Genomic DNA, 113,063 nt, shown 5'->3' on the forward strand with positions numbered 1-113,063 from the left:
GGACCGGATCGGCGGGGACCTGGACGTGATCGGCGGGTTGCTGGGCAACGAGACCCGCACCCCGGGGGTGCTCGGGCATGCGGCAGCGATGTTGCGCCGCGGCCTCGGCCGTACGGAGGGCTGGGTCCGCGACGCCGCCGCGAGCGGGCGCCGCTGGGGCCGAAGGACCTTCGAGGGCCCCGAGGTCGATCAGCTGTGGGTGCCGTGGCTGCTGCACGCGGGCCTGTCCCCGGACAGCGCGTCGGGCGGGCTGATGATCCCGGTGTTCGCAGCGACGATGCACGGTGCGGGCCTGCCCGTGGCCGTCGGCGGGCAGCGGGCCTTCCTCGCGGCCTTCGAGTCGTTGCTCGCCGAGCGCGGGGTGCGGGTCATGACCGGCGCCCGGGTGGAACGGATCCTGGTCGAGTCCGGCCGGGCCACCGGCGTGCAGGTCGACGGTCGGCGCGTCGACGCCCGGCAGTCCGTCCTCGCTTCCGTCACGCCGACGGCCCTCTACTGCGATCTGCTGCCGGAGTCCGCCGTGTCCGGGGCGGTGCGCGCCGAGGCGCGCGGATACCAGTACGGGCGGGCCGCGATGCAGATCCACGTCGCGCTCGACGAGCCACTGCAGTGGTCCGACGACGCCCTCGACGGTGCGCCGCTGGTCCACCTCACCGCGGGCTCGGATTCGGTGGGAGTGGCCTGCGCGCAGGCCGAGGCCGGACTGTTGCCGGCCCGCCCGACGGTGGTGGTGGGCCAGCAGGCGCTCATCGACCCGAGCCGGGTGCCCGACGGCAAGGGCATGCTGTGGCTGCAGCTGCAGGAGGTCCCGTTCGCCCCGGTCGGCGACGCGGCGAACCTGCTCGACGTGACAGGCGGTTGGACCGACGAGCTGATCGCCGGCTACGTGGACCGCGTTCTGGACCTCGTCGAGGAAGCCGCGCCCGGCACGCGCAATGCGATCCTCGCGGTGAAGGCGATCAGCCCCGTCGAACTGGCCGCCGCGAATCCGAACGCGGTGCAGGGCGATCCGTACTGCGGCTCCGCGGAGCTCGACCAGAACATCTTCTGGCGCCCCGGGCCGCTCACGGCTCGCCACCGCACCGCGGTCGACGGTGTGTGGCACATCGGCGCGGCCACCCATCCGGGGCCCGGCCTCGGCGGAGGCTCCGGGCACCTCGTGGCGCAGGAGCTGATCCGCCGCGACGACGGCCCGCTCACCCGCGTCCGCCGGTTGCTCGGCCGCTGAACGCTCGACGAGGATCTCCACCACGAAAGGGAGCGAACCGGATTCCGGTTCGCCCCCTTTCTCGTGTTCCGACGGTGCCGTCAGGCGGCGGCACCGCGCAGGGCCGCGAGGGCGGTGCCGAGCGCGCCGCCGTCCTCGTCCGCGACAGCGGCGTCCACCAGGCGACGCATCCGGTCGGCGGCGTCGGGCCGCCCCCGGACCAGCTCGAGCCCCTCCATCAGGAGGCCGAAGCTGTCGACGCCGTGGGCGTGGGTCCGCCCGTAGCCCTTGAGGACCCGCGCGGCGACGACCACCTCGGTCGCGAGCGCCGGATCGGTACGGCCGACCGAGGTCACCGTGTCGAGCCAGGTGTCGATGAACACCTGCTCGCGGCCGAAGCGCAGCGACCGCGTGCGCAGCGGACGCATCCGGGCGAGGGTGGACAGCGTGGCGTAACCCCACACCGAGGTGGTGTTGATGACGAAGCCGCGGTGGCACACCGTGTCGACCGCCTTGGCGAAGGCACGGTTGTGTTCCAGCGCCCGGCCGAGCGCGGTGGGTAGGGTGTCCGTGATCTCGTCGACCTGCGGGTGCAGGTACTCGTGCACCCGCATCACCTGCTCGTCGTCGGGCCGCACCTCCGACCGCACCCGGTCCATGCGCCGCCCCCGGACCTTCTGCAGCGCGACGTGCACCGTGTCCTGGTAGCTCATCCAGAGCGCGATGTGCCGGGCCGCCTCGACGGTCAGACGGGCCGCGCCCTCGTGGTCGGCGTCCAGCGCGCTGATCCGAGCCACCCGATCGAGGTAGCGGTCGGCGTACGCGAGGTCCTGGTAGACGGCGGTGCGCTCGAGACCGTGCAGCAGCATCGAGGCGGCCGCGCGGGGGAAGGAGCGGGCGACGCGTCGGGCGCGGTCGGCGAGCGCAGGACCCACCAGTGATTCCGGTGTCCGGACGGCGATCTCGTTCCGTTCCTCCTCGCGCTCGGCCTTGAGCTCCTCCGGTGTCTTGGGTCGCCGAACCTGCAGGGTGAGTGGCACCGGGGTGCTCGCCGGGCGCGGCGCGACGGACGGCGCACCGTCCGACTCGGCCAGGCTCTCCCGCGCACGCTCGTACCCCGCGGCGAACGCGGCCAGCGAGGTCTCCACGCCCTTCCCGCCGCGGCGGATCGCCTCCTCGAAGTCCGCACGGGGGAAGGGCAGGGCGCCGCTGCCGGCGAGGGCGCCGAACAGGGAGGCGCTGATGACGCTGCCGTTGTCCCGAGCGAGGGTGGCGAAATCACCGGCGATGAGGGTCTTCGCCGCGGCGACGGCACCGTCGAGCAGCGCACCCGAGTCGACCCGGCCGTCGTCGAGCGTGGACTTCTCGAGAATGGAGTAGACCCGGTTGAGGGAGGTGATGAGGGTGGTCCGGTCGGGGGTGACGAAGCCGCGCTGTACGGCCCGGCCGGCCTCCATCAGTTCGGAGGCGATGAGCACGTCCACCTCGCCGGGCGTGGGCATCAGCGACAGGATCGGGGTGTCGCGGGCGCGCCCGGTCCCGCTGCGGTGCGCGACGTCCGGCGGGAACAGCTCCGCGTAGTAGACGGTGGCGCCGGTGCGCTGCGCGACGCCGGCGACGGAGGTGTTCTGCGCGGTCCAGCCCTCGTCCTCGCCGAGCGAGACGATCCAGTCGGCGAGGACGCCGCCGCCCTCGCCGCCCATCGCGAGCACCGCGACGGTGATGGGCCGCTGCCCGGTGGTCCAGCTCATCAGAAGGCCTCCGTGGACTCGTAGCGGCCGGCGCGGGATTCGAGCCCGCGGCCGAGGCGCTCCGACACGGCGCCGCGCACGCGGTCGCGGAGCCGGTCGATGCGGGTGGGATTGGTGACGACGTCAGTGCGGTAGAACGACGGGCAGAGCGCGGCTGCGTGCGCGTTGTTGCCGCACACCCCGCACCCGACGCAGGTGTCGGTGACGTGTGCGACGGGATCGGTGCGCATGGGATCGGGGTTCGGCGCGATGGTCAGTGACGGGCAGCCGGAGATCCGCATGCAGGCGTGATCGCCCGTACAGGTCTCGGCGTCCACGCCGAACCGCTGCGTGACGACCCGCTTGCCCGCCTTGACCGCCGCGGCGCGTTCCGGCTTCTCGCGACGCTGCTTGTTGAGCTGGCACTCGCTCTGCGCGACGATGACCTTGGGGCCCTTCTTCGTACTGGTGAGGGCGTCGATGAAGACATCGCGCAGCTTCGCCACATCGAAGGTGTCGGGCATCGTCTTCGCCCACGTCACGCCGACCCCGCGCACCGCCCGCTCGATCGGGTTGTTGGTGCTGCGGTCGGGCAGGATCGCGCGGGAGGAGAGCAGGTCCTGACCGCCGGTGGCGGCGGCGTAGGCGTTGTCCACCACCACGAGCAGCTGGTCGGACTCGTTGAACACGGCGTTGCCGACGCCCGAGGTGAGGCCGTTGTGCCAGAAGCCGCCGTCGCCCATCACCGCGATGCCGCGGCGCCCGGCGTCCTTGCTGCTCAGCGCGGCACCGCCGGCCGAGCCGAGGCCGTAGCCCATCGTGGTCGCCCCCAGGTTGAAGGGCTCGTTGATCGCGAACAGGTGGCAGCCGATGTCGGCGCTCACGTGATGCTCGACGCCGGTCTCCCGTTCGGCGAGCTTGAGCGCCGAGAAGATGGGCCGCTCCGGGCATCCCGTGCACAGGCCGGGCGGCCGCGGCTGCACGGCGCGGCCGTCGACCCGTTCCGTGAACGGACTGCGCGGGTCCCCGACCGGTGCGAGCACCGCCGGGTCACCGGTGACCAGGTCGGGCGCGTACCGCCCCAGGAACGCGGCGACGCCCGCGGTCACCGCGATCGGGGTGTACTCCCCCGCTTTCGGCAGCAGGTCCTTGCCGTGCAGCGCCGTGTCGAGCCCGGCACGGCGCAGGATCGCGTTGAGGTTCTGCTCGATGTAGTCGGGCTGTCCCTCCTCGAGCAGCAGCACCGCGTCCTTGTCGGCGCAGAACTCGACGATCTCCTCGTCGATCACGGGGTAGGTCACGTTCATCACGTACAGCGGGACGGCGGTGTCGCCGAAGGCGTCCGAGCAGCCGAGCAGCTCGAGCGCGCGGTTGAGTGTGTTGTACAGGCCGCCCTGCACGATGAGGCCGATCCGGCCGTCGGCGGGCCCGAAGGTCTCGTTGAGCCGATTCTCGCGGATGTACTCCACGGCCGCGGGCCAGCGGTGGGCGATCTTCTCCTGCTCGTGCAGGAAGCTCGCGGGCGGCAGCACGACACGGCTCACGTCGCGCTGGGGGTTCTCCATCGCCTCCTGCACCGTCATCTGCGGTCGGCGGTTCTCGCGGGTGGTGAAGGTGCCGTGCAGGTGGCACGAGCGCAGCCGCAGCTCGAGCATCACCGGGGTGTTCGACGCCTCCGACAGGGCGAACCCGTGCTCGACGGCGTCGACGATCGCGGTGTGGTCGGGCCGTGGATCCAGCAGCCACATCTGCGATTTCATCGCGAAGGCGTGGGAGCGCTCCTGCATGATCGAGCTGCCCTCGCCGTAGTCCTCGCCCACGATGATGAGGGCGCCACCCGTCACGCCGCCGCTGGAGAGGTTCGCGAGCGCGTCGGAGGCGACGTTGGTGCCCACCGTCGACTTGAAGGTGATCGCGCCGCGGAGCGGGTAGTGCACCGAGGCCGCCAGCATCGCAGCGGCCGTCGCCTCCGAGGCGCTGTTCTCGAAGTACACGCCGTACTCGTCGAGGATCTCGCGAGCGTCGCCGAGGACGTCCATCAGGTGACTGATCGGTGCGCCCTGATAGCCGCCGACGTACGCGACGCCCGACTGGAGGAGGGCCTTCGTCACCGCCAGGATGCCCTCCCCCTCGAACCGGGTACCCGGCTCCTGCCGCAGTTTGAGGACCTCTTTCGCAAAGGAGCGCTCAGCCATGAGCCCACCCGCCTTCCGCTCGCATCACGGGCCGTGTGATGCCATCACGCTAGCGCCGGGCGCGTCCCCGCTGAAGGGTGCGGAGCACAGCCCGCGCCGATCGGGACAGACCGTCGTCGCGATCTGGATAGCCGGGTGCCACCGCACGTCCTACGGTCGGCGTCATGCTCACCGAACTCGCCACCGCCCTGGCCTCTGGAGACGTCCGCGTCATCGACCTGACCACGCCGTTGTCCGCGGACACCCCGACTCTCCGACTGCCGGAGCCCTTCGTCAACCTCATCGACTTCAGCCTGGAGCGCGTCGCCGCCTTCGAGCCGACCGCTCCCGCATGGCAGCACAACAACATCCACACGGGCGAGCACATCGGCACGCACGTGGACGCTCCCTGCCACTGGATCACGGGCCGCGACGGCGCGGACGTGAGCCGGTTGCCGGCGGCCCGGCTCGTCGGTCCGGCGTGCGTGATGGACTTCGCCGAGCGCGCCGCCGCCGATCCCGATTGGCTGCTCGACGTGGCCGATGTCGAGGGGTGGATCGCGGAGCACGGCTCCGTCCCGGAGGGCGCGTGGCTGCTGCTGCGAACTGGCTGGGACCAGTACGGCGGCGACCGGGAGCGCTTCCTGGGGCTCGACGAGAAGGGCTCACACACGCCGGGCATCACCGCGGCCTGCGCGCGCTGGCTCGCGGAACAGGTCCCGATCTCCGGCTTCGGCGTCGAGACGGTCGGCATCGACGCGGGGAACGCGGCTGCGCTCGAACCGCCCTTCCCCGCGCACAACTTCCTGCTCGGCGCCGACAAGTACGGCCTGACGAGTCTGCGGAACCTGGCGCAGCTGCCGCCGCGGGGCGCCGTGATCGTGGTCTCTCCGCTGCCCATCGTCGGCGGCACCGGCTCCCCCGCCCGCGTGTTCGCACTCGTCGAGGGCTGACACAGTCACGCACCGCACCACGAAGAGGGGCGCCACCGATCCGGTGGCGCCCCTTCACCGTGTCGGTGGTGGTCAGTGCACGGCTGATCCAGGCGTCCACCGGACGTGCGCGGGCAGGCCCTGCTCGTCTTCACGCAACAGCGCGAGGCGCGGGCGCACGGCGTCGGTACGGGCGCTCGGCGGCTTGCGGTTGCCCGCCCGGAACTGATCCGGCCACTCCGCTCCCGGGCCGGCGTACTCCTGGTCCGCTGCGGCGTGCAGCGTCCACTGCGGGTCGTAGAGATGAGCACGGCCCAATGCGCACAGGTCGGCACGCCCGGCGAGCAGGATCGAGTTGACGTCGTCGTAGGAGGAGATCGCACCGACGGCGATCACCGTCACCCCGGCGGGTCCGGCGACCTCGTTGCGGATCCGGTCCGCGTACGGCGTCTGATAGCTGCGGCCGAACGCGGGCCGCTCGTGCTTGGCGATCTGGCCGGTGGAGACGTCGATCAGGTCGACGCCGTGCTCGCAGAAGGCGCGGGCGATCTGCAGCGCGTCGTCGATGTCGTTGCCGTCCGGGATCCAGTCGGTCGCGGAGAGCCGCACGGACACCGGACGATCGGCGGGCCACGCGGCGTGGACGGCGTCGAAGACCTCGAGCGGGAACCGCAGCCGGTTCTCGACACTCCCGCCGTACTCGTCGGTGCGGGTGTTGGAGATCGGCGAGAGGAAGGAGGAGATCAGGTAGCCGTGACCGGCGTGGAACTCGAGCAGGTCGAAGCCGGCGTCCGCGCCCCGCCGGGTGGCGGCGGCGAACTCTCCGACCACGCGGTCCATGTCGGCGCGGCTCATCTCCCGGGGCACGGGGCTGTTCGGGCCGTAGGGCAACGCCGACGGTGCCATGACCTCCCAGTTGCCCTCGTCGAGCGGGTCGTCGATGCCCTCCCACATCAGCTTGGTGGAGCCCTTGCGGCCCGAATGTCCGATCTGCAGGCCGATCCTCGCGCCGGAGACCGCGTGCACGGCGTCCACGACGCGGCGCCATCCCTCGTACTGCTCGTCGGTGTACATCCCGGTGCAGCCGGGGGTGATCCTGCCCTCGTCGGAGACGCACACCATCTCGGTCATCACCAGCCCGGCGCCGCCGAGCGCCTTCGAACCCAGGTGCATGAGGTGGAAGTCGTTCGGCACGCCGTCGACGGCGGAGTACATGTCCATGGGCGAGACCACGATCCGGTTCCTCAGGCGCAGGCCGCCGATCGTGACGGGGTGGAACATGGCCGGGGTCTCCGGGCCGGCCTCGGTGTCGGCGCTGAAGGAGCGCAGGACGCGGTCGGCGAAGTCCGCGTCGCGCAGGCGCAGGTTGTCGAACGTGATGCGGCGGCTGCGGGTGAGCAGATTGAAGGTGAACTGCACCTGGTCCTGCTCGCGGTACGTACCGATGGTCTCGAACCATTCGAGCGAGGCCTGCGCCGCGCGCTGCGTGGACTCGACGACGGGGCGCCGCTCCTCCTCGTAGACCTTGAGCGCGGTCCCGAGGTCTCCGTTCTCGTGCAGGCACGCGGCGAGCGAGAGTGCGTCCTCCATCGCGAGTTTCGTGCCCGAACCGATGGAGAAGTGCGCGGTGTGCGCGGCGTCGCCGAGCAGCACCAGGTTCCGGTGCACCCAGCTTGTGTTGCGGACGGTGGTGAAGGTGATCCACTGCGAGTTGTTCGCCAGAACGGTGCTCCCGCCCAGGTACGGCGCGAAGATCTCCGCGATCCGGGCGATGGCGGCGTCGTCGTTCTCGCCGGGCCGGAAGGCCCGGCCCTCCGTGGCGTCGAACCCGGCGCGCCGCCACACGTCCTCGGCCATCTCGACGATGAAGGTACTGCCCTGGTCCGAGTAGGGGTATCCGTGGATCTGCATGACCCCCCACTCGGTGTCCTCCACGATGAAGGTGAACGCCTCGAAGACCTTGTCGGTGCCCAGCCACATGTACTTGCAGCGGCGCCGGTCCAGGTCGGGTTCGAAGCCCTCGGCGAAGCGGTTGCGGGCCGCAGAGTTCAGCCCGTCGGCGGCGAGGACCAGGTCGTGGGTCGCCATCAGTTCCTCGACGTCCGGGGCGGACGTGGCGAACCGCACGTCCACGCCGAGGTCGAGGCACCGGCGCTGCAGCAGCGCGAGCAGGTCGTGCCGGTTCATCGCGGCGAACCCCTGGCCGCCGACGGTGTTGCGGCGGCCGCGGTAGTGCACGTCGATGTCGGTCCAGCGGGCGAAGTGGGACTCCATCTGCCCGTAGATCACCGGGTCGGCGTTCTCGATACCGCCGAGGGTCTCGTCCGAGAAGACGACGCCGAACCCGAACGTGTCCTCCGCCCGGTTGCGCTCGAAGACGGTGACCTCGTGTCGGGGGTCGAGCTGCTTCATCAGGGCGGAGAAGTAGAGGCCGCCGGGGCCGCCGCCGATCACTGCGATCTTCATGATGGTCATCCTTCGTGCTGAGTGGGGCGTCGGTCAGCCGCGGACGGCGGCCGCGGCCTCGCGGGCCAGTTGTTCGCGGAGTCGGAAGTGCTGGAGTTTGCCCGACGGGTTGCGCGGCAGCGCATCCACGAACCGGACATCGCGCGGATACTTGTAGGGAGCGAGGCGGGCCTTGACTCCGTCCTGAATGCGGCGCACCATCTCGGGGCCCGCATCAGTGCCAACGCGGAGCACTACGAAGGCACAGACCACGGCGCCGCGCTCGGGGTCGGGCCGGCCGACGACGGCGGCCTCCACCACGGCACCGTCGGCACAGATCGCGGCCTCGACCTCGGGGCCGCCGATGTTGTACCCGGACGAGACGATCATCGAATCGGACCGAGCCTGGAAGCGGAAGGCCCCGTCGGGGTCGCGGACGACGGTGTCGCCGGTGACGTTCCACCCGGTCACGACGTAGCCGAGCTGTCGGTCGTCGTCGAGGTATCGGCAGCCGGTGGGGCCGATGACGGCGAGCCGTCCGGCGGTCCCGGCGCCGACCTCCGCACCGTCCGGGCCGAGGACCGTGGCGCGGTAGCCCGGGACGGGCGTACCGAGCACGCCGGCGACGGTGCGCCCGGGCGCGGTCGAGAGGAAGACGTGCAGCAGCTCGGTGCACCCGATGCCGTTGACGAGCTCGATACCGCATTCCTCGCGGACCAGGTCGAAGGTCTCCTCGGGCAGGTCCTCGCCGGCGGACACGCCGACCCGCACGCCGCGCAGCAGCTCCGCCCCGCCGCCCCGGATGATCGCGCGGTACGCGGTCGGGGCCGTGAACAGCACCGTCACGCCGTGCGTGGCGACGACCTCGGCCAGCTGCAGCGGTGTCGCCCGCTCCGTGAGCACCGTCGAGGCCCCGAACCGCAGGGGGAAGACCACGAGCCCGCCGAGGCCGAAGGTGAAGGCGAGCGGCGGCGAGCCGGCGAACACGTCGTCAGGGCTCGGCGCCAGGACGTGCCGCGCGAAGGTATCGGCGTTGGCGAGCACGTCGCGGTGGAAGTGCATGGTGATCTTGGGCCGCCCCGTACTACCCGAGGTCGGACAGAGCAGGGCCACGTCGTCGGCCGCCGTCTCGACGGGGGTGAAGACGCCGTCGTGCCGCGCAGCGCGCGCCTCGAGGCGGTCGACACCGTCGCCCCCGATGAGCACGAGCCCGGCGCCGGAGCCGTTGCGCTCCAGGGCCTCCGCGAGATCGGCTGCCACCGCGGCGCCGCTCAGGCAGACGGTGGGCCCGGTGCGCTCGATCAGGTCCTCCAGCTCGGCGGGGCGGAGCATCGGCATCGTCGTCACGAGCACGGCGCCGGCCTTGAGCGCACCGAGCCACGCGGCGACGAGCCACGGCGTGTTGCCCTCGCGCAGCAGCACCCGGTTGCCCGGGCGGACGCCGAGGTCGTCGACGAGCACCTGTGCGATGCGGTCGGACTGCAGGCGCAGGTCCGCGTAGGTCCACAGCAGCCCGTCCGGCGTGCGGATCGCGGGCCGGTCGCCGTACCGCTGCGCACCCTCGTCGATCAGGGCGACGGCGGCGTTGAGCCGGACGGGGTACTGCAGCTCCGGCAGGCTGAATTCGAGTGTCGGCCACTGCTCTCGCGGCGGAAGGTGGTCACGCGCGAAGGTGTCCTCGTGCGCGCTCGCCGACGGTGTCGTCGTCATCGCGTTCCCTCCGTCACTGCGCGAGCAGGCCCTCCTGGCACACGGTGGCCAGGTGGGTGCCCTTCCGGTCGTGGAAGCGGCCGGTGTTGAGGCCGCGGGAGGATCCGACGTTGATCGATTCCTGGGAGTAGAGCACCCAGTCGTCGAGGCGGGCCGGGCGATGGAACCACATGGCGTGATCGAGGCTGGCGGTGCGCAGCCCGTCGTCGGACCAGGAGGCGCCCAGCGCCCGCAGCGAGGGCTCGAGGATCGTGTAGTCGCAGCAGTACGCGAGCGCGACGTCGTGCACGGTCCGGTCGTCGGGCAGGTCGGAGAAGGCCTTGATCCACACCGCCTGTCGCGGCAGGCGCTCGCGATCACCGGGCAGGTAGATCGGGTCCGGCACGTGCCGCATCTCGAAACTGCGCCCGTGCGACCAGTAGTCGGCGTCGGCACCGTCGCGGCCGGCCAACGCCTCTGCGGAAGCGGGGAGGCTCTCGGGATCCGGTACCCCGACGAGGCCCTCGGCCGCGGCCGCGCCGAGCAGCGGCGCACCCGGGATCTCCGCACCGTCCGCGGCCGTGGCGAAGGACGCGTAGCAGGTGTAGATCACCTTGCCGCCCTGCAGTCCGCGGACGTGCCGGGTGGCGTATCCCCGTCCGTCGCGCAGGATCTCGACCTCGTACCGGACGTCACCGCCGATCTCGGCGGGACGCAGGAAGTAGCTGTGCGCGGAGTGCACCGCCTTGTCCGGGACGGTGGCGCACGCCGCAGCGACCGCCTGGGCGACCATGTCACCGCCGTAGGCCTTGGGCCACGGGACGTACTGGGTCGTCGCGGTGAAGACGCGGTGTCCGTCGGGCGCGTCGTCCTGCTCGGTCAGGCGAACGGCGTCGAGGAAGCGGGTGGAGTCGGCGACGTTGGTGTCGAATCCGTTCACGGTGCTCATGCGCGGCGGTACCCCTCGAGGGCGGCGTCGTCGACCTCGTCGAGGTTGACGACGATGTTCTCCGGGGTGCGGCAGGTGAGCCACACCAGGTCCTCGGTGACGGACATGTTGGCTTCGACGTGCGGCATGTACGGCGGCACGAAGACCCAATCACCCTCGGTCATGTCGGTGTACTGGGAGTAGTTCTCGCCGTAGTAGATACGACCGTGACCGGAGAGCACGAAGCCGCCGGTCTCCGCCTCGCCGTGGTGGTGCGGGAGGGAGCGGTAGCCGGGCTTGTTGCGCACCTGTCCGTACCAGAGCTTCGTGGCGGGGGTGTGCTGGATGCTGACGCCGGAGACGCGGACGCAGTCGCCGGACTGCGCGGTGTCGGTGCTCTCCTCGCCGTGGCGGGTGATCACAGGGACATCGCCGGTGGGGAGCTCGGCGGGGTTCGGGGTCGCTGAGGACGTCGAAGGGGACATGGGTTCGCCTTCCTGGTGATGGTTGATGTGGTCAGGATCGGATACGGATGGTGTTGCGCAGGAGCCCGATCCCCGAGACCTCGGTCTCGAGAACCTGGCCGTCGGCGAGGAAGCGCTGCGGGTCTCGGCCCGCGCCGACACCGGCGGGAGTGCCGGTGAGCACGAGATCACCGGGGCGCAGCCGGGTGAACATCGAGGCGTGGTGCAGCAGTTCGGCGGGCGGGAAGAGCAGGTCGTCGAGCGGGGCGTGCTGCACCGTCTCGCCGTCGACCCGGCAGGTGACCGTGTGCTCGGCGGGGTCGAAGGCATCCGCGGTCACCACGACGGGGCCCACGGGAGTGGTCGCGTCCCACGCCTTCCCGGACAACCACTGGGTGGTGGCCCACTGCCGGTCGCGGAGCGAGAGGTCGTTGCTCACGGTGTAGCCGGCGATCGCGTCGGCGCACTCCGCCACCGACGCGCGACGCAGGTCCGCGCCGACCACCACGGCGAGTTCGGCCTCCCAGTCCAACTGCGCGGTGTCTCCGGGTTCGAGGTCGAGATCCGCGGCAGGGCCGGTCAGCGTGTCGGCCCACTTGGCGAAGAAGGTGGGAACAGCGGGCACTCCGCGGCCCATCTCCTCGATGTGCGCACGGAAGTTCAGGCCGCAACACAGGACCTTGGCGGGCGTGCGGATCGGCGCGACGATGCCGGCCGACTCCGGCACGGGCTCCCCCTGCTCCGCCGCCCGGCGGGCCGTGTCGCGCCAATCCGCCTGGCGCAGCAGATCGTCGACGCTCGCCGCGCCGGTGCACCGCGGACCGGATCCGCTGTCGGCGGTCGCGACGGTTCGGCCGTCGAGCTGATGGGTTGCGAGCCTCACGAGAGGGCCTCCGAAAGTTCTATGTAGCCTTTCTGACGTCCGTCAGATAGGCTGAATGTAGCACGGATCACACGGTCGGACCAGACCCTGCACAGCACCGATCCGCCACCGTCCGAGAGGAATCCCCATGCCCGCCAAGGTCACCGTCAACCCGCCACAGCTCGCCGTTCCCCGCGGCTTCGCCCACGGCACCCGCGTGGGCGACACCCTGCACCTCGGGGGGCAGACCGCCATGGACGCCGAGGGCAGGATCGTTCCGGGCGGCATCGTCGAGCAGTTCCGGCGCGCCTTCTCCAACGTGCTCGCCACGGTGGCCGAAGCGGGTGGCACGCCCGACGACCTGGTGTCGGTGACGATCTACCTCACCGATGTCCAGGACTACCAGCGCAACGGCAGGGAGATCGGCCGGATCTGGCGCGAGCTCGCCGGCGATCACTACCCCGCCATGGCCGGGATCGGGATCAGCGAGCTGTGGCAGCCCGAGGCGATGATCGAGATCTCGGGCATCGCGGAGATCGGGTCCGGCGCGCGGGAGTAGCCTCCTGCAGAGCCGGTACGGTTCGCCGCACCGCCCGCCGACGAAGGGAGCCGCAGGCCGATGACGGACGCAGTTCGCTCGCAGCCGCTGGTCCGCGACCTCATCGTCTCGTTGTTCGGGCTGTACGGCCGCGGCACCGAACCCCTGCCGATCTCGCAGATCATCGCCCTGATCGGCACCGCGGGACCCGACGAGCAGTCGGTGCGCTCGAGCGTCTCCCGGATGAAGTCCCGCGGCCTGCTCGACGCCGGGACACCCGGGTACTACCGACTTGCGGGCCTGCGCACCGCCGCCTTCGAAGCGGGCGACACCCGCATCTTCGGCGACCACCCGTACGACCCCACCGCCCCGTGGTCGCTCGCCGTCTTCTCGGTGCCCGAATCACAACGCGCCCGCCGTGTGTTGCTCAAGAAGACCCTGAGCGAGATGGGGTTCGGGGTCGTCGGGGCCAGCGTGTACATCGCCCCGTCCGGCATCGGCGACGAGGCGCGGGCGAGGCTGGCCCTGCTCGCCCTGGACGGATACGTCGAGTGGTTCGACCTGCACCCGCCGTCCGTCGAACGGCTCCGCACCGAGGCGGAGCAGTGGTGGGACCTCGACGCGATCGCCGACGAGTACCGCGGCTTCCTCACCGAGTTCCGGACGGTCCGCGACCGGTGGGCCGGGGAGGCACCGTCGGGCCCCGAGCAGGATGCGGACGCCTTCGCGGACCACCTCCGCCTGGTGACCGCGTGGCGCGACCTCCCCTACCGGGACCCCGGCCTGCCGGTCGAGGCACTGCCCGCGGACTGGCCCGGCACCGATGCGCGGGCCCTGTTCCTGCACCTGCGCGGCGCCCTGGCCGGACCCGCGGCCAGGTTCGCGGGACACCCCGATCTGGAGCGCCGCCACTGACCGTGCGAGGAGTCCGCGGCCATACCACGCATTGGTAGGATCACTACCCAGCCACCGCCGATCACGAAGGCACTCCCCTGTCCCAACCCGCCTCCCGCGCCGCCATCGCCGTGCTCTGTGCCGCCGGGATCGTCGTCGCGCTCATGCAGACGATCATCGTGCCGCTCATCCCGCAGCTGCCGGGTCTCCTGAGCACGACGCCCACCAATGCATCGTGGACGCTGACGATCACCCTGCTCGTCGGCGCCGTCGGCACGCCGATCGCAGGACGGCTCGGGGACATGTTCGGCAAGCGCCGCGTGCTGCTGGGCAACATGGCGGCCGTGGCCGCCGGGTCCGCGGTGTGCGCCCTCTCCAGCGCGCTGCTCCCGTTCCTGGTGGGGCGCGGGATGCAGGGACTCGGCATCGGCGCGATCGCCGTCGGGATCAGCATCCTGCGCGACATCGTCCCCGCCCGGCAGCTCGGGTCGGCGGTGGGCGCGATGAGTGCGTCGCTGGGCGTGGGCGGCGCGCTGGGCCTGCCCTTCGCCGCCACGATCGCGCGACACATCAGCTGGCACGCTCTGTTCTGGATCTGCGCGGCCGCCGCCGTCGCGTGCGCTGCCGCGATCCTCCGACTCGTCCCCGAGGGTCCGTACGAGTCCGGCGGGCGATTCGACCTCGTCGGCACCGTGGGCCTCACGGCCGTGCTCTCCTTCGTCCTCCTGCCGCTGTCGAAGGCCTCCGACTGGGGCTGGACCGACCCGTGGACGCTCGGCCTGTTCGCCGCGTTCGTGGTGTCGGCGATCGCCTGGTGGCGTTACGAGCTCCGCGTCCCGAACGCCCTCATCAACGTGCACACCCTGGTCAGCCGGCCGATCCTGCTGACCAACATCGCCTCCGTCGCGACCGGATTCGCGTTCTACGCGATGCAGATGATGCCGATCCAGCTGCTCATGGCGCCCGAACAGTCGCCCGCGGGACTCGGCCTGGACATGGTGCCGGCGAGTCTCGTGCTCATGCCGAGCGGCCTGGTGATGTTCGCGTTCTCCTATGTCAGCTCGTGGATCACCGACCGGCGCGGTGCCCGGGTCTCGCTGGCCGTCGGCGCGGTCGTGATCGGCGGCGGCTACCTCGTCCTCTTGATCGGCCTCGCCGGGCCGTGGAGCATCACCTGGGTCTGGATCCTCGCAGCGAGCGCCCTGGTCGGGGCCGGCCTCGGCATCGCCTATTCCGCGATGCCGGCGCTCATCATGTCCGTGGTCCCCGTGTCCCAGACCGGGGAGGCGAACGGCGTCAACGCCCTCATGCGTTCGGTGGGCACGTCGATGGCGACCGCCGTGGTCGGGATGGTGCTGACGGGCGCGACCGTGGTCACCGCGACCTCCGCAGGTCCGGTCCGGACGCCGTCCGCGGGGGCCTACGAGGCGACGATCCTCATCAGTCTCGCGGTGTGCGTGGTGGCGGTGGTGTGTTCACTCGCGATCCCGAAGCGTCGCCCCGCGCTGTGATCCGGCCGGACTGTTAGGTTGGCGTGGTGCCGATCACCTCGCTGACCGCGCTCCCGCGCGCGCTGTCGAATCGCGCTGCCGGGCTGCTGCGGGGTCTCGCGTCGCCCGACCCGATCACGCCCATCGGCCCGCCGGACTGGTCCGGCCTCGACGCCCGCGAGTACACCGGGCCCGCGCCGGCGGCCGGTTCCCCGATCGACCGGGTGCCGCTCGCGCCCGCCCTCGGCCTCGACGACGCCGCACAGGCGTACCGCTTCCTGTACGCGACGGCCAACCAGTACGGGCCGGACGCCGTCAGCACGGCCGCGCTGTTCCTGCCCGAGGGCGACGCCCCGGCCGGCGGCTGGCCCGTCGTCGCGTGGGCGCACGGCACCGTCGGGCTGTGCGACGAGGCGACCCCGTCGGCCCAGCCCCAGTCCGAGCGACAGCAGTTCTACCTGGGCCACTGGCTGCGGCACGGGTACGCCGTCGTGGCCACGGACTACGCGGGCATGGGCACGCCGGGCCTGATGAGCTACCTGAACGGGAAAGTGGAGGCGCACAACCTGATCGACTCGGTCCGGGCCGCAGGGCAGCTGGGGCTCCCCCTGTCCCGACGGTGGGCCCTCGTCGGCCAGTCGCAGGGCGCCGGGGCCGCGATGAACGGCGCCCGGTACGCCCGCGAGTTCGGCGCGGGGTACGACCTGGACCTGCGGGGCGTGATCGCGACCGGCACGCCGGCGAACATCGAGCGGGTCGTGCAGTTCCTCCGGCCGTCGTTCCCTCCGGTGGCGCTGCCGCCGCTCACCACCGTCTACGCCGCGTACATCCTTGCGGGCATCCGCGACGCCCGGCCGGACCTGGGCATCGACGGGCTACTCAGCGACGAGGGCCGACGAGTCGTGGACCTCGCCGAGCGCCTGAGCCTCTACGACACGCGGGATGCCGTGCGCGGCGCCCGGATCTCCAGCTGGGTGACCGCGCCGCTGCGCTCGATCCCCGGGATCTACGACGCCCTGCACGAGCACATGGGCACCCCCGTCGAGGGCTACGACCGGCCCGTCTTCCTGGGTCACGGCCTCACCGACATCGACGTGCCCGTGGCGTCGGGGCTCTCGCTCGCGGCCGCGCTGGCGCGTCACCGGCAGCCGCTCACCCTCAAGCTCTACCCCACCGACCACTTCGGCACCGTGTACGCGGCCGCCGACGACGCCGCCGAGTTCCTCGCGCGGGTCATGGAACACGAGGAGAACTGACACATGAAGGACTTCCACGGCAAGGTCGCCGTCGTCACCGGCGTCGCGTCCGGCATGGGCCGCGAGCTGGCGCTCGAGCTGGCCCGCCAGGGCGCGAAGCTCTCGCTGTGCGACTACGACGCCGCCGGCCTCGAGAACACCGCCGAGGCCGCCCGCGCGCTCGGCGCCGAGGTGCACACCAAGGTGGTCAACGTGGGCGAGCGCGAGCAGATCCTCGCGTACGCCGACGATGTCGTCGAACACTACGGCGTGGTCAACCTGGTGTTCAACAACGCCGGCATCGCGCACCACGCGTCCGTCGAGAAGACCTCGTTCAAGGACTACGACCGCATGATGGACGTGGACTTCTGGGGCGTGGTGAACAGCAGCAAGGCGTTCCTGCCGCATCTCATCGCCTCGGGCGACGGCCACATCGCGAACACCAGCTCGATCTTCGGGCTGTTCGGTGTCGGCGGCCAGAGTGCCTACAACGCAGCGAAGTTCGCCGTGCGCGGATTCACCGAGGCGCTGCGCATCGAGATGCTCTCGAGCGGGCACGCCGTGGGGGTGTCCTGCGTGCACCCCGGCGGCATCAAGACCGACATCTGCAACAACGCCACCGTCGCCGACGGCCAGGACCAGGCCGCGTTCGCGGACTTCTTCAACAAGCACCTCGCCCGGACCAGCGCCGATTCCGCGGCGCGGACCATCCTGAACGGGGTGAAGAAGAACCGGGCACGCATCCTGATCGGACCCGACGCCGTGGCCCTGGACCTGATCGTCCGCGTCACGGGCTCCGGCTACCAGCGGCTCATGGCCTTCGTCGACGGTCAGCAGGCCCGGTTCATCTGATGTCTCAGGCCGGGGCGCCGAGGATCTCGTCCGCGGCGCGGCGGCCGGAGCTGATGGCCCCGTCCATGTAGCCGTTCCAGCGGCTCGCCGTCTCCGCCCCCGCCCAGTGGATCCGGCCGACCGGTGCGGAGAGGGCGTGGCCGTACTGTGTCCACACACCGGAACCGAGCCGTCCGCCGTAGCAGCCGCGGGTGAACTCCTCCGCGCACCAGTCCATCTCGACGTAGTCGAAGGGCGTCGCAGCCTCGGGGCCGAAGTACTTCACGAGGGCCCCGAGGACCAGCTCGCGCCGCTCCGCCGCGGACAGCCGCTCGGCGGTGCGAGCGTGCGCGCCCTCGAGGAAGCCGACGAGGACGCCGCAGCTCGCGTCGTTCGGGGAGTTGTCGAGCACGACGTTGAAGGCGTCGTCGAGGCTGATGACGAAGCCGCTGAGGCCGTCCTCGCGCCAGAAGGGGCGGTCGTAGCCGACCTGGATCTTGATCACCGCGCCGGCCGGGATCTGCTGGGTCAGCCCGTCGCGGGCCGAGGGCAGGGCCGGCAGGTAGCGGATGCGCCCGGCGAGGGTGGGCGGGATCGCCACGACCACCTCGTCGGCCGTCAGCACGCCGCCCGGGCTCCCGTCGGCGTTCTCGTAGGCGACGGTGACGCCGGTCGCGTCCTGGGTGATCGTGCGCACCACGGCGCCGAGCCGGACCGCGTCGCCCAGCTGCGCGGCCATCCGCTCCGAGATCTGATGCGTGCCGCCGACGACCCGGGAGTCCTGCGCGCCCTTGCGGGTGGTCAGCAGCATCTCCAGGCTCGTGCCCGAGCGGATGTAGGTGAGGAAGTGCAGGAAGGACAGCTCCGCCGTCTCCGCGGAGAACACCGCCGGCACGATGATCCGGTAGAAGGCGCGCGCCATCTCGTTGTCGGTGTTCGCGGTGACCCAGGTGTCGACGTTGTGCCGGTCCAGCTCCTGTGCCCCCTCGGCCGCCCAGGGCTGCGCCGGATCGACACCGGCGGCGAGTGTCTCGATGGTTTCCCAGAGCCGGCCCACCTCGGTGAGCGACACCTCGTCGAGACCGTAGGTCTCGTCGGCGTAGCGCATCGCCCGCCCGCCGACGAAGGTGATCGCGTCACCGTCGTCGTAGGACGGAAAGGTCTCGAGGCCCAGTTCGGCGACCAGCTCGAGTGCCGCCTTCTGGTCGGGCCCGATCCACTGCCCGCCCAGCTCGACCGGCACGCCGTTGCTCAGGAAGCCACCCAGATTGCGGCCCGCGACGCGGTCCCGCGCCTCGAGCACCCGCACCGACTTGCCCGCGGCCACCAGACGGCGCGCCGCCGACAACCCCGCGAGCCCCGCACCCACCACGATCACGTTCACATCCGCCATGTCCCGCTCCTTCGATCAGTCTCAGTCAGTTGTATGACTTACTTGATGCACTGTAAGCCCCATCACACCCTCGTGTCGAGGGCTTCGGGAAAATCGGGTGTGATTTGCTGGAGGGCGAATCGAGAGAGCCGGAGGCCTGATGCCCTACGTCGAATCCGCGGTCCGCGGCCCGCAGATCGTCGCGGCCGCACGCGCGGTCCTCATCCGAGACGGGGTGGCCAAGACCAGCCTGCGTGCCGTCGCGAGCGAGGCCGGCATCCCGCTCGGAACCCTGCAGCACGTCTTCCCCAGCAAGCAGCGGCTGCTGCAGGCCGTGATCGAGCAGGTCGTGGACGACATCTCGGAGGTCCTCCGGAGCGCCGCCGACACGGAATCCGGTCTGGCGCACGCGATCGCGCAGGGGCTACGGAACTTCTGGTCCACGCTGGTCGAGGGGCACCGCGGGCTGCAGGTGCTGCAGTACGAGCTCGTGACCCACGCCCTGCGCACACCGGGCCTCGAGGACCTCGCGCGGATGCAGTACCGGCGCTACGCTGAAGTGGTGCAGCAGTGGTGCACGGAGGCCGCCGACCGATCCCACGAGCGCAGCGCGGTTCCCTACGATCGGCTCGCCCGGGTGCTCGTGGCCGCCGTCGACGGGCTCATCCTCCAGCAGGTGTCGGACCCCGACGGCGCGCGGTCCGAGCAGGACCTCGAGGCCGTCGTCCAGATGCTCGTCGCGCTCGCGGCGCCCTCCCCGCGATAGCAGAACGGGCACCGTCGACCGTGGTCGACGATGCCCGTCAGCGGGAGGTGCGTCAGGCGTCCAGCGAGGCCAGATCCGCGTTGAAGGTGGCGCTCGGCCGCATCACCGTCGACATCTTCTCGGGGTCCGGCAGGTAGTAGCCGCCGATGTCGGCCGACTCCCCCTGGACCGCGCGCAGTTCCTCGACGATCGCCGACTCGTCGGCGGCGAGCTTCTCGGCCAGAGGCGCGAAGGTGGCCGCCAGCGCCGGATCCTCGGTCTGCGCGGCCAGCTCCTGCGCCCAGTACAGCGCCAGGTAGAACTGGCTGCCGCGGTTGTCCAGCTCGCCCGTGCTGCGGGACGGGGCCTTGTTGTTCTCGAGCAGCTTGCCGGTGGCGGCGTCCAGCGTGGTGGCGAGGATCTTGGCCGCGCCGTTGTCGTTCTTGATGCCCATGTCCTCGAAGCTCACTGCGAGCGCGAGGAACTCGCCCAGCGAGTCCCACCGCAGGTGGTTCTCCTCGACGAGCTGCTTGACGTGCTTCGGCGCGCTGCCGCCGGCACCCGTCTCGTACATGCCGCCGCCCGCCATGAGCGGGACGATCGAGAGCATCTTCGCCGACGTGCCGAGCTCGAGGATCGGGAACAGGTCGGTGAGGTAGTCGCGGAGGATGTTGCCGGTCGCGGCGATCGTGTCGAGGCCGCGCGACGCCCGCTCGAGGGTGTAGCGCATGGCGCGCACCTGCGACATGATCTGGATGTCCAGACCCTTGGTGTCGTAGTTCTTCAGCTCCGCCTTGACGGCCTTGATCAGCTCGTTCTCGTGCGGGCGGTACGGGTCCAGCCAGAACAGGACGGGCGTCCCGGAGTTGCGGGCACGGTTGACCGCCAACTTGATCCAGTCGCGGATGGGCGCGTCCTTGACGGTGCACATGCGCCAGATGTCGCCCGCCTCGACCTGCTGCGTGAGCAGCACCTCGCCGGTCGCGTTGTCCACGATGTTCGCGGTACCGGCGGCCGGCACCTCGAAGGTCTTGTCGTGCGAGCCGTACTCCTCGGCCTTCTGCGCCATCAGGCCGACATTGGGAACGGTGCCCATGGTGCGAGGATCGAACGCGCCGTTGGTCTTACAGAAGTTGATGATCTCCTGGTAGATCCGCGCGAAGGTGGACTCCGGCATCACGGCCTTGGTGTCCTTGGTGCGGCCGTCGGCGCCGTACATCTTGCCGCCGGCGCGGATCATGGCCGGCATCGACGCGTCGACGATGACATCGGACGGCGAGTGGAAGTTGGAGATGCCGCGCGCGGAGTCGACCATCGCCAGCTCCGGACGGTGCTCGTGGCACGCGTGCAGATCCTTGACGATCTCCTCGTGCTTGCTGGCGGGCAGCGTGGCGATCTTGTCGTACAGGTCGCCGAGGCCGTTGTTGACGTTGACGCCCAGCTCGTCGAACAGCGCCTGGTGCTTGGCGAACGCGTCCTTGTAGAAGACCTTGACGGCGTGACCGAACACGATGGGGTGCGAGACCTTCATCATGGTGGCCTTGACGTGCAGCGAGAACATCACGCCGGTCTCGTAGGCGTCCTGCATCTGCTCCTCGTAGAACTCCAGCAGCGCCTGCTTGCTCATGAACATCGAGTCCATGACGTCGCCCGCGCCGAGCTGCACGCTCTTCTTGAGGACGTGGGTCTGGCCGTCGGTGGTGACGAGCTCCATCCGCAGATCGCGCTCGCGGTCGAGCGTGGTGGACTTCTCGCCGTGGTAGAAGTCGCCGTGCTTCATGTGCGCGACGTGGCTGCGCGAGGCCATCGACCACTCGCCCATGCTGTGCGGGTTCTTGCGGGCGTACTCCTTGACCGCGCGCGGAGCACGGCGATCCGAGTTGCCCTGGCGCAGGACCGGGTTCACGGCGCTGCCGAGGATCGTGGAGTAGCGCGTGGCGATGTCGCGCTCCTCGTCGGTCTTCGGCTCGGAGGGGAGGTCCGGGATGTCGTAGCCCTTGTCCTGCAACTCCGAGATGGCGGCCAGCAGCTGCGGGACGGAGGCGCTGATGTTGGGCAGCTTGATGATGTTCGCCGCCGGGTCGAGCGTCAGCTCACCCAGCGCCGCCAGATTGTCCGGCACCTTCTGCGCATCGGTGAGGCGCTCCGGGAAGGTCGCCAGAATGCGAGCCGCGACCGAGATGTCGCTGGTCTGCACGTCGATGCCGGCGGGGCCCGCGAAGGCCCGGATGATCGGCAGGAACGACGCGGTGGCCAGCAGGGGGGCCTCGTCGGTCAGCGTGTAGATGATGGTCTGCTGCTGCGCACTCATGTGTGTTTGCTTCTCCCGAATGTCTTGGTCTTCCGCCCCGTGTGTGAAGGGCTCGGACGTCTCCATGTAACGGCTCACCCAGTATCCTCCCCCACACCGGCGGCTGTGCGGCGGCACTCCGGCAAACGCGGGACGTCCGCGCGGCTACGCTGTCGCCATGGCCGGAGGACTCGCAGCACTTCTCGACGACATCGCCGCCCTCGCGCGGATGGCCGCGGCGTCCGTCGACGACGTCGCCGCTGCCGCCGGCAAGGCGAGCGCGAAGGCCGTCGGCGTCGTCGTCGACGACACCGCCGTCACCCCGCGGTACGTGCAGGGCGTGCGCCCCGAACGCGAACTCGGCATCATCGCCCGGATCGCCAAGGGCTCGATCCGCAACAAGCTGATCTTCATCCTGCCCGCGATCCTGCTGCTCAGCGCGTTCGCCCCGTGGCTGCTCACGCCGATCCTCATGCTCGGCGGGGCCTACCTCTGCTTCGAGGGCGCCGAGAAGGTCTGGGAGTGGGTCTCCGGGCACGAGGAGGCACCGTCGGGCTCCGACGGGCCGGTGGACGAGAGCACCGTGGTGAGCGGCGCGATCCGCACCGACTTCATCCTCTCCGCAGAGATCATGGTGATCGCCTACAACGAGATCGCCGGCGTCGTGCTCTGGGAGCAGGCGGTGGTGCTGGTCGTGGTCGCGCTCGCGATCACCGCGCTGGTGTACGGCGTGGTCGCGGCCATCGTGAAGATGGACGATGTGGGCCTGGCCCTCGCGCAGCGGTCCTCGCCCGCCGTGAGCGCCCTCGGCCGGCAGTTGGTCAAGGCCATGCCGGTGGTGCTGAGCACCCTCTCGACGGTCGGCGTGATCGCGATGTGCTGGGTGGGCGGGCACATCCTGCTCGTGGGCCTCGACGACCTCGGGTGGCACTGGCCGTATTCGGTGGTGCACCACTTCGAGGTGTGGGCGCGAGACCTGATCGCCGCCGTCGGCGGGGTGATCGGCTGGCTCGCGAACACCCTCGCATCGGCGGTGTTCGGGCTCGCGGTGGGCGCCGTGGTCGTGGCCGTCGTGCACCTGGTCCAGCGGCTCCGCGGCGCCCCCGCGGCGCACTGATCTACCGCACCGGCACGACCACCTGCGTCCGCAGTTCCGCCTCGGGCACCGTCGAGGGATCGTTGAGGTAGACGTTGAAGTGGTGCGTCGCGGGATCCTCGGGCGTGCGGGAGAGCACCAGAGCGTGCTCGGCGATGTACGCGCCGATCAGCTCGTGCGCCCGGCCGATGGCCACCGGGTAGGGCCCGTCGACGGTGGCGGCGACGGCCCGGCGGGGGCCCGTCACGAGCACGCCGAGCGGCGGCGCGACGACGGTGCCGTCGGGCACCTCGAGGAAGACCGACTCGTCCACGTCGGACTCGCGGAACTCGTCGTCGTGCTCGATGCACCCGCCGGTCTCGCCCGCGGTGATGCCCTGCTGCTGCAGCGCGGGCAGGAAGCGCTGCCAGAGCAGGCCCTCTCCGGCGTAATCGGGGACGGTGCCGCGGAGGAAGACGAGCGTCCGTGCGGGCAGGGTGATCTCGGAAACGATCTCGGTCATGGTGGGCTCCTGGAGCAGTGTGTCGATGAGGGTCAGGCGGGCCGCCGCCTGCTCCGCGGCCGCGGCGAGTTCGAGGCGCTGCGCACGCAGGGCCTCGTCGTACGCCGGGGTTCCGCGGACGGCGAGCACGGCACCGATGGCGGACACGCCGAAGCCCACGTCCCGCAGCCTGCGGATGGCGGCGGCATCGGCCAGCTGCCCTCCGTCGTAACTGCGGTAGCCGGTCGCGGCGTCCACCGCCGCGGGCACCAGGACACCGTGGGTGTCGTAGTGGCGCAGCATGCGCACGCTGATCCGGCTCAGCGAGGAGAACCTGCCGATCGGCATGAGGTCCGGGGTGTCGGTCACGGGAACCACTCTGTCGCCTGACACGGTGTGAGGGTCAAGCCCGGCCCGTCACGGAGCCGCCGGCGCCCCGGCGCGGGCCGCGCCCTCCGCGAGGAGGAACTGCGCGCCGCAGTACGTGGCCATGACCGCGCCCTCGAGCCACGCCGGCGGATCGGCGAGCACGAACTTCCGGAGCCCCAGGATCGAATCGCTGACGAGGAACAGGCCCGCGCCGGCGAGGGTCGCGCGACGCGCGCCCGCCGGAATCTGCGGGCCGAGCACCGCCGCCGAGGCGGCCGTGCCGCTGAGGATCGCCGAGTACACCGCCAGCACCGGCGCGAGCGCGGGTGCGGTGCGGTACGCGGCGAGCAGCGTGCGCGGCGCGCCCATCGCCCAGGCCGCGCCGACCGCGGCCGGCTTCGCGAGCGAGGCGTCCGGATCCCGCTGGGCGAGCAGCCCGCTGATGTACGCGGCGTGGCCGGTGGCGAAGGCGGTCGCGCCGAGCGCGAAGTCCTTCGGCTCGTCGCGCAGCAGCGCCACGTCGCCCACCCATCCCGCGGCCTGCCCGGCGAGCGTGGTGGCGCGCAACGGCGAGCGCCGCGAGCGGGGGTCGGCGGCGAAGGACGCGGCCAGCGTGGGCAGGAGCAGCGGCTTGGTGAACCGCCGCGCGCGGTGGCGGGACGGCTCCGACGACGCCGAGAGGGTCGTGTCGACGGTGGCGAGCGCGGCGTAGACGAGCTTGAGGACGGTGCTGGCACGGGTCACCGCGCAAATCTATCCGTAAGCTCGTGCCGTGAGCAGCCGCACCGTCGACGCATCCGCGAAGGGGCGCATCCGCGTGCCGCGCGACCTGGATCCGATCACCGACATCGGACCCGAGGACCACGGCGACGTCGATCCGCGGGCCGTCGAGCGGGTGTGGCTCGCGGCGCGCTCGTGGTACGCCGCCGGGTTGCAGCCCGCGATCCAGGTGTGCGTCCGGCAGCACGGCCGCATCGTCCTGAACCGGGCCATCGGACACGCTCGCGGCAACGGCCCCGATCTCCCGTCGAACCGGGACGAGGCGACCGAGCCGGTTCCGGTCACCGTCGACACGCCCTTCTGCACGTACTCGACCGCGAAGGGCGTGGCGGTCACGGTGCTGCACCGACTGATCGAGCGGGGCGACCTCGCGCTCGACGCGCACGTCTGCGACTACATGCCCGAGTTCGTCTCCGACGGCAAGGACCGGATCACGGTGCGGCACGTGCTGACCCACAGCGCGGGCATCCCGATCAACACCGGGCCGCGGCCGGATCTCCGGCGGTCCGAGGACAGCGCCTACACGCGCGAGATGCTGGCGAACATCAAGCCCGTCTACTCCCCCGGCAGGCTGCACTTCTACCACGCACTGACCTGGGGTCCGCTCGTCCGCGAGCTGGTCCTCGCCGCCACCGGCCGCACGATCCGGGAGATCGCGGCGACCGAGATCCTCGACCCGCTGGGCTTCCGCTGGACCAACTTCGGCGTCGCGCCGGAGGACGTCGGCACCGTCGGGCTGAGCTACGCGACGGGCGCACCGGCCCCCGCCGCGATCGAGGCCGCCTTCCGCAAGGTGGTGGGCGGGACCATGCAGCAGATCGTGCCGATGTCGAACTCGGCACCCTTCCTCACCGGGATCGTGCCCTCGTCCAATCTCGTCTCGAACGCCGCCGAGCTGTCCCGGTTCGCCGAGATCCTCCGGCGCGGCGGGGAGCTCGACGGTGTCCGCGTGCTCCGCCCGGAGACCCTCGCCGCTGCGACGGTCCAGGCTCGGCGGCTGCGCCCCGATTTCGCCACCGGCGGCGCGCCGCTGCGCTGGGGCACCGGCTACATGCTCGGTTCCGAGCGGTTCGGCCCCTTCGGGCGCGACGCGCCCCGCGCCTTCGGACACACGGGGCTCACGGAGATCGCGATGTGGGCGGATCCGGAACGGGACCTGGCGGCGGCCGTGGTCTCCAGCGGCAAGCCCGGATCGCACCCCGAGGCGGGGCGCTACACGGTCCTGTTGGACGCGATCGCGCGCGCGTTCGCGCGGCGTGGGACCGACGCTCCATAGGGGCCGCCTAACAGTGCAATAGGACCGTCCACCTGGCCTTTCAGGAATATCTTGAATAATTCCAGAAAAGCTGGATTCCGTGGGCGAGCGCACGTATGGTGGGTGATGCGCGGCCCCGTCAGCACGGGCCGCAACGCTGTTACAGCCGAACACATCTTCCGTACTGAGAGGAACGCCGTGTCCGAGGATCAGACCACTTCCCCCCAAGAGCAGACCAGCGGCGGCTGCCCCGTCGCCCACGGTTCGCTGCGCCCGCCGGTGGCCGGCGGCGGCAACCGCGACTGGTGGCCCGACGAGATCGATCTCAAGGTGCTCGCCAACAACCCCGCCGAGGGCGACCCCCTGGGCGCCGACTTCGACTACGCCGCCGAGGTGGCGACGCTCGACGTGGACGCCGTCCGCGCCGACCTCGTCGCCCTCATGCGCGACTCGCAGGATTGGTGGCCCGCCGACTTCGGTCACTACGGCCCGCTGTTCATCCGCATGTCGTGGCATTCCGCCGGCACCTACCGCACCACGGACGGCCGCGGCGGCGGCGGCGCCGGCCTGCAGCGCTTCGCGCCGCTCAACAGCTGGCCCGACAACGTCAGCCTGGACAAGGCACGCCGCCTGCTGTGGCCCGTCAAGCAGAAGTACGGCCGCAAGCTGTCCTGGGCCGACCTGATCCTGTTCGCTGGCAACGTCGCCCTCGAGGACATGGGCTTCACCACCGCCGGTTTCGCCTTCGGCCGCGCGGACGTCTACGAGCCCGAGGACGTCTACTGGGGTCCCGAGCACACCTGGCTCGGCTCCGACGGCCGCTTCTCCGGCAAGCGCGACCTGGAGCAGCCCCTCGGCGCCACCCACATGGGCCTGATCTACGTCAATCCTGAGGGCCCCGAGGGCGTTCCGGACTACATCGCCGCCGCGGACGACATCCGCGAGACCTTCGGCCGCATGGCGATGAACGACGAGGAGACCGCGGCGCTGATCGTCGGCGGCCACACCTTCGGCAAGACCCACGGCGCGGGCCCCGTCGAGAACGGCCCCGAGCCGGAGGCCTCCCCGATGGAGCAGCAGGGTCTGGGCTGGAAGGGCGGCAACGGCACCGGCGTCGGCATCGACGCCGTGACCAGCGGTATCGAGGTCATCTGGACGCACACCCCCACCAAGTGGGACAACAGCTTCCTCGAGATCCTCTACAGCAACGAGTGGGAGCTCTTCCAGAGCCCCGCCGGCGCCAACCAGTGGCGGCCGAAGGACGGCGGCTGGGCGAACTCGGTCCCGGAGGCCTTCGGCACCGGCAAGACCCACCCGTCGATGCTCACCACCGACCTGTCGCTGCGGTTCGACCCGATCTACGGGGAGATCACCAAGCGCTGGCTCGACAACCCGCAGCAGCTGGCCGACGCCTTCGCCAAGGCGTGGTTCAAGCTCCTCCACCGCGACATGGGCCCGTCGTCGCGCTACGTCGGCCCGCTGGTCCCGAAGACCGAGCAGCTGTGGCAGGACCCGATCCCGGCCGGCACCGTCCTCGACGACGCCGAGGCCGCCGCGATCACCGAGCAGATCCTGGCCACCGGCCTGACCACCGCACAGCTGGTCAAGACCGCCTGGGCGGCGTTCTCCTCGTTCCGCCGCTCGGACAAGCGCGGCGGCGCCAACGGCGGTCGCCTGCGCCTGCAGCCGCAGGCCGGCTGGGAGGTCAACGAGCCCGACGAGCTCGCGCAGGTCGTCCGCACCCTCGAGGGCGTGGCGCAGGCGTGGAGCGCCGAGTCCGGCAAGACGGTCTCGTTCGCCGATGTCGTCGTGCTCGCCGGCAACGCCGGTGTCGCGCAGGCGGCGAAGGCCGCCGGCGTCGAGGTCGCGATCCCGTTCACCTCGGGCCGCGGCGACGCGACCCAGGAGGAGACCGACGTCGAGTCCTTCTCGGTGCTCGAGCCGAAGTTCGACGCCTTCCGCAACTACGTCGCCAAGGGCGCCCCGATGCCCTCGGAGTACCTGCTCGTGGAGAAGGCCAACCTGCTCGGCCTCACCGCGCCGGAGATGACGGTGCTCATCGGCGGTCTCCGCGTGCTGGGCAACAACTTCGGCGGTTCCGAGGCCGGTGTGTTCACCGACCGTCCCGGCACCCTGAGCAACGACTGGTTCGCCAACCTCCTCGACATGTCGACGAAGTGGGCGCCCGCGGGCGACGACGATTCGACCTACGTGGGCACCGACCGCGCGACCGGTGCGAAGAAGTGGACCGCGACCCGCGCCGACCTGGTGTTCGGCTCGAACTCGATCCTGCGCGCGCTCGCCGAGGTCTACGCGGCCGACGACGCCAAGGAGAAGTTCGTGCAGGACTTCGTCGCGGCGTGGACGAAGGTCGCCAACGCCGACCGGTTCGACGTGAAGGCCTGATCCTCTTCACTCGCCCCGGCCGCCGCGCCCCGCACACCCCCGGGTGTGCGGGGCGCGTGCGCTGGAGTCGTCCATTTCAGTTAGTCAGAATTAACCCTTGTGGAGATATCCGCCGGTCGGCCGCGTACGCTCACCCCATGCCGTACTTCGACCGGGTCTCCGCCACCGCGTTCCGCCCCACCGAGCACGTCTCCGGCGGCTGGAACACCGCCGAGCAACACATCGCACCGCCGATGGCGCTCCTCGCCCACGTCGTCGAGCAGGATCGCGACGGCCGCCGCGACGACGGTCTGCGTCTCGCGCGCCTGAGCTACGACATCCTCGGGACGTTGCCGATGGACACCGTCGAGGTCGAGGTACGGACCGTCCGCCCGGGCCGGACCATCGAACTCGTCGAGGCGACACTGCACCACGGCGGGCGCGCGGCCCTCGTACTGCGCGCCTGGCTGCTCGACCGCCGCGACACCGCCGCGGTGTCCGGCACCGAGTTCGACGCGATCCCGCCCGCCGCGGAGATGCCCGCATGGGACCCGAGCACCGTCTGGCCCGGGGGCTACATCGCCTCCGCCCGAGCCCGACGCGTCCAGACCCGCCCGGGTCGCGCCGCGTACTGGGTCGACTCGCCCGTCGCGCTCCTCGACGAGCCCTCCGGTCCGGTGGCCCGCGCGGCCAGATTCTTCGACATCGCGAACGGCATGACGGCTCGTTTCGCACCGGGCGAGGTGGCCTATCCCAACCTGGATCTCACTGCGCACCTCTTCCGCGACCCCGTGGGCGACGCGCTCGGCTTCGACACGCGCGTGTCGACCGGACCCGACGGTGCAGGTCTGACGCATTCGGTCATTCACGACATCCAGGGACCGGTCGGAACGGTCGATCAGATCCAAACGGTGCGTCCACGCTGAAAAGACGTCGATAGTGTGGTTACATACCGAGCGTTCGAATTCACCCTGTCGAAGGGACACTGACATGAACGCTCGGATCACTCGGACGATCGGTGCAATAGCCGCCGCCACCGTCCTCACCGCCGGTCTCGCCGCCTGCGACAAGGCGAAGGACGCGGCGGACTCCGCCACCTCCGCCGCGGGCAGCGCCGCAGCCGCCGCCACCTCGGCCGCAGGGAACGCCGCCGGACAGGCGACGTCCGCCGCCGGTGCCGCGGCGAGCAATGCCGCGGGCGCGGGCCACGGGGGCCCCGAGGCGAAGCCGGCAGTACCGTCGACGACGCTGCGGTCCGCGGGCGGCGCCGAGGTCACCATCACCGACGCCCCGATCCTCGCGGAGTACGCCAAGTACGGCTACGACAAGGGACATCTCGGCGCCCCGCTCGGCCCCGTCGCCGCGCTGCCCGACCACAAGGGCAAGTTCCTCACCCTCAAGGGCGGGACCATCTACTGGTCGGAGGCGACCGGCGCGCACGTCGTCCACGGCGTGATCGGCACGAAGTGGGGCGAGGCGGGCCACGAGGCCGGCAAGCTCGGCTACCCGACGAGCGATGAGACCGCCGAGGGGTCGACGATCAAGCAGACCTTCCAGCACGGGACGATCACCTTCGCCGACGGCAAGGCCACCGTCTCCTAGGTCGTTCCATCCCCGGAAGACCCGCTCACGGCGCCGTCCCGATGTACACCGTTCGTGCCGCCAGCACGAACGCATCGGGGCGGCGCTGCACGCTCATCGGGTCCTCCGGATCGGTGAGCCGACGCAGGACCGCCGCGTCGTCGGGGTCGAGCCGGTCCGCCATCCGTAGATAACGACCGAGCATGTGCGCGACGCCGCGGCGGGCGTCGTCGTCCAGCGGGGCCGGGAGGTCCACCAGGAAGGTGTGCGCCCGGACATCGCGCAGGCCCGCTGCGCGCAGGATCGCGGGCCAGTCCTCCGGCACGTCGACGGTGCCGTCCAGCGCGGCCCGCATCTCGCCGAACCCCACCGCCTGCAGCGCATCCAGTCGGTCGGCGAGACCGGGCCGGCCGAACCCGATGTCGCGGGGCAGGAACCGCGAGGGCAGGCCGCCCTCGGCGACCGCGAGCACGCCGCCGGGTTCGAGCCGCCCGGCGAGCGCGGCCACGGCCGCGTGCTGATCCCCGAGGTGGTGCATCGTCTGCGCCGTCCAGATCAGGTCCGCGGCGGGCAGCTCGACGAACCCGCCCGGCAGGTCCGTGCGGAGCACGTCGACCGGCGTGCCCTGCTCCACCCCGCGGGCCCGGGCGCGCTCGAGCAGGGGGTCGGCACCGTCGACGGCGATCACGCGGGCCGACGGGAACCGCGCGGCCAGGACCGCGGTGAAGACGCCCGGTCCCGCGCCGACGTCGAGGATCGTGCGCGGCGCGGCGACACGCTCGCCGATCACGTCGAGAGCCTGGAGCACGTACGGCGCCAGGGTCAGGCCCTCGGCCTCGATCTCGGCCGCGAGGGCCGACCAGTCGGGGTGGGCGTGCTCGTGTCCGTGTCCGTGTCCGTGGTGTGCCATGGGTCCAGCGTGGCGCACCGCGGCAACATCCGGCAAGTCGTCGTGCCGTTCCGGCAAACTCAGCGGACGCGCAGGCGCACGCCCGGCGGCAGCACCGCCCGCGCCGCGAGGAGCCGGTGCGGCGCCACCCCCCGGAGCACGACGGTGACCGGCTCCGTCGTCAGGAGTTCCGTCTCGTCGGGTGTGAAGCCGGCATCTGCAAGAGCGCCCTGCAGCTCGGCGGGCGAGATCCACCCGCCCGGGACGGCGATCCGGTCGGCGGCGATCGGCTTCTTCGGGATCACCGCGAACGGATGGAAGGGCGACGCCAGGGACACGGTCAGCAGCGCGGTCAACGCCTCGACGTGGCCCCGGGCCCGCTCCGCCGTGTACAGATCCGGGTGGAAGGCCCCCTCGACCACGACCTCGTCGTCCGGGCCCGGCCAGATGTTGAACAGGCAGTCCTCCACCGGGCCCCACGCCCCCACGTCGACGGTCCATCCCTCATGACGCACGTAGGGCAGGACGTTGACCGCCGGGCCGTACAGGCGGCCGGTGCGCCACGCCGCCGGCAACGCCGTGAGCAGTTCCTCAGGGCGCTCCCCGGCCGCGACCCGCTCCCCCGCGGCCGCCAGCCACCGGGTCACCCGCCCGCCCAGGCCGGCGGGTGTCGAGTCGGGCAACACCTCGAGTCGGAGCGGCACCACCGCCATCCACTGCACGGGCGTCGATCGCTGCGCGGGCGTGCGGCGCAGCGCCGACACCACGCCGATCCGCGCGTCGGTCGTGCCGAGGTACCGCGCTGTGTACGCGCCGACGGTGCCCACGGCCTCGCTCGGCCACGCCGCGCGCTCGTGCAGGCCCGGAATCCGGATGCTCTCGCGGTGCAGCAGCGGTCGCGCCGCCGGCGGCGCGGAGCGCGGGGTGAACGCGATCTCGCGGCCCGGCTGCCCGACCCCCTCCGTGGCGCCCGACCAGAACGCGAGGTCCGGGACGAGGGGCGAGGCGACCTGCGCGGCGAGGGCGGCGAGGCTCCCGAGCCCGGCGTGCGGCAACGGGAGGCCCGCGGCCTCGCGCGGATACCGTTCCACGACGCGCCGGGCGAGCAGCTCGAGCCCGTAGCCGTCGAGCAGCGCGTGGTGCGCGCGGATCACGAACACGTACTCCGCGCCGACGCGCGCGACGGCGATCCGTACGAGCGCGGCACCGTCGGGCATCGGGGCCGGGAGCTCGCGCCAGGCCCGGTACTCGTGCTCGGTGTCGAAGGCGCGGACGTCGATCGCGGCGCGCTCGGCGGGGACGAGGCCGACAGCGCCGTCGCCGTCGTGGATCATCCCGAGGCCGGCGACCTCCGTCTCGTCCAGGGTGCCCGCGGCGGCGCGCACCAACGCGTGCTCGTCGACCCGCTGCGACGTGCGCCAGGCCGCCTCGATGCGGAGTGCCTCCGACCCCGGGTTCTGCGCCTCCAGACGCAGCATCGCGAGCTGGGACGGGAGCGGAAGCACCCGGATACCTTACCCGCGCCGGGCGTCGTACTGCTGACGTTGTATTCCGGAAACCGGTGTGACCTAGTATGCGATCGACGGACCGACACCGGGAGGGATCCGAGCAGCGCATGACCACGATCGGAGTCCCCGCGGGCAGCGGCCGCCGCACGCGTCGGCACACGTGGGTGCTCGCGATCCTCGACTTCGTCATCGTCGTGGCCTTCGTGGTGGCCAACGACCTGATCCGGGGCGTACCGGCCCCGCCTCCCGTCCGGATCCTGCTGGCGGCCGCGATCACGGTCGCCGTGCTGTACCTGTTCGGGCTCTACCGGTCCCGGATCACCCTGAGCGCGCTCGACGGTGCGCCGCAACTCATCATCGCGGGGCTGTTGCTGTGGCCGTTCGCCGTGATCTCACTGTGGAACGACGACCACGCCCGGTTCCTCCACGCGGCGCTGTGCTGGCTGGCGCTGTTCGGCGTGCGGGTCGTCTACTACTGGACCGTGCGCCGCTACCGCGAGCGCCGCCCCGAATGCGGTTCGCGCACGCTCGTGATCGGCGGCGGCAAGGTCGCCGGCGAGCTGGTGAACTCGATGTTCGAATACCCGGTCTACGGGCTGCGGCCCGTGCTCGTGATGGACGACGACCCGCTGGACGCCACCGTGTTCCCCGTCGAGGTGATCCCGCGCCGCTCCGATCTCGCGGCGCTGATCCGCGAACGCGAGATCGACACCGTCATCGTGGCCTTCTCCCGCGACCGCGACTCGACGCTGGTCGAACCGCTGCGCGAGTGCGACCACCTGGACTGCGAGATCTACGTCGTGCCGCGGCTCTACGAGTTCGTGCACCAGGACCGGGACATGGACCGGATCCACACCACGCCGCTCGTCCTGGTGCGCCGGCTCGCCCTGCGCACCAGCCACTGGCGGATCAAGCGCGTCACCTCCCTGGCCACCTCGCTCCTGGGGCTCGTGCTTTTCTCGCCGCTGCTCGCGGCCGTCGCGCTGGCGATCAAGATCCAGGAGCCGAACGCGCCCATCCTGTTCCGGCAGACACGCGTCGGGCAGGACGGACGGCTGTTCTCGCTGTACAAGTTCCGCACGATGCGCCCCGTGCCGGACGAGGAGTCGGACCGCGACTGGACCGACGAGTCGCTCCGCATCACCCGACTCGGCCGGTTCCTGCGCCGGCACTCGATCGACGAGCTGCCGCAGCTGTGGAACGTGGTGCGCGGCGACATGTCGGTGGTGGGCCCGCGCCCGGAGCGGCCGCACTTCGCCAACCGGTTCGGCCAGGAGATCCCCGCGTACCAGTCCCGGCACCGGGTCAAGGTGGGCCTGACCGGATGGGCCGCGATCCACGGGCTGCGCGGCGACACGGACATCAAGGACCGCGCGTCCTACGACAACTACTACATCGAGAACTGGAGCCTGTGGCTCGACGCCAAGATCGTGCTCATGTCCGTGGGCACCGTGCTGTTCGGCCGGGGCGGCGGCTAGACCTCCCCGGACGGCGGCGCCTCCACTTCGGCGAGCACCACCGCGGCGGCGTGGCAGTCGGTGTGCGTCAGCGACACCTCGATCCGGCGCCAGCCCGCTCGCCGCGCGTGCTCCGCGAGGCCGCCGTGCAGGCGCACCTCGGGGCCGTGCGAGCCGGCGATCACCTCGACCTCGCGGGGCGGCGCCGCGTCGTCAGGGCCGAGTCGCAGGGCCTTGACCACCGCCTCCTTGGCCGCCCAGCGCGCCGCGAGCCGCCGCGGATCACCGGCGCAGTCGGCGACCTCGGCCGGGGTGAAGACGCGGTCCGTGAAGCGGGTGCCGAAGGTCGCGAGCGAGTCCTCGACGTCGGCGACGGCCGCGAGATCCAGCCCGACGCGGTTCATCCGGCCACGCCGTCCACGACCTCGCGCATCCGCAGCCGGAACATCGGCGCCGAGTAGAGCTCCGCGTGGGCACGCAGCAGCGCCGGGTCGAAGTCGCCGCGGCGGAAGTCCCGGATCGCCTCCGCGAGGGCGGCCACGAAGTCCTCGTCGACACCGTCGGGTACGAGGACCCCGGAGGTGCCCGGTACGACGGTGTCGAGCGCCCCGCCCGCCGCGCGGGCGATGACGGGCGTCCCCGACGCCATGGCCTCCACCGGCACGATGCCGAAGTCCTCCTCGGCGGGCATGATCGTCGCGATCGCGTCGCGCTGCAGGTGCACCATCTCGGTGTCGGAGACCCGCCCGAGGAAGGTGGTCTCCGGCCCGGCGAGCTCGCGCAGGGCCGCGTCGTGCCGCCCCTCGCCGGCCACGACCAGCCGCACGCCCGCACGCTGTGCGGCCCGGATCGCGAGGTCGACGCGGCGCGCGGGCACGAGCCTGCCCGCGACCAGGAAGTAGCCACCGGGTGCGGCACCGTCGGGCGTGAACCGATCGACGTCGACGGGGGGCGCGACCACCCGCGCGGGCACGCCCCACCACCGCTCGATCCGGTGCGCGACCGCGGTCGAGTTCGCGACCACCACGGACAGGTGGGGTACCGCAGCGGTCTCGACGGCGCGGGTCCGGGCCGCGAGCGCGGCCAACGCCAGGCGCCCGACGGGTCCGTGGGACTCCACCGAACGCTGCTCGGGCATCCAGGCCCACCGGGCCGGCGAGTGGACGTAGGCGATCACGGGGACGCCGGCCCACGCGCGCGCCGCGGAGACGCCGACGGCGTGGTGGCTGATGACGACCGCGTCGACGTCGGGATCGGCGGGGTGCCGGCCCCACGCCGCCGGGGCGAGCGGGATGAGCGGGGCGTGCGCGCGACGTCCCACGGCGCGGTGCACGCGGTCGAGCCCGGTGACCGCGATCCGGTCGCGCAGCTCCGGGGGGACGGAGCGCGGGTCGGCGAAGGCCACGTGGACGCGGGCATCGGGCCATTCCTCGGCGAGCGCGCGCACGACGTTCTCGGAGCCACCCTGTTCCGTCCAGCGTTCGTGGACGACGGCGATGCGGGTCATCGCCGGTCAGCCGGCGAGCCGGTGGACCGTCGCGACGATCGAATCCATCGTGCCGAAAGTGTTCTTGCTCATATCCGAATCTGGGAACTCGATCGCGAATCGGTCTTCGATCGCCAGCATGACATTCACCGCAGCGTGGGAGGTGAGCCCCAGCGAATACAGATCGTCACCACCCGCAACTTCCGAGATCGCCCTGGTCAACCGGCCGTGGCGGGCCACGATCTCCCGGATCGACTCTTCCACGCGGTCTCCTCACCTGCGGCGCACCCGCAGACCCACGGAGTGCGCACACGCTTTGCGTTCACGACATGTGCGCCGCCGCCGTACACCCTAGCCTGGTAACGTGTTGCAGTGACAACAGTTCCACCGCCGGAGATGAGGCCGAATGACCCGGGCCGCGACAGCACGTGTAGTCGACTTTACTGAGCTGTACAGCCGTCAGCAGGGATTCCGCGCGTCCCTCTTCGACGCGGGCCTCCTCATCCCCACGGGTGTCGATGGTGTGTACGGCCACGGTGCCGAGTTCACGGAGCTGACCTCCGCGATCGACGCGCTCGTCGCCGCCGCGGTCCGCGAGGTGCACGGCGGCGCCGCCACCGTCCTGTCCTTCCCGCCCGTCATGCCGCGCGAGGTCCTCGACCGCACCGACTACATCGCGTCGTTCCCGCAGCTCGCCGGCGCGGTGTCCACGTACACGGGAGGCGACGCGGAGCACCGCCTGCTCCTCGCCGGGCGCGCCGCCGGCCACGACTGGGGTGGGCACTTCCGCGCCAGCGACGTAGCACTGGTGCCGTCGGCCTGCCACTCCGTGTACCCCACCCTCACCGGCGAGCTGCCGCGGGACGGCGCCTGGATCGACGTCTCGGGCCACTGCTACCGCAGTGAGCCCTCGATCGACCCGGCGCGCATGCAGTCCTTCCGGATGCGGGAGATCGTGCGGGTCGGCTCCGACCGCGCCGCCGTCGCACACCGCGACACCTGGGCCGCCCGCGCTGCCGATCTGCTCGCCGAGTTGGACCTGCGGGTCCGGCGCGCGCCCGCGACCGATCCGTTCTTCGGGCGCGGTGGCCGCATGCTCGCGGCCGGCCAGTCCGCCGACAACCTCAAGACCGAACTGCTCGTCCCCCTCTACGGCGACGACCTGCCGGGGGTCGCCGTCGCCTCGAGCAACTACCACCGCGATCATTTCGGGATGCACTTCGACATCACCACCGTGGACGGCGCGCCCGCCCACAGCGCCTGCCTGGGCTTCGGGATCGAACGGATCGCTCTCGCGCTGCTCGCCGCGCACGGCCTGGACCGCCGGTCCTGGCCGAACGCCGTGAACGCGCAACTGTGACCGGACTGTCCGTCCACCTCACCGGGGCGCAGTGGCCGTCCGCCGGGCCCGGCGGACTGCCGCGTTACTTCGCGGGTCTGTTCAACGCGCTGCGACGCCGGGCGGACCTCGACGTCTCGGCTGCCGCCTTCGGCGCGCCCGAGACGGGCGGCGGCTCGTGGGGACCCGACGCCGGGTCGACGCTCGCGCGGATACGGGCGTCGCGACGTCCGGCACCGTCGGGCACCCGCGTTCTGGACAGGCACTTCGCGCTGTTCGGACCCGCGCCACGCGGCGCGGGGCTGGTCACGCACTTCCACGGCCCGTGGGCGCAGGAGAGCGCCGCCGCGGGCGAGGGTCGCGCCGCGGTCGCGCTCAAGGCCCTGGTCGAGCGTGCCCGGTACCGCGGTAGCGACCGCTTCGTGGTGCTCTCGCAAGCGTTCGCCGATGTCCTGGTCGAGCGCTACGGCGTCGATCGCGGGATCGTCGCGGTCGTCCCGCCCGGGGTCGACCTCGAGCGGTTCGCGGCGGCGCCCGTGCCCGACGGTCCGCCCCGCGTGCTCTGCGTGCGCCGGCTCGAGCGCCGCATGGGCATCGACGTGCTGCTCGACGCGTGGCGCGGCGTCCTCGCCCGCCATCCCGGGGCTCGGCTCGACGTGGTCGGCGACGGTCCGCTGCGCCGGGACCTCACCGAACGCGCAGCGGAACTCGGCCTTGCGGATACGGTGACCCTCGTGGGTCCGATCGACGACGCCGAGCTCGCGCGCAGGTACGCCGCGGCGACGGTCACCGTCGTGCCCTCGCGGTCGTGGGAGGGCTTCGGCCTGGTCGCGCTCGAGTCGCTCGCCGCAGGCCGCGCACCCGTGGTCACCGATGTCGGCGGGCTGCCGGACGCCGTCCGGGGCCTCGCGCCCCGCCTCGTGGTCCCCGCCGCCGATGCCGAGGCGCTCGCGCACCGTCTGGTCGCGGCACTCGACGGGGACCGCCCGACCGTGGCGGCGTGTCGCGCGTACGCGGAACGGTTCGACTGGGACACCGCCGCGGAGAGCCACGCCGACCTGTATCGGGCGGTGGCCGCATGAGCGCGCAGCGACCGGTCTTCCTGGGCCACACCGCGGCGCCGTCGGGTGCCGAACTGGCATTCGCCCGGCTCGCCGGCGAGCTACGGCGCCGCGGCGTTCCCGCCTCCGTGGTGCTGCTCACCGCGGGCCCCCTCACGGACGTCCTCGAGGCCGACGGTGTGCCGGTGACGGTGGTCCGGGGCCGGTCGGCGAAGGTCCGCCGGGGCTCGGGGCCGCTCACGGTGGCCCGCAGCGCCGTCGGGATGCTGCGCGACGGCCGGCGGATCGCGCCGCTGCTGCGCGCCTACGACGCCGACGTGCTGGTCGCGCAGTCGACCAGGTCGCTGCTGGTCGGGGCCGTCGCCGCGCGACGCGCCGGTATCCCTCTCGTCTGGCAGGTCCACGATCGGTTGAGCGCGGAGTACTTCGGCGGCAAGCGGTTCCCCCTCCGGGTGCTGGGCCGGGTCGCGGCCGCGGGGTACCTCGCGAACTCCCGCGGCACGCTCGCCACGATCTCGACCGGCAGCAGCCCGACCGCGGTGTGCCCTCCGGGCGTCGACATGACGGCGGTCCCCGCGCCGACTCCGCAGCGGCCGCCGAAGGACGTCCGGATCGCGATGATCGCGCGGATCACGCCCTGGAAGGGGCAGGACCTGATGCTGCGCGCCCTGGCCCAGATGGAGTCCGCCCCGCGGGTCCGGTTCGTCGGCGGCGCGCACTTCGACGGCGACGACGCCTACCTCGCCGAGCTCGAGGAGCTCGTCGGGCGCCTCGGTCTGACCGACCGGGTCGAGTTCACCGGCCACGTGCCGGACCCGCTCGCCGAGGCCGCCGCGGCCGATGTCGTGGTGCACTACTCTCGGCTCACCGAGCCCTTCGGGCAGGTCGTCGCCGAGGCGATGGCCGCGGGTCGCGTCGTCGTCGCGGCGGGCGCGGGCGGACCGACCGAGCTGATCGACGACGGACGCAACGGCGTACTGGTGCCGCCCCGGCGGCCCGACCTGCTGGCCGTCGCGCTGGACGCGCTGATCGAGGACTGGGAGCTGCGCGAGCAGCTCGCCTCCGCCGCCGCGGACCGCGGCCGGGACCTGGACCTGAAGACCTCCGCGGCGATCGCGGACTCCCTGCTGGCGCGGGTGGCGCGGGACGGGCGATGACCCCGGTCCGGCTCCGTGGATCCGCGGGCGTGGTGCGCGATGTCGCGCTGGTCTCGGCGGGCCGGTACGGCCAGTACGTCGTCACGCTGGTGACGATCCCCCTGTGCGCGCGGGTGCTCGGCCCGGCGGGCATGGGCCTGCTCGCCGTCGCGATGTCGACCTACTTCCTGGGCGCGCTGTGCACGGACCTGGGAATCACCGCTTTCACCGCCGCGCGCGTCGGGCGACCCGGCCTCGATCGGCTGCGCGGCGACTACGCGGGGCTTCGGTGCGCCGCGCTCGGCGCGTTCACGGCGCTGTTCGCGCTGACCGTCGTGCTGCCGGTGCCGCGGGGCGTGGAGATGGCCGCGCTGGGGCTCGTCGTCGGTTCGGTGAGCGCGTTCGGCGAGGACTGGGTGCTCATCGGCGCGCAGCGCTTCGGTGCCGTCGTGCTGCAGCAGACCGCGGGGCGCGTGGTCTACCTGGTGCTGCTGGTGACGCTCCTGCCCCGGGTGCGGACGCCGGAGGCCGCGATGGCCTGCCTCCTGGCCGGTGGCGCGGTCGCGGTGACGTGGTCCTGGGCGCGCACCGTCCGCGACTACGGTCGGCCCGCCCGGCCCCGGCCGCCGGTGGCACTGCTGCGCACCGGTGCGCCCGTCCTCGCAGCCCGGATGCTCTCCTCGACCTACGGGCCGAGTGCCGCGACCGTCTTCTCCCCCGCGCTGAGCCCCCATTCGCTCGGCCTGTTCAGCGCGAGCGACCGGCCCGTGCAGGCCGCGGGGTCGCTGCTGGACGCGGTGGGCATGAGCCTGCTCCCCCGCCTCGCGCGGCGCGCCGACGGCGAGTTCTGGGCGGTCGCCCGGCGCACGGTCGTCGTGGTCGCGGCCGGGGGCGTCGGCCTCGCCGTCGCCGCCACGGTGCTCGCGCCGTGGGCGGTGCCCCTCGTCTTCGGTGCGGAGTTCGACGGTGCCGTCCCACTCCTGCAGGTCCAGGCGTGGGCGCTGCCGGGCCTCGCCGTCGCGTCCTTCGTCGCCACAGCCGTGCTGCCGGTGCGCAACGACGCACGGGGCGTGCTGCTGGTCGGCGCCGTCGGTGCCGTCGTGATCGCGGTCGCCCTGCTCGTGACGATGCGCACGCACGACCCGCTCACCGTGGTGCTCGGAATCGTCGCGGCGCAGACCGCCGCAGCGGGGTTCTCGGTGCTGCGGGTCCAGCGGCTCGAGGCGGCGGGCGCATGAGGATCCTCTTCGCCGGCGACGACTGGTACGGCAGCAACGCCCGCTCCCTCGCAGACGGCTTCCGGCGGGCGGGGCACGACGTCGACGTCGTCGACACGACACCCGTGACCCTGCCGCGGCGCCTGTCCCCCGCCTGGTGGTACGCCAAGCGGACCGGGCGGCGTGCGCCCGGCACCGTCGACGCCGTGCACCGCGCGCTGGAGTCCCGGCCTACTCCCGACCTGCTGTTCTGCTACACCGCCGTGCATCTGGACCAGGAGCGGCTGCTCTCGCTGCCCGCGGCGCGGCACGTGCACTACAGCGCCGACGACGTGTCCCGTCCCGTCAACACCACGCCCGCCTACCTCGCGGCCGAGCCCGAGTGGGACGCGATCGTGACCACCAAGGCGCACAACGCGCCCGAGCTCGTCGCTCGCGGCGCGCGGCGGGTCGTCCACGTGCTCAGCGCCTACGACCCGGCCTGGCACCGCCCGGTCCCGCCGCGGACGGCCCGACGGTACGCCGCCGGCTTCGTCGGCAACGCCCGCCCGGACCGGATCGACCTGGTCACGGGGCTCGCGCGACGCTGGGGCGGCGACTTCTACCTGGCTGGCCCGGGCTGGCGCCGGTCACCCGACGTGTGGCGCTCGGGTGCCGTCCTGCGCGGTCCGCAGTACGGCACGAACCTGTCGGCGGCGATCGCGGCGATCGGCGCCAACCTGGTGCTGCTCAATTCCGACAACCGCGACACCCACACCTGCCGCACCTTCGAGGTGCCGGCGGCGGGCGGGCTGTTCGTGGGGCCGCGCACCGTCGAGCATGCGGAGCTGCTGGCCGACGGCCGGGAGGCGCTGCTCTACGACGACCCCGCGGAGATCGACGACATCGTCGCGCGGGTCGCGGCCGATCCCGCGGCGGCCGCGCGGATCGCGGCGGCCGGACACGCCGCGATCACCCGCGGCGGGCACACCTACGAGGACCGGGCGAGGGAGATCATCGATGCCCTCGACTGAGATCCGCACCTACTTCGGCCCCGAGACGGCGCCGCTCTACGGTGCGCTGCACCTGCCCGCGTCCCGGTCGGTCCGCGGGGCGGTGCTGATCGTGCCGCCGCTGGCGAAGGAGCAGCACGACGCGCTGCGCGGCCTGCGACGGCTGGCCGACCTGCTCGCCGAGAACGGGTTCGCGGTGTTGCGCTTCGACTACGCCGGGACCGGCGATTCCGCCGGAGACGCGGGCCGAGCCGACGCCGTGGCGATGTGGATCGACTCCGTCCGTGCCGCTGACGCGTACCTGCGCGCGCTCGGCGCGGGCGCACCCGCCGTCGTGGCGGTCCGCGCCGGGGCCGCGCTGGCGGGTGCTGCCGGACTCGACCCGCCCGCCGCGGTGCTGTGGGATCCGGTCGGGGGCCGGGCCTTCGCCCGGTCCCGGGTGGCGCTGGCGCGCATGGCGGTCGGCGCCGGACCGGGGACCTGGATCGGTCTGGACGTGCACGCCGACGCGACCGCCGACCTCTCACGACTACCGGCGGACGCGCTCGCCGCGCCGCGTACGCTCATCGCCGCCCGGCCGGGCGCGGAGCCGGTGGGCGCCGCGGACGCCGACCGCCTCACCGTGGAGGGCATGCCGGAATTCCTGGAGGCCTCGACGCACCTGGTCCGGATCCCCGACCGCGCGGTCGACGACATCACCGCCTGGCTGTCGGACGCCATGCCGGAGCGCGCGCCGGTCACCGTCGACCCCGTGATCCGCACCCGGGCGCGCTTCGGCGGCGTGGAGGAACACCTTGAGGAGCTCGGGGGCGCGATCGCCGTGCGGACCCTTCCCACGGAGGGCGCTCCGGCTCGCTCCGTGGTGCTGTGCGCGACGGCGAACGACACCCGGCACGGCCCGAACCGCGCGTGGGTCGCGCTGGCCCGGGAGATCGGGGCGCTCGGCGGCGAGGCCGTGCGGTTCGACCGGCGCGGCGCGGGCGAGTCCGGCCCCGTCACCGTCGGCGAGGTCGTGCCCCTGTTCCCGGAGTCCGGGATCGACGATGTGGTGGCCGCGGCCCACAGCTGCGCGGGGCCGCTGCTCACGGCCGGACTGTGCTCGGGGTCGTGGTTCGCGGCGCACGCCGCGCGGGCCGTCCGCGCCGACGCGACGGTGCTGGTCAACTCCGTGCTGTACTCCTGGCGGCTCAAGGCCGCCGTCGCCGAGGACCCCGGGCAGGACCTCGGGACGCCCCGGTCGGACCCCGCGTTCACGCAGAGTGCGCGCGGGCGGCTCAAGCATCTGCTGCGCCGTCGCCTCCCGTACCCGGGCTGGCGCTGCCTCGGCCGACGGGGCGTCACCCAGGTCCCGGAGGTTCTGTTGCGGCCCGTGGTCGACGGGGGCACGGACACGGTTCTGGTGCTCTCGCCCCCCGACGCCGGCTGGTTCGACGATCAGCGCGGCCCGGAGGGCATGGCCGCGCTCGCGCGCCGACGGTCCGCCGGTACCGCCCGTACCGTCCGGATCCCCACCGGCGACCACCCCGGCCACCACCCCGAGGTGCGACGGGTCGTTGCAACCGCGATACTGGACTGGTGCAGGCAGCGGTGAGCGGACAGCGGCGCACGCGTCGCGTCCTCGCGGCGGTGGTCGCGCTCGTGCTGCTGGTCACCGTCGGGCTCACCGTGGAACGCGCCTACGTGCAGCCCCAGGTGGACCGCTCGCTCCAGCACGCGGACGCGATCGTCGTGCTCGGCGGCAACCCCTACGACCGGTTCGAGTACGGCCTCCGGCTCGCCGAGCAGGGCCTCGCATCGCAGGTCGTGCTGTCCAACTCGGTCGGCGAGACCGACACCCGCATGCAGGACCTGTGCGCCAGGCGGATCACCGGCGTCGACGTCATGTGCTTCCTACCCAAGCCGTGGACCACCCGCGGGGAGGCGCAGGAGATCAAACGGCTCGCCGAGCTCCGGGGCTGGACCGACATCATCGTGGTCACCACCACGGCGCACGTCGAGCGCGCGCGGTTCATCCTGGAGCGCTGCTACGGCGCCGCCCTGCAGATGACCGACTTCCCCGAACACCGCGGCACCGCCGAGACGGTTTTCGGCTGGGGGTACCAGAGCGCGGGCTGGCTCAAGGCGCTGTACCAGACGGGGTGTTAGCCCGGGTCGCGCAATAGGCCAGGGCGCCGGCCGCGAGCACGACGATGCCGCCCGCGACCGAGCCCGCCGGCAACGACAGCGCTACGAGCAGGCATCCGGCGAGCCCCAGACCGGGCACGATCCGGGCCCGGACCGAGCGATCGAGCGTCCAGGCGGAGGCGTTCGCGACGGCGTAGTACACGAGCACGGCGAACGAGGAGAAGCCGATCGCCGCACGCAGATCGACGGTGGCTGCGGCGATCGCGACGACGGCTCCGACGGCGAGCTCGGCGCGCACCGGCACCCTGCGCTTCTCGTCGACCGCCGCGAGCACCCGGGGCAGGTGCCCGTCGCGCGCCATGGCGAGCGTGGTGCGGGAGACGCCGAGGATGAGCGCGAGCAACGATCCGAGGGCCGCGACGGCGGCGGTGACCGTGACGACGGCGACGGGGAGCCCGGCCGCGCGGGCGGCGTCGGCGACCGGCGCGGTGGACCGCGCGAGCCCGTCCACCCCCAGGACCGCGACCGACGCGAGGCCGACCAGTGCGTAGACCGCCAGTGCGATACCGAGCGCGACGAAGATCGCCCGGGGCAGCGTGCGCGCGGGGTCCCGGACCTCCTCGCCGAGCGTGGCTATCCGGGCGTACCCCGCGAACGCGAAGAACAGCAGGCCGGCCGCCTGGAGCACCCCGAACGGGCCGCCGTCGGCACCGTCGACGACGCGGGACGGGTCCGCACCGTGGGAGGTGAGTGCGAGGACGGCGAAGGTGACGAGCACCACGAGCACGCCGGCGACGACGAGGCGGGCGACGCGCACCGACCGCTCCACCCCGGCGACGTTGACCGCGGTCAGGGCGACCACCGCGCCGACCGCGACGGCGTGCGCGTGCTCGGGCCAGGCGTAGTGGCCCACCGTCAGGGCCATCGCGGCGCAGGACGCGGACTTGCCGACCACGAAGCTCCAGCCGGCGAGATGGCCCCAGAACGGACCGAGGCGCATCCGCCCGTAGACGTACGTGCCGCCCGACTGCGGATACAGCGCGGCCAGCCGCGCGGAGCTGCTCGCATTGCAGTAGGCGAGAGCGGCCGCGACCGCGAGCCCGGCCGGCAGCGCGGCCCCTGCCGCGGCGGCGGCGGGCCCGAAGGCCACGAAGACACCGGCCCCGACCATCGCCGACAGGCCGACGACGACGGCGTCGCCGATGCCCAGCGTGCGACGAAGAACCGGATCGGTCACCCGTTCTCGGTGCGCGTCGCGAGCCGGTCGAGCGACGCAGCCAGACGGTCCGCGGTGGTAGCCCGGGCGCGGGGCAGGCGCTGCTCGTCGTGCAGTTGCGTCCAGTCGTAGGTGTGCGTGACGCGGGTGCCGCCGTCCGCCAACGGCGCGAGCTCCCAGCGCCAGAGGTGCCCCGGTGCGGGCTCGCCGACGGGTGCCGGCCGCCACGCGACTAGGCGGCCCTCGTCGAATTCGACGATGTGGTTCTCCCGCACCTGACCGTTCGTGAGGAGCGTCCGGAAGACGTCCCCCGTCGCGCGGACCCGCTGGCCCGGAGCGGATTCCGCGAGGTTGTCGTTGCCGTCCCACTCGGGCTGGCGAGCCGGATCGGCGATCAGTTCGAACAGGAGGTCCGCCGGGGCCGCGATGTCGCGGGAGGCGGAGACGATGCGGGATTCTTCCGATGCGCTCACGACTGCCATCGAACCAGGTCCACCCGCATCGTGCCCAGCGTTGGAATCTACTTGCGGTTCATGTCGACGCTGTTCTCGTAGGTGACCGAGCCCTCGGGCGAGTTCACCCAGGTCCCGGGGCAGTTCCCCTTGAGAGAGCTGATGACCAGCGGCACGACGCGCGGGTCCCAGCCCAGCCACGCGTGGTCGACCGAGGCGGCGGCCGGGAGGTAGCCCTGCACCGTCGTGCGGCACTGACGCCCGTCGAGATCGCCCGACAGCGGGTCGCGGGTGCTGCGGATCGAGTAGTACTCGGTGGGGCCGGGCGTGTCGAGGCCGGCGTTGAGCTGGTTGATCAGCGCCGAGCCGTTGCACGACTGGTTCGCCGGGGCGGGCAGCATGCAGCCGGTCGGCGAGCCGTACTCGACGCCGCCGAGCACGACCGAGCGCTTGATGTCTTTCGCGCCACCGAGGACCTTGAGGTAGTAGCGGTCGACGAGGGCGTTGTTGCTGTGCGTGAGGATCGAGATCTCGCGGCCCGGGTTCGCGCGCTTCTGCGCGTCGACGATGCCCTTGAGCCTGCCCGCGTCCGCCTTGTGGTCGAGTCCGGTGAGCCACAGCGGCTCGACGTCGAAGCCCGCCCCGCGGATGTCGGAGTTGAGCGGCTCGTACATGTTGCCGGGCGCGATGAAGCCACCGATGACGTAGACCAGCGGCTTCGCCTCCGCGTGGGCCGCGGCGGGGAGTGCACCGGCGGCTCCGAGAGCAGCTGCGAAGACGATGAGGGACTTCTTCAGGATTTGCATACGCAACATCTACCTCAGTGTGAGTTGCGATTGCAATACCCCGGTGTGTCGAACGCCGCATCGGGCCGGGGCGGGTGCGGGTCCGACGTCTGCCGCACACCGTTTATTCTCGGATGTATGAAAGCTGTCGTGGTCAACGAAGGCAACCTCACCGTCGAGGACGTCCCCTCGCCCAGCCCCGCCCGCGGCCAGGTGCTGCTCGACGTCACCCGGACCGGGATCTGCGGATCCGACCTGCACGCCCGTCACCATGCCGACCTCGTCGCCGACCTCGCCGCCAAGGCCGGGTACGACGATTGCATGCGCACGGACCAGCGCATCGTCATGGGGCACGAGTTCGTCGGCACCGTCGCCGAGTACGGCCCCGGCTGCCGCAAACGCTGGCCCGTGGGCACGCGCGTGGTGTCCCTCCCGACCGTCATGGTGGGCAGCGAACCGCAGCTCGTCGGGCTCTCGGAGCGCGCCCCCGGCTCGTACGCGGAGCAGGTGCTGGTCCAGGAGTCGATGACGATGCCCGTGCCGGACAAGCTGTCCGACGAGGAGGCCGCACTCACCGAGCCGATGGCCGTGGCCTGGCACGCGGTGCGCCGCGCCGAGGTCGGCCGTGGCCGGACCGCGATCGTGATCGGCTGCGGGCCCATCGGACTGGCCGTGATCTCCATGCTCCGCGCGTCGGGCGTGAAGAAGATCATCGCGAGCGACTTCTCCCCCGGCCGGCGCGCCCTCGCGAAGCAGATGGGCGCCCACGTGGTGGTCGATCCCCGCGAACAGCAGCCGTGGGAGGCCTACAAGCAGCCCCGCAACGAGATCCGCAGGGCGAGCGACCTGTTCAAGCTGGGCGTGAGCACCATGGACAAGCTGACGCTCGTCCCCGGCCCGGTGCCGTGGTGGCACGTCTTCCGCCTGGCGGACCGGATCGGCGAGACCCCGTCGGGTCCCGTGGTCTTCGAGTGCGTCGGTGTGCCCGGCATGATCAACTCGATCATCGAGGCCGCGCCGCTGCGCACCCGCGTGGTCGTCGTGGGCGTGTGCATGGAGCCCGACCAGATCATGCCCGCCCTGGCCGGGAACAAGGAGATCGAACTGCGGTTCGCCTTCGGCTACGACCCGGGCGAGTTCCACGACACGCTCCACATGATGGCCGAGGGCAAGGTGAACGTGAAGCCGCTGGTCACCGGCACCGTCGGCCTCGAGGGCGTGGAGGCCGCCTTCAGTGCGCTGGGTGATCCCGAGGTCCACGCGAAGATCCTCATCGACCCGTCGAGCACGGTCGCGGCGCCCTGACCCGCGCTCCGCTGCGGGTCGCGGCGTTCAACGTCAACGGGATCCGGGCGTCCCGGCGGCGCGGCTTCGACGCGTGGCTCGCGGGCCGCGGGCTCGACGTCGTCGCGCTGCAGGAGCTGCGCTGCCCGCCCGACGAGGTGGGCGACTTCCCCGGCTACCACGCGGCCGTGGACTGCGGCTCGGTCCCCGGGCGCAACGGCGTCGCGATCCTGACGCGGGAGGCACCGTCGGCCGTGCGGACCTGGGCGTCGCATCCGCCGCGCGCCCGCGGGCTGCGTGAGTTCGCCCACGAGGGCAGGTACGTGGAGGTCGATCTGCCGGGTCTGACGGTGGCCTGCCTGTACCTGCCCAAGGGCGGCGTGCCCGCCCATCTGCAGCGGCCGGGCAACATGCGCGACAAGCCCGACGGGGGCGCGAAGTTCGACCGCAAGATGCGGTTCCTCGACGCCTTCGCGCGGGAGCTGGGCCGAGGCCGTCGCGCCGCGCTCGCCGCGGGTCGCGAGTTCCTCCTGCTCGGCGACCTCAACCTCGCGCACCTGCCCCACGACGTGACGAACTGGCGCCCCGCCCAGAAGATGGAGGGCTTCCTCCCTGAGGAGCGCGCGTGGCTCGACGCGCAGCTCGGCCCACGGACGCTGGTCGACGTGGTCCGTGCCCTGCACGGCGACCGGCCGGGCCCGCTGTCGTGGTGGAGCTGGGCCGGTGAGTCCTTCACCAAGGACGTCGGCTGGCGGATCGATCACCACCTCGCGACGCCGAAGCTCGCACGGGCGGCGCTGTCGGTCGTCGTCGACAAGGAACCCTCGCCGGATCAGCGCCTGTCCGATCACGCACCCGTCGTCGTGGAGTACGCCTTCCCCTGACTCCCGCCGGCCGTACCGGCCCTCCCCGCCGCCAGCGCGGCACCGGTGATCGTCAGCAACGCGCCCAGGATCAGTGCCGACCCCTCGCCCGGGGCGAGCACGTGCAGTTGTTCGCCGACGGTGACCGCCGCGACCGGGACGCCGATCTGGGCCGCGGCGAGCACGCCGAGCGGCACGGGCTGCCCGATCGCCCGCATCACGACGTGCGCGACGATCGCTCCGAGCCCCAGGGCCAGTCCGACCGCGATGAACTTCGGGTGCGCGACGAGGTCCCGCAGGTCGATGCGGGCGCCCAGCCAGACGAAGAAGAGCGGCGCGAAGAAGCCCTCTTCGATCGCGAACAGCTGCTTGGCAACGCGGCGGGGCTCGCCCACCGCGGCCACGGCGAGCCCCATCGCGAATCCGGCGAGCATCACGGAGACGTGCATCCTCGTCGCGACGGCCGCGAGCAGGAACAGCCCCACGAGGCTCACCCGGAGCTCGACGGCGAACCGTCGTTCCTCCGAGACCTCGTGCACCCGCTTGCGCCACCCGCGCTCCTCGGCGAGGCGCATCAGCAGGTAGAGCACCACGGCCGCAGCACCGACCGCGAGCGCGCCGACCGCCGCGCGACCGGCCGTCGACGGGTCGATCACCAGGGGCAGTGCCACGACGCAGACGGTGTCGGCGATCGCCACCTGCGCGGTGAGCGCCAGGATCGGCTTCCCGGTGAGCCCGGCGGAGTCGATGATCGGCAACACCACGGCCGCCGACGACGAGGCCATGAGCACGGCGTACAGCGGTGCGTGGCCCGTCCCGAACGCGGTGGCGAGCCCGGTCCCGAACACCGCCGCGACGACGCCGACGATCACCGCCCGCAGCGCGCCGGCCCCGAGCGCGGACCGCACCGCCGGATCCCGTACCGGTACGTGCGTGCCCGCCACGAACATCACGAGGGCGAAGCCGATGTCGGCGAGGAAGGTGAAGGTCGGCTCCGAGGCGTCCAGAACGCGGAATCCGGTGGCCCCGAACGCGACGCCCGCCACGAGCGGCCCGACGATCACGGGGATGTGCCACCACTTCCGCAGCGCGAGCACGGGTCCCAGCAGCCCCAGCGCGGTGACCAGCGCGAGCGTCGAGAAGGTGAAGGTCATGGGAGGAAGCTACTCCTGGCGTACCGCCCGGAACGCTCGCAGCTCACGGGGCGTGGCCGATTTCCGAAGAAGGTCCTCTTCCTCGTCGTCGAGCACGCAGACGATGCCCGACGGAACGGTGCCGTCGGCGACCAGTTCGGCCTTCGCCCGCCGCATCGCGCCGAGCAGCGCGTACCCGTAGCGGGCGTGCGCGACGTCCCAGTCCTGCTCGTCGAGGCCCTCGGCGAGCTCGTTGAGCCGGTCCTGCCACGCGTCCAGCGGCGCCCGCCGTGCCCAGCCGTCGTCGGATCGGGGCCACGCGGGCGGGTCCCAGAGCTCGCGCGGGGGAACGGATTCGACGGTGCCCAGCGCCGGGTACGGCAGCAGGATCGGTCCGGTGCGCTCCGCGTAGAAGACGGTCAGGACGTAGGCGTAGGGCAGCTCACCGTCTGCCTGGTAGACCAGCGCCCGCGCCACGGTGCGCAGTTCCGCGCAGATCGCGTCCTCGAAGCCGAACCAGTCGAAGGCGGCGTCGGTCACTGCTTCGGTCCTCGCCCGGCGCCGGTCACCGCCGCACGACGTGCAGGTCGGCGAGCGTGGTGAGGCAGTCCGCGGCCATGGTCAGGTCGGCCTCGGCGAGCATCGACCGGACGACGTGCTCGACACCCTCCTGGCCGCCGATCGACAGGCCGTAGACGTACGGGCGCCCGATACCGGCCAGGGTCGCGCCGAGGCCGACGGCGCGCAGGACGTCGACGCCGTCACGGATGCCGCTGTCGAAGGTGGTCGGCAGCCCGGTCTCGAGCACGCCCTCGAGGTGGCCGATCGCGGGCAGCCCGCCGTTCGCCTGCCGGCCGCCGTGGTTGGAGCAGGCGATCGCGTCGACGCCCTCGGCGGCCGCCCGGCGGGCGTCCTCGGCGTGGCAGATGCCCTTGAGGATGATCGGCAGGTCGGTGGTCCTGCGGATCCGGGCCACGTCGTCCCAGGAGAAGGTGGGCTTGCTGAACAGCGACGACCACACGATCCCGGCGTGCAGCGGCGGCGGGTTCTCCACCCCGCAGAGCTCGATGAACCGGGGGTCGCTGAGGTAGTTGGCGAGGCACCGTCCGCGCAGGAACGGGATGTAGCCGTTGCGGAGATCGCGGGGGCGCCAGCCGAGGCTGCCGGTGTCCAGGGTGATGGTCAGCGCGTCGAACCCGGCCTTGTCGGCGCGGCGCACCAGGCTGTCGGTGAGCCGGTCGTCCTTGGTCGGGTACAGCTGGAACGCCGCGAAGGAGTCGCCGCGCGCGTCCGCGACCTCCTCGAGCGTCGCCTCGGCGAGGGTGGAGTACATCGCGGCCACGCCGAGGGCGTCGGCGGCGCGAGCCACGGCGAGATCGCCGCCCTCGTGCACCAGTCCGTTCACGCCGACGGGGCAGAGCACGACGGGGGCCTCGAGCTCGGCGCCGAGGAAGGTCGTCGAGAGGTCGCGCACGCTGCGGTCGCGGAGCATCCGCGGGACGAAGCCGTAGCGCCGCAACTCGGTGACGTTGACGTCCTGCGTGGTCTCGTCACCGGCGCCGCCGCGCACGTAGTCGAAGGTGGCGGGGTCGAGGACCTGCTGCGCGCGGGCCTCGAGGTCGTCGAAGGTGTAGGGGAAGCGGCGGTGCTTCGCGAGCAGCCCCTCCGCGTAGATGCCGTCCTGGAAGCTGCCGAAGTCCGCCATGGAGGGACCGTAGCAGTGCCGGTCAGGGCGCGGTCAGGAAGTCCAGGGCGTCGACGGTGGCCTTCGGCTCCTGCACGTGGTAGCCGTGCCGCATGCCCGGGTAGACGCGCAGCCGCGCACCGTCGATCCCGTCCCGCAGGATCGTTGCGTTCTCGGCCAGGCACATCCGGTCCTCGGCGCCGTGCAGGATCAGCGTGGGCGCCTCGATCCACGGGAGGGCCTTCGCGGCGTCGTGGTCGGTGCTGGCCGCGAAGTGGGCGCGCTGCGCGGGCAGCGACCGGGGCCGGGCGAGGATCGCCTCGGCGGCCTCGGGATGTCCGTCGAGCCAGTCGGGGGTGAAGAACAGCTCGAGCAGGGCGCGCCGGTCGGAGCGGACCAGGATGCGGAGCACCTCGCTGGGACGCGCCACCCCGTGGGCGTCGCCGACGGTGGTGGCGCCGAGGATCAGCCGGCGCACCCGGTCGGGGTGGTCCGCGGCGAGCCACTGCCCCGCCCGGCCGCCCATGGAGAAGCCGTAGACGTCCACCCGGTCGCCGATCGCGCCGGCGGCCCGGGCCGCGTCGAGCACCGCGAGAGCGTCCTCCGCGCAGTCCCGGGTACTCCAGCGGCGCGGGAACGCGTCGTCGCTGTCGCCGATGCCACGGTGGTCGAAGGTGACGACCGGCCCGGCGGCCCGGAACTCGTCGACCACCGGATCCCACGACGATCCCGCGAGCGCCTGACCGGCGAACAGGAGCACTCCGGGCCCCGTCGCGCCCGGCGCCGCGGGGCGGACGGTGTAGGCGAGCCGGGCACCGTCGGGCAGGGTGGCGTGAGGCATGCGGCCAAGACTAGGACGTCACATCGCAGCGACGCCGCTCACGGTGCCGCCCCGCGATCGCCTAGAATCACATCCCATGTCTGTTCACATCTTCTACGGTTCCTCGACCGGCACCGCCGAGGGCGCCGCGAACGCCATGTTCGACGTGTTCGCCAAGGCCGGCTCCGTCGAGCTGCACGACATGATGGACGGCGAGATCGACGCGCTGGATCCCGCGGACTTCCACGTGTTCTCGTGCGCCACCTACGGCGAGGGCGAGCTGCCCGCCGGTTCGACCGAGTTCTTCGAGGAGCTGCTCGAGGCCGCTCCCGACCTCACGGGCCTGCGCTTCGCCGTGTTCGGCCTGGGCGACACGATCTACGTCGACACCTACAACGCCGGTGGCAAGACCATCGTCAAGCACCTGACCGGCCTGGGCGCCACCCAGGTGGGCGACCGCTTCGAGCACGACAACTCCGGCACCGACGACGTGGACGAGAAGGCCGTCGAGTGGGCCGAGGAGATCGTCGGCCAGATCTGAGCCACCCCTGACAGTCGAACGCCGCCGCGGAGAAATCCGCGGCGGCGTTCTTTCGTCGGTCCCTGCTACCGGGGCACGGTCAGGGTCGGCGGGGTCGTGTTCACGCCGGCGCACGCCTCGCAGACGGACGCCGGGATCACACCCCGCCGCTGCAGCCACCCGAACACGATGCAGCCCAGGCACAGACCGAGCGCCGACTCGAGCAGCGCGGCGACGACCAGCAGGCCGAGCACGATCTGCGCCGCGAGGTGGTTCCCGGTGAGGAAGAGCACCAGCGCCACCGTCGAGAAGACGAGGCCGATGGTCTGCGCGAACCGCTTCGGCGGGCCGGGCACGAGCTTGGCCGGGCCGAGGCGCGGGGCGATGACGTGCACGGAGAGCCGGCCGAACGGCGAGTACCGGGGTCCGCCCGCGACGCGCAGCGCGAAGCCGACGGCCAGCGCGGCGTACAGCCACCACTGTCCGGCGACGATCGTGACCACCGCGAGGACGACGACGAGGGCCGCGGTCGCGCGGGCCGCGTACTCGTTGACGGGGTTCGGGAAGGAGAAGAGACCACTCACGCCGCCGAGATTATCGCCGGACCGGGGCGCCGCCCAGAGTTGCGCTCGCGATGATTCTCATCCGCCGGCCAGCCGCAGGAGCAGCGGGATGGAGCCGCGCAGCTGTGCGGCCTCGTCCGCGGTGAGGTGCTTGCCGCCGGTGTCCACGAGCCACGCGTCCTGCGCGGCGTCACGGGCGTGGAGCACGGCGCGCCCGCGATCGGTGAGGGCGACGGGCCGCCGTCGGCCGTCGGAACCGTCGGCGTCGCCCTGCAGGAAGCCCCGCCGCCGCAGGTCCGTGATCGCGGCGGACACGTTCGAGCGCTTCATGTCCAGGCGGTCGCCGATCGCCGTCGGGAAGGCCTCGGGCCCCAGCGCCTCGACGGTGGCGAGGACGAACAGCTCGGAGCCGCGCAGCCCCGCGGCGGGCAGCCGCCGGAGTCGTTCCTCCAGCAGGCCCACCGCGAGGCGCAGGGCCTCGGCGTCGCCGGGCTTCACGGCGCGCTACTCGTCGTCGACGGTGCCCGCCACCGACTCGGCCGGTTCGACCGGTGCCGGCGCCGCGCCGTCGAGCAGCTTCGAGAGGTCGATCCCCTGCGCGCGCAGGGCCGCGACGATCGACGCGATGGACTGCGCGGAGAGGCCGAGCAGTCCCCCGGTGGCGTCGCTGCTCCCGCCGCCGATGATGTTGATGCTGTCGATCGCGGCCGTGGCCTCCGACTGGGCGCGGACGGAGCCCTCGATCGTGGCCAGGACCTGCGGCACGAGCAGCAGTCGGGCGGCGTCCGCGTTGTACTGGTTGAACGCCTCGGCCTGGGCCTGCTTGCCCGCGGCGTCGGCGCGCAGCTCGGCCTCGAGCGCTTCGGCCGCGGACTTGCGGGCCGTCGCCTTCGACTCGCCCTCGAGCCGGATCGACTCGGCGTGCACCTCGGCCTGCGCGAGCTTGCCGGCCGCGTCGGCGCGCAGCTCGGCCTCGACGGCGGCCGCGGCCGACTTGCGGGCGTCGGCGGCGGACTCGCCGTCGAGCCGGGTCGAGTTGGCGCGGGCCTCGGCGGTGAGGATCGCGGACTGGCGCTCGCCCTCGGCCCGGGTGATCGCGGCCTGGCGCTGCGCCTCGGCGGGCGCGATGACATCGGCCTCGAGCGCGGCCTCGGCCTGCGCGCGACGCTTGCGCTCCACCTCGGTGCGGGCCTCGATGCGGGCCGCCTCGGCCTCCTCGAGCGCGATGCCGACGTTCTTCTCCGCCTTGGCCTTCGCGAGCGGACCGGCCTGGTCGGCCTCGGCGTTCTGCGCCTCGGTCTGGGCGCGCAGCTGGGCGATGCGCACGTCCCGGCTCTGCTGGGCCTCCGCGATCGCGGTCTCCGCCTCGGTCTGCGCGATCTCCCCGGCCCGGCGGGCGTCGGCGGAGCGGATCAGCGAGTCGCGCTCGGCCTCGGCCTTGCCGATGTCGGCGTCGCGCTTGACCTCGGCGATCCGCTTCTGGCCGAGCGACTCGAGGTAACCGTTGCGGTCCTCGATGCCGGCGATCTTGAGGATGTCGACCTCCATGCCGATGCGGGCGAGGTCGCCGCCGGCCTCCTCCACCACGCCGCGCGCCAGGGCCTCACGGTTGCTGTTGAGGTGCTCGACGGTCATCGTGGCCGCGATGCCACGCAGGCTGCCGGCCAGGATCTCGTTGATCTGGTTCTCCAGCTCCGCCATGTTCGCGGTGAGGAAGCGCTGCGCGGCGGTGCGCGTCATCTCATCGGTGGTGCCGATGCGGACGAGGCCCACGGCCTGCAGTTCGACGGGCACACCGTCGATGCTCCGGGCGTTGCTGAGCGCGATGCGCACCTCGAACGGGCGCAGGGGCATGTAGTCCACGCGCTCGAGTCCGGGCATCTTGAACCGCGCCCCGCCGCGGACGACCTTCATCTCCCCGCGGCCGGTGAAGATGGCCACCTGGTCCGGCGGGGACTTGATGTAGTTGTGGAAGAAGATCCACATCGCCAGCAGGATCACTATCACCGCGGCACCGGCCGCGATCAGAGCCATGATCATGACGTTCCCTCCCTGTTTCGTTCTACGTTCGTTCGTGCGACGTGCCGGCGAGCGGCGACGCGTCAGTCCTGCGTGTTGAGCGGCTGCACCACGAGCCGGTCACCGTCGACATCGACGATGAGCACCGATTCGCCCGGCCGCGCGGACGCCCCCGGGTCGACGAGAACCGCGTTCGTGACGGCGCGCACGGACTCCGAGTCCAGGTAGCGCACCTGTCCCCAGCCGCCCGCGGGGATCTCCATGCTGAGCTCGCCGATGGTGCCGATCGCCGCGCGGAGCCCGGCCACGGTGCCGGTCTGGGAGCGGCGCATGGCCCGGAGCACGAGCATCAGCACACCGTAGGCGACGATGCCCGAGGCTGCGGCGACGATCACCACGGCGGCCAACGGCACCGAGGTTCCGGCGGACAACGGCCAACCGACGACGCCGAACACCCCGACGGCCGCCGCGAGGGCGGGAGCGCTGAGCCACGGCAGGCCGGCATCGGCGTGCGGGCCCCCGATATCGGCACCGCCGATGTCGATGTCCCCCAGGACGATCGACGCGACGAGGACGAGCACGCCCACCACGGCACAGACTGCGAAAACGGTAACCACGGGCGCCTCCTCTGCGCTCGGATCTCCTGATTGCAGTATAGCGAACAATGCGTACAAGGTGTGCGCCACGGAAATCTGTTTCCATCTTATTAGTTGTGGTCATACAATCCTTGTATGCCTACAAGCATTCCGCACCTCGGGCCGCGGCGACGAGCACTGATCCTCGTCGCGTGCAGCCTCAGCCTGCTCATCTCGTCGATGGACGCGACCATCGTCAACGTCGCGCTCCCCGCGATCGGCCGCGACATGACCGCGTCCGTCACCCACCTGCAATGGGTGGTCGACATCTACACGCTCACGCTCGCGAGCCTGCTGGTCCTGTCCGGTGCCACGGCGGACCGGTTCGGTCGCCGATGGATCTTCCGCCTCGGGCTCACGGTGTTCGCCGTGGGATCGCTGCTGTGCAGCCTCGCGCCCACCGTCGAGATCCTGATCGCGGCCCGCGGGATCCAGGCGGTCGGCGGCTCGATGCTGTCGCCGGTCGCCCTCTCGATCGTCACGGCCGTCTTCACCGATCCCGGCGAGCGCGCCCGCGCGATCGGCCTGTGGGGCGCGGTCGTCGGTGTCTCGACGGCGGTCGGGCCACTGGTGGGCGGCGTGCTCATCGACGCACTCGGATGGCAGTCGGTGTTCTGGGTGAACCTGCCGATCTGCGCCGTGGCGATCGCCCTCACCTACGCGGTGGTGCCCGAGTCCAAGGCCGCGACGCCGCGCAGCATCGATCCACTCGGTCAGCTCCTGGCCATCGCGGTCATGTTCACCGCGGTGTTCGGGCTCATCGAACGCGAGCCGCTGGTCCTGCTCGTGACCGCCGTCGCGCTCGCCGGCTTCATCGCCCACGAGCGGCGCCATCCGTCGCCGTTCATCGACCTGCGCTTCTTCCGCAGCATCCCGTTCTCGGCGGCCACACTCACCGCGGTCTGCGCGTTCGCGGGCTTCGGCGCGTTCCTCTTCACGATGTCGCTGTACCTGCAGAACACCCGTCACTTCTCCGCCGTGCAGACCGGGCTGATGTTCCTGCCCATGGCGCTGTGCGTGTTCGTCGCCTCCCCCGTGTCCGGTCGCCTCGTCGCGCGGTTCGGCCCACGCCCGTCATTGCTCGGCGCGGGCGTGCTGATGACCTGCGCGACGGTCGCGCTGACCGCGGTCGGGCCGGCCACGCCGTTGCCCGTGCTGGGCATCGTGTTCGCCGTCTTCGGCACGGGTTTCGGACTCGTCAACGCGCCGATCACCAACTCCGCCGTGAGCGGCATGCCGCTCGACCGCGCCGGGGCCGCGGCCGCCGTGGCGAGCACCAGCCGGCAGCTCGGCGTCAGCCTCGGAGTGGCGTTGTCGGGGCTGCTCGTGGGTGCGTCGCTGTGGTGGGCGACCGCCGGATTCGCGGCGGTCGTGGTGCTCCTCGCGCTGGTGTCGACCGGCGCCCGCGCTGAGCGCTCCCGCGAGCGGATCGCTCCCCTGCTCGCGTCGAAGGAGGCCGCGGATGTCCACTGAGAGTCCCGACGAGGTCTGGAGCCTCCTGGTCCACGCCGTCATCGACAGCCGTTCGGACTGGCGGCGCGCCGTCACGGAGCGCACCGGGCTGCCCTTCAGCCGGCTGCGGGTACTCAAGCGGCTGCACCGCTACGGGCCGCTGACGCTCAAGGAGCTCGCCGCGCTCGCGGACATGGACGCCCCGGCGGCCACCGTCGCCGTCAACGATCTCCAGGCGCGCGGGCACGTCGAGCGGACGGTCTCCCCGGAGGACCGGCGCGCGAAGGTCGTCACCATCACCGACGCCGGGCGCGCCGTCGTCGACGCGATGTCGGCGGTCGAGGACCCGGCGCCGCCCGCCATCCGGTCGCTAGCGCCCGGGGAGCTCGCGCGGCTGGCCGAGCTCGCGCGGACGCTGGCCGGATAGCTCGTCGACGACCTCGTGCGCCACGTCGAGGGGCTCCTCGGCACGCGCCACGGGATCGCCGACGCGCGCGTCGACCGTCACGGCGGGACCCGCGGCGCCGTCGGACGACGGTGCCGCGACGCTCTGTTCGACCGTCCCGACGGTGACCTTGCGGGTGCGCCGCATCGAGAAGGTCACCTCCTCGACCTCCTCGTACGACTGCTGGACCGTCCGCGTCTGCTGCGCCCCCGGCAGCACGCGGGCCACGAAGGGCGGCACGAGCGGGCGCACGAACCCGGCGATGGTGCGCGCGGCGTCGTCGAGCACCGGCGGCACGAACGGGTTCGGCGTGCGCGCGGCCTCCCGCTGCGCGACCGCGGGCGCGGCCGCCTCCGCGGCGGGGGCGGACACGGGCAGGTTCGTCTCGTCGGGCACGGTCGCCTCCTGGGCGGGATCGGGATCGTCGGTGGCGCTGGTGATCACGGGAATCGGGCCCGTGGGTGTCTCGTCCGCGACGGGCTGGTCCGGCAGGAGCGCGGCGAGGCTCGCCGCCTCCGCGGCGGCGGCGATCGGGAGGAAGTCGTCCTCCGGGGCCCGGCTCGCGGTCACGGGGCCCGACGGTGCCGGATCCGACGGTGCCTCCCGCACGTACCGGCGCGCCGTCACGGCCACGGGCTCGAAGCCCGCCGCCTCCAGAGCGGCGGCGTTGTGCCCGACACCCCCGGCGGTCCCGAGCGCCGGCAGCACCTGTGTCGGCCGATCCTGTGTCAGCGCGAGCTCGACGCGCCGCTCCTGGTGCCCGCGGTCGATCGCGAGCTGCGCCGCGGCGGCGAGGCGCTCGCTCTCGAGTTCCTGCTGCTGCCGGATGTCGCGGGTGGTGTCGCCGCGCCACAGCCGTAGCAACAGCGGCAACAGAGCCAGCACGGCGCACACGAGGTCGATCGCGATCCGCAGCGCCGCAGCGAACGGCGAGTGGGCCGTTACGCCGTTCAGCGCGACCCAGCGGGCGCCGATCCCGTCGGCTCCGTCGGCAACGGCGGTCTCCCGTGCGGACTGCGCGTCGGACCGCGCGCGCTCGATCCGCGCGTCGAGGGCCGGCGACCGGGCGGCGCGGGCGGCGGTCGCACGGTCGAGGTCGGTCTGCGCGGCCGCGAGCCGCTGGTTGGCAGTGCGAGTCTCGGGCCCCTGGCCGGGCACACCGGTGATCGACGTCTGCGGGCACGCCGGCCCCGGCCGGTACTCGCAGCGGGCCACGACGAGCGCCTGGTCGCGCCGGGTGGACGCCTCAGTGACGGCGGTGTCGAGGGCGGCCCGATCAGCGCGCGCGGCGTCGAGGTCGGCCTGCGCGGCGCGGACGGCGGGCGCGGCGGATGCGGCGGACACGGCGTCGGCCCGCAGCCGGTCCTCGATCGCACCGTTCAGCGCGAGCATCGACACCGTCTCGCCCACGACGAGCCCGATCAGGACCGCGACGAGGAACCGGCTGGGCAACGCCGCGCGGCGGCCGGGAACGGCCAGCAGGAAACAGATCGCGCCCCCGACCAGCGCCGCGAGGATCGCGAGGACCAGGACCGTCGTCATGCCGCCTCCTTCGCCGCGATAGAACTCCGCCGATCTTCTCTCAGAAACCATCGCAGCCCGGGGCCGCTCGCGCCCAATCGTGTGGCCGCTTTCACAGCGCGAAGTACCTGGACGAACCGAGTACTTCTACGCATCCGGGGGCGCGCGGCGCGCGGCAGGCTGATGTCCATGACCAGTACAGCAACGGCCCCGAAGCCCACCGCAGCCTTCTTCATCCAGTCCGCCATCGCCTTCGCCGTCTCGGCGGGTTCCCTGCTCGTGGGCGCCTTCTACCTGCCCGTGGACCCGTGGCAGCGCGGCTTCCTGATCGTGGGTGCCCTCTTCCTCATCACCAGCACGTTCAACCTCGCCAAGGTCATCCGCGACCAGCAGGAGGCGAACAGCATCCGCGTGCGGGTGGACGAGGCCCGGCTCGACAAGCTCATGGCGGAGCACGATCCGCTGCGCAGCGTGGGCTGAACATTCCCTTTCTAGACCGCATGGTCTATGTTTAGACCATGCGGTCTAGAGATACGTTCACGTCCGAGCAGCGCCGTGCCCAACTCGTCGACGCGGCGATCGCCGTCATCGCCGAGCACGGTTACCCGGCGGCGTCCGTCGCCAAGATCGCCGACCGTGTCGGGATCGCGAAATCCGTGGCGCTGTACCACTTCCGAACGAAGGACGAGTTGGTCGCGGCCGTCACCGTCGTGGTCTTCGCGGCGGCCGCGGAATACATCGTCCCCGCCCTCGCCGCGGCGGAGACCGCCGCCGGCAAGCTCGCCGCGTACATCCGCAGCAACGCCGCCTTCCTCGCCGAGCACCGCGCCGAGACCGTCGCCCTCCGCGAGATCGCCACCGGCTACCGGTCCGCCGAGGGCCGCCGGTTCGACGAGGGCCGCCGGTTCGACGAGGCCGTCACTCAGGACACGGCGGCGAACCCGCCGGAGGGCGATCTCGCGCTGCTCGACCCTGCGGCGATCTTCGCAATGGGGGTCGAGTCCGGCGAGTTCCGGGCCGACCTCGACGCAGTCCGAGCCGGCGCTGCACTCCGCGGCGCGCTCGACGGTGCGGCGACCGACCTGGCCCGGCTCACCGCGATCGGCGTCGCGTACGACCCGATCGCGTACGGCGAGACACTCGTCGAGATCTTCACCCGCGGAGTGCTCGCATGAGGACCGCGATCCTGGCCTTCGGCACCCGCGGGGACGTCGTTCCGCTCACGGGCCTCGCCCGGCGCCTGCAGTCCGACGGGGCCGAGGTCGTCCTCGCCGCGCAGGCACCGTATCGCGACGAGGTCGTCGGCGCGGGCGTCGCCTACGCGCCGCTGCCCAAGGACACCCGCGCGGAGACCCTCGCCTCCCCTGCCGCGCAGGCCCTCGTCGACGGTGCGAAACCTCGGCCGTCGAAGGAGGCGCTCGAGGAGATGCGCGAGGGACTGCGCGGCGTCGGCCGGGCGATGGCCGCAGCCGCCGACGGTGCCGACGTACTCCTGCTCGAGGGCCCCGTCGGGGCTCTGCTCGGCCGGCACGTCGCCGCAGCACTGGGCGTTCCGAGCGCGGGCGTGATGTTCCAGCCCGCGTCCCCCACCGGCGACTTCAGCCCTCCCGCTCTCGGCGTGCGCTCGTACGGTCGGCTCGGGAACCGGTTCGTGTGGTGGGCGGGCGGTTTCGCGGAGCGCGTCTACGCCCCGGTCGTCGCCGAGCTCCGCGCCGACCTCGGACTGCCCGCACGACCCACCCGCGCAGAACGCACCCGAACCTGGCCCGTGTTGTACCCGTTCAGCGAGCACATCCTGCCCCGGCCCGCCGACTGGCCGCCGCATCTGCGTGTCACCGGCTACCTCCGACCCGAACCGGTGGGCACGCTCGGGCCGGACCTCGCGGCCTTCCTATCCGACGGTCCGCCGCCCGTCGCCGTGACGCTCGGCAGTACCGCGACGGCGAACGGCGCTGCCCTCTCATCGATGATCGCCGAGGCCACCGCCGCGGCCGGGGTACGCGCGGTCGTGCAGCGCGGCTGGGCCGGGCTCGAGCCGGAGGGCGAGAACGTGTTCGTCGTCGACGAGGTGCCGCACTCCCTGCTGTTCCCACGCTGCGCCGCCGTCGTGCACCATTGCGGCGCCGGTACCACCGCCGCGACGCTGCGGGCCGGGGCACCGTCGATACCCGTGCCCGGGATCATGGACCAGCCCTTCTGGGCGCGGCGCCTGCACCTGTCAGGGGCGGCCACCGCACCGCTCCCCCGGCACGCGCTCACCGTCGACGGCCTGACCGCCGCGCTGCGCACCGTCGGCGAGCACCGGGCCGCGGCCGAGGGCCTCGGCGAGAAGCTGCGCGCCGAGGACGGTGCCGGGCGCGCCGCCGCGGCGATCACCGATCTGTTCCAGCCGAGTTAGGAGTCGAATCATGGCCGATCAGAACCTCGTCAACGCGATCATCTCCGCCGGAGCCCTCGCGGGCGGCGGCATCATCATGGGCGGCGCCGCCGTGGGCGCGGATATCGGCGACGGGCTCGCCGGTGCGAAGCTGGTCGAGGGCATCGCCCGGCAGCCGGAGGCCCAGTCCCGGCTCCTCACGCCCTTCTTCATCACCGTGAGCCTCGTGGAGGCCGCCTACTTCATCAACCTCGCGTTCATGGCGCTGTTCGTCTTCGCCACGCCCGCCTACACCGGCTGACCGTCCGTGGAGACGGACCGATCTCCTGCGGGAAACGACGAGCCGTGCGACGTTCGACGCATGAGTGACGACGTGATCCACGACGAGCTCGTCGGGGACGGAATCGATCGCCCCCACGCCTTCGCGGAGTCCCTGCGGAATCGGGAACGGACGGGTGATCGCGCATGACCGGGACGATCCTCGTCACCGGAGCCACCGGCACCATCGGGCGGCGGGTCGTCGAGCAGCTGACCCGTGCGGGCGCACCGGTGCGGGCGACCAGCCGCAGTACCTCGAATCCGTTGGCGGGCATCGAGACGAAGCTCACGGGGACACGTGCGGACGACCTCCTCGCCGGATGCGTAGCGGTTCTCGTGGTTGCACCCGCGCTCGGGACGGCGCCCGCCGAGCGGCTCCGGGAACTGCTCGGTGCGGCGAACGCGGGCACCGTGCAGCGATTGGTGCTCCTCTCGACCGCATCGGCGAGCGATCCGATGAGCCCCACCGGATCGCACCACCGCGTCCTCGAGGAGACCGCGGCGGAGTTCGCGGGAGCATTGCACATCCTGCGACCGGTCCCCCTCGCGCTCAACACGATCCACTGGTGGGGCCCGACGATCCGCGTGGCCGGGTTGGCCGAGGGACCGTACATCGACGTCCCGATGGCGCCGATCGACGAGGTCGATGTCGCCGACGTCGCGGCCCGGCTCCTGCTGTCCGGCGACGAGCCGTCCGGGGTGATCGACCTCACCGGCCCGCACACGCTCAGTTCGCGGGCACAGATCGACGTGCTCGCGCGTCTTCTCGGCACGCACATCGCGGTGCGCGAGATCGCCCCAGACGAGGTGCGCAACCGCCTCGGCGCGGCCGGTGTACCCGCCGCCGCGGTGGAGTCGCTGCTCCGCTCGTTCCATGTGGCTGCGGAGCGGCCCCTCACCGTTTCCGGAGCGGTCGAGCGGATCACCGGTAGGCCGGCGCACACCTACGAACAATGGGCGGAGCGCCACCTCGACGCCTTCCAATGGCCGATGATGGAGGCATGACCGCCACCATGCGCGCACAGCGCTTCCATGCCGACACCCGGACGATCAGTGTCGAGGACGTACCGATTCCCGAGCCCGGTCCCGGCGAGGTGCTGGTGAAGGTCGCGTTCTGCGGCATCTGCCATTCCGACCTCAGCCTCATCAACGGCACGTTCCCGGCGATGCTCCCGGAGGTCACACAGGGCCACGAGGCGTCGGGGACCATCGCGAAGCTGGGGCCCGGGGTGAGCGGCTGGGCCGAGGGCGATCGCGTGATCGTCGCCGCAGGCCGGCCGTGCACGACCTGCCCGAACTGCCGGAGGGGGAACTTCGCCGACTGCACGCAGGTCAAGATCATGGCGTTCGCCTACGACGGCGCGTGGGCCGAGTACACCGTCGCCCAGGCCGCGGGACTGACGCGGGTCCCGGACAACGTCCCGCTCGAGCAGGCGGCGATCCTCGCCGACGCGGTGTCCACTCCCTACGGCGCCGTGGTCCGGACCGGGAAGGTCGGTATCGGCGAGTCCGTCGGCGTGTGGGGCCTGGGCGGGGTCGGTACGCACGTCGTGCAGCTGGCGCGCCTCGTCGGCGCGGCGCCGATCATCGCGGTCGACATCAACCCCCAGGTGCTCGAGCGCGCCCTCGAGCTCGGCGCCGACCACGCCTTCGACTCCCGCGACGAGCAGCTCGGCGCGAAGATCGCCGAGGTCACCGGTGGCCGGGGCCTCGATGTCGCGTTCGACGCCGTGGGCCTCAAGGCGACCTTCGAGCAGGCGCTGAGCCACCTCACCGTCGGCGGGCGTCTGATCTCCGTCGGGATGAGCGACCAGGAGCCGACCGTCGGGTCGACGACGATGCTGGGGCTGACGAAGAAGCAGGTGCTCGGTCACCTCGGCTACAAGAACGTCGACATCGAGACCCTCGCGACGCTCGTCTCGCTCGGCCGGCTCGACCTGTCCCGGTCGATCAGCGGAATCGTGCCGCTGGAGGACATCGCGGCGGGCATCGACCGGCTCGAGCGGCACGAGGGCAACCCGATCAGGCTGCTCGTGCAACCCTGACGTCGCTCCCCGCGCCGAGCTAGAGCGCTGCGGCGAGGTCGCCGCGGAGCGAATCGAGCGCGGGAGTGGCGCGGGGCGTCATGGCCCGCCAGGCGTCGAGGATGCGCAGGCTCTGCTCGGCATGCCGGACGAAGTGGTTGCCGGCGAACTTGGGGAAGTCGAAGGGCACCGTCCGGTCCAGCTGCCGGAGCACGGCGCGCACCACGATCGGTGGCGGCGCGAACACGGGCAGCCCGATGTCGGCGCGCATCGCCTCCGCCATCGCCCGACCCGGACGGCGCAGCCGACGCAGGAACGTCGGCCAGTCGCCGCCGACGACCGCCAGCTCGGCCGCGTAGGGCACCATCAGCACACCGACGGCGTCGGCGGCCTTCGCCGGCGTCCGGCCGACCACCTTCGGATAGTCCGTGGCCAGCCGACGCGGCAGTTCCGACGCACCGTCGACCGCGACGGCGGCGAACGCCGGGGCGAGCGGCGGCACCCAGTACTCGGCGCGCGTCTCCGTGCCGCGGGAGGTCGCGAACGAGAGCAGGCCCGGCGCGAGCGTCGCCACCTCCGCTCCGGGAAACATCCGCTGCGCGATCGCGGCGTCGCCGATCACCGGGCTGGTCACCCCGACCGTGGGCGCCTCCACGGCGATCAGGGCGGTCGCGACCTCGGGTGCCAGCTCGCCGGGCGCGGAGGTCAGGACGAGCAGGTCGACGGTGCCCGGCGCCACCTCCGCGTAAGGCACCACCGGGACGTGGGTGACGGCACCGTCGGGCGCGACGGCCGTGAGCATCGCCCCGGGGCGACGCGAGGCCGCTCGGACCTCGGCGCCGGTCCCGGCGAGCAGGGCGCCCGCGGCGGCGGCGACCGCCCCGGCCCCCTGGATGAGCACGCGCCTGCGTTCGGTCATGCTCCACCCTCGCCCCGGAGACCGCTCGCGCGCAACACCTGCCGCTGCACGCCGGCGCGCAGCGCGTCCTCCCCGCCGAGCAGCCGGACCTTGCGCCGGGCACGGGTGATGGCGGTGTAGAGCAACTCACGGGTGAGCAGCCGCGAATCGGCGGGCGGAATCACCACGGACACCGCGTCGTACTGGCTGCCCTGGCTGCGGTGGATCGTCATGGCGTAGACCGTGCGCACCGCGACCAGCTGGTTCGGGTACAGCAGCGCCACGTCCGAGCCGCGCGCGAACGCGGCCCGCAGGTCCGACGGGTCGCCGTCATGGGCGATCACCACGCCGACGTCGCCGTTGTAGACCTTGGTGTCGTAGTCGTTCGCGGTCACGAGCAGCGGCTGCCCGGCGTACCAGCCCGCCCCTGCGCTGCGCGCGCCCGCCCACTCCTCGGCGAGCTGCGCCCACCGGGTGACGCCGGACGGCCCCTCCGAGTGCGCGCAGAGCACCCGGTGCTGCTGCACCCCGGTGGCCGCGTCCGCCGCGAGCCCCCGCTGCGCGGCGGCCACGGTGGCGGCGCTCGCGGCTCGGACGTCGGTGCGCAGGCCCTCGACGTCGTCCGGCTCGCACCACTCGATCGCGCCGCCCCCGCCGTCGCGGGCGAGCTCGATCACCCGGTCCGCATCGCCGCGCCGGACGGCGTCGGCGAGCTCGCCGAGCGCGCCCGTGAATCGGCGGCCGCGGCGCAGCCGGACCACTCCCCGGCGCGCCTCGCGCAGCTCCGCCTCGTCGAGGACCTCCTCGTCGCCGTCCGTGCGCGCCCGCTCGTCGACCAGCAGCGCCTCCAACTCCGGCGACGGTGCCGTGGTCACCCCGCGCGCCACCAGGTCGCCGAGGACGGCACCCGCGTCGACCGACGCCAGCTGGTCGGGGTCGCCCACGAGGATGAGCCTCGCCTCGGGCCGCAGCGCCTCCAGCAGCCGGCACATGATGGTCAGCGAGACCATCGAGGTCTCGTCGACGACCACCACGTCGTAGGGCAGGTGGTTGGTCGCGTCGTGCCGGAACCGGCTGGCCTTGCCCGGCTTGAAGCCGAGCATGCGGTGGATCGTCTGCGCCGGGATCTCCCGCGGCAGACCGAGCGCAGCGCCCTGGGTGCGGACCTCGCCGGCGAGCTGCGCGGCCGCTCGCCCCGTGGGCGCGGCGAGCCCGACCCGCAGGTCCGGTCCGTGCTGGTCGAAGAGCAGCGCGAGGATCCGCGCGACGGTGTAGGTCTTGCCCGTGCCGGGTCCGCCGGCGAGCACCGTCGTCTGCCCGAGCACCGAGGCGGCGGCCGCGAGCCGCTGCCGGTCCGGGCCCGGCTCGGGGAATCGTTCCCGCAGGCCCTCGCGCAGACGCGCCACGTCCACGCCCGGCGCGGCGCCCCCGCGCGCGTCGAGCACGGCGCGCACCGTCTCCTCCTGGCGGTGGTACCGGTCCAGGTAGAGGAGCTCGTCGCGCACCAGCCGCAGCGGCCGCAGCGGGCCGGCCGCGCCACCCACCACCAGCGGGCTGCGGCGCAACGCGTCGCGGACCGCGGCGGGCTCCGGCCACGGCAGGGCGTCCACGTCGACCTCGCCGTCACCGTCGACCGCGACGTCCCGCAGGCGGGAGAGCTCGAGGCACACCGAACCGAGCCGCACGGCGCGGGTGGCGAGCGCGGCGGCGAGCAGCACCGCCTCGTCCGTCTCGCGGCCGAGGCGACCGAGCGCGGCCGCGACGTGCACGTCGGCCGGGCCCAGAACGCCCGCGTCGGCGAAGGTCCGCAGCAGGCTCTTCTCGGCGGTGGTCATGACGCGCCTCCCGCCAGCGCCTCGGAGACCGCGGCGACCAGCGCCGCAGGCGGATGCCACTCGAAGACACCCGCGCCGGGCGGGGTCTCGGGACCGATCATGGCGCGCACGAAGTGGTACTGCACGACCCCGAGGTGCGTTTCCGGCCGGTACCCCGGGACCCGCCACGTCAGGAACCGGTGCAGCGCAACGGAGTACAGCAGGGCCTGCAGCACGTACTGCGACGAGATCATCTCGCGAGCCATCGCCTCGAGGGTGTAGTCGGCGGTGGTGAGGTCGCCGCGCGCGAGTCGGTTGGTCTTGTAGTCGACCACCGTGTACCGGACGGCGCCGTCGGGGCCCGTGACCCGGAGCACCGAGTCGATGCTGCCGGTGAGGTAGCCGCGCAGCGCGGCGCCCGGCACCTCGCGCAGCCGCTCCGCGTAGGGCGCGAGCGGATCATCGGCGGGCACGTGCTCGTCGAGCAGATCCGCGATCTGCGCCAGCGTGGCCGCTGCGCCGCCGTCCGCGCCGAGCGGGAGCTCGAAGTCGAGCTCGGCGAGGTGGTCCGCCGGCGCGACCTCGGCGAGGGTCAGCCCGGCCAGGCCGCCGGCTCCCAGTGGCGTGCGCAGCACCGCGACCAGCGCCGTCGCCAGCTCCGCGGGATCGTCGGGCACCGCGCCGAATTCGGCCGCCTCGCGGCACCGGGTGAGGACCTCGGCCTCCAGATCGGGCGCGCCGGTATCGACGTGCTCGAGGATCTCATGCACGAGGGTGCCGAACACGGCACCGCCCGACAGCCCGTTCATCAGGGACGACGGTGCGCCGCCCGCGCCGTCCGCGTCCGGCACGGCGGCCTCGACCATGGGCTCGTCGAGAGGCTCGTCGGCGACGCCGGGCTCGTCCGGCTCGCTGCCGGTGTCCGGGGCGGCCTCCGCGGGGCCGTGCGCGGCATCCGCGGTGAGCGCCGAGTAGCTCGTGCGCCGCCAGGTCGGGTCGATCCGGCGCTCGGCACGGCCGAGCACCAGCTCCGGGAAGCCGGCGAAGGGCGGCCGCCACTGCGGGGGCTTGGGGGCGGACAGGTCCACGGCCTCGATCGATACCGCCGCCTCGACCTGCGCCGCCCACTCCCGCAGTCGCGCGCCGGTCTCGTCGTCGTTGGGGATGGGCGCCTGCTCCGCCGGCACCCGGCCGCCACCGACCTCCGAGAACAGCAGCCGATGCAGGGGCGAGCCCTTCGTGGTGGTGCTCGGCGCCCACCACAGGACCAGTCGCGACTGCGCCCGCGTGGCGCCCACGTACAGCAGGCGCAGCTCCTCGGCCGCCTCCTCCTCGCGCGAGACCCCGAGCCGCTGGCCGTAGCCCGGCGCGTCCTTGCCGCCCACATCGACCAGCCGCTCCCCCGCGTCGTGGAAGGTGAAGGTGTCACGATCGCCGAAGCCGCCGAAGGAGTCCCACGCGAAGGGCAGGTACACCACGGGGAACTGCAGGCCCTTGCTGGCGTGGACCGTCATGAGCTGCACGGCCTCGGTGTCGGTCGCGAGGCGACGCGCGGGATCGGCGGTGCCGCCGCGGCCCGGGTCGGCGATCCGCTCTGCCAGCCAGCGGGTCGCGGCGCCCAGTCCGAGGCCCTGGGTGACGGTGGCGTGCTGCACCAGCTCCGCGACGTGCCGCAGGTCGGTGAGCGTGCGCTCGCCGCCGATCCGGCCGAGCATCCGCTCGTCGAACCGCGAGCGCGTGGCGAGCGCGTCGAACATCGCCGCGAAGCCCGAGCGGGCGAAGATCCCCGCGAGCGTCCGCAGGCGGCCGCTGATCTCGGAGACCAGCTCGTCGCCGCGCTCGTCGAGGTCGCGGGCCGTGAACTCGAACAGGGGCGTGAGCGCGGCCAGGCGGGCCCGGTCGCCGCGGCCGGGGTTCTCCAGGGCCTGCAGTAGCCGCAGCCAGTCGACGGCGGCCGCGGTGGTGAACACGCTGGCGCCGCCCGCGGCGACCGCCGCGACGCCGAGGCCCTGCAGCAGCACCTGCAGCTCGGCGATGTGCTCGTTCTTGCGCACCAGCACGGCGATGTCGCGCGGCTGCAGCACCCGGGGCCCGGCGTCGTCACCGTCGTCGTAGCGCTCCTCGGCGACCAGGGTCCGGACGATGTCGGCGGCGACATCGCGCAGTACCGCCGCGCGGACGCCGGGCACGCGCGGGATCCCGTACTGGGTCTTGGGTCCCACCCCGGTCGACCCGAGGTACCGGAGCCGCAGCGGCGGACCGTCGAGCCGGGACTCCGGGTGGTGCGCGCTGACCCGGCCCACCACGATCTGCGAATCCCCCAGCGCGACATCGCCGTACAGGTGCTGCAGGGCGTCGACGAGCGGGCCGTCGGAACGGCGGTTCACATCCAGCGCCTGATGCGTGGTGGCGGCCTTCGACGCCTCGAGGTAGCTGTAGACCTCCGCACCGCGGAAGGCGTAGATGGCCTGCTTCGGGTCACCCACGAGCACGAGCGTGCGGCTGCCGTGGAAGGCGGCGTGCAGGATGTCCCACTGGACGGGGTCGGTGTCCTGGAACTCGTCGACGAGCACCACCGAGTACGCCTCCCGCAGCCGCGCGCACGCCCGCTCCCCGTGATTCGGGTCGGTCAGCGCGTCGCGGAGCAGTCCTTGCAGGTCGTCGAAGTCGCGGAGCCTGCCGGCCCGTTTACGGCGCTCGACCTCCTGTCGTACCGCGGCGGCGTACTGGACGCGCAACGCGACATCGGAGCCCTCGGCGGCGTCGCGCGGCGTGATCGCCGCGCGGGGGTTCGCGACGACGGTGCGCGCGAACTGGAGCGCGATCGGCAGCGGAAAGGGCGGCCGCGGCCGCCCCGCGAACATCGCCAGATAGGCGTCCTCCGCGACCTCCTGGACGAGATCGCCGATGTCCTCGACGAACGTGACCCCGGGCTCCAGGTCGCCCGCGAGGCCGAGCGCGTCGAGCATCCGCTGGCAGAAGCCGTGGGTGGTGGTGATGGTGGCCGCGTCGAAGTCGGACAGGGCCGCGACCAGCCTGCGGTGCCGCAGCGCGACCTCGTCCGGGTCCCCGGCGGCGAGGTGCCGGATCAGCTCGTCGTCGGCGGTGCGGGCGGACTCCGGGGCGCGCAGGGCGCGTTCGGCGGAGAGCAGCCGCGCACGGGCGCGTTCCCGCAGTTCCTGGGTGGCGGCCCGGGAGAAGGTGATGAGCAGCATCTCCCCCAGCTCGGCGACGCCCTCGGCGACGTACCGAGTGAGCAGCCCGACGATCGCGTAGGTCTTGCCGGTGCCGGCGCTCGCCTCGAGCACGGTGGTGGCGCCGCCGGTGGGCAGCGGTCCGGTGAGCTCGAACGGGGTCACCCCGAGCACCGATTCACGGGCTGTCATGACAGCTCCTCGTGCGTCAGCATCGGCACCCACAGCCGCGCGGCGAGCGCGCCGAACCGCGTTCCCGCACGGGAGAACTCCGCCTCGGTGCCCTCCGGCGGGCCGAGCGCGTCGTCGAAGGCGGACTCGCCCAGCGCGTACCGGATGGATCGATCCGTCCCGTCGCCGAACTTCCCGTCGAACTCGGCGCGGGCGGCCTCCAGCGAGATCTTCGTGCTCTTGCCGCCGAGCGCGGTCGCGATGTACGCCGGCGAGGACTTCGGGAACAGCGGCAGTGGCTCGGCGAGCCCGCGGTCCCGGAGGTCGACCAACGCACGCAGCTCCGCGATCGGATCCGAGGGGGCCTTGAGCCGCGACGCCGACACGCCCCGGTACCCGCGCCCCAGGATCAGGGCCGAGCGCTCCTCGTACCCCCCGGCGGCGAGCGCGAGCAACGACACCCACGCCGAGACCCGGTGCTTCGCCGCGAGTTTGCTGAACGAGGCGCGCACCACCCCGTCGGGCCGCACGGCCGGGACGGATCCGACCAGCCTGCGCCCGTCCCCCAGGTCCACACCGATGTCGATGGTCGCGGCGGCGCCCACGAGGTGCGGGCCGGCGACGCGGGCGAGGTCGGCGACGTCGGCCGCGACCCGATCGAGGACGGCCGAGCCGAGGGCGAAGGGCGGCAGCGTGCCGCGCCGCATCTCGGCCGCCGCGAACCGCTCGGGCGGCGTGCCCGCCAGTGCGGAGGTGAGCATGCGTTCGCCGATCTCCCACTGCTGCAGGCCGTCCGGCGCGATCGTCAGCGCCTCGGCCAGCTCGTCGTCCTGATCGGGCACGGTGAAGCCGAGCCGCTGCCGCAGGAAGGCCTTGACGGGGTGCTCGCAGAACCGCACCAGCGCATCGAGATCGACGTCCTCAACGGCGGACGCGGCCAGCGGCGCGGCGAGGAAGGGCGGCACCGGCTCCGGTGTCGATGCCGCAGCCCTGGCCCCCGCGTAGGCCGAGGGGTCGTACGAGAAGGGCGCGCCCAGTCCGAACCGGGCCGGGTCGAAGTTGCCGGGATCGAAGGGCTGCAACGGATGCCGGAACTCCAGCCCCGGGATCTCCGCGTCCTCGCCGTCCGCGGCCCCCGCGTCGGCGAGGAGGGCCCGCGCCGCATCGCGGAGCTCGGCGACGGGGACCGCCGGCGGGCGCCGCGTGCCCTTGACCGGATCCGCACCCGTGTAGAAGACCAGCAGCCGATCGGTGGCGCTGGTGACCGCGTCGAGGAAGAGCTCCCGGTCCTCCGCGCGCGGATCCCGCTCGCCGACGCACGGCGTGCGCCCCAGGACGTCATCGCCGGAGTACCGCGTGGACCGCGGGAACACCTCGTCGTCCAGGCCCAGCAGCACCACCACGCGGTGCGGCACCGACCGCATCGGCACCAGTGTGCAGACCGTGAGCTCACCCGTGCGGAAGTTGGCGCGCGTGGGCTTGGCGCCCAGGCGCGAGCCCAGCATGGCGCGCACCTCGGTGAGCGTGAGGTCACGGTCCGAGCCGTCGCGCAGGGCCGCCGTCAGCTCGCGGCCGGCCTGGGTGACCTGCCACGCGTCCGCGGCGGGTACCGCCCCGATCTCGCCGACCAGCCGCTGCAGCGACTCCGCCCAGTCCCGGGCCGGCCGGCGGCCGCGGCTCTCCGCGGTCGCGCGGGTGAGCACGTCGAGGTACTCGGCGAACCGGCCGACGAGGTCGATGTCGGTGGAGTCCACATCGTCCAGCGGCAGGCCCAGGCCCAGCCATTGGCCGTCGGTCTCGTCCGCGACGACGCCCAGCACGATCCGGTCCAGCGCGGTGGCGAGCGTGTTCTGCGGGAAGCCGCGCAGCCCGTAGCGCTCGCGCGCCGCCTCGTCGAGGCCCCAGCGTGCGCCGGACGGACCGGCCCACTCGCGGAGACGCTCGATGTCCGAGTCGCTGAACCGGAATCGGCGCCGCACCGGCTCGGTGGCGGCCAGGTCGAGCACCTCGGCGACGGTCGCGCGACCGTCGGCGAGCTCGAGGACCGTGACCAGCGCGTCGAGCAGAGGGTTGGTGAACCGCAGCGCCCGGTCCGCCAGGCGCACCCGGAGCCGCTGAGCCGGGTGCATCGCCTCCCCCGCCGGGCCGGGACCGCCGGAGTCCACCACGGCCTGGCCGAATGCGGAGCGGATGAGCGGCGCGTAGGTCTCGATGTCCGGGCAGGTGACGAGGACCTCGCGCGGCTGCAGTGTCGGATCGTCCTCGAACAGCCGGACCAGCCGCTCCCGGAGCACCTCGATCATCCGTGCCGGACCGTGGCACGCGTGGAACTCGATCGAGCCGTCCGCGGTGAGTCCCGCGGCGAGCGGTGCATCGTCGGCGATACCCGACTGCACGCTGCCGAGGAGGGTGGCGGGACGGGCCGGCGTCGGATGGTGCACATCGGCGCCCGCGAGGGGCGCGACGCGCGCCTGCAGCTCCCGCGCCTCCCGCCCGAGGGACGCGAGCAGCGGATTCGTCGCGGTCGGGCCGCCGACGGTACGGGGCACGGGCCCGGCGGGCGGGGCGGCATCCTCGGACAGCTCCGCCCAGAGCGCCGGGCTCGGGTGCGGGAGCCACAGGTGCACCTCGCGTCCCGCGGCGAGCGCCGCGAGGACGGCCGCCTGGTCGGCGGGGAGGCGAGTGGGGCCGTAGACCGACAACCGCTCCGGCAGGTCGACGATGTCGGGCTCCGCCCGCAGCCGCGCGCACGCGACGTCGAGCCGCTCGGCGGGGCTGGGGACCCCGGCGAGACCGCGGACGCGGCGGACGAGCTCGGCCTGCCAGCGCAGATCCTCGGGCAACGCCCCGCCGACGCCGTCGGTGTCGCGGCCGGCCGCCCAGTCCACCAGCATGCCGGGCCGGTTCGCGCCGTAGGAGCGCAGCAGACCCGCGAGCAGCTCCGCGGTGGGGTACCGCCGCCGGGGACGGTGCCCGGGCTGCGCGGCCCAGCCCCCGGGACGGACCACCCCGAGGTGCCGGGCCAGGACCGACCCGGCCGGCTCGAAGGCCATCTCGTCGATCGCCGCGAGCACGAGCCACACGAGCCGCTCCCCGCGCCACGGGTCGTCGTCGGGCGCGATGCCCGAGGCCGCGGCCACCGACTCGGCGACCAGCGCGGCGGGCGTGGGGAACTCGATGTTCGCGGCGATGCCCAGCCGGGACGCGATGCCCTGGACTATCCAGCGCTCCACGCCGCGCGCCGGGACGGCGATCAGTTCCGGGCGGAACGGGTCGGCTGCGGGCACCGCGAGCACGTCCGCCAGCGCGTCCACGAGGACGTCGCCACGTTCGGAACGGTGCACGGTGAGCATGTGCGCAGTTCTAACACGAGCGTCCGACAAGTCGGACGACCGGCTGCGATCGGGGCATCTGACGCATGGCGCGCCGCTACTGCGCCGGCTGCCACTTCGCGATCAGTGCCTCCGCGTCCACCGACTCGGCCGGGCTGCGACGCAGGACCGCATCGAGCACGAGACCGTCCAGCGAGGCTGCCACACAGGCAGCGTCGTCGCGGGCCATTCCACGGCTCACGAGGACACTCACCAGCCGATCTCGAGCGCCGACAAGCTCGCGCGCCAGTTCCTCGTCATGGAACGAAGCGACGATCAGCTCGTACCTGGCTCTGGTCCACCCTGATTCGACACCCAGCCACCGCGTGATCTGCTGGTGTGGAGTCTCGTTCTCTGCGGGCTGATCGACGCTCAGGAGGTGGCGCACCATCGCGAAGATGAGGCCGCGCTGATTCGAGAAGTGGTGCCTCGCGGTCCCGTGGGGCACGCCGGCGGCATCCTCGACCCTGCGCATCGACCACCCTGTGAACCCACACTCGCCGAGCAGGTCCAGACCGGCGATCAACAACACCTCGCGCGACGAGTTCTCCACATGGAGAGGCTATCGTGCTACCTTCCTCTCCATGTGGAGAGTGACGGTGAATCGACGATGGTGATCTTCTTCGACGTCTTGTTCGGCCTCTGCGTCGTGGCCACACTGTGGTTCGCCGGCTACGCCGTGTACCGCGTCCTCAAGGACGACTCACCACGGAAGTAGACGCCGCAAACGCCTTCGACGCTTCGGTAACCGTCCTCGACGCCCGCGCGAACTCTCGGGATCAGACCGCCCGGGTCAACGCCGCAGGTAGCTCGGCCAGGGACCGAATCGCGGGCGGCTCGCCGCCGACGCCTGTGCCGGTCCTGTCGAGCCACAGCGCCCGCAGCCCCGCGTCCCGCGCGGCGGCCACGTCGTTCGCGTAGCTGTCACCCACGGCGATGCAGTCCTCGGACGCCGCACCCGCGAGCTCGCACGCGTGCAGGAACACCGCGGGGTCGGGTTTGCCGATCCCCAGGGTGTCGGTGGTGACGACATGCGGGAATCGATCGGATACGCCCAGTACCTGGAGCTTCATCCGGGTGGCGGCCGTCGACGAGTTCGTGAGGAGCACCACGGTGATCCCCCACCGCTCCGCGGCCTGCACCGCCGGCATCGCGTCCGGGAAGAGCCGCTGCGCCGCCGCGAACGCCGGATCGAAACCGCTGCAGTACCGGCGGTAGCGCCGTGGCTCCCACAGCAGCCCGAGATCCTGCGCCGCGGCCGCGATCCGAGCCTTGCGCATCTCGTGGAACCGCAGTTCCCCGGCGGTGTACCGGTCGAAGATGCCGCGCGGGTCGCTGAGGAAATGCTCCGCGAAGGCCTCTCGCGCCGCGGCGCCCGACTCGGGCCACACCTCCAGCGCGGCGGCACGGGCAGCCGCACGCATCGCCGCGGACGTGTCGACCAGCGTGTCGTCGACGTCGAGGATCAGGGCGTCGCACGGGCGCGGACCGTCCATGCCCGCACGCTGCCGCAGCCGGGCGAGCGTGTCGGAACCCCAGCTCAGGCCGCCGCGGACTGCGGCACCGACCAGGTCCGTGAGCTCCACGCGCTCGTCCTCTCCGTCGCCCTCGCTCCGCCTACTACTCGGCGAACATCCGCTGGAACCGCTGCAGCGATTCCTCGATGTCTCCCTTGAGTGCCCGCGCCACCGTCGCCCCGATCGGCCCGAACAGGGGCGCGCCGCCGAGGTCCGCGCGTAGGGCCACCGTCGACCCCGCGCCGGACGGCGCGATGCTCACGGTGAGCTTGTACTTCGTACCCGCCACGCCCTTGCCGTCGAGCACCAGCCGCCGCGGCGGGTCGTACTCGGTGATGACCCACTCGACGCGGTTGCGGAAGTTCTTCGCCTTGAGCACGCAGGCGATGCGCGCCCCCTGCGCGAGCTCGGGCAGCGGGCCGCGCCAGCCGTCGTGCAGGGTCACCCACTGCGGGAGCGTCTCGAGGTCCGCAGCCTTCTCCCACGCCGTGTCCGGGGGAAGCGGAATCTCGATCCGGCTCTCGACCTTCGCCACACTCACTCCTTCAGCCGCAGATGTTGAATCCGAACTTAGCGCGTGTGCGGTCGCACCCCACGACGAGCGTAGATTTCACGCGTGTCCGCCACCGCCGCCTCGATCCTGCTCGCCCTCGTCGCCGCCTTCCTGTTCGCGTGCGGATCCGCCGCCCAGCAGGTCGAGGCGGCCGGGGTCCACGAGGACGCATCGCTCATCGCGGAGCTGATCCGCCGGCCCCGCTGGTGGCTGGGCCTCGTGGGCGACCTCGGCGGCTACGCCTTCCAGGCCTGGGCGCTGGCGCTGGGCCCGGTGCTGGTGGTGCAGCCGCTCATCGTGGCGGCGCTGCTGTTCGCGCTGCCGATCTCGGCGCTGCTCAACCACACCCGGGTCACGGTCCGGGAATGGACGTGGGCCGCAGTCCTCGCGGTGGCGCTGGCGGCGTTCCTCGTCGCGGGCCGCCCCACCGACGGCGTCCCCGACGCCCCGGGCGCCACGTGGCTGCCCGCGCTCGTCGTGGTGGGAGTCGTCGCGGTGGCCACGACGGGGGTCGGGCTGGTCCGAACGCTGCCCGGGTCGGCGCGGGCTCTGTCCTTCGGCGTCGCCGCCGGCGCGCTGTTCGGCGTCGCGACGGTGCTCACCAAGCCGGTGCTCACGTCCTACGAGCACGCGGAGTTCCTCGCGAACACCGTCCGGCTGCTCACCGACTGGCGGCTCTACGTGCTGGTGCTGTGCGGGATCGGCGCGATGTACCTGCAGCAGCGGGCCTTCCAGCCCGCGCCGATCTCGGCGTCGCTGCCCGCGATCACCCTCGCCGAGCCGGTCTGCGCCGCCGTCCTCGGCGCGGTCGTGCTGCAGGAGTCCGTCACGCTCACGGGCTGGCACGGCATCGCGGTGATCGCGTCCGGGGTCGTCGGGGCCGTCGCCGCGGCCCGCCTGGCCCGACGGTGACCGCCCGTCCGGCCCGGGACGACGGCGTACCGTCGGGCGGTATGACGGACCTGGAGGCACTGGCGCGGGCCCCGTTCACCTACCCCGAGGTGGGGGCGACGCGGGGCACCCCGCCCGGCGACGCGCACGCCTTCCGCGCGGAACGCATCGTGGGCCACGGTCCCGAGGACTTCGCCGGGGTGCAGGAGTCGATCCTCGCCTACGGCATGCAGCGCGGAGCCGGGCTGCGGGTCCGGGCGAGCACGCCGCGCGCCGAGGCGGACACCGTCATGGTGATGACCACGCCGCTGTTCGGCCCCATCCGCATCCCCTGCCGCGTGATCTACGTCGTCGACGAGCCCGGCCGGGCCGGCTTCGCCTACGGCACGCTGCCGGGGCACCCCGAGAGCGGCGAGGAGCTCTTCTCCGTCGAACTGCGGCCCGACGGTGCCGTGGTCGCCGTCGTGAGCGCATTCTCCCGCCCCGGGCGTTGGTACACCCGGCTGGGCGCGCCCGTCGGCCGCCTCCTGCAGGCGGTCATGACGCGCCGCTACCTCGCGGCGATGGTCCGGCCGGAACGCACCGGGTAACGCGGCGGCTACACGCTCTCGCGGCGCCGGCGGAAGGGCACGGGCTCGCCGAGGAGCTCCTCGAGCTGCGCGCGCAGCGCGTCCGGGATCGGGGCGGGGCGGCCGGACGCGGCACCGTCGACCACGACCATGGACGCCTCCGACAACGCGGCGGTCTCGCCGTCCGCACCGAGCACCTCGTAGCCGATGTCGAAGCCCGACCCGCCGATCCTGGTGACGCGCATGAGGATCCGCACGGGCTCCTGCGAGTACAGCAGCGGGCGGACGTAGTCGATCTCCTGGTGCGCGACGAACATCGTGACCCGACCCGAGTCCGGTCCGGAGCCGAATCGCATCATGAACCGGATGCGCGCCTCCTCCAGCAGTCGCAGCATCGACACGTTGTTGATGTGCTGCAACGCATCCATGTCCGACCACCGCATCGGGACCAGTACCTCGTGATTGTTCATGGGGCTATTGTCGACCACGACCCACTGAACCCCTGTCACCGGGAGACGCGATGCGCGCCACACGACTTCTGACCGCCGCGGTGCTCGCCGCGAGCCTCGCCGCCTGCTCGACATCGGGCGACGGCGCCTCCTCTCCCTCGTCCGCCGCGGCCGGGTCGGGCGGCACCGTGATCGTCTACGCCGCAGCCAGCCTGCAGGTCACCTTCGAGAAGCTGGGCTCCGAGTTCGGCGCGAAGCACCCCGGGACCACGGTCAAGTTCTCCTTCGGCGGCTCGTCGGGGCTGCTCGCGCAGCTCACGCAGGGCGCGCCCGCCGATGTCTTCGCCACGGCCGACACCCCCACCATGGACAAGGCCAAGACGGCGTCGCTGGTCACCGACCCGCAGCCCTTCGCCACCAACGTCCTCACCATCGCCACCGCCCCCGGCAACCCGAAGCGCATCACCGCGCTCGCCGACCTCGCCAAGCCCGACGTCAGCGTCGTGGTGTGCGCGCAGCCCGTGCCGTGCGGCACGGCCACCGCCAAGGTGACCAAGGCCGCCGACGTGACCCTGCATCCCGTCAGCGAGGAGGACTCCGTCTCGAGCGTGCTCGCCAAGGTCCGGCACGGCCAGGCCGACGCGGGCCTGGTCTACAAGACGGACGTCAAGGGGACCAACGGCGCCGTCGGGTCCGTCGACTTCCCGCAGGCCGACGGTGCCGTCAACGTCTATCCGATCGCGCCGCTGACGGCCGCCAAGAACACCGCGGGCGCGAAGGAGTTCGTCGAGTTCGTCCGTGGCCCCGAGGGCCGGGCGGCCCTGACGGCGGCCGGCTTCGGGGCGCCCAGCTGAACCGGCCCGCTCGCTCCGCCCCCGGCGCCGACAGGGCGTTCCCCCGCTGGATCGTCGTCCCCGCCGCGCTCGGCGCGGCTTTCGTCCTCGTGCCCCTGATCGGCATCGTGGCGAAGGTCGACTGGCCGCGGTTCGGGGACCTCGTCACCTCGGAGGATTCCCGGACCGCGCTGGTCCTGTCCCTGCAGACCTCGTTCGCGGCGACGCTGCTGTGCATCGTGCTGGGCGTCCCGCTCGGGGTGATCCTCGCGCGCAGCCGATCCCGGTTCGTCGGGGTCCTGCGACCGCTGGTGCTGCTGCCGCTGGTGCTGCCCCCGGTGGTCGGCGGCATCGCGCTGCTCTACGCCTTCGGCCGGCGGGGCCTGGTGGGCCAGTACGGCGGGATCGGCGGGCACATCGCATTCACGACGGTGGCCGTGGTCCTGGCGCAGGCCTTCGTCGCACTGCCGTTCCTCGTGCTCGCCGTGGAGGGCGCGCTGCGCACCCTCGGCACGGACTACGAGCGGACCGCCGCGACCCTGGGCGCCTCGCCGTCGATCGTGCTGCGCCGCATCACCCTCCCCCTGGTGCTGCCGTCCATCGCCTCCGGCGTGGTGCTGACCTTCGCGCGGGCGCTCGGCGAGTTCGGCGCGACCCTCACCTTCGCCGGCTCGCTCGCGGGCACCACCCGCACGCTGCCGCTGGAGATCTACCTGCGCAACGAGACCGATCCGCAGGCGGCGGTGGCGCTGTCGCTGGTCCTCCTGGCCGCAGCCGCGGTGATCGTCTCGGCGGTGTACGGGGTGCGCGCATGGCGGACGTGACCCCTGGCCTGCACCTGGACGTCGAGGTGCGCGAGCGCGGCGTCGACGCCCGGTTCACGGTGCCCGACGGCGAGACCCTCGCCCTCCTCGGCCCCAACGGGACCGGCAAGTCGACCGTCGCCGACGCCGTGGCGGGGCTGGTCCGGCCGGACTCCGGCCGCGTCGTCGTCGCCGGGGAGACCGTCTTCGACGGTGCCGGGCGGTGGGTTCCGGCGCACCGTCGGAAAGTGGCGCTGCTGGGCCAGACCGCACGTCTGTTCCCGCACCTGCGTGTGCACGCCAACGTGGCCTTCGCGCCGCGCAGCGCGGGCGCGGACCGCCGGGCCGCGGCGGCCGCGGCGGACCACTGGCTCGAGGCCGTCGGCGCGGCGCACCTGCGGGACCGGCGCCCGCACGAGCTCAGTGGCGGCCAGGCGCAGCGGGTCGCGCTCGCCCGTGCCCTCGCGGCCGAGCCGAAGGTCCTCCTGCTCGACGAGCCCCTCTCCGCGCTCGACGTGGGCGCCCGGGCGGAGGTCCGGTCGGTTCTGCGCTCCCTGCTCGAGGGGCGCACCTGTGTGCTCATCACCCACGATGCGGCCGATGTCGTGGCCCTCGCCGACCAGGCGGCCGTGCTCGAGGACGGCCGCATCGCCGATCAGCGTCCCGCCGCCGACCTCCTGCTCTCCCCGGCGACGCCGTTCGCCGCCCGGCTGGCGGGGATGAACCTGCTGCCGGACGGCGACGGGGCGTGGGTGTTCGGGCCGGCCGACCTCGACCTCATCGCCACGAACGACGACGGTGCCGGACTGTCCGGCACCGTCGTCGAGGTGAGTGTGGCGGGCGGGCGCTGCCGGGTGACCAGCAGCGTCGCCCCCGCGGGGGCGGACGGCACCGTCGACCTGGTGGCCGAGCTACCGGCCGAGCGGCACCGGGAGATTCATCCCGGTGCCCCCGTCCGGTTGGTGCCGGATCTGACCCGCGCGCACCGGGTGACTACTGCTCGCCGTCCGGATCGGCCGACTCGGTGACCGTGTCGGCCGCCGCCGGGGGCGTGCGGTCCACGCCGGCGAGGAGCAGGTAGACCTGCTTGATCGCGTCGCCGAGGATGGTGTCGACCGCGGCGGTCTGCTCGGGATCACCGGTGCGGGCGACCCGCCGCGTGACCTCGTGCAGCTCGCGCAGCGTTTCGCGGAGATGGCCGCGCTCGGCCGAGCCGCCGTCGAAGCCCGCGAACGGATCCGGCGCATCCGCGAGTGCGGTCTCGATGTACTCGCGGCCGGTGGTGGTGAGCGTGGCGACCTTGCGGCCGTTCTCGCGCTCGATGGTGATCAGCCCCTCGTCCTCGAGCTGGCTGAGCGTCGGATAGATGGCGCCGGGGCTGGGCTTCCAGGCCCCCGCCGTGCGCTCCTCGATGGAGGAGACGATCTGGTAGCCGTGCATCGGCTCGGTCTCCAGGAGCCGGAGCACTGCGATCCGGACGTCGCCGCGCTGGACGCCGCGGCGACCGCGGCCCCGCCCGCGACCGCGGTGACCTCCGGGGCCGCCCGGGCCGAACGGTCCGGGCCCACCGGGCCCGAAACCGGGGCCGCCGGGTCCGAAGGCCTCGGGACCGAAACCCGGCCCGCCCGGGCCGAATCCACGGCCACGACCGCGGCCTCGGCCTTCGCCGCGGCCCTCTCCACGACCCTCTCCGGGGCCGCACTCGGACGGGAAGCCGCTGTTGCGGAATCGCGCATCGAAGCGCTCATCGTGAGTGTGCCTACGCATGGTGGCACTCCTTTCGGTAGGGGGTCACATGTTTCGCGACCCGATGCGTTCACGATATATCGCGATAGTTCGATTGGCAACCCCTCAACGCGAGAAGCCCCCGCCCGGTATCCGGGCGGAGGCTTCTGACGTGGTACGACGGTGCCGGTCAGGCCTTCGTCGAGGCGATCCGGGCGACGACGGCATCGGCGAACTTCACCGCACCATTCTCGACGCGCTCGAGGTGCAGGTCGGGCTGGACGACCTGGACCTCGAGGATCAGCGGGTCACCCTCCGGGGTACGGACGAGATCGACGCGCACGTACAGCGGCGGGTTGGCGGGGTCGATGGGCTTGAGCGCGGCGTCGGCGATCTCGCGCTCGGCCGCCGTCGGCTCGACATCGGACAGCACCTCGACGGGGCGCCCGTCGGCCGGCTCCGCGTTCACCTCGGCGGCCAGGTCACGACCGAAGGCGTGGCTGTACTCGCCGCCGATGTAGACCAGCGAGACGCTGCCGACCTCGCCGACGTACGGGAAGACCATGACCGACGTACCCGCCGCCTTGATCTCCTCGAGCTTCGCGCGGCTCGCGGCGCCGTCCTCCGGGCCGAACCGGAAGGCCTCGGCGAGGCCGCCACTGATCGTGGGCCGGACGACGTGGTCGACACCGAGGTAGTCGTGATCGAGCGTGGCGTCGTGCACGGTGATGAACTGCGCGGGAACCATCGGCAGACCCTCGGACGCGTAGTCGGCGAGGTAACGCTTATCGGCGTACCAGCGGACGAGCGGCTCGGGATTGAGCACGAGCGACTGCGCCGCGGCGCGCCAGGCCCAGCCGAGGAAGTCGTCGTAGCGCTGCGCGTAGTCCCACACACCCGTGATCACGACGGCGTCGAACTGCTCCCAGTCGACGCTCGAGTCGGTCCACACGGCGGCCTCGGCCTCATGGCCTGCAGCGCGCAGGGCGGCGAGGATCTCCTGGCCGCGGTCGTCGAGGTCCGGCTGCGCCGCGGAGGTGGCTAGAGCGATTCGGTACGTCACGCCGGACAGTATGGCAGCCATCGGCGTTCCGCCGTCGCGACACCCGCGGGAACTGCGCCTCCCGCGGGGCCCGAGCGGATACGCTGTGCACCGTGAGGGGTGATTTGCAGGCGCACATCGAGACGGCTCGTCTCCACCTCGCCCCTGCCGCCGGCACCCCCGGCTCCGCCGTCTTCGACGGCCGGTTCCACATCGTCGACCGGCACACCCGCCGCACGCTCGGCCGCATCGCGCTGCGCGCCTCCCGGCACAGCAGCGCGCGCGGCCTGGAGTTGAGCTACTCGGTGGCGGAGGCGCACCGTCGACGGGGGTTCTGCGCCGAGGCGGCGCACGCCCTGGTGGACCACGCCTTCGCGCGCGGCCTCACCGGTCGCGTCTACGCCTCCACGGCATGGTCGAACCTCGCGTCACGGCGCGTGCTCGCCGGGCTGGGGATGTCCCAACTGGACATCGCGATGCTCGACTGGGAGTCGCTGCAGGGCGAGGTCGACCTCGGCGACGAGGGCGATGCGGACCTCACGCCGTACGCACGGGTCGAGTACGAGATCCATCGTGCGGACTGGCTGGAGCGACGGGCCGCCCGGACTCGTCCGGATCGCGACGCTCGCCCCGCTTGACGGCGATCACACCGGCGACGATCGCCACGGCGCCCACGATCTGCAGGGGCGTGAGCGCCTCCCCCAGCATCAGCCAGGCCACCACGCCGGACGCGATGACCTCGGAGAACCCGAGGAAGGACGCGAGCGTCGGGCCGACCAGGTTGATCGCGACGATACCGGCGACGTACGCCAGGCCCGTGGCGACCGCGCCGATGACGACGGCGGGCACCCACCACGGCGTCGTGCCGAGGCCGCCCAGGACCACGGGTTGGGTCGAGATCCGCACCGGAGTGAGTCCGGCCAGCGAGGTCAGCGACAGCACGACCGCACCCACGAGCAGGCCGCCGGCCGCGAGGGCGAGTTGGTCCACGGCGGGCTTCGCACCGTCCGCGCCCTCGACCTCGAGGTCGTCGGCGCGAGTACCGTCCTCGGCCAGAAGGAAGTACGCCGCGAGGCCCACCAGCGACACGAACGCCCAGGCCAGGCCGATCGGCGAGACGACCGCACCGCCCGATGCCGCACCCACGACCGCGATCAACCCCGCGACCGCCAGGGCCGCACCGAGGGCGGTGCGCACCGTCGGGCGCTTCCCGAACCGGGCCCACAGGTACAACAGCACCAGCAGCGGTGCGGAGAACTCGATGAGCAGGGCGACCGTCACCGACATGTGCGCGATCGCGTTGAAGTACGCGAGCTGCACGCCGAGCACCGCGAGCAGGCCGTACGCGAGGACCGTGAAGGGTGCGTGCCGCAGCGTGGCGAGCCGCGCGCGGGCGAAGATCAGCATCGGGACCAGCGTGACGATCGCAGCGATCCAGATGCGCACGAGCACCACGCCGGCCGGGCTCCACCCGGCGGCGAGCAGCGGCTTGCCGAACGGGCCGGACATCGCGAACGCGAAGCCCGACACCAGTGCAATAGCGATACCCCGACCCATGCGTCACCTCCGTGTTCGAGCCATCAGTAAGGAGTCAAATGAAGTACGCTAGTGACAGTAGCGGCACCGGCCGTAAGGAGTCAAATGAAATTCGCACATGACACCGAGCCCTCGTTGATCATGGCCGCCGACCTCGTGAACACCGACTACGGACAGGAGGAAAGGCTCGGCACCGCCACGGCGCTGAAGGAGTACCTGCGGCAGCACGAGTTCACCGGCTGGAGCTCCGCGGAGACGAAGGACCTGGCACCCATCCACGAGCTGCGCGCCGAGCTGGCGGACGCGTGGGCCGCCGGCCACCCCGACGAGGTCGCCCGGCTGGTCAACGAGATGCTGGCCGCCACGCCGCAGCAACCGCGCCTCACCCGGCACGGCGCCTGGGACTGGCACCTGCACTTCACCCCCGACGACGCCCCGCTCCCCGTCCGGATGCGCGCCGAGTTCGCGATGGCCCTCGTCGACCTGGTCCGCAGCGGCAGCGTGGACCGCCTCAAGACCTGCGCGGCCGACGACTGTGACCGGGTTCTCGTCGACCTGTCGAAGAACCGTTCCCGACGCTTCTGCACCGAGGGGAACTGCGGGAACCGGACCCACGTGGCCGCGTACCGCGAGCGCCGCGCCACGGGTTCGGGCGTGCGCCGCGACGAGAGTTGAGCAGGGGACTACGGTAGGACTGCACATGCCGGGGATCCCGGCTACGACGCGATACCAGGAGCAGCGAGAGTAATGAACGACGGAACGCACCGCCACAGGGTGGTCGTCATCGGTTCGGGCTTCGGCGGCCTGTTCGGCGCCCGGGCCCTCAAGCGCGCGGACGTCGACGTGACGATGATCGCGAAGACCACTCACCATCTGTTCCAGCCGTTGCTCTACCAGGTCGCGACGGGCATCCTCTCCGAGGGCGAGATCGCCCCCGCGACCCGGATGATCCTGCGTAAGCAGCGCAACGCCGAGGTGCTGCTCGGCGAGGTCTCCGACATCGACCTCGAGAACCGCACCGTCACCAGCCACCTGCTCGAGCGCGAGACGATCACCCCGTTCGACAGCCTCATCGTGGCGGCCGGCGCGGACCAGTCCTACTTCGGCAACGACCAGTTCGCCGAGTTCGCGCCGGGCATGAAGACCATCGACGACGCGCTCGAGCTGCGTGGTCGAATCCTCGGCGCCTTCGAGCAGGCCGAGCTGTCCAACGATCACGAGGAGCGCATGCGTCTGCTCACCTTCGTGGTGATCGGCGCCGGCCCCACCGGGGTCGAGCTGGCCGGGCAGATCGCGGAGATGTCGGACAACACGCTCAAGGGCGCGTTCCGCAACATCGACCCCACCGAGGCACGCGTGATCCTGCTGGACGCCGCCCCGGCCGTGCTCCCCCCGATGGGCGAGAAGCTCGGCACCATGGCGGCCAAGCGGCTCGAGAAGATGGGCGTCGAGATCCAGCTCAACGCGATGGTGGTCGACGTCGACGCCGACGGCCTCGTCGTCAAGGAGAAGGACGGCACCCAGCGGCGCATCGAGGCGCAGTGCAAGGTGTGGTCCGCCGGCGTCGCCGCGAGCAAGCTGGGCAAGGTCCTCGCGGACCAGTCCGGCGCCGAGACCGACCGCGCGGGCCGCGTCAAGGTCCTGCCGGACCTCACGATCCCCGGCAACCCGAATGTCTTCGTCGTCGGCGACATGATGCTGGTCGACGGCGTGCCCGGCATGGCGCAGGGCGCCATCCAGGGCGCGACCTACGCGGCCAAGGCGATCGAGGCCGGCCTCAAGGGCCAGACCCCGGCCGAGCGCAAGCCCTTCAAGTACTTCGACAAGGGGTCGATGGCCACCGTCTCGCGCGCGAGCGCCGTGGCGAAGGTCGGCAAGCTGGAGTTCGGCGGCTTCCTGGCCTGGGTCGGCTGGCTGGCGCTGCACCTGTGGTACATCGTCGGTTACCAGAACCGCGTCATCACGCTGACGTCGTGGGCCATCACCTTCCTGACCAACAAGCGCGGCCAGATGACGATCACCGAGCAGCAGGTCTACGCGCGGACGGCACTCGACGCGCTGCAGACCGGTGCCAAGCCGGCGATCCCGCCGGTGCACACCAGCTCGCCCACCAAGGCACTCCCGAAGTCCGGGCCCAAGGCGGACGTCCAGGTGGAGGCCCCGGGCGCACCGTCGGCCGAGGCGGAGAAGGCTGAGAAGGCCGGCTGACACCGGCCCCGCACAGGATGAACGAGCGCGCTCCCGATCGGGAGCGCGCTCGTCCCGTTTCCGGCAACCCGATCGATATCGACGCTACACTGCATCGATGGCACAGTATTCGACATCGTCGTGGTCGCGGCTCTGCCGATCGGCGCTCGTCGCCCTCCTCGCGGCCACCTCCCTCGTCTCCGCACCGACCGCGTCCGCGTGCGCGTGCGGCGCACCGGCGATGCCCGACGGGGTGGACGCCACCGCTACGCAGGAGATCGCGCTGGTGAGCGGAGACGGCCGGACCGAAACCATCGAGATGCGCCTCGCGCTGCAGTCCGCCGGCGACCGCGGCGCGTTGGTCGTACCGACGCCCGCCCCGGCCACCGTCAGCGGCGGCACGGCGGAGACGTTCACCGAGCTGGGGTGGATCACCAAACCCCGCGTCGACACGCGGCGCAGGCTGTTCGGCTTCCCGAACCTCATCCCGCTCATGGGGGCCGGCAACCCCGGCGCCCCCGAGGTACTCGGCCGGGTCCGGATAGGCCCGATCGAGGCGGTGACGCTCCGCGGCGGCGACGCCCCGGGGCTGCAGCGCTGGCTCTCCGACAACGGCTTCGCGCTGCGCGCCGAGGTTGCGGCCACCCTGACCGGATACGTGGCCGACGGATGGTCCTTCGTGGCACTGCGCCTCGTCGGCGACGACCTGCGCGGCGGGCTCAAGCCGGTCCGGCTCACCTTCCCGAGCACCGAGCTCGTCTACCCCATGCGCATGTCCCGGGCGGCCCGCCAGAGCCAGCGCGTCACCGTCTACGCGTTGGGGCACCACAGAGTGGAGCGCACCGACGCCGACCGCGGCCGCCAGGATACGACGCTCGAGTTCGCCGGCCGGATCGGAGCTGCGACCCATGACCCGCGTCTGACGGAGCTGTCCGCCGGCGTGGGCGACTACCTCACCCGGATCACCACCGAAGCTGCCCCCGAGTCCATCACCACCGACTTCCGCTTCGGCCGGGCGGCCACCGACGAGCCCTACCAGCGCGTGGACGTCGAATACGTCGCGGACGGCCGAACCGCCCTCACCACGATGCTCACGGCGGTCGGCGCCCTGGCGGGCTTCGCGTTCCTGGTCGGCGGAGCGGCCGTGATCGATCGTCGTCGACGAGCCCGGGGCTAGCGAGCCGAACTCCGGCGCAAGCGCACGGTCCTAGGGTGCTCGAAGAGATTCCGACTCCCAGGAGGCACCGTGCCCTACTCCACAGCTCCCGTCTCGCACGACGCGGCGGTCCGCAGCATGCGCAAGGCCGCCGGTGTGGGCAAGCCCGTGCAACTGGTCTCGATCCTCGCCGGGATCGTCGCCGTCGTGACGCTCCTGTTCGCGCTCGACGAGGGCGGCCCGGGCGCGTGGTCGCTCGCGGTGATCGCCGCGGCGGTCTGCGTCGCAGCAGGTTTCGGCTCCCGCACCCTGCTGGCGCGGGCCCGCTACCACGTCACGGTCTCCTACGCGCCGCTGCGGCTGGCTGCGAAGCTCGTCGCGGGCATCGTCGTGTTCGCGGGTGCCGCGTACCTGCTGGACAAGGCCGGCCTCGGCGTCGCCGCCCGGCCGCTGTTCATCGCCGGGATGGTGGCGGTGATCGGCCAGCACGTGGCGTCCGCCACGCTGTTCCAGGCGTCCGCCGAGGACGTGCGGGTGCGCCGCTCGGCCGTCCCGTGGGGGAACGTCGACGCGTTCGTGGTCGCCGAGCGCGGCGACACCGTCGAGATCGGTGTCCGAACGCGTGCCGACGCGCCCGCGGAAGCGATGCCGACCAAGGACGGGGAGGTCCTGGCCGACCTGCCCTAACGTGTCATCCTGCCCGCATCGGCGTTCGACTGGTCCGCGCTGCACTGGGCCGCGAACCAGTCGGGCCGCTCGGACATCGCGCTGGTACGACGGGATGCCGCGGGCGACACGGTGGCCGCGTGGTCCAACCGCTAGCTGCTACGCCTCGATGTTCTGCAGCCGGACCTGCCCGCGCGCAACGGCCTTGCCGTCCTCGGAGTCGATCTCCACGAGCCACAGCTGCTGCCGGCGGCCCCGGTGGATGGGGGTGCTGCGAATCGACAGCACGCCGCTGGAGAGGGCGCGGAGGAAGTCGGTGTTGTTGTTCACGCCGACGACGTGACCGCTGCCGCCGAGCCAGATCACGCCCGACACGCTGGCGACCGACTCCACGATCGCGCAGTACACGCCGCCGTGGGTGATGCCGAAGGGCTGGTGCAGCTCGGGGCGCAGGGTGAGCGTCGCCCGGACGCCGTCGGGCGTGAGCGCGGTGTACTCGAGGCCGAGGAGCGAGTCGAAGCCGGCTGTGCCCTGGGCCTGGATCCCGTCGATGACCTGCTGCTGTCCGGGGGTCGGTTGCGTCATGAACCCACCCTAGGGCGACGCACCGCCGGGGCGATCTCCGGGCCGGATTCCGGGAAGACCCCGATGCGGGACGGGCCCGGCGGACGGCATCGTGGAGTCATGACCGAGAACACGCCCTTCACCCAGTCCCCCTACACCCCGGCACCGCAGAAGCGCTTCGCCCGCGACTTGCAGAACAACTGGATCGGCGGCGTGTGCGCCGGCATCGCCCGCTACTTCGGGATCGACGCCACCCTCGTGCGCGTGCTGTTCGTGGTGTCCTGCCTGCTGCCGGGTCCGCAGTTCCTGCTCTACCTGCTGCTCTGGCTCGTGATGCCGAAGGACTGACCGCCCCGCGGAGCGATCGCCGCTGAAAACGAGAGCGGCGGGCCCGGGGCTCAGCCATCCCCGGACCCGCCTTGGCACAGACCGGGCGGATTACTGCAGCCCTCAGTTCGCGAACCGGTCCGATGTGGATCTCGTGTCGCTCTCGGCGACATGACTCACTCTAGGGCAGCCTCCCCTAACTTAGCAAGCCCTCATCAATGTGGCGTGGATTACGACAGCCTGTCGTAGCGGTGTGGACCATCCCGAGTAGAATCGGTGCAATGGCGGCATTGGGAGATCTCGAGCGCGCGGTCATGGACCACCTGTGGGCGTCCACCGAACCGCAGACCGTGCGACAGGTGCACGAATCGCTCTCCGCTGACCGTGAACTCGCGTACACGACCGTGATGACGGTGCTGCAGCGGCTCGCGAAGAAGAAGTTGGTCACGCAGATCCGCACCGACCGGGCGCATCGCTACGCCGCGACCTTCGGCCGCGAGGAACTCGTCGCGGACCTCATGTTCGACGCACTCGCGCAGGCCGAGAGCTCCCGCGAGGCAGCTCTCGTCCACTTCGTCGAGCGCGTCGGCGCTGACGAGGCGGAGGCGCTGCGCCGCGCCCTCGCCAAGCTCGAGGCCGGGGTCGACCGCGCCGCCGAGCGTCCCACGCGGTCGTCCTGAACCAGTAGGCTCAAGCCCATGGCGGCCCTGATCTTCGGAGTGCTGGCCCTGCTGCTCGCAGGACCGGTGCCCACATGGCTGTCCCGGGCCGCCTGGCCGATCCGCGCGCCCCGCGCCGCGCTCGTGCTGTGGCAGGCCATTGCGCTCGCCGCCGTGCTCTCGGCGTTCAGCGCCGGCCTGGTCATCGCGAGCCGCCTCCTCGTCCCCGGCGCCGACGGCCGCCCCACCACGAATCCGATCGACGAGATCCGCCAGCTCGGAGCCGTGCCGTGGACGGTGTCGGTGATCGCCTTCGCGTTCACCCTGATCATCGGCGCGCGCCTGATCACCTCCACCGTCCGGCTGGCCGTCCGCACGCGGTGGCGCCGGGCCCGGCACCGCACCGTCGTCGACATCCTGTCCCAGGCGGTCGACGGTGACCACCCCGTCTCCGCCGCGGACCTGCGGGTGCTCGGCGTCGATGAGCCGCTCGCCTACTGCCTGCCCGGGCTGCGGCACCGCGTGGTACTCAGTGTCGGCACGCTCACCCAGCTCAGCCACGAGGAGTTGACCGCGGTGCTGGCGCACGAGCGCGCCCACCTGCGTTCCCGGCACGACCTGGTGCTCGAGGCCTTCACCGCGGTGCACCACGCGTTCCCGCGCGTCGTCCGCTCCTCGGCGGCACTCGACTCCGTCAAGCTGCTGGTCGAGCTTCTCGCCGACGACGAGGCCGTCGCGGCCGCGGGTCCGCTCCCCCTGGCCAATGCGCTGGTCACCTGCGCCAAGAGTCCCGCCCCGCGGGGCGCCCTCGCGGTCGGGTCGACGGGTACCGTCGTGCGGGTCGAGCGACTGTCGATGCCCCCGGCGAGCACGATGTTCAACGGCGCGGTCTACCTGCTCGCGGGCCTGATCCTGGTGGTGCCCACGGTGGCCGTGGCCGTCCCCTGGCTGACCGAGCTCTACCGCCTGGTCATGCACTGATCCCGGCCGTGAGCCGCGCCACGGCGTGATCGAGTAGGATGACCACACGTGCAGTTCCTTCCTGATAGCCGCCCGCAGTACGACCTGACCTACGACGATGTCTTCCTCGTCCCGAACAGGTCGGACGTGACCTCCCGGTTCGACGTGGATCTCTCCTCGGTCGACGGCACGGGCACCACCATCCCGCTGGTCGTCGCCAACATGACGGCGGTCGCAGGCCGTCGCATGGCGGAGACGGTGGCCCGGCGGGGCGGCATCGTCGTCCTCCCCCAGGATCTCCCGCTCCAAGCGGCGGCCGACACGATCGCCTACGTCAAGAGCCGCGACCTCGTGGCCGACACCCCGGTCACGCTGAGCGCCGAGCACTCCGTGAGCGACGCGGTCGCGCTGCTGCCCAAGCGCGCGCACGGCGCGGTCGTCGTCGTCGACGGCGAGAACCGCCCGATCGGCCTCGTGACCACGGCCGCGTGCGAGGGCGTCGACCGGTTCGCCCGCCTGCGCGACGTGATGACCACGTCCTTCGTCTGCGCCGCCGCGGGTACCGCGCCCGAGGCGATCTTCGACCTGCTGGACAAGGACCACTCCGACCTGGCGGTCCTCGTCGACGGTGACGACCGCCTGCACGGCGTCCTCACCCGCACGGGCACGGTCCGCGCGGGCATCTACAGCCCCGCGGTCGACGGTGCCGGCAAGCTCCGCATCGCCGCCGCCGTCGGCATCAACGGCGATGTGGCCGCCAAGGCCCGCGCGCTCGCCGAGGCCGGTGCCGACGTGCTGGTCGTCGACACCGCGCACGGCCACCAGGCCAAGATGTTCGACGCGCTCGAGGCCGTCGCCGCGCTCGACCTCGGACTGCCGCTGGCTGCGGGCAATGTCGTCGCCGCCGCCGGCGCCCGCGACCTGGTGAACGCCGGCGCCACCATCGTCAAGGTCGGCGTGGGCCCCGGCGCGATGTGCACCACCCGCATGATGACCGGTGTCGGGCGGCCGCAGTTCAGCGCCGTCCTCGACTGCGCGGCTGCCGCCCGCGAGCTGGGCGCCCACGTGTGGGCCGACGGCGGCGTGCGGCACCCGCGCGATGTCGCACTCGCGCTGGCCGCCGGTGCGTCGAACGTCATGGTCGGCTCGTGGTTCGCCGGCACCTACGAGTCCCCGGGCGACATGAAGTACGCGACCGACGGTTCCGCGTACAAGGAGAGCTTCGGCATGGCGTCCAAGCGCGCCGTCGCCGCCCGCACAGCCGGCGAGGGCGCCTTCGACCGCGCCCGCAAGTCGCTGTTCGAGGAGGGCATCTCCAGCTCGCGCATCCGCGTCGACCCGGAGGCCCCGAGCGTCGAGGACCTGCTGGACCGCATCACCTCGGGGGTGCGCAGCTCGTTCACCTACGCGGGTGCCCGGTCCGTCCCGGAGTTCCACGCGAAGGCCACCGTCGGCGTGCAGAGCGCGGCCGGGTTCGCCGAGGGCCGGCCCCTGCCCGGCGGTTGGTGAGCGCTCGCCGGCCGCGCCGGTAGGATGCTCTTCGAATCTCCTCGCGATCCTGGGAAGGAACATGACGGTCCGAAGACCGGGCAAACGCCGACGACGAGCCACCGCCGCAGCGGGGTGCTCCGATGGCTAGCGCCCTGATAACGGTCGGCGCCATCGTCGGCTTCCTCGCCCTGACGCTGGGCACGGCGCTGTTCGTCGCGGCCGAGTTCTCGCTGACGGCGCTCGAGAAGTCGACCGTCGACGCGGACGTCCGCGAGCGCGGCGACCGCCGCTCCAAGCAGGTGCAGGGGGCCCACCGGACCCTGACCTTCCAACTGTCGGGCGCCCAGCTCGGCATCACGATCACGACGCTGGTCACCGGTTACCTCGCGGAGCCGGTGCTCTCGAAGTTCCTGCGCCCCGCGCTGGAGTGGACCGGTGCCCCCGAGGCCGTCGTCGCCGCCCTGACCCTGGTGCTGGCGCTGGTCCTCGCGACCTCGCTGTCGATGGTGCTGGGCGAGCTGGCGCCGAAGAACCTCGCCATCGCCCGCCCGCTGCAGACCGCGCGCTGGAGCGCCGGCCCGCAGGCCGCGTTCTCCGCCGTGTTCCGCTGGGCGATCACCTTCCTCAACTCGTCGGCGAACGGGCTGGTCCGCCGGCTCGGCATCGAGCCCGCGGAGGAACTGAGCTCGGCCCGATCCGCGCAGGAACTCAGTGCGCTGGTGCGCAATTCGGCCGCGTCGGGCGCGATCGACGAGATGACCGCGGAGCTCGTGGGCCGGTCTCTGGAGTTCGGCGAGCTCACCGCGGAGGACCTCATGACGCCACGTCAGCGGATCGACTCGCTGGAGGCCGACGCCACCGTCGCCGACCTCGTGACACTGTCGATCGAGTCGGGCCGCTCCCGCTTCCCCGTGGTCCGGGGCGACCTGGACGACACCGTCGGGCTCGTGCACGTCAAGCAGGCGCTGACGGTGCCCGCGGAGCGCCGCTCGACGGTGCCCGTCGCCGCGATCGCGACCACGCCGCCCGTCGTGCCCGCGACGCTCGACGGCGACGCGCTGATGGAGCAGCTGCGGGCGAACGGGCTGCAGATGGCTCTCGTCGTCGACGAGTACGGCGGCACCGCGGGCATCGTCACCGTCGAGGACCTCATCGAGGAGATCGTCGGCGACGTCCGCGACGAGCACGACGCGAACGAGCCCGTCGACGTGCAGCGCACCGACAGCGGCTTCCTGTGCTCGGGCCTGCTGCGCATCGACGAGGTGGAGCGCGACACCGACTACCGCGCGCCCGAGGGCGACTACGACACCCTCGGCGGCCTGGTGATGTTCCTCCTCGGCCGCATCCCGGCCGTGGGCGATGTCGTCGAACTCCCGCAGCATCCCTCGCTGCTCGAGGACGACGGTGCCGCCGTCGCGCCGGTGTGGACGGCGCGCGTCGCCCGGATGGACGGCCGCCGCGTCGACCTGGTGGAGCTGAGCCATGATTGACGTTCTGTACATCTTCCTCACGGTGCTGCTGCTCGCCGCCAACGCCTTCTTCGTCGGCGCCGAGTTCGCGCTCATCGCGGCCCGCAAGGACCGCCTCGAGACGCTGGTGGAGCAGGGCCGGAGCTCGGCGCGCGCCGTGATCAGGGCCTCGGAACGGCTCTCGCTCATGCTGGCGGCGTGCCAGCTGGGCATCACGATCTGCTCGATCCTGCTGGGTAAGGTCGGCGAGCCGGCCATCGCCCGGATGCTCGAGGTCCCTCTCGAGTGGGCGCACGTGCCCCACGCGCTGCTGCACCCGATCTCGTTCGCGGTGTCGATGTCGCTGGTGGTGGTCATGCACATCCTGCTCGGCGAGATGGTGCCCAAGAACATCGCGCTCGCGGGTCCCGAGGCCGCGGCCATGCTGCTGGTGCCGCCGCTGCTGTGGTTCGTCCGGATCGCCCGCCCCCTCATCGCCCTGTACAACTGGCTCGCGATGCTGGTGCTCCGGGCGCTGGGCGTGCAGCCCCGAGACGAGCTCGAGGGCACCGTGTCCGCGGGCGAGCTGCCCGAGCTCATCGCCGAATCGCACGACGAGGGCCTCATCGACGCCGAGGAGCGAGTCCGGCTCACCCGCGCGCTGCAGACCTCGCGCCGCACCGTCGCCGACGTCGCGATCCCGCTGATCGAGATCCGCGGACTGCAGGCCGTGCAGGGCACGAACGGCACGTGGGGACCCACGCTCGGCGACATCGAGTCCGCCGTCGCGGAGACCGGCTACTCCCGTTACCCCGTCCGCAGCCGCGACGGCGCGTTCACCGGGTACTTGCACGTCAAGGACGTGCTGCCGGACATCATGGACGCCGCCGTCGGACCGGACACGGTGATCGGCGCGGGTCGCATCCGCCCGCTCCCCGTCGTCGACGGTGCGCTGTCGCTGGACCAGGCGACCTCGCACCTGCGCCGCCTCGGCGGGCACCTGGCCGCCGTCGCCGACGACCACGGCCGGACCATCGGCATCGTCGCCCTGGAGGACGTGGTCGAGGAGTTCGTCGGCACCGTCCGGGACGGGACGCACCGGGTGTGAGTCCGGCCCGCACCGTCCTCACCGATGCGCAGTGGCGGCCGCTCGCGGACGCCCACCGCGCCCGCCTCGAACCGTTCGTGGACGCGCATCGCCGCCGGGCCGCCCGTGGCGAGAGGCACCCCGTGTGGGATTTCCTGTTCACGTACTACGGGCACCGGCCCGCGCACCTGCTGCGGTGGCATCCGGGCCTCGGGGTCGAGCTCGACGGACCGCTCGCCGCTGAAGAGTTCGGCGGACTCCGGGGCTACGAGGTCGCCGGGACGTTCGTGACCCGGGATCCGGCCGTGCTCGCCAAGCGCGCGGGCACCGCGGAGTACGTCGCGCGTCTGCTCGAGACCACCGCCACCCGCGCGCCGGTCTTCGGCTGTTTCGGACTGCACGAGTGGGCCATGGTCTTCCGCGAGGCCGACCAGACGCGGCACCCGGTGCCGCTCCGGCTCGGGCCGGAGGGCACCGACGACGTGGTGCGCGCCGGGAGCCTGCGGTGCACCCACTACGACGCGTTCCGGTTCTTCACCCCCGACGCCGCACCGCGCAATCTCGCCGAGCTGTCCCGCGAGACACAGGTCGCGAGCGAGCAGCCCGGCTGCCTGCACGCGGGCATGGACCTCTACAAATGGGCCTTCAAACTGGCCCCTGGGGCACCGTCGGACCTGGTGGCGGACGCCTTCGATCTGGCCCGCGACGCCCGGGAGCTGGACATGCGCGCCAGCCCCTACGACCTCGCGGACCACGGCTTCTCCCCCATCGCGATCGAGACGCGCGAGGGTCGGAACGAGTACGTGCGGCAGCAGGTCGCGCTCGCCGAGCGGGCCGCCCCGATCCGCGATCGGCTGCTCGCCGTTGTCCGCGCCTGGCCCGCTGTCTTCTGATCGGACGATGTTCCGCGGTGGATAGCGGCTCGAGGACGCGGCAGATCCACGGCTGTACTGCGCTGATCGCCCGCGAGATCGTCGCCTGCGAGCAGCCTGTCATCTCGGCGAGGAAAACCTGCGCGACATTTCTTCTGAGATACGCCAGGGTGACGCGCATGCAAGTGAACAATCCCAACGACGGCGGGTGCCCGATGTGTTCTCGCGTGGTTTCGGCTGCGGCGCGAATCCGGCGGGTGAGCTCCTCGATATCGCCCCGGGAAAACCCGGTGGTATTGTACATGTACCGCGGTCATTTCTGTTCAATTCTTGGTGTTACAAGAATTCTTTCAGAAATGGTGGTCGCTTTTCGTGCGACACGCCGAGAGAATTACAGGGGAATCACGAATTCTCTTCGTGGCTGAATAACCCTCAAGGTTCAGGGCGGCGACTATCTGTTCGTGCGGCGCTGCTCTCAGCGTGCCCCAGAGGTCCGTGGCCCGCGCGCAGAGGCATCACGAATTCTGGCGAAGCTACGTGGCAGGCTTGGCGATCTTGACGTCCTTACCGAAGTCGCTGAGGTTCAGGTCGATGTTGCCGTCCTTGAGCATGACCTGCATCTTCGTGACGTTCGGCTTCGGCTGCGGGTTGGCCGACGGATCGAAAGCGATCCACAGCGTGGTCGGAAGCGCCGTGCCAGCGTTGCCGTGCGTGGCAATCTCAGCGATCTGAGGGAACAGCGGATCAAGCACCTTGGTATCGACGATGCCTGTCACCTTGACGGTCTTGAGGCCGTTGACGGTGTCCTTGCCCTCGATCTTCGGGTTCTGCAGCGAATCGAGCACCTTCGCCAGACCCTTATCCGGGTCCAGGACGATCGCGGGGTCATAGACACCCTTCTCGCCAGATTTACCCATCGGCTGGTACTTCGCGCCACCGAGATTGGCGTACATGACGCCGTCGACCACGACGAACTTCGTCTGGACGAAGTTCGTCGCGACCCGCACCGTCGCGTCACCCTGTGCCGCCACGCGTTTGGTGTCCTTGAAAGAGATGACGTCACCATCGACGCTGGTGACGGGCAGGCCCTGAATACGATTATCGACCGCGAGCGTCAGGTGCTCGGAGTAGGTCTCGCGCGTGGCGAGGGCCGCATCCTTGACGATCTGCACAGTGGGTAGGCCATTCGCGTCGACGGGCGGTGCCGCCGACGGTGCGCCCGACGCGCCGCTCGCGGCCGCGGCAGTCGTCAGATGCGTGCCGTCGCCGACGCTCGGCTCATCACCGCGGATCTGCGTTGCTCCGACTACGCCTGCCACAAGCAGAGCCGTACCAATCAACCCGGCCGAGATGAGCAGGTTTCGATGACGGCTGCCGTTGGCTGGCGGAACAAACTCATCCGGCGCCCGATGCCGCAACACGGTTTCACTGAAAGGATCTACCTCGCGCGACGCTGACGGGTTTAGCCGCTGAGCGGTGACATCCCACGCAGACAACTCCGCGGCAGCCCCAAAGGTCGTGACGGTCGGGCTCTCCTTGGCCACCTCCGTGGAGGCCAAAGCTTCATCGAGTGCCGATGCAAATTCGCCAGCCGTCTGGAATCGAAGTCGAGGATCCTTTTCAAAGCCTCTCGAAAACACCGCGTCAACCGCGCCTGGCAGCGCAGGATTTCGATCGGTAATCGGCATTGGATACCTACTCAGGTGCGCTCCGACCAGCGCAGCCTGCGAAGACTCCTCAAACGGCAAACGACCCGACAGAAGTTGATACGATGTCGCGACGAGCGAATACACATCACTTCGGTTATCGACGTGTCCGCCGTTCAATACCTCCGGTGCGATATAGGCGAACGTGCCGATCGCCATACCGGTGGCGGTCAGCGAAGTCGACTCACCGGCAGCTTTCGCTATACCAAAATCCGCGAGTTTCGCGTGACGGATGACCCCGTCCGCGCGGACGTCTACCAGAATATTTGCAGGCTTGACGTCGCGGTGGGTTACACGATGATCGACCCAAGCGTAGTCGAGTGCACTTGCGATTTGCCGAACGACTTGGTTGACAAGTTTCGGAGTCCACAAATTCTTACGAAGTAATATTCCGGCGTCTTCACCCTCGACGTACTCCATCGCAATCCATACTTGCCCGTGACTTTCGCCACGGTCAAACACCTGAACGATCCCCGGGTGCGACATAGCTGCCAGCAATTCCGCCTCCCGGTAGAAACGGGCCCTGAAATCACTACTGGCACTAAACATCGGACTCAAGATCTTGACCGCGACACTCCGAGGCAATCGTGGATGCTCCGCAAGCCAAACCGCCCCCATCCCGCCTTCCCCGAGCCGCCGAACGAGCCGATAGCCACCGTAGTCTTCCCCGCGCATGGGTAGCAGTATGCACGATCACAGACCTGCGAGAGATTCCCGCTTTCACCGCCGGCACCATACTTCGTTCGAGATCTAGCCGAACTCGTCCCCAAAGCACGAACGCCCGTCAACGCTCCCCCAAAGGCGTCGACGGGCGCTCGATGACTCCCGCTGGCTCGTGCTGCCTAGGTGGCCGGCTTCTCGATCTTGACGTCCTTACCGAACTCGGTGAGGTTCAGGGTGATCGGCAGCTCCTTGAGCTTGACCTCCATGCGCGTCACGTTCGGCTTGGGCATCGGGTCGGCCGACGCGTCGAAGACGATCCACAGGGTGATCGGCAGGTTCGTACCGGCGTTGCCACGCTGGGCGATATCGGTGATCTGCGGAAGCAGCGGGTCCAGGATGTGCGTGTCGACGGTGCCCGAGACCTTCACGGTCTTGAGGCCGTTGACGGTGTCCTTGCCCTCGACCTTCGGGTTCTGCAGCGCGTCGAGGATCTTCGCGAGCCCCTTCTCCTGGTCCAGGATGATCGCGGGGTCGTAGACGCCCTTCTCGCCGGTCTTGCCGATCCCGCGATACTTCGCGCCCCCGAAATCGGCGTACATCATTCCGTCGATCACAACGAACTTGGTCTGTGCCATTGTGCCCTTGTCGTCGGTCACGACATTGGCCTCACCCTGCGCGGCTACGCGCTTGGTGTCCTTGAACGAGATGATGTCGCCGGTGACGCTGGTGACGGGCAGGCCCTTGATACCCTTGTCGACCGCGAGCGTGAGGTGCTCGGAGTAGGTCTCGCGCGTGGCGAGGGCCGCGTCCTTGACGATCTGCACGGTGGGCAGGCCGTTCGCGTCGACAGAGGGCTTCGCGGTCGGGGAGCCGGAGGCGCCGTTCTGTGCGGACGTCGCGGTGGTCGTCGAGGTCGCGTCGGTGGACTTCTTGTCGGCGCAGCCGGTGAGCACCAGTGCACCTGCGGCGAGCAGCGCGAGGGCCGTGCGCGATGCCGTGAACTTCATGGGTTCCCCCCTGGAAATCTGACCGGGCGACATCGCGCCCGGCGTGAATGAAAAGCGGAAGTCCCGCCTCACGGAAGAAGTATGCATGAATTCTGGAGCCGATCGAAGCATTCGCGCCCTCTACTTCCCGGCGAATCGGACACTGGATGGTAGCGGCAAGCCCGCCTTCAGCGATCCATTAGCGTACGTGGAGATGGTGTACGGGACCGGGAAACCGGTACTGGCTCAGGAGGCAACGACAAGTGTCCACCAATATCAACCCGCCGGCGGATCCCGCCGAGCGCGGCGCCGACGATCCGGGCCCCCGCGACCTCACCCGCGGAACGAACCCCGGACGCGGTGGCGGCGCAGGTCGCGACGGTGCGTCGGCGACCGATGAGCGCGATCCGGGCCGGCGGCCCGCGGGACCGCGGGGCCGGGATTTCACCGGCGACGAGGACCCCGGCGGGCCCGGCGACCCGGGGCCGCGCGACCTCGGCCGCATGCCCGGCCCCGGCGGCGGCCCGCAGCTGTCGAACGTATGGGTCTACAAGGGCCGCGCGTACGACCTCACGGAATGGATCAACAAGCATCCCGGCGGAGAATTCTTCATCGGCCGTTCCAAGAATCGCGACATCACGTCGATCATCGGGTCGTATCACCCCAATCCCGAGAAGATCGAGAAGATGCTGCAGCGGTTCGCGCTCGATCGCGACGCCGAGGTCGTGGACGTGCACCCGAAGAACAACGCTCCCGCATTCCTGTTCAAGGACGGCTTCGACAGCTGGCGCGACACGCCGCGCTACCGGTTCGACGATCCGAAGGATCTGCTGCACGCCGTGAAGGCGCGCCTGCGGGACCCGGCGATGAAGGCGCGCGTGAAGCGCATGGACCGCTGGTTCAACATCACCGCCGCGGTTCTGGCCGTCGCGTACGTGGCCGTCATCGCGGCCCGGCTCAGCGTCCCGTCCTGGATGCCGATCTGGCTGTTCGTGCTGCTCATGGTGATGTTGCGGAGCTCGCTCGCCGGGTTCGGCCACTACGCGATCCACCGCGCCCAGAAGGGTGCGACCAAGGTCCTGGTCAACGCCTTCGACATCAACTACGTCGCGCTGTCGTTCGTCACCGCCGACGGGCACGCCCTGCTGCACCACCCGCACACGCAGAGCGAGGTGGACATCAAGAAGAACGTGTTCACCATGATGATGGACATCCCGCGCTGGTACCGGATCCCCATCCACACGCTGCACAAGTTCGGCCACACCGCCACGGGCATGACGATGCGGCTCTTCGAGATCGTCAAGCTCACCCGGCAGGTCGGCGTGGCCGACATGTACGGGTCGCTGCGCGGCGCGCTGCCGCACTTCATCGGCGCCTTCGCGATGCGCGCGGTGCTCATCGGCGAGTTCCTGCTGTTCCTGTTCCTGGGCGACATCTGGGCGTGGGTCGCGCAGTTCGTCGCCGTGCTGTGGGTGAGCACCTTCCTGGTGGTCGCGAGCCACGACTTCGAGACCGACGTCGACGACCTGCCCGAGGTCGAGACCGAGGACTGGGCGGTCAACCAGCTCAACCAGGCCTACGATCTCAAGATCTCGGGCAACCGGTACGTGGACTGCTTCCTCTCGGCCGGGCTGTCCAGCCACCGCGTCCACCACGTGCTGCCCTACCAGCGGAGCGGCTACGCGAACATCGCGACCGAGGAGCTCATGGCCGAGGAGGCCGCGAAGTTCGGCGTCGAGTGGCTCCCCCGCCGCAGCTTCTTCTTCGACCGCCTGCCCGACCAGGTCAACACCTTCCTGGGCCAGAGGTCGCGCCCCGCCCAGGAGCAGGGCCACGGCTTCCTCCGGGAACACTTCTCGCCGCAGGCCCTCAAGACCTCGGGTTCGTACGTCGTCGCGGGCTTCACCGGTATCGGCACCGTCTGATCCGGCTCCCGCCGCCCCACATCTTCCAGCTCAAGGAGATCACCATGAACACGCAGGAACAGCGTATCGCCGCCCCGGAACTCCCCGGGACCAGTGTCTGGCGCGGCGCCCCGCCGGCGCCGCCCACCTCGGTCGCGGTGATCGAGTCCCTCGCGACGGGCTCTCCCTCGCAGGCCTACGACCAGGCCGAGTCCGCGGACCGCGTCGCGTCCCGGTTCGACGACCCGCGGCAGGCGGAGCGCATCCGCCGCGTGTACGCGAAGACGCGGGTCGCCGAGCGGCACCTCGCGATCGACCCGCTCACCCCGGAGTTCGCCGCGTTCAGCACGCGCCCCGACACGATCCGCGAGCGGATGGACCTGTTCTTCGAGCACGCCGCGCCGCTCGCGATCGACACGGCCCGCCGTGCGCTGGGCACCGTCGACCCGGCGGACGTCGGCCAGCTGGTGTTCGTCACCAGCACCGGCTTCCTCGCCCCCGGCGTCGACGTCGCCGTGATCCGCGCGCTCGGCCTGTCCCCCGGTACGAGCCGGGTGGTCATCAACTTCATGGGCTGCGCCGCGGCGATGAACGCGCTCCGGGTGTCCACCGACTACGTCCGCGCGCACCCCGACCGCAAGTCGCTGATGATCTGCCTCGAGCTCAGCTCGGTCAACGCCGTCTTCTCCGGCGACCCCAACGACGTGGTGATCTCCAGCCTCTTCGCCGACGGCTGCGGCGCCGCGCTGATCGGCGCGAGCGAGGTCGGGCATCCGCTGCCCGCCGGGAACATCGTCGTGCGCGACACCTTCAGCCACCTGCTCGACGGTGCCGAGGACGGGATCGTGCTCGGGGTCAACGCGGACGGCATCACCTGCGAGCTGGCGGAGTCCCTGCCCCAGTACATCGTCGACGGGGTCGCCCCGGTGGTCGACGGGGTGTTGCGGCGCAACGGCCTCGACCGGGACGCCGTCGCGCACTGGGCGATCCACCCGGGCGGCCCGAAGATCATCGAGTCCGCCTCGACCGCCCTGGGCCTGCCCGACGAGGCCTCACGGCTGAGCTGGGACGTGCTCGCCGGCCATGGGAACATGCTCAGCGTCTCGCTGTTGTTCGTCCTGGAGCGCCTGCTCGCGCAGGTGGCGTCCGACGGTGCCGACGGCGCACCGTCGACCGGCATGGCCTTCTCGTTCGCGCCGGGCGTGACCGTGGAGGGTTTCCTGTTCGACGTCGTGACCACCGGCGAATGAGCGCGCCGTGAAGCTCCTGAAGTTCCTCATCTCGATCTCCCCGGCGGCGATCGCCGCGGCGGTGGCCGCGGGCCTCGTCGCCGGCGCGGCCAACGCGTACCTGCTGACGCTCATCAACGGTCTGGTCGCGCCGGGACCGATGCCGACGGTGACGGTCACCCAGTTCGTGGTGACCGCCGTCGTCGTGGTGGTCGCGGGCGTCGCCTCGCAGCTGATCCTGCTGCACCTGGCGCAGGCCGCCGTCTACCGGCTGCGGGCGCGGCTCTCGCAGCGCGTGCTCGCGGCGCCGCTCGAGCACATCGAGCGGCTCGGCGATCACCGCCTGCTGGCGACGCTCACCGAGGACGTGCGCTCATTGTCGATGGCCGTGTCCGGCATCCCCGGGCTGTGCATCGACCTCGCGACGATCATCGGCGCGCTCACCTACCTGGCCACCGTGTCGGGCGCCCTGTTCGCGGTGTCCGTCGCGGGCACGCTCATCGGCATCGCGTGCGTGGAGACGGTGCTGCGCAGGGTCCGGGAGACCTATCGCCGGGCCCGCGAGCTCGACGACGCCCTCATCGGCTCGTTCCAGGAGGTCACGCACGGGATCAAGGAGCTCAAGCTGCACCGCGGCCGCCGCTCCGACTTCCTCGGCCGGAAGCTGCTGGGCACCGCTGAGGACCTGCGCGGCAAGCACGTCGCCGCCGGCACGCGATTCGCCGGCGGCCAGGCGCTCGGTCAGGTGCTGCAGCTGGGCACCATGGTGCTGATCCTGTTCGTGCTCGCCAGGGCGCTGGAGCTGCCGCGGGAGACCATGATCGGCTACGTGCTGGTCACGACGTTCCTGTCGATGCCGATGCAGAGCCTCATGCACCGCATCCCCGACCTGCTCCGCGGTGATGTGGCGCTGGCCAAGATCCGCGGTCTCGACCTGTCCCTGGAGACCGCGCGCGACGAGTCGGCACTCCCGTACGACGACCGCCCGCTGTCGGACGGCACCGTCGAACTGCGGGGCGTGGGCTACGAGTACCTGCCCGAGCCGCCACCCATGGGGCCCGGCCAGCACCCGCCGCACGGCGGCCCCGGCGGCCCGCCGCCGCACCCCCCGCAGGGACCGCCCCCGGGCATGCCGGGAATGCCGGGCGTCCCGCACGGCTTCCGCCTCGGCCCCATCGACCTGACGCTGCGCCCCGGCGAGGTGACCTTCGTGGTCGGCGGCAACGGCAGCGGCAAATCGACGCTCGCCAAGCTGCTGTCGGGGCTGTACGCGCCGCGGATCGGCGAGATCCGGATCGGCGGCGAGGTGGTCGGTCCGCAGAACACCGAGTGGTTCCGGCAGCACACCACCGCGGTCTTCTCCGACTTCCACCTGTTCGACGACTACCTCGGCCTCGCCGCGGACGATCTGGACGACCGCGTCCGCGGCCTGCTGCACGACCTGGAGCTCGCGCACGCCGTGACCGTGCAGGACGGGAAGCTCTCGACACTCGCGCTGTCGACGGGGCAGCGCAAGCGGCTCGCGCTCCTGACCGCGCTGCTCGAGGACCGGCCCGTGTACCTGTTCGACGAATGGGCCGCGGATCAGGACCCCCGGTTCCGCGCGGTGTTCTACGACCGGATCATCGGCGACCTGAGGGCGCGGGGGAAGACGGTGGTCGTCATCACCCACGACGACCGCTACTTCGACCGGGCGGATCAGCTGGTCAAACTGGACTTCGGCCAGGTGGTCCCGGCGTCGGCGGCGATCTCGCGCGGAGTAACCTGATGAGCACGTAATCACGTGCTACGAAGGGGTTGAAGTACTTCATGGTTGACACCGCCCGGACATCCGTCGCAGGCCTCGAGGTCGCAACGGTTCTCTACGATTTCATCAACAACGAGGCGCTTCCGGGCACGGGCGTCGACCAGGCGGCCTTCTGGGACGGTGCGGCGAAGGTCATCGGCGATCTGGTTCCGAAGAACCGGGCGCTGCTCACCAAGCGCGACGAACTGCAGGCGAAGATCGACGAGTTCCACGCCGCCGCGCCGGGTGAGGTCGACTTCCCGAAGTACAAGCAGTTCCTCACCGACATCGGCTACCTCGTGCCGGTCCCCGAGGACCGCGAGATCACCACGGCGAACGTGGACACCGAGATCACCTCCACCGCCGGCCCGCAGCTCGTGGTGCCGATCCTCAACGCCCGCTTCGCGATCAACGCCGCGAACGCCCGCTGGGGCTCGCTGTACGACGCGCTCTACGGCACCGACGCCATCTCCGAGGCCGACGGCGCGGAGAAGACGAAGGGCTACAACAAGGTCCGCGGCGACAAGGTCATCGCCTTCGCGAAGGACTTCCTCGACCAGGCCGTGCCGCTCGAGTCGGGCTCCTGGACCGCCGTCACCTCGCTCTCCGTCGCCGACGGTGCCCTGGTCCTGAACGACGGTGCCCTCGCGCTCGCGGACCCGACGGTGTTCGCCGGCTACACCGGCGACGCCGCGGCGCCCACCGGCGTGCTGCTGCGCCACAACGGCCTGCACCTGGAGATCCAGGTCGACGCGTCGTCGCCGATCGGGCAGACCGACCCGGCCGGTATCAAGGACGTCCTCGTCGAGTCCGCGGTCACCACGATCATGGACTTCGAGGACTCGGTCGCGGCCGTCGACGCGGACGACAAGGTCGTCGGGTACCGCAACTGGCTGGGCCTGAACAAGGGCGATCTCGCCGAAGAGGTCAGCAAGGGCGGCAAGACCTTCACCCGCACCCTGAACCCGGACCGGAAGTACACCGCCGCCGACGGCTCCGAGCTGGTGCTGCACGGCCGCTCGCTGCTGTTCGTGCGCAACGTCGGCCACCTGATGACCACCGACGCGATCCTGCTGGACGGCAAGGAGATCGGCGAGGGCATCCTCGACGGCATCGTCACCTCGCTCATCGCGATCCACGGCCTGTCCGGCGAGATCCGCAACTCCCGCACCGGCTCGGTGTACATCGTCAAGCCGAAGATGCACGGCCCCGAGGAGGTGGCCTTCGCCGCGGAGATCTTCAGCCGCGTCGAGCAGATCCTGGGCCTGCCCGCGCTCACGCTCAAGGTCGGGATCATGGACGAGGAGCGCCGTACCTCGGTGAACCTCAAGGCCGCGATCGCCGCCGCCAACGACCGCCTGGTGTTCATCAACACCGGCTTCCTCGACCGCACCGGCGACGAGATCCACACGTCCATGGTCGCGGGCCCCATCGTCCGCAAGGGCCAGCTCAAAGCGCAGACCTGGTACCCCGCGTACGAGGACAGCAACGTCGACATCGGCCTGCACGCGGGCCTGCAGCACAAGGCGCAGGTCGGCAAGGGCATGTGGGCCATGCCCGACCTGATGGCCGCGATGCTCGAGCAGAAGATCGCGCAGCCGAAGGCCGGCGCCACCACCGCGTGGGTGCCCTCGCCCACCGCCGCGACCCTGCACGCCCTGCACTACCACCTGGTGGACGTGTTCGAGGTGCAGAACGAGATCGCCAAGCGCGACCCGGCGTCCGTGGACGACATCCTCACCATCCCGCTCGCGAAGAATGCGAACTGGTCGGAGGAGGAGAAGCGCGAGGAGCTCGACGAGAGCGCCCAGTCGATCCTCGGCTACGTGGTCCGCTGGATCGACGCGGGCGTCGGCTGCTCCAAGGTGCCGGACATTCACGACGTCGCCCTCATGGAGGACCGAGCCACGCTGCGCATCTCCTCGCAACTGCTCGCGAACTGGCTGCGCCACGGCGTGGTCACCGAGGCCGAGGTCGTCGACGCGCTCAAGCGCATGGCGCCGGTCGTCGACCAGCAGAACGCGGGCGATCCGACCTACCGCCCGCTGGCCCCCGACTTCGACACCAACATCGCCTTCCAGGCGGCGAAGGATCTCGTCCTGCTGGGCGGCACGCAGCCGAACGGCTACACCGAGCCGATCCTGCACGCGCGTCGCCGCGAGTTCAAGGCCGCGAACAGCTGAGCACGGAGCATTCCGGCACCGGGCCGGTCGTGATCGAAGCCGATCGCGACCGGCCCGGCGCGTTCACGGTGCTGCTCGACGGGACGCCGCAGAGCTACATCGACACCGGCGACCCGACGAACCTCGTCTTCGAGTACGTCCGGCGGATCGGGCACGTCGCGGACCTGGTGCGACCCTCCGGTCAGCCGATCACAGCCGTGCACCTCGGCGGAGGGGGTTTCACGCTCCCCCGCTACATCGCCGCGACACGGCCCGGCTCGCGGCAGCAGGTACTCGAGATCGACCGCGCGCTGATCGACGCCGTGCGCGCCGCTGCGCCCCTGCCCAAGCGCGAGCAGATCAAGATCCGCTGCGCCGACGCCGCGCTCGCCGCGACGGTCCTGCCCGCGGGCATGCTCGGCACCGTCGACCTCCTGGTCCTGGACGTCTTCGCCGGGGCCCGCACCCCGGCGGCACTCACCACCAGGGAGTTCTTCGCGTCCCTCACACCCCTGCTTGCGCCCGGCGGCACCGTCGCGATCAACATCGCCGACGGTCCGCCCCTCCCCTTCGCCCGGTCCGTGGCGGCGACGGTGGCGGGGGTGTTCGGCGAGGTCGCGATCGCCGCCGAGCCCGGCGTGCTCAAGGGGCGCCGGTTCGGCAACCTGGTTCTCGTGACCGGGCGGGTGCCGGACGGACTGGCGCGTCGCCTGGCCGGCGACCCGTTCCCGGGCTCGCTCGTCAGCGGCGCCGAGACGACCCGGTTCGCGGGCGGCGCGAAGCCCTTCACCAGCGCGAACGCACAGGAGTCCCCGATGCCGCCGCGCGGCGTCTTCGGGTAGGTTGCTCTCGATGGGATCACATCGTTCTGGAGGAGGCTCCCGCGGCATCGCGCGCTGGTTGATCGCGGCGGTCGTCGCGGTCGTCGTCGTGGCCGCGATCGCCGGGGCGATGGTCTGGCTGTCCGGACGTTCCGAGCAGGAGGGCCGCAACGCCGCGTCCACCTGCGTGCGCGGCGACCTGCCCGTGCACGTCGCCGCCGCGCCCGCGCTGGTCGAGTCTCTGCGCCGCGTGGCTGACGCCTTCAACGACTCCGGGAAGGTGTCGGCCGACTACTGCGCGAAGATCGACGTCGTCGGGGTCGACTCGCCCGTCGCCCTCGCCGCGCTGTCCGGCACGTGGGACCCGAAGCTGGGGGCTGCACCGTCGGTGTGGATCCCGGAGAGCACGGTCTGGACGGCCCGCCTCGCGGCGGCCAAGCCGGCTGAGGTGTCGGGGCAGCCGACGTCGATCGCGTCGTCGCCGGTGGTCCTCGCGGTGCGGGACTCGGCACGCCCTGCCTTCGCCGACGTGCGCTGGCTCGACCTCCCGGGCAAGCAGCGCGACCTGCGGGTCGCGCTGCCCACCGAGGCCGATTCGGACGGCACCTATCTCGCGGCCCAGTCCGTGGCCGCGGCGGTGGGCCGCACGGGTGGCGCGGCGCTGTCCGACGATGCCGCCACAAGCCCGGTGGTGACCGGGTCGCTGTCGCGGTGGGCCGCGGACGCCCCGAAGTCCACCAGTGCGGTCGCCGCGCTCGAGGCGCTGACCAAGCCCGGCGACGGGATCCGCGCCGTGCCCGTCACGGAGCAGCAGCTCGCCGCCTTCGCTCGCGGTCGGGGCGAGGCCGCGCCCGTCGCCGTGTACCCGACCGGCCCGACGGCGTCGGCCACCTACCCGGCCGCGGTACTCGACCGCGAGGACACCACCGACGCGCACGACCGCGCGGCCGCGGACTTCGTCGCCTATCTGACCGAGGGCGATCACGCGAAGCCCCTCGCGGAGGCCGGCTTCCGCGTGCCCGGACAGCCCACCCCGGCGAAGACCGCAGCGGTCGCGTTCGGCACCGTCGAGCCCCTCGCCTCCGCATCGAACGCCGCGACGATCGCCCTCGCCGACGCCCTGACCCGCAAGTAGCGGCGTGCCCCGCGCGATCGCCTCAGCCCGCCTCCGCGGGCAGTGGCGGGTCTTGGTCGACACCGGTACCGACGGGACGGTCGTCTACCGCGTGTCGCGCGACGGCAGCTGCGGGCTCGACGTCGCGAGCAGTGAGCACGGCTTCCGCCTGGCGTATCGGGATCGCATCTGGACGGCCGAAGACTTCGAGATCCGGTCGAAGCCGGCCGGCGACAACGTCCGCCGGGTGTGGACCTTACGCAGCGATGCGTTCGCGGGTAGCGCGTCGGAGCGCGGCACGGGTCGCTCGGCCCTCCGACAAGTGGGCGCGGCCTTCTCGGCGATCCCGTTCCACCTCCTGCACGCGACCAGGATCGATCTGACCGACGACGCCGGCGCGGTGGTCGCCCGGATACGGTCGCGGCGGGTCCTGCCGATCGGTTTCGTCCTCGAATCCGATGATCCACGGCTCGATACCCGTACCCTCGCGGCGATCGTGGTGGTCGTGGGTGCGGACTCGATGGTCGGCTGAGGAATGCCCGGTCGGGCGGCGAACGGTCCGATCGAACCATTCGATGCCGGCTGCCCGGATCGGTCGCATCCGGAATCTCCGCCCTATTTCGCCCGACGTGTACCAATCCGACCGCACCATCACGCCGCAGCGCGACCGATGTCGCTACCGTGAACGAGGACACAGGCGCAGGGCGTCGCGGTGAAACAGGCGGCGAGGACGGTCCGCGGAAGAATCCATCGGAAGGTTGCATGATGGCACTTCTCGACAAGATCAAAGAACTTCTCGGCAAGAACCCCGATCAGGTCAACAAGGTGATCGACAAGGCAGGCAGCGCGGCGAAGGGCAAGTTCGCCGGGCACGACGCCCAGATCGACATGGCCACGAACAAGATCAAGGACGTCGCCGGCGGCAGCACGCCGCCCGCAGGCGGCGAGCCGACGCCCGGCACCCCGCCGCCGAATCCCTCGTAGAACTGAGCCGTGCAGAGCCGCCACCACAGCTGGAACCCGCGGAACCGAGCGCCCGTCCCGAGACATCGGGGCGGGCGCTTCTCGGTGTCGTCCGTTCAGATGATTCCCGATCGTTGGCCGGGGCGACGGAGGCACCGTGCCTACGCTCAGGAACATGACGAATCCCGGTTGGTACGACGACGGTGCGGGCACCCAGCGATGGTGGGACGGCCAACGGTGGACCGAGAAGACCCAGCAGCCCCCGCAACAGCGTGGGCTCAGCGGGATGGTGAACCGGATCGAAGCCGAGGCGAACGCCGGCGCGCAGCCCCGTCCGGCGCAGAACGGCATGAGCTACGTCGTCCTGCAGGTGGTGCTCAAGGAGAAGTTCCTGGGTACCGGGTCCGGCAACCTCACCGAGCTCGAAGGCGCGATCAATCGTCAGGCGGCACTCGGTTACCGACTGCACACGATCACGACCTCGTCGTCCGGCAGCAAGGGCTTCGCCGGCGGAGACCGGATCCAGGCGACGATGGTCTTCGAGAAACTGCCCTGAGCCCGGTCGCCCGGCAAGCCCAGTCCTCCGACCACCGCGAGTGCGGTCGGTTTCCTACGGATTCCGTGGGAGACCGACCACATCGGGAGTCGAGTACTTTCCATTGAGATGTTCGGCCCCGTCGGTGAAGAAGGTCGCAATGCCGATGTCTCCGAGATGCCCTGCGAGGATGAACGGAACGGCGAACGGTGACCGCTCGTCCCTGATCCAGATGAGCCGCGATCGATCGAGAACATCGCCATCGACGAGCCCGCAGTAGAGGTCGTACTCGATCAGGATTTCCGGCTCGTCCGCGTCCGTGTGACCGATCTCGGCAGCGGCTCGGTCCACGAGTCCGTCCAGGTCGGACCTCCACGCCGTCGGGCCGGCCATTGCGAGCTCGGTCCACGCCGGGCCGGCACCCGGCAGGTCCGCGACGAGCTCCGCGGCGGTCGTCCCCACATCGCGGGACGGGATCTCGTGCCTGCGATACGCGGCGATCATGCGACGCGCACGTACCGTCGGATCGGCGAAATGGCGATCCACCCCCTCGTCCAGTGCCACCCCGTGCGCACCATCGAAGTACCCCTCGATCGTGGCGCGCGTGACGCTCATCGTCGCGGGAGGGTTCGAGACCCGCGGAAGCCCGAGTCCCTCCCCGGGCGCGAGGAGTTCCACCGTGGCCAAGCGGACCATCGGGTCCGTGCTGGACAGGGCCGCGTACACCAACCGTTCGACGGCATCCGCCCGTTCCTGCTCCGGGCTCGGCGCGTACCCGAGCTCGTGGGCCGCGCGGTCGACGACTCCGCCCAGCCCGGTCCCGCCGTCGTGTGCGGCGAGCTCGGCCCAGGCGGGCACACCGTCGGGCAGGAGGTGCGCGAGATCGGCGGCGAGGCCCGGGACGGACTCCGCCGGAATCACGCCCCGACGGTACGCCGCCACCACGTAACGAGCGCGCGCCTCGGGTTCGGCGAAGTGACGGTGCACGTCCGGTACGAACGCCACCGGCGCGATCGACCTCCGCACGGCGGCGAGCCGCTCTGGCAGTACGCGCACGGGCCCCGGGTGCCGTCGCCGCCGGAGGGCCGCGACGATGTCCGGCACGAACACGATAGGAGCCACACCGACCCCGGAGACAGCGGCGTCGACGAACGTCGGCGCCTCGGGCCACCATGCTTCGCTGAAGGTGATGACTGCGACCGTCCACAGGCCGGTGATGGCGACGCCGAGCGCCCAATCGGTCCATCGAGTGCGCCCGGGATACCGCCGGTTCAGGCGTGTCGTCACCGGGATCAGGACCGTGAACACCACGGCGAATCCGACCGCGAGTCCGCCGACGTGCGTCATGCGGAAACCGCTGGCCGGCACCGTGCTGTGAGCATGGCGCTGCCGTGTTCGCGGAAATCGCGGTCCACGGCGGGATCCCACCGCTTGTCGCCGCTGGACAGGAAGGGCGCGGTGAGCCACGGGATCGTTGCGGCGAACTCCGGACTGTCCATCCGCCAGCCCTTGATCGCGGTGGCGTAGTGGATCAACCGCGACGAGTCCACGTAATCGCCGGAGTCGAGCGCGCGGAACACCCAGTAGGCGATCACGTCCGATGCCGTCTCCGGCGTCGGCGGATGCGCCTCGGTGATGCCCGCCAGCTGGTCCTGGAACGCCGCGCTCGTGAAATGTGCGTGTGCGGGCGCGGGGATCGCGGCGCGCGCCGCGCGGCGGCCGGCGGCGTCGTCGCGCCGCCACCGGCGCATGCGGAAGTAGCTCAACGGCACCATGATCCCCATGGCGACCACGACGACCAGCATGTTGCAGGCAGCGTGGCCGAAGGGCGTCTGCGGATCGACGGCGAACACGACCACGAGACTCACGACCATCCCGGCTCCGTATCCGCCAACGACGTCGAGGGGCTTGAACTGCAGGCGTTCGCCCCGCTTCCACCAGACGAAGGCTCCGCACACGAGCAGCGCCGGGACGATGACGACCAGCGTTCCCGCGAGGTAGGAGTCCCACCATCCTGATCGATCCATGATCACGAGTTTAGATCAACAAACACTCGCTGCAACGGCATTGCCCGCCTGACCGCCGTCTCTCGGATTCCGTCCGGGCCGGACAGCGTGTCCGATGTGGACGGAATCGGAGAGGGCGACAATCGTCGACCCCCTCCGTTCGGACGCGCAGAACCGCCCGACCCGTCGGCCTGCCGCGCTCGCAGCCGGCGGCACGGCGCGCCGAACGCGGGTACCTACTCCGCGAACGCCTCGATCGGCGGGCAGGAGCAGACGAGGTTGCGGTCGCCGTACACACCGTCGATGCGGCGGACGGACGGCCACACCTTGGCGCGCGCGCCACCGGACGGCAGGCCCTGCGGGTACACCGCGACCTCCCGCGAGTACGGGTGGTCCCACTCGGTCACGAGGCACTCCGCGGTGTGCGGGGCGCCGCGCAGCGGGTTGTCGTCCACCGGCCACTCCCCCGACGCGACCCGCGAGATCTCCGCGCGGATCGCGATCATCGCGTCGCAGAACTCGTCGATCTCGCCGAGCGACTCGCTCTCCGTCGGCTCGACCATGAGGGTTCCCGCGACGGGGAAGCTCATCGTCGGGGCGTGGAAACCGTAGTCCGCGAGGCGCTTCGCGACATCGTCGATGGAGACGCCGGTCTCCTTCGTGATGCCCCGCACGTCGAGGATGCACTCGTGCGCCACCCGGCCGTTCTCGCCCGTGTACAGCACGGGGAACGAGTCGTTGAGCCGCGCGGCGATGTAGTTCGCCGAGGCGATCGCGGTCAGCGTCGCGCTCCGCAGCCCGGACGCGCCCATCATCCGGATGTACGCCCAGGTGATCGGGAGGATCGAGGCGCTGCCGTAGGGCGCGGCAGAGATCGTCGGGCCGGAGCCCAGCGAGGGCTCGAGCGGGTGCCCGGGCAGGAAGGGCGCGAGGTGGCTGCGGACGCCGATCGGGCCGACGCCGGGGCCGCCGCCGCCGTGCGGGATGCAGAAGGTCTTGTGCAGGTTCAGGTGCGAGACGTCGCCGCCGAACTTGCCCGGCCGGGCCAGCCCGACCAGCGCGTTCATGTTGGCACCGTCGACGTAGACCTGACCGCCGGCCTCGTGCACGGCCGCGCAGATCTCCCGCACCTCGTGCTCGTACACGCCGTGCGTGGACGGGTAGGTGATCATGATCGCGGCCAGCTCGTCGGCGTGCTTGGCGATCTTCTCCTTGAGGTCCGCGGTGTCGACGTCGCCCGTGTCGCGCGACGCGACGACCACCACGCGCAGCCCCGCCATCACGGCCGACGCCGCGTTCGTCCCGTGCGCGGACGACGGGATCAGGCAGACGGTGCGGTGTGCGTCGCCGCGCGAGAGGTGGTAGTTGCGGATCGCCAGCAGGCCCGCGTATTCGCCCTGCGAGCCGGCGTTCGGCTGCAGCGAGACGTTGTCGTAGCCGGTGATCGCGACGAGCCACTCCTCGAGCTGCGCGATGAGCGCGCGGATGCCCTCGGTGTCCGCGGCGGGCGCGAACGGGTGCAGCCGCGAGAACTCCGGCCAGGTGATGGATTCCATCTCGGCGGTGGCGTTGAGCTTCATGGTGCAGGAGCCCAGCGGGATCATCGAGCGGTCCAGCGCGATGTCCTTGTCGGACAGCTTGCGCAGGTAGCGCAGCATCGCCGTCTCGGTGCGGTAGGCATGGAACGCCGGGTGCGTCAGGTACTCGGAGGTGCGGTTCTCGATGTCCGACGGTGCGCCGTCGACCGGCTGCACGTCGAAGGCCGCGATCACGGCGGCCACATCGGCCTCGGTCGAGGTCTCGTCGAAGGCGACGGAGACGTGGTCGTCGTCGACGCGCCACAGGTTGTAGCCGGCGGCCTTGGCAGCGGCGAGCACGTCGTCGGCGCGGCCGGGCACGTTCACGAGCACGGTGTCGAAGAAGTCCGCGTGGACCACGGCCGAGCCCAGCGCTGCGGCCAGCGCCGAGGCACGACCGTGCACCCGCAGCGCGATGGCCTTCAGCCCGTCTGGGCCGTGGTACGAGGCGTACATCGCCGCGAGGACGGCGAGCAGCACCTGCGCGGTACAGATGTTGGACGTGGCCTTCTCGCGGCGGATGTGCTGCTCACGGGTCTGCAGGGCCAGGCGGTAGGCGAGGTTGCCGTCGGCGTCGACGGACACACCGACGAGCCGGCCGGGGATCTGGCGGGCGTGCTTCTCGTGGACGGCGAGGTACCCGGCGTGCGGGCCGCCGAAGCCCAGCGGCACGCCGAAGCGCTGCGTGGTGCCGAAGCAGGCGTCGGCGCCCTGCTCGCCGGGCGGCGTCAGCAGGGTCATGGCCAGCAGGTCGGCACCGACGGCGACCAGCGCGTCGCGCTCGTGGGCGGCGTCGATCAGGGCCTTCACGTCGGGGATGCGGCCGGAGGCGCCGGGGGTCTGCAGGATGACGCCGAAGAACTCGCCCTCGGGCAGGCCCGCCGACAGGTCCGCCGACACGACCTCGATGCCCAGCGGCTCCGCGCGGGTGGAGATCACCGCGAGCGTCTGTGGGAAGACGTCCAGGTCCACGATGAGCCGCGGGCTCTTCGACTTGCCGGCGCGGCGCAGCAGCGTCATGGCCTCGGCGGCGGCGGTGGCCTCGTCGAGCATGGAGCTGTTGGCGATCTCCATGCCGGTGAGGTCGGAGACCATGGTCTGGAAGTTGAGCAGCGCCTCGAGGCGGCCCTGGCTGATCTCGGGCTGGTACGGCGTGTAGGCGGTGTACCAGGCCGGGTTCTCGATGATGTTGCGCAGCAGCACCGGCGGGGTCAGCGTGTCGTAGTAGCCGAGGCCGATCATGGTGCGGTCCACGGTGTTGCGGTCCGCGAGCGCGCGCAGCTCGGCGAGTGTCTCGTGCTCGTCGATCGCGGCGGGCAGTGCACCGAGGCCGTTGTCGCCCTCCGGGTCGAGAATCGCCGACGGGACGGCGGCGCGGGCCAGGTCGTCGAGGCTGTCGACACCGATGACGCGCAGGATCTGCTCGAGCTCGCCCGCGTCGGGGCCGATGTGGCGCGCGGGGAAGTTGCTCGCGGACGAGTTCTCGGACACTGGGGACCTCCGGGGCGGTGTGCCCTCTCCCTCAGTCGCCGGCGGCTCCAGAGGCGCCCAACCCGCGTGGTCCTGGTGCCTGAGAGATTGACGGAGAGGTGCTGCTCCTTCGGCGCCCGTGGACCCCGTGCTCGACGGTGCCCGCTGGGCTCTCCCACGCGGTGTTGCGGCGCACGCCGATTCTAACCCATTTCAGCAAGACGCCCGTACGGTGACTCACCCCGGCAGTCGGGACTCGACCACC

At 71.7% G+C, this 113,063-nt stretch carries 105 protein-coding genes and 1 riboswitch (2 of these 106 cut by a window edge); of the genes, 59 read left to right on the forward strand and 46 right to left on the reverse strand.

Annotated features, from left to right (window positions below):
- On the forward strand, window positions 1–1,228 hold the 3' portion of the coding sequence (locus AXK60_RS04010; protein ID WP_068569722.1) for a phytoene desaturase family protein. The gene continues 377 nt to the left of window position 1, outside the view; 1,228 of the gene's 1,605 nt are visible here — the last part of the coding sequence; its start codon lies beyond the left edge, outside the window; the stop codon is at window positions 1,226–1,228.
- Between the two features lie 80 nt (window positions 1,229–1,308).
- Here the strand turns inward: AXK60_RS04010 and AXK60_RS04015 are convergent, their stop codons facing one another.
- Together AXK60_RS04015 and AXK60_RS04020 are read right to left on the reverse strand one after the other, a co-directional pair.
- Window positions 1,309–2,958 carry an indolepyruvate oxidoreductase subunit beta family protein gene (locus tag AXK60_RS04015; protein ID WP_068743200.1) on the reverse strand — a complete coding sequence of 550 codons (1,650 nt, stop codon included), beginning with the start codon at window positions 2,956–2,958 and terminating at the stop codon, window positions 1,309–1,311.
- Window positions 2,958–5,132, reverse strand: coding sequence for a thiamine pyrophosphate-dependent enzyme (locus AXK60_RS04020; RefSeq protein WP_068569725.1), 2,175 nt, complete (start codon window positions 5,130–5,132; stop codon window positions 2,958–2,960). The genes AXK60_RS04015 and AXK60_RS04020 overlap by 1 nt, the downstream gene beginning before the upstream one ends.
- A 164-nt stretch (window positions 5,133–5,296) precedes the next feature.
- On the opposite strand from AXK60_RS04020, the gene AXK60_RS04025 reads away from it, so the two are divergent.
- Window positions 5,297–6,064: a cyclase family protein gene (locus AXK60_RS04025; RefSeq protein ID WP_068569727.1), complete on the forward strand. Its 768-nt coding sequence runs from the start codon at window positions 5,297–5,299 to the stop codon at window positions 6,062–6,064.
- Window positions 6,065–6,136: 72 nt separating this feature from the next.
- On the opposite strand, the gene AXK60_RS04030 is transcribed toward AXK60_RS04025, so the two are convergent.
- Genes AXK60_RS04030 through AXK60_RS04050 form a run of 5 tightly spaced genes read right to left on the reverse strand, consistent with a single transcriptional unit; the run spans window position 6,137 to window position 12,452 of the window.
- Entirely contained in the window at window positions 6,137–8,509 is a 2,373-nt protein-coding gene (locus AXK60_RS04030) for a bifunctional salicylyl-CoA 5-hydroxylase/oxidoreductase (protein ID WP_068569950.1), read from the reverse strand.
- 33 nt (window positions 8,510–8,542) lie between these two features.
- On the reverse strand, window positions 8,543–10,198 hold the full coding sequence (locus AXK60_RS04035; RefSeq protein WP_068569729.1) for an AMP-binding protein: 1,656 nt from the start codon (window positions 10,196–10,198) through the stop codon (window positions 8,543–8,545).
- 13 nt (window positions 10,199–10,211) lie between these two features.
- Window positions 10,212–11,126, reverse strand: a complete 915-nt coding sequence (locus tag AXK60_RS04040) for an acyl-CoA thioesterase (protein ID WP_068569731.1) — start codon at window positions 11,124–11,126, stop codon at window positions 10,212–10,214.
- Window positions 11,123–11,590, reverse strand: coding sequence for a cupin domain-containing protein (locus AXK60_RS04045; RefSeq protein ID WP_068569732.1), 468 nt, complete (start codon window positions 11,588–11,590; stop codon window positions 11,123–11,125). Before AXK60_RS04045 ends, AXK60_RS04040 begins: the two co-directional genes overlap by 4 nt.
- 31 nt (window positions 11,591–11,621) lie before the next feature.
- Window positions 11,622–12,452, reverse strand: coding sequence for a fumarylacetoacetate hydrolase family protein (locus tag AXK60_RS04050; RefSeq protein ID WP_068569733.1), 831 nt, complete (start codon window positions 12,450–12,452; stop codon window positions 11,622–11,624).
- A gap of 127 nt (window positions 12,453–12,579) precedes the next feature.
- Between AXK60_RS04050 and AXK60_RS04055 the strand changes: the two genes are divergently transcribed.
- The 5 genes from AXK60_RS04055 to AXK60_RS04075 all read left to right on the forward strand — a co-directional run bounded on the left by AXK60_RS04055 (window position 12,580) and on the right by AXK60_RS04075 (window position 17,440).
- Window positions 12,580–12,990, forward strand: a complete 411-nt coding sequence (locus tag AXK60_RS04055) for a RidA family protein (RefSeq protein WP_068569734.1) — start codon at window positions 12,580–12,582, stop codon at window positions 12,988–12,990.
- A gap of 60 nt (window positions 12,991–13,050) precedes the next feature.
- Complete coding sequence (locus AXK60_RS04060; RefSeq protein ID WP_068569735.1) at window positions 13,051–13,884, forward strand: PaaX family transcriptional regulator; 834 nt, start codon at window positions 13,051–13,053, stop codon at window positions 13,882–13,884.
- 77 nt (window positions 13,885–13,961) lie between these two features.
- Window positions 13,962–15,374 (forward strand): MFS transporter, encoded by a 1,413-nt coding sequence (locus AXK60_RS04065; protein WP_068569736.1) that lies wholly within the window; start codon window positions 13,962–13,964, stop codon window positions 15,372–15,374.
- A gap of 32 nt (window positions 15,375–15,406) precedes the next feature.
- Window positions 15,407–16,609, forward strand: coding sequence for a lipase family protein (locus tag AXK60_RS04070; protein WP_414929973.1), 1,203 nt, complete (start codon window positions 15,407–15,409; stop codon window positions 16,607–16,609).
- Between the two features lie 3 nt (window positions 16,610–16,612).
- Window positions 16,613–17,440 carry an SDR family NAD(P)-dependent oxidoreductase gene (locus AXK60_RS04075; protein ID WP_068569738.1) on the forward strand — a complete coding sequence of 276 codons (828 nt, stop codon included), beginning with the start codon at window positions 16,613–16,615 and terminating at the stop codon, window positions 17,438–17,440.
- Window positions 17,441–17,444: 4 nt separating this feature from the next.
- On the opposite strand, the gene AXK60_RS04080 is transcribed toward AXK60_RS04075, so the two are convergent.
- Window positions 17,445–18,812, reverse strand: a complete 1,368-nt coding sequence (locus tag AXK60_RS04080) for a flavin monoamine oxidase family protein (RefSeq protein ID WP_068569739.1) — start codon at window positions 18,810–18,812, stop codon at window positions 17,445–17,447.
- 139 nt (window positions 18,813–18,951) lie between these two features.
- Here AXK60_RS04080 and AXK60_RS04085 point away from each other — a divergent pair, with 139 nt between their 5' ends.
- Window positions 18,952–19,557 carry a TetR/AcrR family transcriptional regulator gene (locus AXK60_RS04085; RefSeq protein ID WP_068569740.1) on the forward strand — a complete coding sequence of 202 codons (606 nt, stop codon included), beginning with the start codon at window positions 18,952–18,954 and terminating at the stop codon, window positions 19,555–19,557.
- Between the two features lie 52 nt (window positions 19,558–19,609).
- On the opposite strand, the gene AXK60_RS04090 is transcribed toward AXK60_RS04085, so the two are convergent.
- Window positions 19,610–21,847: an NADP-dependent isocitrate dehydrogenase gene (locus AXK60_RS04090; RefSeq protein WP_068569741.1), complete on the reverse strand. Its 2,238-nt coding sequence runs from the start codon at window positions 21,845–21,847 to the stop codon at window positions 19,610–19,612.
- A 157-nt stretch (window positions 21,848–22,004) separates the two neighbouring features.
- On the opposite strand from AXK60_RS04090, the gene AXK60_RS04095 reads away from it, so the two are divergent.
- Window positions 22,005–22,943 carry a DUF808 domain-containing protein gene (locus AXK60_RS04095; protein ID WP_068569742.1) on the forward strand — a complete coding sequence of 313 codons (939 nt, stop codon included), beginning with the start codon at window positions 22,005–22,007 and terminating at the stop codon, window positions 22,941–22,943.
- A gap of 1 nt (window position 22,944) precedes the next feature.
- On the opposite strand, the gene AXK60_RS04100 is transcribed toward AXK60_RS04095, so the two are convergent.
- Complete coding sequence (locus AXK60_RS04100) at window positions 22,945–23,772, reverse strand: MerR family transcriptional regulator (RefSeq protein WP_068569951.1); 828 nt, start codon at window positions 23,770–23,772, stop codon at window positions 22,945–22,947.
- Window positions 23,773–23,820: 48 nt separating this feature from the next.
- The gene (locus AXK60_RS04105; protein ID WP_068569743.1) at window positions 23,821–24,516 is read right to left on the reverse strand and encodes a lysoplasmalogenase family protein; all 696 of its coding nucleotides are present in this window, start codon (window positions 24,514–24,516) and stop codon (window positions 23,821–23,823) included.
- 28 nt (window positions 24,517–24,544) lie between these two features.
- Here AXK60_RS04105 and AXK60_RS04110 point away from each other — a divergent pair, with 28 nt between their 5' ends.
- The 4 genes from AXK60_RS04110 to AXK60_RS04125 all read left to right on the forward strand — a co-directional run bounded on the left by AXK60_RS04110 (window position 24,545) and on the right by AXK60_RS04125 (window position 29,794).
- On the forward strand, window positions 24,545–25,828 hold the full coding sequence (locus tag AXK60_RS04110) for a serine hydrolase (RefSeq protein WP_068569744.1): 1,284 nt from the start codon (window positions 24,545–24,547) through the stop codon (window positions 25,826–25,828).
- A gap of 177 nt (window positions 25,829–26,005) precedes the next feature.
- Window positions 26,006–28,213: a catalase/peroxidase HPI gene (katG, locus tag AXK60_RS04115; RefSeq protein ID WP_068569745.1), complete on the forward strand. Its 2,208-nt coding sequence runs from the start codon at window positions 26,006–26,008 to the stop codon at window positions 28,211–28,213.
- 137 nt (window positions 28,214–28,350) lie between these two features.
- Window positions 28,351–29,118, forward strand: coding sequence for a thioesterase family protein (locus AXK60_RS04120; protein ID WP_068569746.1), 768 nt, complete (start codon window positions 28,351–28,353; stop codon window positions 29,116–29,118).
- Between the two features lie 64 nt (window positions 29,119–29,182).
- Window positions 29,183–29,794 (forward strand): LGFP repeat-containing protein, encoded by a 612-nt coding sequence (locus AXK60_RS04125; RefSeq protein ID WP_068569747.1) that lies wholly within the window; start codon window positions 29,183–29,185, stop codon window positions 29,792–29,794.
- A gap of 25 nt (window positions 29,795–29,819) precedes the next feature.
- On the opposite strand, the gene AXK60_RS04130 is transcribed toward AXK60_RS04125, so the two are convergent.
- Window positions 29,820–30,683 carry a class I SAM-dependent methyltransferase gene (locus AXK60_RS04130; protein ID WP_068569748.1) on the reverse strand — a complete coding sequence of 288 codons (864 nt, stop codon included), beginning with the start codon at window positions 30,681–30,683 and terminating at the stop codon, window positions 29,820–29,822.
- A 59-nt stretch (window positions 30,684–30,742) separates the two neighbouring features.
- A complete protein-coding gene (locus tag AXK60_RS04135; protein ID WP_068569749.1) occupies window positions 30,743–32,167 on the reverse strand; it encodes a condensation domain-containing protein in 1,425 nt (474 codons plus the stop codon).
- A 110-nt stretch (window positions 32,168–32,277) separates the two neighbouring features.
- Between AXK60_RS04135 and AXK60_RS04140 the strand changes: the two genes are divergently transcribed.
- On the forward strand, window positions 32,278–33,648 hold the full coding sequence (locus AXK60_RS04140) for a sugar transferase (protein ID WP_068569750.1): 1,371 nt from the start codon (window positions 32,278–32,280) through the stop codon (window positions 33,646–33,648).
- Here the strand turns inward: AXK60_RS04140 and AXK60_RS04145 are convergent.
- Genes AXK60_RS04145 through AXK60_RS04155 form a run of 3 tightly spaced genes read right to left on the reverse strand, consistent with a single transcriptional unit; the run spans window position 33,645 to window position 35,377 of the window.
- On the reverse strand, window positions 33,645–34,031 hold the full coding sequence (locus AXK60_RS04145; protein WP_068569751.1) for a holo-ACP synthase: 387 nt from the start codon (window positions 34,029–34,031) through the stop codon (window positions 33,645–33,647). The genes AXK60_RS04140 and AXK60_RS04145 overlap by 4 nt on opposite strands.
- A complete protein-coding gene (locus AXK60_RS04150) occupies window positions 34,028–35,134 on the reverse strand; it encodes a glycosyltransferase (RefSeq protein WP_068569752.1) in 1,107 nt (368 codons plus the stop codon). The genes AXK60_RS04145 and AXK60_RS04150 overlap by 4 nt, the downstream gene beginning before the upstream one ends.
- Before the next feature lie 6 nt (window positions 35,135–35,140).
- The gene (locus AXK60_RS04155; RefSeq protein ID WP_068569753.1) at window positions 35,141–35,377 is read right to left on the reverse strand and encodes an acyl carrier protein; all 237 of its coding nucleotides are present in this window, start codon (window positions 35,375–35,377) and stop codon (window positions 35,141–35,143) included.
- 142 nt (window positions 35,378–35,519) lie between these two features.
- Between AXK60_RS04155 and AXK60_RS04160 the strand changes: the two genes are divergently transcribed.
- The 7 genes from AXK60_RS04160 to AXK60_RS04190 are packed head-to-tail and all read left to right on the forward strand — an operon-like array spanning window position 35,520 to window position 43,003.
- Complete coding sequence (locus tag AXK60_RS04160) at window positions 35,520–36,473, forward strand: amino acid--[acyl-carrier-protein] ligase (RefSeq protein WP_068569754.1); 954 nt, start codon at window positions 35,520–35,522, stop codon at window positions 36,471–36,473.
- Window positions 36,470–37,534 carry a glycosyltransferase family 4 protein gene (locus AXK60_RS04165; protein ID WP_244881006.1) on the forward strand — a complete coding sequence of 355 codons (1,065 nt, stop codon included), beginning with the start codon at window positions 36,470–36,472 and terminating at the stop codon, window positions 37,532–37,534. The genes AXK60_RS04160 and AXK60_RS04165 overlap by 4 nt, the downstream gene beginning before the upstream one ends.
- The gene (locus tag AXK60_RS04170; RefSeq protein WP_068569755.1) at window positions 37,531–38,670 is read left to right on the forward strand and encodes a glycosyltransferase family 4 protein; all 1,140 of its coding nucleotides are present in this window, start codon (window positions 37,531–37,533) and stop codon (window positions 38,668–38,670) included. Before AXK60_RS04165 ends, AXK60_RS04170 begins: the two co-directional genes overlap by 4 nt.
- A complete protein-coding gene (locus AXK60_RS04175; RefSeq protein WP_244881007.1) occupies window positions 38,667–39,887 on the forward strand; it encodes an oligosaccharide flippase family protein in 1,221 nt (406 codons plus the stop codon). Before AXK60_RS04170 ends, AXK60_RS04175 begins: the two co-directional genes overlap by 4 nt.
- The gene (locus tag AXK60_RS04180) at window positions 39,884–40,879 is read left to right on the forward strand and encodes a CgeB family protein (protein ID WP_068569756.1); all 996 of its coding nucleotides are present in this window, start codon (window positions 39,884–39,886) and stop codon (window positions 40,877–40,879) included. The genes AXK60_RS04175 and AXK60_RS04180 overlap by 4 nt, the downstream gene beginning before the upstream one ends.
- Window positions 40,866–42,449, forward strand: a complete 1,584-nt coding sequence (locus tag AXK60_RS04185) for an alpha/beta hydrolase family protein (RefSeq protein WP_068569757.1) — start codon at window positions 40,866–40,868, stop codon at window positions 42,447–42,449. Before AXK60_RS04180 ends, AXK60_RS04185 begins: the two co-directional genes overlap by 14 nt.
- Window positions 42,434–43,003 carry a YdcF family protein gene (locus AXK60_RS04190; protein WP_068569758.1) on the forward strand — a complete coding sequence of 190 codons (570 nt, stop codon included), beginning with the start codon at window positions 42,434–42,436 and terminating at the stop codon, window positions 43,001–43,003. Before AXK60_RS04185 ends, AXK60_RS04190 begins: the two co-directional genes overlap by 16 nt.
- On the opposite strand, the gene AXK60_RS04195 is transcribed toward AXK60_RS04190, so the two are convergent.
- Genes AXK60_RS04195 through AXK60_RS04205 form a run of 3 tightly spaced genes read right to left on the reverse strand, consistent with a single transcriptional unit; the run spans window position 42,975 to window position 45,465 of the window.
- Complete coding sequence (locus AXK60_RS04195) at window positions 42,975–44,219, reverse strand: APC family permease (protein WP_068569759.1); 1,245 nt, start codon at window positions 44,217–44,219, stop codon at window positions 42,975–42,977. The genes AXK60_RS04190 and AXK60_RS04195 overlap by 29 nt on opposite strands.
- Complete coding sequence (locus tag AXK60_RS04200) at window positions 44,216–44,671, reverse strand: SRPBCC family protein (RefSeq protein ID WP_425315206.1); 456 nt, start codon at window positions 44,669–44,671, stop codon at window positions 44,216–44,218. The genes AXK60_RS04195 and AXK60_RS04200 overlap by 4 nt, the downstream gene beginning before the upstream one ends.
- A 47-nt stretch (window positions 44,672–44,718) precedes the next feature.
- The gene (locus tag AXK60_RS04205; protein ID WP_139057727.1) at window positions 44,719–45,465 is read right to left on the reverse strand and encodes a lipase family protein; all 747 of its coding nucleotides are present in this window, start codon (window positions 45,463–45,465) and stop codon (window positions 44,719–44,721) included.
- 108 nt (window positions 45,466–45,573) lie between these two features.
- Here AXK60_RS04205 and AXK60_RS04210 point away from each other — a divergent pair, with 108 nt between their 5' ends.
- A complete protein-coding gene (locus tag AXK60_RS04210) occupies window positions 45,574–46,740 on the forward strand; it encodes a zinc-binding dehydrogenase (RefSeq protein ID WP_068569762.1) in 1,167 nt (388 codons plus the stop codon).
- An 11-nt stretch (window positions 46,741–46,751) separates the two neighbouring features.
- The gene (locus AXK60_RS04215; RefSeq protein WP_068569763.1) at window positions 46,752–47,603 is read left to right on the forward strand and encodes an exodeoxyribonuclease III; all 852 of its coding nucleotides are present in this window, start codon (window positions 46,752–46,754) and stop codon (window positions 47,601–47,603) included.
- On the opposite strand, the gene AXK60_RS04220 is transcribed toward AXK60_RS04215, so the two are convergent.
- From AXK60_RS04220 to AXK60_RS04235, 4 genes are read right to left on the reverse strand one after another with little or no spacing between them, the layout of a single operon-like run.
- Window positions 47,567–48,736, reverse strand: coding sequence for a cation:proton antiporter (locus AXK60_RS04220; protein WP_068569764.1), 1,170 nt, complete (start codon window positions 48,734–48,736; stop codon window positions 47,567–47,569). The two genes, AXK60_RS04215 and AXK60_RS04220, sit on opposite strands and share 37 nt — an antisense overlap.
- A 9-nt stretch (window positions 48,737–48,745) precedes the next feature.
- Window positions 48,746–49,255: a hypothetical protein gene (locus tag AXK60_RS04225; RefSeq protein ID WP_068569765.1), complete on the reverse strand. Its 510-nt coding sequence runs from the start codon at window positions 49,253–49,255 to the stop codon at window positions 48,746–48,748.
- A 25-nt stretch (window positions 49,256–49,280) separates the two neighbouring features.
- A complete protein-coding gene (locus AXK60_RS04230) occupies window positions 49,281–50,420 on the reverse strand; it encodes an alpha-hydroxy-acid oxidizing protein (protein ID WP_068569766.1) in 1,140 nt (379 codons plus the stop codon).
- 22 nt (window positions 50,421–50,442) lie between these two features.
- Entirely contained in the window at window positions 50,443–51,240 is a 798-nt protein-coding gene (locus tag AXK60_RS04235) for an alpha/beta fold hydrolase (protein WP_068569767.1), read from the reverse strand.
- A gap of 76 nt (window positions 51,241–51,316) precedes the next feature.
- Between AXK60_RS04235 and AXK60_RS04240 the strand changes: the two genes are divergently transcribed.
- Complete coding sequence (locus AXK60_RS04240; RefSeq protein ID WP_068569768.1) at window positions 51,317–51,760, forward strand: flavodoxin domain-containing protein; 444 nt, start codon at window positions 51,317–51,319, stop codon at window positions 51,758–51,760.
- A gap of 65 nt (window positions 51,761–51,825) precedes the next feature.
- On the opposite strand, the gene AXK60_RS04245 is transcribed toward AXK60_RS04240, so the two are convergent.
- From AXK60_RS04245 to AXK60_RS04260, 4 genes are all read right to left on the reverse strand, one after another.
- Window positions 51,826–52,323, reverse strand: a complete 498-nt coding sequence (locus tag AXK60_RS04245) for a DUF4395 domain-containing protein (protein WP_068569769.1) — start codon at window positions 52,321–52,323, stop codon at window positions 51,826–51,828.
- A 57-nt stretch (window positions 52,324–52,380) separates the two neighbouring features.
- Window positions 52,381–52,800, reverse strand: coding sequence for a MarR family winged helix-turn-helix transcriptional regulator (locus AXK60_RS04250; protein WP_068569770.1), 420 nt, complete (start codon window positions 52,798–52,800; stop codon window positions 52,381–52,383).
- A 6-nt stretch (window positions 52,801–52,806) separates the two neighbouring features.
- Window positions 52,807–54,342, reverse strand: coding sequence for a flotillin family protein (locus AXK60_RS04255; RefSeq protein ID WP_068569771.1), 1,536 nt, complete (start codon window positions 54,340–54,342; stop codon window positions 52,807–52,809).
- Window positions 54,343–54,404: 62 nt separating this feature from the next.
- Window positions 54,405–54,938, reverse strand: a complete 534-nt coding sequence (locus AXK60_RS04260; protein WP_175399920.1) for an NfeD family protein — start codon at window positions 54,936–54,938, stop codon at window positions 54,405–54,407.
- Window positions 54,939–55,052: 114 nt separating this feature from the next.
- Between AXK60_RS04260 and AXK60_RS04265 the strand changes: the two genes are divergently transcribed.
- Complete coding sequence (locus tag AXK60_RS04265) at window positions 55,053–56,429, forward strand: MFS transporter (protein ID WP_068569773.1); 1,377 nt, start codon at window positions 55,053–55,055, stop codon at window positions 56,427–56,429.
- Complete coding sequence (locus AXK60_RS04270) at window positions 56,419–56,835, forward strand: MarR family winged helix-turn-helix transcriptional regulator (RefSeq protein ID WP_068569774.1); 417 nt, start codon at window positions 56,419–56,421, stop codon at window positions 56,833–56,835. Before AXK60_RS04265 ends, AXK60_RS04270 begins: the two co-directional genes overlap by 11 nt.
- Here AXK60_RS04270 and AXK60_RS04275 read toward each other — a convergent pair.
- A complete protein-coding gene (locus tag AXK60_RS04275) occupies window positions 56,779–58,395 on the reverse strand; it encodes a DUF4407 domain-containing protein (RefSeq protein ID WP_068569775.1) in 1,617 nt (538 codons plus the stop codon). The genes AXK60_RS04270 and AXK60_RS04275 overlap by 57 nt on opposite strands.
- Before the next feature lie 168 nt (window positions 58,396–58,563).
- Between AXK60_RS04275 and AXK60_RS04280 the strand changes: the two genes are divergently transcribed.
- From AXK60_RS04280 to AXK60_RS04305, 6 genes are all read left to right on the forward strand, one after another.
- A complete protein-coding gene (locus AXK60_RS04280) occupies window positions 58,564–58,854 on the forward strand; it encodes a YiaA/YiaB family inner membrane protein (protein WP_068569776.1) in 291 nt (96 codons plus the stop codon).
- 38 nt (window positions 58,855–58,892) lie between these two features.
- Window positions 58,893–59,549 carry a TetR/AcrR family transcriptional regulator gene (locus AXK60_RS04285; RefSeq protein ID WP_068569777.1) on the forward strand — a complete coding sequence of 219 codons (657 nt, stop codon included), beginning with the start codon at window positions 58,893–58,895 and terminating at the stop codon, window positions 59,547–59,549.
- A complete protein-coding gene (locus AXK60_RS04290) occupies window positions 59,546–60,772 on the forward strand; it encodes a glycosyltransferase (RefSeq protein ID WP_068569778.1) in 1,227 nt (408 codons plus the stop codon). Before AXK60_RS04285 ends, AXK60_RS04290 begins: the two co-directional genes overlap by 4 nt.
- Window positions 60,773–60,782: 10 nt before the next feature.
- Window positions 60,783–61,052, forward strand: a complete 270-nt coding sequence (locus AXK60_RS04295; protein WP_068569779.1) for a F0F1 ATP synthase subunit C — start codon at window positions 60,783–60,785, stop codon at window positions 61,050–61,052.
- 164 nt (window positions 61,053–61,216) lie between these two features.
- Complete coding sequence (locus AXK60_RS04300; protein WP_068569780.1) at window positions 61,217–62,074, forward strand: NAD(P)H-binding protein; 858 nt, start codon at window positions 61,217–61,219, stop codon at window positions 62,072–62,074.
- The gene (locus tag AXK60_RS04305) at window positions 62,071–63,114 is read left to right on the forward strand and encodes a zinc-binding dehydrogenase (RefSeq protein WP_068569781.1); all 1,044 of its coding nucleotides are present in this window, start codon (window positions 62,071–62,073) and stop codon (window positions 63,112–63,114) included. Before AXK60_RS04300 ends, AXK60_RS04305 begins: the two co-directional genes overlap by 4 nt.
- 19 nt (window positions 63,115–63,133) lie before the next feature.
- Here AXK60_RS04305 and AXK60_RS04310 read toward each other — a convergent pair whose 3' ends face one another.
- The 5 genes from AXK60_RS04310 to AXK60_RS04330 form a co-directional block, all read right to left on the reverse strand.
- A complete protein-coding gene (locus AXK60_RS04310; protein ID WP_139057728.1) occupies window positions 63,134–64,012 on the reverse strand; it encodes a DUF885 domain-containing protein in 879 nt (292 codons plus the stop codon).
- Complete coding sequence (gene recD / locus AXK60_RS04315; protein ID WP_068569783.1) at window positions 64,009–65,826, reverse strand: exodeoxyribonuclease V subunit alpha; 1,818 nt, start codon at window positions 65,824–65,826, stop codon at window positions 64,009–64,011. The genes AXK60_RS04310 and recD overlap by 4 nt, the downstream gene beginning before the upstream one ends.
- The gene (locus AXK60_RS04320; protein WP_068569784.1) at window positions 65,823–69,191 is read right to left on the reverse strand and encodes a UvrD-helicase domain-containing protein; all 3,369 of its coding nucleotides are present in this window, start codon (window positions 69,189–69,191) and stop codon (window positions 65,823–65,825) included. Before AXK60_RS04320 ends, recD begins: the two co-directional genes overlap by 4 nt.
- Window positions 69,188–72,523 carry an exodeoxyribonuclease V subunit gamma gene (recC, locus tag AXK60_RS04325; RefSeq protein WP_068569785.1) on the reverse strand — a complete coding sequence of 1,112 codons (3,336 nt, stop codon included), beginning with the start codon at window positions 72,521–72,523 and terminating at the stop codon, window positions 69,188–69,190. The genes AXK60_RS04320 and recC overlap by 4 nt, the downstream gene beginning before the upstream one ends.
- A gap of 76 nt (window positions 72,524–72,599) precedes the next feature.
- Window positions 72,600–73,094, reverse strand: coding sequence for a TetR/AcrR family transcriptional regulator (locus tag AXK60_RS04330; protein ID WP_231855574.1), 495 nt, complete (start codon window positions 73,092–73,094; stop codon window positions 72,600–72,602).
- Between the two features lie 33 nt (window positions 73,095–73,127).
- Here AXK60_RS04330 and AXK60_RS27770 point away from each other — a divergent pair, with 33 nt between their 5' ends.
- A complete protein-coding gene (locus AXK60_RS27770; protein WP_269451173.1) occupies window positions 73,128–73,259 on the forward strand; it encodes a hypothetical protein in 132 nt (43 codons plus the stop codon).
- Window positions 73,260–73,320: 61 nt separating this feature from the next.
- Here AXK60_RS27770 and AXK60_RS04335 read toward each other — a convergent pair whose 3' ends face one another.
- On the reverse strand, window positions 73,321–74,127 hold the full coding sequence (locus AXK60_RS04335) for an HAD family hydrolase (protein WP_068569786.1): 807 nt from the start codon (window positions 74,125–74,127) through the stop codon (window positions 73,321–73,323).
- A gap of 34 nt (window positions 74,128–74,161) precedes the next feature.
- Window positions 74,162–74,593, reverse strand: a complete 432-nt coding sequence (locus AXK60_RS04340; RefSeq protein ID WP_068569787.1) for a type II toxin-antitoxin system Rv0910 family toxin — start codon at window positions 74,591–74,593, stop codon at window positions 74,162–74,164.
- A gap of 81 nt (window positions 74,594–74,674) precedes the next feature.
- On the opposite strand from AXK60_RS04340, the gene AXK60_RS04345 reads away from it, so the two are divergent.
- A complete protein-coding gene (locus AXK60_RS04345) occupies window positions 74,675–75,523 on the forward strand; it encodes a DMT family transporter (RefSeq protein WP_068569788.1) in 849 nt (282 codons plus the stop codon).
- 41 nt (window positions 75,524–75,564) lie between these two features.
- Window positions 75,565–76,092, forward strand: coding sequence for a DUF1990 domain-containing protein (locus AXK60_RS04350; RefSeq protein ID WP_082777774.1), 528 nt, complete (start codon window positions 75,565–75,567; stop codon window positions 76,090–76,092).
- Window positions 76,093–76,100: 8 nt separating this feature from the next.
- On the opposite strand, the gene AXK60_RS04355 is transcribed toward AXK60_RS04350, so the two are convergent.
- Window positions 76,101–76,541, reverse strand: coding sequence for an acyl-CoA thioesterase (locus AXK60_RS04355; protein ID WP_068569789.1), 441 nt, complete (start codon window positions 76,539–76,541; stop codon window positions 76,101–76,103).
- Between the two features lie 50 nt (window positions 76,542–76,591).
- On the opposite strand from AXK60_RS04355, the gene modA reads away from it, so the two are divergent.
- Genes modA through AXK60_RS04370 form a run of 3 tightly spaced genes read left to right on the forward strand, consistent with a single transcriptional unit; the run spans window position 76,592 to window position 79,184 of the window.
- Complete coding sequence (modA, locus tag AXK60_RS04360) at window positions 76,592–77,374, forward strand: molybdate ABC transporter substrate-binding protein (RefSeq protein ID WP_068569790.1); 783 nt, start codon at window positions 76,592–76,594, stop codon at window positions 77,372–77,374.
- On the forward strand, window positions 77,371–78,177 hold the full coding sequence (locus tag AXK60_RS04365) for an ABC transporter permease (protein ID WP_068569956.1): 807 nt from the start codon (window positions 77,371–77,373) through the stop codon (window positions 78,175–78,177). The genes modA and AXK60_RS04365 overlap by 4 nt, the downstream gene beginning before the upstream one ends.
- Complete coding sequence (locus AXK60_RS04370; RefSeq protein ID WP_068569791.1) at window positions 78,165–79,184, forward strand: sulfate/molybdate ABC transporter ATP-binding protein; 1,020 nt, start codon at window positions 78,165–78,167, stop codon at window positions 79,182–79,184. The genes AXK60_RS04365 and AXK60_RS04370 overlap by 13 nt, the downstream gene beginning before the upstream one ends.
- Here AXK60_RS04370 and AXK60_RS04375 read toward each other — a convergent pair.
- Together AXK60_RS04375 and AXK60_RS04380 are read right to left on the reverse strand one after the other, a co-directional pair.
- Window positions 79,150–79,923, reverse strand: coding sequence for a PadR family transcriptional regulator (locus tag AXK60_RS04375; protein WP_082777775.1), 774 nt, complete (start codon window positions 79,921–79,923; stop codon window positions 79,150–79,152). The two genes, AXK60_RS04370 and AXK60_RS04375, sit on opposite strands and share 35 nt — an antisense overlap.
- 148 nt (window positions 79,924–80,071) lie before the next feature.
- The gene (locus AXK60_RS04380) at window positions 80,072–80,944 is read right to left on the reverse strand and encodes a hypothetical protein (RefSeq protein ID WP_139057729.1); all 873 of its coding nucleotides are present in this window, start codon (window positions 80,942–80,944) and stop codon (window positions 80,072–80,074) included.
- Window positions 80,945–81,036: 92 nt separating this feature from the next.
- On the opposite strand from AXK60_RS04380, the gene AXK60_RS25555 reads away from it, so the two are divergent.
- Window positions 81,037–81,561, forward strand: coding sequence for a GNAT family N-acetyltransferase (locus AXK60_RS25555; RefSeq protein WP_175399921.1), 525 nt, complete (start codon window positions 81,037–81,039; stop codon window positions 81,559–81,561).
- Here AXK60_RS25555 and AXK60_RS04385 read toward each other — a convergent pair.
- Complete coding sequence (locus AXK60_RS04385) at window positions 81,461–82,480, reverse strand: EamA family transporter (RefSeq protein ID WP_082777777.1); 1,020 nt, start codon at window positions 82,478–82,480, stop codon at window positions 81,461–81,463. The genes AXK60_RS25555 and AXK60_RS04385 overlap by 101 nt on opposite strands.
- Before the next feature lie 84 nt (window positions 82,481–82,564).
- Between AXK60_RS04385 and AXK60_RS04390 the strand changes: the two genes are divergently transcribed.
- The 4 genes from AXK60_RS04390 (at window position 82,565) to AXK60_RS04405 (ending at window position 86,489) form a co-directional block, all read left to right on the forward strand.
- Complete coding sequence (locus tag AXK60_RS04390) at window positions 82,565–83,134, forward strand: CGNR zinc finger domain-containing protein (RefSeq protein ID WP_068569795.1); 570 nt, start codon at window positions 82,565–82,567, stop codon at window positions 83,132–83,134.
- A 72-nt stretch (window positions 83,135–83,206) separates the two neighbouring features.
- Entirely contained in the window at window positions 83,207–84,667 is a 1,461-nt protein-coding gene (locus AXK60_RS04395) for an NAD(P)/FAD-dependent oxidoreductase (protein ID WP_068569796.1), read from the forward strand.
- 97 nt (window positions 84,668–84,764) lie between these two features.
- Window positions 84,765–85,823, forward strand: coding sequence for a DUF2330 domain-containing protein (locus AXK60_RS04400; protein WP_068569797.1), 1,059 nt, complete (start codon window positions 84,765–84,767; stop codon window positions 85,821–85,823).
- Window positions 85,824–85,892: 69 nt separating this feature from the next.
- Complete coding sequence (locus AXK60_RS04405) at window positions 85,893–86,489, forward strand: hypothetical protein (protein WP_068569798.1); 597 nt, start codon at window positions 85,893–85,895, stop codon at window positions 86,487–86,489.
- A 138-nt stretch (window positions 86,490–86,627) separates the two neighbouring features.
- Here AXK60_RS04405 and AXK60_RS04410 read toward each other — a convergent pair whose 3' ends face one another.
- Window positions 86,628–87,053, reverse strand: coding sequence for a PaaI family thioesterase (locus tag AXK60_RS04410; protein WP_082777778.1), 426 nt, complete (start codon window positions 87,051–87,053; stop codon window positions 86,628–86,630).
- Between the two features lie 99 nt (window positions 87,054–87,152).
- Here AXK60_RS04410 and AXK60_RS04415 point away from each other — a divergent pair, with 99 nt between their 5' ends.
- From AXK60_RS04415 to AXK60_RS04445, 7 genes are all read left to right on the forward strand, one after another.
- Window positions 87,153–87,380, forward strand: a complete 228-nt coding sequence (locus AXK60_RS04415) for a PspC domain-containing protein (protein ID WP_068569799.1) — start codon at window positions 87,153–87,155, stop codon at window positions 87,378–87,380.
- Window positions 87,381–87,640: 260 nt separating this feature from the next.
- Window positions 87,641–88,039, forward strand: coding sequence for a BlaI/MecI/CopY family transcriptional regulator (locus AXK60_RS04420; RefSeq protein WP_068569800.1), 399 nt, complete (start codon window positions 87,641–87,643; stop codon window positions 88,037–88,039).
- A gap of 18 nt (window positions 88,040–88,057) precedes the next feature.
- Complete coding sequence (locus tag AXK60_RS04425) at window positions 88,058–88,999, forward strand: M56 family metallopeptidase (RefSeq protein WP_068569801.1); 942 nt, start codon at window positions 88,058–88,060, stop codon at window positions 88,997–88,999.
- Between the two features lie 48 nt (window positions 89,000–89,047).
- Window positions 89,048–90,487 (forward strand): GMP reductase, encoded by a 1,440-nt coding sequence (gene guaB1 / locus AXK60_RS04430; RefSeq protein ID WP_068569802.1) that lies wholly within the window; start codon window positions 89,048–89,050, stop codon window positions 90,485–90,487.
- A 122-nt stretch (window positions 90,488–90,609) separates the two neighbouring features.
- The gene (locus tag AXK60_RS04435) at window positions 90,610–91,959 is read left to right on the forward strand and encodes a hemolysin family protein (RefSeq protein ID WP_068569803.1); all 1,350 of its coding nucleotides are present in this window, start codon (window positions 90,610–90,612) and stop codon (window positions 91,957–91,959) included.
- Window positions 91,952–93,025 (forward strand): hemolysin family protein, encoded by a 1,074-nt coding sequence (locus AXK60_RS04440; protein WP_068569804.1) that lies wholly within the window; start codon window positions 91,952–91,954, stop codon window positions 93,023–93,025. Before AXK60_RS04435 ends, AXK60_RS04440 begins: the two co-directional genes overlap by 8 nt.
- A complete protein-coding gene (locus AXK60_RS04445; RefSeq protein WP_068569805.1) occupies window positions 93,022–93,897 on the forward strand; it encodes a 3-methyladenine DNA glycosylase in 876 nt (291 codons plus the stop codon). The genes AXK60_RS04440 and AXK60_RS04445 overlap by 4 nt, the downstream gene beginning before the upstream one ends.
- A gap of 512 nt (window positions 93,898–94,409) precedes the next feature.
- Here AXK60_RS04445 and AXK60_RS25560 read toward each other — a convergent pair.
- Both AXK60_RS25560 and AXK60_RS04455 read right to left on the reverse strand, forming a co-directional pair.
- Window positions 94,410–96,257, reverse strand: coding sequence for an LppX_LprAFG lipoprotein (locus tag AXK60_RS25560; RefSeq protein WP_082777779.1), 1,848 nt, complete (start codon window positions 96,255–96,257; stop codon window positions 94,410–94,412).
- 167 nt (window positions 96,258–96,424) lie between these two features.
- Window positions 96,425–97,252: an LppX_LprAFG lipoprotein gene (locus tag AXK60_RS04455; protein WP_068569807.1), complete on the reverse strand. Its 828-nt coding sequence runs from the start codon at window positions 97,250–97,252 to the stop codon at window positions 96,425–96,427.
- A gap of 482 nt (window positions 97,253–97,734) precedes the next feature.
- Between AXK60_RS04455 and AXK60_RS04460 the strand changes: the two genes are divergently transcribed.
- The 9 genes from AXK60_RS04460 to AXK60_RS25565 all read left to right on the forward strand — a co-directional run bounded on the left by AXK60_RS04460 (window position 97,735) and on the right by AXK60_RS25565 (window position 107,766).
- On the forward strand, window positions 97,735–99,156 hold the full coding sequence (locus AXK60_RS04460; protein ID WP_068569958.1) for a fatty acid desaturase: 1,422 nt from the start codon (window positions 97,735–97,737) through the stop codon (window positions 99,154–99,156).
- A gap of 44 nt (window positions 99,157–99,200) precedes the next feature.
- The gene (locus tag AXK60_RS04465; RefSeq protein WP_082777781.1) at window positions 99,201–100,385 is read left to right on the forward strand and encodes a type III polyketide synthase; all 1,185 of its coding nucleotides are present in this window, start codon (window positions 99,201–99,203) and stop codon (window positions 100,383–100,385) included.
- A 7-nt stretch (window positions 100,386–100,392) separates the two neighbouring features.
- Window positions 100,393–102,132, forward strand: a complete 1,740-nt coding sequence (locus AXK60_RS04470) for an ATP-binding cassette domain-containing protein (protein WP_068569808.1) — start codon at window positions 100,393–100,395, stop codon at window positions 102,130–102,132.
- A 41-nt stretch (window positions 102,133–102,173) separates the two neighbouring features.
- Window positions 102,174–104,333 (forward strand): malate synthase G, encoded by a 2,160-nt coding sequence (locus tag AXK60_RS04475; protein WP_068569960.1) that lies wholly within the window; start codon window positions 102,174–102,176, stop codon window positions 104,331–104,333.
- 29 nt (window positions 104,334–104,362) lie between these two features.
- Complete coding sequence (locus AXK60_RS04480; protein ID WP_244881008.1) at window positions 104,363–105,154, forward strand: spermidine synthase; 792 nt, start codon at window positions 104,363–104,365, stop codon at window positions 105,152–105,154.
- Window positions 105,155–105,164: 10 nt separating this feature from the next.
- Window positions 105,165–106,268 (forward strand): type 2 periplasmic-binding domain-containing protein, encoded by a 1,104-nt coding sequence (locus AXK60_RS04485; protein WP_082777782.1) that lies wholly within the window; start codon window positions 105,165–105,167, stop codon window positions 106,266–106,268.
- A 4-nt stretch (window positions 106,269–106,272) separates the two neighbouring features.
- Window positions 106,273–106,779, forward strand: a complete 507-nt coding sequence (locus AXK60_RS04490; RefSeq protein WP_068569810.1) for a hypothetical protein — start codon at window positions 106,273–106,275, stop codon at window positions 106,777–106,779.
- A gap of 233 nt (window positions 106,780–107,012) precedes the next feature.
- Complete coding sequence (locus AXK60_RS04495) at window positions 107,013–107,231, forward strand: antitoxin (protein ID WP_068569962.1); 219 nt, start codon at window positions 107,013–107,015, stop codon at window positions 107,229–107,231.
- Window positions 107,232–107,385: 154 nt separating this feature from the next.
- A complete protein-coding gene (locus tag AXK60_RS25565; protein WP_082777783.1) occupies window positions 107,386–107,766 on the forward strand; it encodes a DUF2510 domain-containing protein in 381 nt (126 codons plus the stop codon).
- A gap of 54 nt (window positions 107,767–107,820) precedes the next feature.
- On the opposite strand, the gene AXK60_RS04505 is transcribed toward AXK60_RS25565, so the two are convergent.
- The 4 genes from AXK60_RS04505 to AXK60_RS04520 all read right to left on the reverse strand — a co-directional run.
- Window positions 107,821–109,092, reverse strand: coding sequence for a hypothetical protein (locus AXK60_RS04505; protein WP_068569811.1), 1,272 nt, complete (start codon window positions 109,090–109,092; stop codon window positions 107,821–107,823).
- Window positions 109,089–109,772: a hypothetical protein gene (locus AXK60_RS04510; protein WP_139057730.1), complete on the reverse strand. Its 684-nt coding sequence runs from the start codon at window positions 109,770–109,772 to the stop codon at window positions 109,089–109,091. Before AXK60_RS04510 ends, AXK60_RS04505 begins: the two co-directional genes overlap by 4 nt.
- 215 nt (window positions 109,773–109,987) lie before the next feature.
- Window positions 109,988–112,819: an aminomethyl-transferring glycine dehydrogenase gene (gene gcvP / locus AXK60_RS04515; protein ID WP_068569813.1), complete on the reverse strand. Its 2,832-nt coding sequence runs from the start codon at window positions 112,817–112,819 to the stop codon at window positions 109,988–109,990.
- A gap of 57 nt (window positions 112,820–112,876) precedes the next feature.
- A riboswitch (glycine riboswitch) is annotated at window positions 112,877–112,986 on the reverse strand.
- 49 nt (window positions 112,987–113,035) lie between these two features.
- On the reverse strand, window positions 113,036–113,063 hold the 3' portion of the coding sequence (locus AXK60_RS04520; protein ID WP_068569814.1) for a macrolide family glycosyltransferase. The gene runs 1,169 nt beyond the window's last position; 28 of the gene's 1,197 nt are visible here — the last part of the coding sequence; the start codon falls outside the window, past its right edge; its stop codon occupies window positions 113,036–113,038.

The sequence above is a fragment of the Tsukamurella pseudospumae genome (genome assembly GCF_001575195.1).
Lineage (GTDB): Bacteria > Actinomycetota > Actinomycetes > Mycobacteriales > Mycobacteriaceae > Tsukamurella > Tsukamurella pseudospumae.

What these genes read in the sequence shown, in the direction of transcription:
- AXK60_RS04210 (WP_068569762.1), top strand. Translation starts at nt 45,574, where the DNA reads ATGAAAGCTGTCGTGGTCAACGAAGGCAACCTCACCGTCGAGGACGTC.
- AXK60_RS04235 (WP_068569767.1), bottom strand. Translation starts at nt 51,240, where the DNA reads ATGCCTCACGCCACCCTGCCCGACGGTGCCCGGCTCGCCTACACCGTC.
- AXK60_RS04035 (WP_068569729.1), bottom strand. Translation starts at nt 10,198, where the DNA reads ATGACGACGACACCGTCGGCGAGCGCGCACGAGGACACCTTCGCGCGT.
- AXK60_RS04475 (WP_068569960.1), top strand. Translation starts at nt 102,174, where the DNA reads ATGGTTGACACCGCCCGGACATCCGTCGCAGGCCTCGAGGTCGCAACG.
- AXK60_RS04385 (WP_082777777.1), bottom strand. Translation starts at nt 82,480, where the DNA reads ATGGGTCGGGGTATCGCTATTGCACTGGTGTCGGGCTTCGCGTTCGCG.
- AXK60_RS04130 (WP_068569748.1), bottom strand. Translation starts at nt 30,683, where the DNA reads ATGGCACACCACGGACACGGACACGGACACGAGCACGCCCACCCCGAC.
- AXK60_RS04465 (WP_082777781.1), top strand. Translation starts at nt 99,201, where the DNA reads ATGAACACGCAGGAACAGCGTATCGCCGCCCCGGAACTCCCCGGGACC.
- AXK60_RS04390 (WP_068569795.1), top strand. Translation starts at nt 82,565, where the DNA reads ATGAAATTCGCACATGACACCGAGCCCTCGTTGATCATGGCCGCCGAC.
- AXK60_RS04320 (WP_068569784.1), bottom strand. Translation starts at nt 69,191, where the DNA reads ATGACAGCCCGTGAATCGGTGCTCGGGGTGACCCCGTTCGAGCTCACC.
- AXK60_RS04040 (WP_068569731.1), bottom strand. Translation starts at nt 11,126, where the DNA reads ATGAGCACCGTGAACGGATTCGACACCAACGTCGCCGACTCCACCCGC.
- AXK60_RS04230 (WP_068569766.1), bottom strand. Translation starts at nt 50,420, where the DNA reads ATGGCGGACTTCGGCAGCTTCCAGGACGGCATCTACGCGGAGGGGCTG.
- AXK60_RS04015 (WP_068743200.1), bottom strand. Translation starts at nt 2,958, where the DNA reads ATGAGCTGGACCACCGGGCAGCGGCCCATCACCGTCGCGGTGCTCGCG.
- AXK60_RS04185 (WP_068569757.1), top strand. Translation starts at nt 40,866, where the DNA reads ATGCCCTCGACTGAGATCCGCACCTACTTCGGCCCCGAGACGGCGCCG.
- AXK60_RS04290 (WP_068569778.1), top strand. Translation starts at nt 59,546, where the DNA reads ATGAGGACCGCGATCCTGGCCTTCGGCACCCGCGGGGACGTCGTTCCG.
- AXK60_RS04415 (WP_068569799.1), top strand. Translation starts at nt 87,153, where the DNA reads ATGACCGAGAACACGCCCTTCACCCAGTCCCCCTACACCCCGGCACCG.
- recD (WP_068569783.1), bottom strand. Translation starts at nt 65,826, where the DNA reads ATGACCACCGCCGAGAAGAGCCTGCTGCGGACCTTCGCCGACGCGGGC.
- AXK60_RS04270 (WP_068569774.1), top strand. Translation starts at nt 56,419, where the DNA reads ATGTCCACTGAGAGTCCCGACGAGGTCTGGAGCCTCCTGGTCCACGCC.
- AXK60_RS04090 (WP_068569741.1), bottom strand. Translation starts at nt 21,847, where the DNA reads ATGAGTGCGCAGCAGCAGACCATCATCTACACGCTGACCGACGAGGCC.
- AXK60_RS04055 (WP_068569734.1), top strand. Translation starts at nt 12,580, where the DNA reads ATGCCCGCCAAGGTCACCGTCAACCCGCCACAGCTCGCCGTTCCCCGC.
- AXK60_RS04075 (WP_068569738.1), top strand. Translation starts at nt 16,613, where the DNA reads ATGAAGGACTTCCACGGCAAGGTCGCCGTCGTCACCGGCGTCGCGTCC.
- modA (WP_068569790.1), top strand. Translation starts at nt 76,592, where the DNA reads ATGCGCGCCACACGACTTCTGACCGCCGCGGTGCTCGCCGCGAGCCTC.
- AXK60_RS25560 (WP_082777779.1), bottom strand. Translation starts at nt 96,257, where the DNA reads ATGCGCGGGGAAGACTACGGTGGCTATCGGCTCGTTCGGCGGCTCGGG.
- AXK60_RS04455 (WP_068569807.1), bottom strand. Translation starts at nt 97,252, where the DNA reads ATGAAGTTCACGGCATCGCGCACGGCCCTCGCGCTGCTCGCCGCAGGT.
- AXK60_RS04350 (WP_082777774.1), top strand. Translation starts at nt 75,565, where the DNA reads ATGACGGACCTGGAGGCACTGGCGCGGGCCCCGTTCACCTACCCCGAG.
- AXK60_RS04025 (WP_068569727.1), top strand. Translation starts at nt 5,297, where the DNA reads ATGCTCACCGAACTCGCCACCGCCCTGGCCTCTGGAGACGTCCGCGTC.
- AXK60_RS04275 (WP_068569775.1), bottom strand. Translation starts at nt 58,395, where the DNA reads ATGACGACGGTCCTGGTCCTCGCGATCCTCGCGGCGCTGGTCGGGGGC.
- AXK60_RS04375 (WP_082777775.1), bottom strand. Translation starts at nt 79,923, where the DNA reads ATGCGTAGGCACACTCACGATGAGCGCTTCGATGCGCGATTCCGCAAC.
- AXK60_RS04300 (WP_068569780.1), top strand. Translation starts at nt 61,217, where the DNA reads ATGACCGGGACGATCCTCGTCACCGGAGCCACCGGCACCATCGGGCGG.
- AXK60_RS04310 (WP_139057728.1), bottom strand. Translation starts at nt 64,012, where the DNA reads ATGACCGAACGCAGGCGCGTGCTCATCCAGGGGGCCGGGGCGGTCGCC.
- AXK60_RS04180 (WP_068569756.1), top strand. Translation starts at nt 39,884, where the DNA reads ATGAGGATCCTCTTCGCCGGCGACGACTGGTACGGCAGCAACGCCCGC.
- AXK60_RS04060 (WP_068569735.1), top strand. Translation starts at nt 13,051, where the DNA reads ATGACGGACGCAGTTCGCTCGCAGCCGCTGGTCCGCGACCTCATCGTC.
- AXK60_RS04020 (WP_068569725.1), bottom strand. Translation starts at nt 5,132, where the DNA reads ATGGCTGAGCGCTCCTTTGCGAAAGAGGTCCTCAAACTGCGGCAGGAG.
- AXK60_RS04150 (WP_068569752.1), bottom strand. Translation starts at nt 35,134, where the DNA reads ATGACCCGCATCGCCGTCGTCCACGAACGCTGGACGGAACAGGGTGGC.
- AXK60_RS04080 (WP_068569739.1), bottom strand. Translation starts at nt 18,812, where the DNA reads ATGGCGGATGTGAACGTGATCGTGGTGGGTGCGGGGCTCGCGGGGTTG.
- AXK60_RS04395 (WP_068569796.1), top strand. Translation starts at nt 83,207, where the DNA reads ATGAACGACGGAACGCACCGCCACAGGGTGGTCGTCATCGGTTCGGGC.
- AXK60_RS04355 (WP_068569789.1), bottom strand. Translation starts at nt 76,541, where the DNA reads ATGAACAATCACGAGGTACTGGTCCCGATGCGGTGGTCGGACATGGAT.
- AXK60_RS04460 (WP_068569958.1), top strand. Translation starts at nt 97,735, where the DNA reads ATGCCCGGCCCCGGCGGCGGCCCGCAGCTGTCGAACGTATGGGTCTAC.
- AXK60_RS04435 (WP_068569803.1), top strand. Translation starts at nt 90,610, where the DNA reads ATGGCTAGCGCCCTGATAACGGTCGGCGCCATCGTCGGCTTCCTCGCC.
- AXK60_RS04400 (WP_068569797.1), top strand. Translation starts at nt 84,765, where the DNA reads ATGGCACAGTATTCGACATCGTCGTGGTCGCGGCTCTGCCGATCGGCG.
- AXK60_RS04265 (WP_068569773.1), top strand. Translation starts at nt 55,053, where the DNA reads ATGCCTACAAGCATTCCGCACCTCGGGCCGCGGCGACGAGCACTGATC.
- AXK60_RS04485 (WP_082777782.1), top strand. Translation starts at nt 105,165, where the DNA reads ATGGGATCACATCGTTCTGGAGGAGGCTCCCGCGGCATCGCGCGCTGG.
- AXK60_RS04205 (WP_139057727.1), bottom strand. Translation starts at nt 45,465, where the DNA reads ATGTTGCGTATGCAAATCCTGAAGAAGTCCCTCATCGTCTTCGCAGCT.
- AXK60_RS04370 (WP_068569791.1), top strand. Translation starts at nt 78,165, where the DNA reads ATGGCGGACGTGACCCCTGGCCTGCACCTGGACGTCGAGGTGCGCGAG.
- AXK60_RS04510 (WP_139057730.1), bottom strand. Translation starts at nt 109,772, where the DNA reads ATGGATCGATCAGGATGGTGGGACTCCTACCTCGCGGGAACGCTGGTC.
- AXK60_RS04085 (WP_068569740.1), top strand. Translation starts at nt 18,952, where the DNA reads ATGCCCTACGTCGAATCCGCGGTCCGCGGCCCGCAGATCGTCGCGGCC.
- AXK60_RS04170 (WP_068569755.1), top strand. Translation starts at nt 37,531, where the DNA reads ATGAGCGCGCAGCGACCGGTCTTCCTGGGCCACACCGCGGCGCCGTCG.
- AXK60_RS04410 (WP_082777778.1), bottom strand. Translation starts at nt 87,053, where the DNA reads ATGACGCAACCGACCCCCGGACAGCAGCAGGTCATCGACGGGATCCAG.
- AXK60_RS04305 (WP_068569781.1), top strand. Translation starts at nt 62,071, where the DNA reads ATGACCGCCACCATGCGCGCACAGCGCTTCCATGCCGACACCCGGACG.
- AXK60_RS04045 (WP_068569732.1), bottom strand. Translation starts at nt 11,590, where the DNA reads ATGTCCCCTTCGACGTCCTCAGCGACCCCGAACCCCGCCGAGCTCCCC.
- AXK60_RS04240 (WP_068569768.1), top strand. Translation starts at nt 51,317, where the DNA reads ATGTCTGTTCACATCTTCTACGGTTCCTCGACCGGCACCGCCGAGGGC.
- AXK60_RS04440 (WP_068569804.1), top strand. Translation starts at nt 91,952, where the DNA reads ATGATTGACGTTCTGTACATCTTCCTCACGGTGCTGCTGCTCGCCGCC.
- AXK60_RS04125 (WP_068569747.1), top strand. Translation starts at nt 29,183, where the DNA reads ATGAACGCTCGGATCACTCGGACGATCGGTGCAATAGCCGCCGCCACC.
- AXK60_RS04030 (WP_068569950.1), bottom strand. Translation starts at nt 8,509, where the DNA reads ATGAAGATCGCAGTGATCGGCGGCGGCCCCGGCGGCCTCTACTTCTCC.
- AXK60_RS25565 (WP_082777783.1), top strand. Translation starts at nt 107,386, where the DNA reads ATGACGAATCCCGGTTGGTACGACGACGGTGCGGGCACCCAGCGATGG.
- AXK60_RS04175 (WP_244881007.1), top strand. Translation starts at nt 38,667, where the DNA reads ATGACCCCGGTCCGGCTCCGTGGATCCGCGGGCGTGGTGCGCGATGTC.
- recC (WP_068569785.1), bottom strand. Translation starts at nt 72,523, where the DNA reads ATGCTCACCGTGCACCGTTCCGAACGTGGCGACGTCCTCGTGGACGCG.
- AXK60_RS04095 (WP_068569742.1), top strand. Translation starts at nt 22,005, where the DNA reads ATGGCCGGAGGACTCGCAGCACTTCTCGACGACATCGCCGCCCTCGCG.
- AXK60_RS04120 (WP_068569746.1), top strand. Translation starts at nt 28,351, where the DNA reads ATGCCGTACTTCGACCGGGTCTCCGCCACCGCGTTCCGCCCCACCGAG.
- AXK60_RS04420 (WP_068569800.1), top strand. Translation starts at nt 87,641, where the DNA reads ATGGCGGCATTGGGAGATCTCGAGCGCGCGGTCATGGACCACCTGTGG.
- AXK60_RS04140 (WP_068569750.1), top strand. Translation starts at nt 32,278, where the DNA reads ATGACCACGATCGGAGTCCCCGCGGGCAGCGGCCGCCGCACGCGTCGG.
- AXK60_RS04505 (WP_068569811.1), bottom strand. Translation starts at nt 109,092, where the DNA reads ATGACGCACGTCGGCGGACTCGCGGTCGGATTCGCCGTGGTGTTCACG.
- AXK60_RS04255 (WP_068569771.1), bottom strand. Translation starts at nt 54,342, where the DNA reads ATGATCATGGCTCTGATCGCGGCCGGTGCCGCGGTGATAGTGATCCTG.
- AXK60_RS04145 (WP_068569751.1), bottom strand. Translation starts at nt 34,031, where the DNA reads ATGAACCGCGTCGGGCTGGATCTCGCGGCCGTCGCCGACGTCGAGGAC.
- AXK60_RS04280 (WP_068569776.1), top strand. Translation starts at nt 58,564, where the DNA reads ATGACCAGTACAGCAACGGCCCCGAAGCCCACCGCAGCCTTCTTCATC.
- AXK60_RS04295 (WP_068569779.1), top strand. Translation starts at nt 60,783, where the DNA reads ATGGCCGATCAGAACCTCGTCAACGCGATCATCTCCGCCGGAGCCCTC.
- AXK60_RS04160 (WP_068569754.1), top strand. Translation starts at nt 35,520, where the DNA reads ATGACCCGGGCCGCGACAGCACGTGTAGTCGACTTTACTGAGCTGTAC.
- AXK60_RS04220 (WP_068569764.1), bottom strand. Translation starts at nt 48,736, where the DNA reads ATGACCTTCACCTTCTCGACGCTCGCGCTGGTCACCGCGCTGGGGCTG.
- AXK60_RS04425 (WP_068569801.1), top strand. Translation starts at nt 88,058, where the DNA reads ATGGCGGCCCTGATCTTCGGAGTGCTGGCCCTGCTGCTCGCAGGACCG.
- AXK60_RS04495 (WP_068569962.1), top strand. Translation starts at nt 107,013, where the DNA reads ATGGCACTTCTCGACAAGATCAAAGAACTTCTCGGCAAGAACCCCGAT.
- AXK60_RS04285 (WP_068569777.1), top strand. Translation starts at nt 58,893, where the DNA reads ATGCGGTCTAGAGATACGTTCACGTCCGAGCAGCGCCGTGCCCAACTC.